The organism is Aeromonas sp. CU5 (genome assembly GCF_002586745.1).
In the GTDB taxonomy this organism is placed as follows: Bacteria; Pseudomonadota; Gammaproteobacteria; order Enterobacterales; family Aeromonadaceae; genus Aeromonas; species Aeromonas sobria.
Genome location: NZ_CP023817.1, coordinates 2013629 through 2128971, shown reverse-complemented (window position 1 = coordinate 2128971; position 115343 = coordinate 2013629). Strand labels below are relative to the sequence as shown.

Genomic DNA, 115343 nt, shown 5'->3' with positions numbered 1-115343 from the left:
CAGAGCTGTTCGGCACTCAGTACCATGGCCACATTGAAGTCGTCGCTGTTGAGCTTCAGCTCGCGGATGGCGTCATATCCGGCCAGCTTGCTGGTGGCAAGCAGATCGGCGCGGCCGGAGAGCAGCATCTTCAACCCCTGAGAGAGGCGGTTGGCCGGGATGATGTTGTTGTCATCCATACCGTTGTTGAGCAGCAGCTGCTCGGCAGCATCGGCGCGCACTGCGCTGATCTTGTACTGGCTCATCTGCTCGAAGGCGCTCAGCTTGATGTTCTGCACCTTGCGGCCCAGCAGTATGTACTCCGAGTAGCCGATGGGGCACACCCACTTGAACAGATCTTCCCGCGCCTGGGTGCGGGCGGTGGAGAAGAGCACCACATTGGGTTTCTGGGTTAGCAAGTAATAACCTCGCGCCCAGGGCAGGATGCGCACTGGCTGGGGTACCACGCCGCTGTTTTGCCAGATCATCTGCAGCAGCTCGACCGCAAGGCCGGTGGGCTGGCCTTGTGGGTCGCTGAAGTTGTAGGGTGGGTACTCTTCGGTGAGGTACTCAAGTTTGCCAAGATCGGCCCGGGCCGTTGAGGCCCAGCAGAGCAGTACAAGATGACAGATCAACCATATCCTCATTGGGAACTTCCTTAGCGATCAACCTTGTTTTGAGTGTGACCACTAATAACCCAAATCGCCACTCGCCGCTGGTAACGGGAGCCGGGCTATCCCGTTACCAGCGGGCGCGAGGCGTGCCTATGGGCTGATACGCCTCATCCCGCAATCCCACCAGCAGCGTCTTGCCATTAGCCTGTAGCCGGAACTCGCCGTAGCGGGCTGCCTCGTACTGCGCCCCCGTGCCCTCTTCAAAGAAGTAGGCATCGGGGCCGATCTGCCACTGCCGCTCGCTTTGATGCACCTGCAATAGCCGCTCATTGCTGGCGAGCTGATCCGGTTTGCCCTCGGCCACCAGGCTTGCCACCTGATGGGCATCGAGGCGGATCACCAAGGTGTCGCTGCCGTTGTCTTGAGTAGCACGGGCATCGCGGCTGGCCAGCTCGCGGGCGATCTCATAGTTCAGCCGCATGTAATCCCCCTGCATCAGGGAGCGGGGATCGACCGGGGCGAGCCGCAACAGCACCACCTCGCCGCTGCTCATGGCGCGCTCATAGCGCCAGACGGTGGCATTGATGCCCGCCACAATAGCGAGGCCGCTCAGCAACAGGGCGAGTTGTCGGGTGGCGGGTTTCATGAGTCGCTCCTTGCCGCGAAGGTGTTGAGCAGCTGGCGGGCCCCCAGCAGCAGGATGCCGGAGCCCAGCAGCAGCCAGGATTTGGTCATCAGGGTGAGCCCCAGATCGTAGTAGTAGAGGGAGCCATAACCGAGCAGCAGCAGGGCAGAGAGGGTCATCAGCCCCAGACTGCCGGCATAGAAGCCGAGGATCAGCACCAGTGCGCCCGCTCCCATGCCGGGAATGATGGCGCTGAGCAGCACCAGTGGCAGGCCAAACAGCAGAGGGAGCTTGAGCTTCACCATCACCGCCAGCAGCAGGGCGGCGCAGAGCAGCGGATTGAGCCAGAGCGGCAGGCGCGAAAGACCCAGCTCGTCGAGCACGCTGCTGCCGCCATCCCACAGCGGGTGGTGCAGACGGCCCAGCACCAGCAGGGAGAGGGCGAGCCCCAGGGTGATGGAGTGGTAGAGCTGGTGGCGCTGTGGATCCCTATCTGCCCGCAGCCAGCAGAAGGTGATGGCCGCCATCACCAGCGGTAGCGCCAGCAGTTGCAGCCCGAGGCAGGCGAGGCCAAGGGTGAGCAGCAGGGCCGCCGCCACGCTGTGAAACAACCGTACCAACCAATGATCGAACAGCACGGCGATGGCGAGCGACAGCAGGCAGAGGCCAAACCAGAGCAGGGCGTGATGGAGATCCAGCTGATCGAGCAGGCCATAGAGCAGCCAGGCATCGGCCGCCAGGGTGAGTGCCAGCACGAACTGATCCCAGAGATCGCCGCGCTGGCTGCGATTGAGGGCATACGCACCCGCCAGCAGCACGGCCCCCAGCAGCAGGGCGCTGTTGGCTTCGCGGGTCAGATGCTCGAAGGTGAGAAACAGGAAAAAGAGCAGGAACAGGGCGGCAATCCAGCCCACCAGTCCCAGCATAAAACGGCTCGACCAGTGGGGCTGGGTGTCACGGGGCATCTCCCCGTCCACCAGATTGGCCTGTTGCAGCGCTTGCCAAAGGGTCAGGTCACTCATGAGGCCTCCGTTGTTGTTGTAGCCAGCGGGCGGCCGCGACCGAGAGTCCGATGGCGATCAGGCTCAGCAGCAAAAAGCCGTTGATGTCGGGCTCCATCCACTTGCCCAGCGCCGCGAGGATGACGGCAATCAGGCTGAGGCACCCCATGGCGAGTCCGGCGATAAATCTGTGGTGCCAGAGAGCATAGGCGGCTGCCAGCCAACCAAGCCAGAGCGGCCACACTAGCGGGGAGGCGGCATCAAACAGCGCCAGCAGGGTGAGCAGGGTGGTGCCCAGACCCGCAGCCAGACCCGCCAGCCAGCTCGGCATCAGCCGCCAGCGGGCCGGTGCCAGCAGAAGCAGGCCCCAGAGGGCGGCGTTGAGCAGGGTGAGGCACCAGCCCAATCCCTCCTCATCGAAGGTAAAGAAGATCGCGAACAGGCCGAGCCGCCAGTAGAGCACCAGCGCCAGCTGGCCGAGTAGCCAGCTTAAGGTCCAGAGCAGCGGGCTTTGGCCAAATACCGCCAGCGGCACCAGCATCAGCGCCCAGGTGGCGAACAGCTGCCAGGGATCGGCGCCGGTCTGGTAGGTCTGGCCCACCAGCGCCAGCAGGGCGCCGATATTGAGGGCGATAGCCAGCAGCAGCGCCTGACGGGGCGTCTCCCCAAGCGGTTTGCGCCACAGCAGAAGCAGCATGGCGAGCAGCGGTGCCTCCAGCAGGGCGAGGCGGGACACCCGGCCCAACTCTTGCCAGTTGAAGGCGACGAAGAAGATGAGGCCAGCCCCGATACAGAGGGCGCCGAGCCACAGCAGCAGCCGGTCAAACAGCCACTGCCAGCGCGCCGGATGGGGGGAAGATCGGCGAGGGTCAGGGCGTCCGCCAGCTTCTCTGGCGCCAGCCGTCCTTGTTTGACCCATTCGAGTAGCGTCTCTCTTGATACGTTGTGCATGGGGGGACTCCACGAGATTTGCCCCATTATGGCATGAGGCACTCTCAACCGTGCACTGCCCCTTGCCGGTGCAGCATGGGCGCTGCGACACAGCTCAGCGCAGTGAGATGGCGGGATGACAAGGCGCAAACAAAAAAGCCCTCCTGAGGGGAGGGCTTGGTCACAGGGAAAGAGCGATCAGGCAAAGATCAGGGTGCTTACCCCGAGGCCGACGAAGAGGATGGCACAGGCGATGCGGATCCCCTTGAGCGGCAGCTTGTCTGCCCCCAGCTTGCCGATCAGCACCACTGGCACGTTGGCCAGCATCATGCCAAGGGTGGTACCGGTAATGACCTGCACCAGCGAGTCATACTTGGCGGCCAGCAGCACGGTGGCGATCTGGGTCTTGTCACCGATCTCGGCGATGAAGAAGAGCACGAAGGTGGCCATAAAGGGGCCGTATTTATCCAGCGAGCTCTCCTCGTCATCCATCTTGTCTGGCACCAAAATCCAGATCGCCATGGCGATAAAGGCCACCGCTACCAGATAGACCATGATTTTGGGATCGAGCCAGCGGCTGATGAACTCGCCAATCCAGGCGGCGCCCGCATGGTTGAGCAAGGTAGCGGCAAACATGCCCGCGATGATGGGCCAGGGCTTGCGAAAACGACAGATGAGCAGTAACGCCAACAGCTGGGTTTTATCGCCGATTTCGGCAATGGCGACGCTGAGGGTTGAGGTTAACAAGGCTTCCATAAATATGACCGGGGGACGGAATTGTTATAAACCAGAGACAAGCCTGCGCCATCCGTCCCCGGTATTGGCACTGGCCCGTCAAAGGTCTTGTCAAATCCATGACTGGCATGGATCACCCTGACCATGGTGAGTTGGCACCAAGTATGTTGATCAGGGTCACAGCGCGGTATTCATGCAATGCATGGAACCGGTATGCGAGACTACTCCCCCTCGATGGGAGCGGGCATTCTAGGGAAAAACCGCAGGGGTGACAAGGGGATCAGCCACCCACCAGCTTGACGCTGAAACCGGCTTTTTCCAGTTCGGCCTTGATCAGGTCCCGTTTATCCCCCTGGATCTCGATGATCCCCTCTTTGAGCCCACCACCGGTACCGCATTTTTTCTTCAGCAAGGTGGCCATGGCTTTCTGCTGATCGGCGGGTACGCCATGAATGGTGATCACCCCGGCGCCCTTGCGCCCCTTGGTCTCGCGGCGAATACGCACGGTGCCATCGGCAGGGAAGGGGGAGGCGGATTGGGGAGCGCTCTGCTCCTTGATCATGCCACCATCTGTGCTGTAAACGAGGCGGCTGTTGTTGTCGTGACTCATGGCAATACTTTATCGGTTAGCTAAGCGGAGTTTGATTTTACTCAAATAAAAGTTGAAGACACAGCATATAATGCCTCGAGTAAAAGCGAATTATTATTGTTTAACTTCAGGAGTCAGTCATGGTACTCACGCAGTTGTCACCGGGACAGAGTGCTCGCATCAAGAATATGAACCAGTTGTCCCGGCCGCTGCGCCGCAAACTGATGGTGATGGGCCTGTTGCCTCAAACTGAAGTCATCTATCTGCGGTCTGCCCCCTTGGGAGATCCGCTCCAGATCCAGTGCCAGGGGATCTGTCTCTCTATGCAAAAGAGCCTTGCCGAGCAAATTGAGGTCGAGCCAGTATGAATTATTCCCTAGTCACGGTCGGTAACCCCAATAGCGGCAAGACCTCCCTGTTCAACGCCCTGACCGGTGCCCGCCAGCAAGTGGGTAACTGGAGTGGCGTCACCGTCGACAAGAAGATGGGGGAGTTCAGCGCGGGTGAGCACCACTTTAAGCTGATGGATTTGCCCGGCATCTATAGCCTGGCCAGTCAGGACGGCAGTCTGGACGAGCAGATTGCCAGCCGCTTTGCCCAGAGCCAGCAGCCGGATCTGCTGCTCAACGTCATCGACGCCGCCAATCTGGAGCGCTCCCTCTACCTCACGCTACAACTGCGCGAGCTGGGACTGCCGATGGTGGTGGTGCTCAACAAGCTGGATATCCTGCACAAGCGCCGCATCGTCATCGACGAGGAGATGCTCGGTAAATCCCTCGGTTGCCCGGTGGTGGCCCTCTCTGCCCATAACAGCAAGCAGGTTGCTGCCTTCAAGCAGCAGATCCAGCAGTTTATCGGTCAGCCACAAGCGGCCTTGCAGCTCGATTACGGTCACGACCTTGAAAAAGATCTGGCTGAGCTGGAGACCCTGCTCGCCCCGCACCACCTCACTAGCCGTGGCCGCGCCCTGCGCCTGCTGGAAGAGGATGCGGTGATGCAGGAGACCCTGCTGCCCGGTCAACATGCGGCGGCCAGCAATGTGGTGACCCGCGCCCATCAGGGGCAGGATATAGATCTGCAACTGGCGGATATCCGCTACGGCCACATTCATCTGTGGGCCAGTCAGGCGAGCCAGCAGAAGGGCAAGCTGACGGTGGCCCAGAGCGAGTGGCTGGATCGGCTGCTGCTCAATCGCTGGATTGGCATACCCTTCTTCCTGTTTGTCATGTACCTGATGTTCATGTTCGCCATCAAGGTCGGCAGCGCCTTTATCGACTTCTTCGACATCATGGGCGGCGCCCTGTTTGTCGATGGGGTGCACCACCTGCTGGGGCTGATCAATGCCCCCGAGTGGCTGGGCGCCATTGTGGCGGACGGCTTCGGGGTCGGTTTGCAGACGGTTGCCACCTTTATTCCGGTGATTGGCTGCCTCTACCTGTTCCTGGCGGTGCTGGAGAGCTCCGGCTATCTGGCCCGCGCCGCCTTCGTGGTGGATGCCCTGATGCGCCGTCTCGGCCTGCCGGGCAAGGCGTTCGTGCCGATGCTGATGGGCTTTGGCTGTACCGTGCCGTCGGTGATGGCGACCCGCACCCTCAACTCCGAGCGGGAGCGGCTGATGACCTCGGCCATGGCCCCCTTCATGTCGTGCGGTGCCCGTCTGCCGGTTTACGCCCTGTTTGCGGTGGCCTTCTTCCCGGAATCGGGTCAGAACCTGGTGTTCGGTCTTTACCTCATCGGTATTGTGGTTGCGGTGCTCACCGGCCTGTTGCTGCGCAGCACCCTGCTGCCGGGCAAGAGCGACTCCATGCTGATGGAGATGCCGGACTACGAGTGGCCGCGTCCGGTCAACGTCGGTATCAAGACCTGGCAGAAGCTCAAATCCTTCGTCTTTGGCGCCGGTAAAACTATCGTGCTGGTAGTCGCCGTGCTGAGCGTGCTCAACTCCCTCGGCACCGATGGCAGCTTCGGCCATCAGGATCAGGAGAGCTCGGTGCTGAGCAAGGTCAGCCAAATGGTCACCCCTGTGTTGCACCCCATCGGTGTGCGCGATGACAACTGGCAGGCCACGGTCGGCATCGTCACCGGCATCTTCGCCAAAGAGGCGGTAGTGGGTACCCTCAACAGCCTCTACGCGGGCAAGAGCGGCGACGAGGAGGCGAGCGAGTTTTCACTGGTGGCCAGCTTCCACGAGGCCATCGAGGCGGTCGCGACCAATCTGGCGGAGATCAACCCGAGCGACCCCATGGGGCTGGCTGTCGGTGAGCTGGATGACCAGCAGGCCGCTGCCGACGCGCAAGAGGTCGATGTCTCCACTTACGGCAATATGCAGACCCACTTTGACGGTGCAGCCGGTGCCTTTGCCTATCTGCTGTTCGTGCTGCTCTACATGCCTTGCGCCGCCGCCATGGGTGCGCTGGTGCGGGAAACCGGTCGTCAGTGGGCGCTCTTTACCGCCGCATGGTGCAACTACATGGCCTTTATGTGCGCCACTGTCTTCTATCAGGTCGCCACCTTTGCTGCCCATCCCGAGCAGAGCCTGTTCTGGATCGTCAGCTACGGCCTCTCTCTGGTACTGCTCTGGTGGGCCGGTCGCCGTCACGGTGACATCGTTGCCCGCAAGGTGGTGACTTTATGATCCTGCGCGAGCTGGGGGATTACCTCGCCGCGCAGCAAAAGGTGAGCCGGCGCGATCTGGCTCGCCACTTCCACACCTCGGAAGATGCGGTGGAGGCTATGCTCGGCGTCTGGATGCGCAAGGGGCGGGTCATCAAGCGCGAGAGCCGGGTCTGTGGCGGCAGTTGCTGTGGCAAGAGCGAGGAGGTGATGTTCGAGTGGTGTGACGCGGGTCAGATTGGGTTCAAGATCCGCTAAACAGCCGCTACACCTCATCGGGTGATGACGGAGCATCAGATATTGAACAATAAAAAACGGCAGATCCCTTTTCAGGATCTGCCGTTTTTATTGCTGCAAACTGGCGGGATCAGGCGTGCTGGCGAGCCTGCGCCAACAGCGCCAGCGCCGGTTGGGCGTTGTTCGGCATCAGCCGGTAGGCCTTGTGATGCTTGACCAGGGTGGTCTTCTTGTTGCCCTGACTCAGCAGCAGCCCGTTAGCAAAGGCGGCTTCGGCCAGCACCTTCTCGTCACCGCGCACATAGAGGGTGAGGGGTTTGAGCAGTTCGCCCCCCTCGATATGGCCCCGATACTCGCTGGCACTGATCACCACGCTCGGCTGGCCATCTGATTGCAGCCGCAGCTTGGCGTTGATCTCGCTCTCGGTCAGCACTTGCCAACCCGCCTCTTCCAGGGTGGCCAACAGGGCGACCAGCTTGGCCCCCAGTTGCTGCGGTGTCGCCATGGCGCACTGGTACTGGAAGGCGATGCGCTCCAGCAGCCCCTTGAGATCGGCACCGGCACCCAACGTGCGGCCAAGCTGCACCCACTCTTTCAGATCATCCATCACCAGACGGGAGAAGCGCTTCTCCTTGAGGGAGTCGGCCATCCAGGTGCAGAGAAAGTGGCTCTCTTGCGCCGGAGTGCGCTTGCCCGCTTTCTGCTCGGCGGTGCGCGCCAGTTCCGCCAGGCTCTGGCTGGCCATCTCGAGCAGGGCCTGATTGTAGCAAGGAGGGGTCATCATGGATCCTCGGGAAATAACAGAGATAGCAAAGGCGCCAGTGGCGCCTTTGCGGTTCAATAGATTAGCCAGCGCGCCTTATTTCGGCTGACGGGGCTTCTTGGCACTCGCCAGACGCTTGAGGCGTTGGCCTTGCAGCTTGCTCTCGGCCATTACCTGTGCCACGGCGTTATCTTCACGCTGCGGGCGCTTGCCGAAGCGGCGGCGCTCTTGCAGCTGCTTGATCAGCTCGTCGCGGTTGCTCACTTCATAACCCGGTACCATGATGCGGCGGATCTTCTGGCCGATCAGGGCCTCGATCTCCAGCAGAGTACGCTCCTCTTCGCGGCTGACGAAGGAGATGGCCATGCCATTCTTGCCGGCACGACCGGTACGGCCGATGCGGTGAACATAGTCTTCCGCCAGGAACGGCAGATCGTAGTTGACCACATACTCCAGATCAGGAATGTCCAGACCACGGGCGGCCACTTCGGTGGCAACCAGAACCCGAACCTTGCCTTCCATGAACTCGCGCAGGGCGCGGCGACGGTTGCCCTGGGCTTTCTCGCCATGGACCACGGCGGACTTGATGCCGTCGAGGTTCAGCTCATCGATCAGCACATCGCAGCTCTCGCGGGTACTGGCGAACACCAGCACCTGCTGCCAGTTCTGCTTGCCAATCAGCTCGGAGAGCAGCTCGCGCTTGCGCTTCTGCTCGACCGGATAGACGGTGTGGCTGACGGTATCAGCCGTGGAGTTCTGCTTGTTGACGCTGACGATCTGCGGGCGATCCAGCATCAGGTTGGCCAGCTTCTTCACCGCATCGGAGAAGGTGGCGGAGAACAGCAGGTTCTGACGGGTTTTGTTGACCGCTTGCAGGATCTTCTGCACATCGGCACTGAAGCCCATGTCGAGGATGCGATCCGCTTCGTCCATCACCAGACACTCAACGCCGGAGAGGCTGAGGTTACAGGCGGTGAGGTGCTCCAGCAGACGGCCCGGGGTGGCCACAATGATGTGAGCGCCCGCTTTCAGCTTCTTGGCCTGCACATCCTGCTTGCCACCACCAACGATGGTGATGGTGGTGATATCGAGATACTTGGCGAAGTCATTGATGTTGCTCGCCACCTGAGCCGCCAGTTCGCGGGTCGGGGTCAGGATCAGCACCCGGGCATTGGACGGTTGGGCCGGGGCCGGGTTGTCTACCAGACGCTGCAAAATGGGCAGAGCGAAGGCGGCGGTCTTGCCGGTACCGGTCTGGGCGCTGGCCAGCACATCGCGGCCACGGCGAATGGCCGGGATCGCCTGTTGCTGCACAGGGGTCATCTCCTGATAACCGCAATCTGAGACAGCACGCAAAATCTCGGGGGCAAAATCGAACGATTCAAATCTCATAATGGGTTCCTGTGTTCCAGCTGGGCTGTGTTTGGCTTGGTTAGCTCGGCATGAGCGAGACGGAGGTTGTAACCACCGACGGCTGCGCCTGACATCAAGTCAGAGAGAGAGCCGGAAAATGGCGGGCGCGAAGTGTAACAGATAGACGGCATAATTTCTGCCTCAAATGGTTGTCCTTTTCTCATCCTTGCGGTCTGAATGGCGTTTAAAAGCAATCATTTGACTCCCAAAGGCCAAGCCAACAGGATAGAGCGAGCGGTTTTGGCCAAGGACGAAAGGGGGGGAACGATGGAACTTGAACGGTTAAAACACCAACTGGAGCTGCTTGGTGAACGCAATGATCGCCAGCAGCAGGAACGTAGCCGCAAGCTGCTCAACATCACCCGTGACACGGGGGAGCTGCTGGCGGTGCTGGTGCACACTCGCGGGGCGCAGGCCGTGCTGGAGATCGGCACCTCCAATGGTTACTCCACCCTCTGGTTGGCAGAGGCGGCACGCCGTCTGGAGGGGCACGTTACCACCATTGAGCTGGATGAGGATAAGCGCGTGCTGGCCCATGACAATTTTCAGCGGGCGGGACTGAGCTCCTGGATCACCTTGCTGGCAGGGGATGCGGGGGAGTTGCTACCGACCTTGTCGCAAGCCGGGTATCAGCTCATCTTTCTCGATTCGGATCGCCAGCACTACCGGGCATGGTGGCCGCAGATCCGCCGCCTGCTGGCACCCCGCGGTCTGCTGGTGGTCGATAACGCCATCTCCCATCGCAGCGAGATGATTGAATGGATAAACGACGTTGGACAGGACCCCGCCTTTGCCACCTCGCTGGTGCCGGTCGGCAAAGGCGAGTGGCTGGTGGTGCGTTTGTAGGGAATGGGGGGCTGCAAATAATCAGCCCCGCATTGGCGGGGCTGATTGTTAGAGAGCATCACGGCCGTGGCCGGTCAGATCAGACCGCCAGATAGTCCATGATCCCCTCAGCTGCTTTGCGGCCTTCGTAGATGGCGGTCACCACCAGATCGGAGCCGCGCACCGCATCGCCACCGGCGAATACCTTGGGATTAGTTGTCTGGAAGGCATATTCCGCCTGCTCACTGGCTTTGATCCGATCCCGGCTGTCGATCTCGATGTCAAACTCGGCCATCCAGGGCTGCGGATTGGGTTGGAAGCCAAACGCCATCACCACAGCATCAGCGTTTAGCACCTGCTCTGAGCCCTCAATCAACACCGCATTGCGGCGGCCATTGGCATCGGGCTCGCCCAACTCGGTGCTCACCACCTTGATACCGACGGTGCGGCCGCTGGCATCCAGCTCGACCGCCACCGGCTGCAGGTTGAACATGAATTCGACCCCCTCTTCGCGGGCGTTCTTCACCTCCCGCTTGGAGCCCGGCATGTTCTCCTCGTCCCGGCGATAGGCACAGATCACCTTGTCGGCACCTTGTCGGATGGCGGTTCGTACGCAGTCCATGGCGGTATCGCCACCGCCGAGCACCACTACCTGCTTGCCAGCGAAGTCGATGTAATCGGCTTGCGCCTTTTCAAAGCCCAGCAGCCGGTTGGCGTTGGCAATCAGGTAGGGCAGGGCATCATAGACCCCCGGCGCCTCTTCGTTGGCAAAGCCACCTTTCATGTACTTGTAAGTGCCGACCCCGAGGAAGACCGCATCGAACTCGCCGAGCAGGTCGGCGAAGGTGACATCTTTGCCCACTTCGGTTTCGAGACGAAATTCGATGCCCATCCCCTGGAAGATCTCGCGCCGACGTTGCATCACCTCTTTTTCCAGCTTGAAGGAGGGGATACCAAAGGTGAGCAGGCCACCGATCTCCGGGTACTTGTCAAACACCACAGGGGTGACGCCGCCCCGCGCCAGCACATCGGCGCAGGCAAGCCCTGCGGGGCCGGCACCGATCACCGCGACCCGCTTGCCGGTTTTGACCACCTTGGAGAGATCGGGCTGCCAGCCCATCTCGAACGCCTTGTCGGTGATGTATTTTTCGATGTTGCCGATGGTCACCGCACCGAAGCGATCATTGAGGGTGCAAGCCCCTTCACACAACCTGTCTTGCGGACAGACCCGGCCACACACTTCCGGCAGGCTGTTGGTCTGGTGGGCGAGCTCCACGGCTTCCAGAATGCGTCCTTCTTTGGCCAGTTTCAGCCAGTTGGGAATGTAGTTGTGGACCGGACACTTCCACTCGCAATAGGGGTTGCCGCACTCCAGGCAACGGTCAGATTGCATCTGCACCTGGGCCTGGTTGAAGGGTTCGTAGATCTCGACAAACTGGATCTTGCGGATCTTGAGCGGCTTCTTGGGCGGGTCGACCCGCTGGACATCGATAAACTGAAATACGTTCTGGCTCATAGGGTTCCCTCCTTATTGCGCCTGGATTCTGAGTTCTGCACTGGAACGGCTGGTGTGGCCCAACAGCGATTTCACGTCGCTGGATTTGGGCTTGATCAGCTTGAACATGGGCACAAAGGCATCGAAGTTGGCCAGGATCTCTTCGGCGCGCGAACTGCCGGTTTCATTGAGGTGCTCGGTGATGATGCCGCGCAGGTGCTCCTGATGAATGGCGAGACTCGCCACATCCAGCAACTCTACCAGCTCGGGATTAGTGCGTTTGGCGAAGTTGCCGCACTCATCGAGCACATAGGCAAAACCACCGGTCATGCCTGCCGCGAAGTTGACGCCGGTCGTGCCGAGAATGGTGACTATGCCACCGGTCATGTATTCACAACCGTTGTCACCAATCCCCTCGACAACCGCCAGCGCGCCGGAGTTACGCACCGCAAAACGCTCGCCAGCGGTACCTGCTGCATAGAGCTTGCCGCCGGTGGCGCCGTAGAGGCAGGTGTTGCCGATGATGGCCGCCTCATGGGATTTGAAGGCAACGCCGACATGGGGTTTGACCACTAGCTTGCCGCCGGTCATCCCTTTGCCGACGTAGTCGTTGGCGTCACCGGTGAGGATCATCTCGAGGCCTCCCGCGTTCCAGACGCCGAAGCTCTGGCCTGCGGTGCCGTTGAAGTGCACCTTGACCGGATCTGCGGCCATCCCCTGATTACCGTGACGCTTGACGATCTCGCCCGACAGACGGGCTCCCACCGAGCGATCGGTGTTGCGGATGTCATAGCGGAACTCGCCGCCGCTTGAGGTTTCCACCGCTGCCAGCAGATCGTCCACCATCTGCAGGTTGAGCGGCCCCTTGTCGAACGTGGGGTTATGCTGCTGGCTGAACAGGCTGGAGCCCGCCGGTGCGATGGGTCTGGCCAGAATGCCCCCGAGGTCCAGCTTGGCCTGACGGGCGGTGAGGCCGGGCAGGGCCTCAAGCAGATCGGTGCGGCCAATCAGATCGGTCAGCTGGGTGACGCCCAGCTGGGCCATCAGTTCGCGGGTCTCTTGTGCGATGAACTTGAAGTAGTTCATCACCATCTCCGGCAGGCCGGTGAAGTGTTCGCGGCGCAGCTTTTCATCCTGGGTGGCGACGCCGGTGGCGCAGTTGTTGAGGTGGCAGATCCGCAAGTATTTGCAGCCGAGTGCCACCATGGGGCCGGTGCCAAAGCCGAAGCTCTCGGCGCCGAGAATGGCCGCCTTGATGATATCGAGGCCGGTCTTGAGACCGCCATCCACTTGCAGCCGCACCTTGTGGCGCAGGCCGTTGGCGACCAGCGCCTGTTGAGTTTCAGCCAGACCCAGTTCCCACGGGGAACCGGCATATTTGACCGAGGTGAGCGGGCTCGCGCCAGTGCCGCCGTCATAACCGGAGATGGTGATGAAGTCGGCATAGGCTTTGGCGACGCCACAGGCGATGGTGCCCACACCGGGCTCGGAGACCAGCTTGACCGATACCAGACAGCTCGGGTTGATCTGCTTGATGTCAAAAATAAGCTGGGCCAGATCCTCGATGGAGTAGATATCGTGGTGCGGCGGCGGGGAGATCAGGGTCACGCCGGGCACGGAATAGCGCAGCTTGGCGATCTGGGCGGTTACCTTGTCGCCGGGCAGCTGGCCACCTTCGCCGGGCTTGGCACCCTGAGCCACCTTGATCTGCACCACATCGGCGTTCATCAGGTAGTGAGGGGTGACGCCAAAGCGACCGGATGCTACCTGCTTGATGCGGGAGTTCTTCTCGGTGCCAAAGCGCTTGGGATCTTCGCCACCTTCACCTGAGTTGCTCTTGCCGCCGAGGCGGTTCATGGCAATGGCCAGCGCTTCGTGGGCCTCTGGCCCCAAGGCGCCGATTGACATGGCGGCGGAGTCGAAGCGGGGGAAGAGGGCCTCGGCAGATTCCACAGCACTCACCTCCACCGGATGGTCGACTTTTTTCAACGCCAGCAGATCACGCAAGGTCGAGACCGGGCGCTCATTGACCAGCCGGGCGTACTCCAGGTAATCGGCGTAGTTGCCAGATCGCACTGCGGCTTGCAGGGTTTGCACCACATCCGGGTTGTAGGTGTGGTACTCGCCGCCATGGACAAACTTGAGCAGGCCGCCGTGACTGAGGGGCTTGCGTTGCAACCAGGCCTGACGGGCCAGATTGTGCTGATCTTGCTGGATATCGCTAAAATCGGCCCCTTGAATACGGCTCGATACCCCACGGAAACAGATCTCAACCACCGACTGGGCAAGCCCCACAGCTTCAAACAGCTGGGAGCAGCGATAGCTGGCCACGGTACTGATGCCCATTTTGGACATCACCTTATAGAGGCCTTTGTTGATGCCGTTACGGTAGTTGACCATCGCTTGACGCAAGGTCATCTTCAGCACCCCTTCTTCAACCTGCTTGGCCAGAGTTTCATAGGCCAGATAGGGGTAGACGGCAGTGGCGCCAAAGCCCAGCAGTACCGAGAAGTGGTGCGGGTCGCGGCAACTGGCGGTCTCTACCAGAATGTTGGCATCGCAGCGCAAGTTGTTGTCTACCAGAGTGCGTTGCACCGCACCCACCGCCATGGCGGCCGGGATCGGCAGGGTGTCGGCGCTGATATCGCGATCTGACAACACCAGCAGCACGGTGCCACTCTTGGCGGCGGTTTTAGCCAGCTCGCAGATGCGAATGATGGCCGCTTCCAGCCCCTCTTCGGGCTTGAAGTTGAGACTGATCACCTGGTGGCGATAGTATTCCCCTTCCAGAGCCAGCAGCTGATGGAAGTCGGAGTAGAGCAGGATCGGCGACTGGAACAGCACCCGGTGGGCGTGGCCGAAGGTCTCGTTGAAGACGTTCTGCTCGCGACCGATACAGGTGGCCAGCGACATCACGTGGTTCTCCCGCAGCGGATCGATAGGCGGGTTGGTCACCTGGGCGAACATCTGGCGGAAGTAGTCATACAGAGTCCGTTGACCGGACGAGAGCACCGCCATCGGGGTGTCATCCCCCATGGAACCAACCGCTTCCTGACCGTTCTCAGCCAAGACCCGAATGATCTGATCCAGCTCCTCGAAGGAGTAGCCGAACAGCTTCTGATAGGTTTTCAGCTGGTCATCGGCAAACTCGCGGCTGCCGGTCTGGTTGTCATCCATCTGCTCGAATGGCACCAGTCGGGTGCAGTGCTTGTCCATCCACTGCTTGTAGGTGTGGCGGCTCTTGAGATCGTCGTCAATCTCGAAGCTGGTCCACACCTTGCCGTTGTGGGTATCTACCACGAACAGCTCGCCCGGGCCGACCCGGCCCTTCTCCAGCACTTCGTCCGGGGTGTAGTCCCAGGTGCCGACCTCAGACGCGAGCGTGATGAACTTGTCCTTGGTGATGACGTAGCGGGCCGGACGCAGGCCATTGCGATCAAGCGCGCAGGTGGCGTAGCGACCGTCGGTCATCACGATACCGGCAGGGCCGTCCCACGGCTCCATGTGCATGGAGTTGAAGTCATAGAAGGCGCGCAGGTCGTCGTCCATGTTCGGGTGCTTTTGCCATGCAGGCGGGATCAACAGACGCATGGCACGGAACAGGTCCATGCCACCGGCGAGGAAGAGATCCAGCATGTTGTCGAGGCTGGAAGAGTCGGAGCCGGTGGTGTTGACGAAGGGGGCCGCTTCCTGCAAATCGGGGATCAGCGGAGTCGCAAACTTGTAGCTGCGCGCCTTGGCCCACTGGCGGTTACCGGCGATGGTGTTGATCTCGCCGTTGTGAGCGAGATAGCGGAACGGCTGGGCCAGTGGCCAGCGCGGACTGGTGTTGGTGGAGAAGCGCTGGTGGAACACGCAGATCGCTGCTTGCATGCGAATGTCGGCGAGATCCAGATAGAAGCGCGGCAAGTCTACCGGCATGCACAGTCCTTTATAGACGGTGACCAGGTTGGAGAGACTGACCACATAGAAGTAGTCGTCGTTGATGCGCTTCTCGATACGGCGACGCACGATATAGAGGCGACGCTCCAGATCCTGTTCAACCCAGCCGGGAGGTGCGTTGACAAAGACCTGTTCAATACTGGGCAGGGAGGCTTTGGCGATAGGGCCGAGCACATTGGTATCGACGGGCACTTTGCGCCAGCCGACCAGACTCAGGGTCTCTTTTTCCAGCTCTTCGTCGATGATGTCGCGAGTCTGCTGGGCCAGGACCGGGTCGGGGTTGAGAAACAGCATGCCAACCGCGTACTTGCGGCCAAGGTGCCATCCCTTCTCCTCGGCAACAGCTCTATAAAAGCTGTCGGGTTTTTGCAGCAGCAGGCCGCAACCATCGCCGGTCTTGCCATCAGCGGAGATCCCGCCGCGGTGTTGCATGCGAGCCAATGCTGACATCGCGAGACGGACAAGTTTGTGGCTGGCTTCCCCTTCCATGTGGGCCAACAGGCCGAAGCCACAGTTATCCCTCTCCAGCTTTGGATCATATAGTGACATTGCATTTCTCCCTTGCTCGGCCTTCCATCGCACAGCCATCAACTGACTGCATAAATTGCGATTGGCTCTTGTGGTTCCGTCTGCCTGACGTGGCGAATCTCCAAACTAATGGGATTTTCTGACGAGGTCAATCGCAGGTCAGGTTTGTCTCGGTGGTTACATTTCCATAACAAAATGTCGAAGCTGAGGGGGTAATTGGCTAGAATGGTGCGATTGTTCTGCTCGGTCTGGTGTTTGTGGTGAAATATATTGCCATTGGGGAGTTCAATGGTGCGCTTATCGACCGAGGGTGAATGTAGTAATTTTACCAACCCGGCTTGGTCGACAGCGGAGGTGATCACATTTTCAATATTGCAGGCTTGCAATTGTGTCTTGTCGGGTCTCTTTGAATTTTTCATTGTTCAACAGTGAGTTATCAGGTCTCATTTTCATATGGATGTTTACTGTTGGAATAGTCAACGAGCTGCCAAAATCTGTTTTTTGCGCTTTTTCTCTATATTTATTCAAAATTGACCGGATATTTATATGTTTTACCTCCTCCGCTAGCTTGATCCAGCTCAGCCCCTGTTTTGCGCAAGCTCGTACAATGGCGCTCCTTTAGCGGAGGTGCCATGCAGTTACACGAACTCGTCAATACATTCGGTCAAGATCTCAAGCAGCGTCACGGTCAGAAGATCCACAAACTCTCCATCCATGGTGCCTTCACCTGCCCGAATCGGGACGGCACCCTGGGCCGCGGTGGCTGCACCTTCTGTAATGTCTCCTCTTTTGCCGACGAGTCGGCCCAGCAGCTCTCCGTGGTGCAACAACTGCTGGCACGCCGCGATGAAGTGACCCGCGCCAAGCGCTATCTCGCCTACTTTCAGGCCTATACCAGCACCTATGCTGAGGTCGAATATCTGCAGCGCATGTACGAAGAGGCACTGTCAGTAAGCGATATGGTGGGGCTCTGTGTGGGCACCCGTCCCGATTGCGTGCCGGATGCGGTGCTGGATCTGCTGGCGGGCTATCAGGAGCGGGGTTACGAGGTGTGGCTGGAGCTCGGGCTGCAGAGCGCCAATGACAAAACCTTGCAGCGGATCAATCGCGGACACGGTTATGCCGCCTATGAGGATGCGGTGAAGCGGGCCCATCAGCGCGGCATCAAGGTGTGCGCTCATCTTATCGTTGGCCTGCCGGGCGAGGTGCCGATGGATAGCCTGGATACCCTGCATCGCATCGTGGAAACCGGTGTCGAGGGGATCAAGCTCCATCCGCTTCATGTGGTGGAGGGCAGCACCCTCGGCAAGGCGTGGCAGGCTGGGCGGCTTGAGGTATTGACGCTGGAGCAGTATGTGGAAGCGGCAGTCGCCATGATCCAGCACACGCCGCCCGAGGTGGTTTATCACCGCATATCGGCATCGGCACGTCGGCCAACGCTGCTGGCGCCCGTTTGGTGTGAAAATCGCTGGACTGCGATGGCGGATATTGCCAAAGCGTTGGCCTTGAGCGGCCCACAAGGGCATGCGCTTGGCAGACCCTTCATACTTCCTGACCTATAATTGAGTGCGACGTTATTATTTTCACCTAAAACATAGGGTTATATAAAAAAGTACATACCATAAACTATAGTTTTGGGGTGTTCCGGTTGATATAGTAATGCACACTTAATGGCCATCTAATTGACATTGTTATCCATTAAGTTCGACACGCCCCAGCAAGGCAGTGATAGCATGGAGTCAGTCAGGCCATGTTTATCGGGATTCGGCCATGTCGTTACCAGCGCCCTGCAGTAACTTATGGATGAATGTTTGCTGACAGGTTGATGCCCTGTGCCCGCACATCAGGAGATGTGTGATTTGGTGTGTTAGTCGCGCGAGCAGGAAAATACGTGCGGTTCATTTTCGTCTTGATCCCATTTATGCAGTGACAGGATGCTATGCAAGCAGAAACAAGTCGTATCGATGAACTATTAGAGTGCCTGGTCTTCTTGACCCGCTTTTATGGTGTGCCCAACAGTCAGGATGCCCTGACGACCGGGTTGCCTCTGGTCTCTGGCCGTCTGACAACGGCGCTGTTTTGCCGCGCGGCTGAACGGGGTGGCTTATCTGCCCGTGAAGTGATCCAGCCGTTGGCTGATATATCACCCTTGTTGCTGCCTTGCGTATTGCAGATGCGCAGTGGTGGCGCCTGTATTCTGCTGGAGTGGAACGAGGATCGCAGCCAGGGGAAAGTGATTTTTCCGCAGGCTGGTGATGCAGCCCAATGGCTATCTACGGCTCAGCTCGGTGATGAGTATCTGGGTCGCCTCTTCTATGTGAAGAAGCAGTTCAAATTTGACGAACGCTCACCCAAGGTGCTGGAAACCCGCGATGGTCACTGGTTCTGGAGCACCCTGTTCGAATCACGGGGTATTTATCGCGATGTGCTGATTGCCTCGATCCTCATTAATCTGTTTGCGGTCGCCAGCCCCCTCTTCACCATGAACGTCTATGACAAGATCGTGCCCAATCTGGCGTTTGAGTCGCTGTGGGTGCTGGCTGCGGGGGCCATGGTGGTCTTTACCTTCGATTTTGTGATGCGTCAGCTACGCAGTTACTTCATCGATATTGCCGGCAAAAAATCCGATGTGCTGCTGTCGGCCAAGATCTTTGCCAAGGTGATGGGCATGCGCATGGAGTCGCGCCCTGCCTCCACCGGTGCTTTCGCCAAGCACTTACAAGAGTTTGAGTCGGTGCGGGAGTTTTTCACTTCCGCCACCGTATCTACCCTTATCGATCTGCCCTTCGCGGTGTTCTTCCTCTTTATTATCTGGTTGTTTGCCGGCGTGATGGTGGTGGTGCCCATTGTGGCCATGCTGATCCTGGTTGCCTACAGCTTCTATATTCAAGGGTCGCTCAAGCAATCCATTGAAGAGGGTTCGCGCCTTGCCTCCCAGAAAAACGCCAACCTGATTGAAAGTATTTCCGGGTTGGAAACCGTCAAAATCTTCGGTGCCGAAAGCATGTTCCAGCATCGCTGGGAGCAGGCGGTATCCCATATCTCCACTTGGGGTGTACAGACTCGTCGCATTACCAACTCCATGTCTTCACTGGCCAGCTATATCCAGCAGGTAGTGACCGTTGGGCTGGTCATTGTAGGGGTTTACCAGATATCTGAAGGTTTGGTCACCATGGGCGGCATGATTGCAGCCGTGATGCTGGCGAGCCGGGCAATTGCGCCTATGGTGCAACTCTCGGTGCTGTCGACACGCTATAACCAGGCCAAGTCTGCGCTGGATATTCTGGAAAAGATCATGCAAACCCCGGGTGAGCAGGAAGAGGGCAAGCAATATATCCATCATCCGGTGATTGCCGGTCGGATCGAATTCGAGAATGTCTCGTTTAAATACCCGGGCATGGAAACCAGCTCGCTGCACAATATCAATTTACGCATTCAGCCAGGTGAGAAGGTGGCAATTATCGGCCGGATCGGGGCAGGTAAAACCACCCTTGAGAAACTGCTGATGGGCTTGTATCGACCCACCGATGGTTCGGTCCGTATCGATGGATTTGAGCTGGATCAGCTGCCCTCGTCGGTGATCCGTCGCAATATCGGCTGTGTCCCTCAGGATGTCATCCTGTTTTTCGGCTCGGTGCGGGACAACATTATGTTGGGTAATCCGCTGGTGGATGATGCTCGGGTCTTGCGCGCCGCCAAACGGGCCGGTGTGACCAACTTTACCAACCGGGATCCCAATGGCCTTGATCGGCAGATTGGCGAAGGCGGGCGTCAGCTTTCCGGTGGTCAGCGTCAGGCGATCCTGCTGGCGCGTGCGCTGCTCAATGATCCCCCCATTCTGGTGATGGATGAACCCACCTCCAACATGGACAACCAGTCCGAGATGCAGGTCAAACAGGAGCTGGCCAGACTTGGCCCGGAAACCACCCTGATCCTGATCACTCACAAGACCTCCATGCTGGATGTGGCATCCCGGGTGATTGTTATCGAGCAAGGTCAGATAGTTGCAGATGGCCCTAAAGATGTGGTGTTGCAACAGTTGAAAGAAGGCAAAGTACGAGTGCAGGAGGTATCCCATGGTTAAGGGACTCTCCGGCTGGTTCAACCGGTCTAAGAAGGCGCAGTCTGACGACGTCTTACCCGCACCTGAGCACTTGGAGTTTGTCGATGACGGAGCCGCCGCTGTGTTGCTCAGTACACCGACCAGTGCCCGTATCTTGTTGTGGTGTTGTTTCTTGTTTTTTGTGAGTGCCATTGTCTGGGCTGCATGGGCAGAGCTGGATGAAGTCACCGTGGGGCAAGGCAAGGTAATGCCTTCTCGGCAATTACAGGTAATCCAGAACCTGGAAGGGGGGATAGTCAAAGAGATCTTTGTCAAAGAGGGTGACATCGTAGAAAAAGGGCAGGCATTGCTGCGTATCGATGATACCCGTTTTCGCTCCGATTTTCGGGAACGGGAGCAGGAGCTGGTGACCCTGAAAGGCGATATCGCCCGGCTGCGGGCCGAGATGGCCAGTGTTGAGGTAAAAAATGAGCCGGCACTCGGTTGGCGTGAGCAAGTGGTCATCTCTGAGGCTCCCATCCAGTTTCCTGATGGTTATGAAACGATTTTCGCTGAATATGCCAACCGTGAGCGTTCAGTCCAAAAAGATCGCCTCAATAACTTGAAGAACCAGCTCTATATATTAGGGCAGCAAATCGAACAGAAAGAGCAGGAACTGATAGAGTTGAACGCCAAAATACGCACCGTGAACCGCAGCGTGGATTTGGCCAGACAAGAGCTCAATATCAGTCGTCCGCTGGCTAAAGAAGGAATTGTGCCACAGGTTGAATTGATCAAACTGGAGCGTCAGGTCAACGAGATGCAAGGGGAGCTGGAGAGTAACCGGTTGATTATTCCAAAACTCAACTCGGTATTGCGGGAGTCTATATCAAAGCGTAATGACATCGCGTTAACCTTCCGGGCTGATTCACAAACCGAGCTTAATGAGAAGCAGGGACGACTTGGTCAGCTGTCCGAAGGGCAGGTCGGCTTGCAAGACCGGGTTGATCGTACCAGTGTGATTGCGCCGCTCAAAGGCACTATCAAAAAGCTCAAGATCAATACCCTGGGCGGTGTAGTGCAACCGGGTATGGATTTGATGGAGATAGTGCCGCTGGAAGATACCTTGCTGGTGGAAGCTAAAGTGTCGCCAAAAGATATCGCCTTCCTGCGACCCGGGCTGGACGCCATCGTCAAGATTACTGCCTATGACTTTACAATCTATGGAGGATTGCATGGCAAGGTTGAACAGATAAGTGCGGACTCGATCCAGGATGAGGAGGGGAACTCCTTTTATCTGGTTCGAGTACGTACCGACAAGAGTTACTTGGGCGATGAGCTTAACGCACTTCCCATCATCCCCGGTATGTTAGCCAGTGCGGATATTATTACTGGTAAAAAAAGTGTCCTAGACTATTTGCTGAAACCCATATTAAGGGCAAAGCAGTCGGCACTGAGAGAACGATAAGCCAACAATCTAAAACAATACATGACTGGAGATAACATGAAAAAAACGATTGTTGCCATGCTGGTCAGTGGCATCACCCTACTCCCTGGTTTGGGGCAAGCCCAGACGCTGGAGGAGTCGGTAGGACATACGCTTGCGACACATCCCAAGATCAAGGAAGCGTTCGATTTGTATCAGGCACGCCTCTATCAGCATGATGGTGCCAAGGGTGGTTACTATCCCACCATCGATCTGCGTGGTGGCGTAGGCTATGAAAAGACGGACAGCCCTTCTACCCGAGCTGCCAGTGCCAACAGCAATATTGATGACTCCATGACTCGTAAAGAGGCCGGGCTCAGTCTGCGCCAAATGTTGTTTGATGGCTTTGATGTCAGCAACAACGTATCCAGAACAGAAGCAGAAGCCAATGCCCAGCGTCTGGCGATGATCTCTGAAGCGGAAAACACCGCGCTGCGGGTCTCTGAGGTGTACCTCAACATGCTGCGTCAGCAGGAGATCCTGGAGCTATCCAAGCAGAATCTGGAAACCCACGAGCAGATCCGCAGTGACATTCGCAAGCGGACCGACTCAGGTCTGGGATCGACGGCTGACCAGACCCAGATCGATGGTCGTGTTGCCCGAGCCTATTCGAACCAGGCTGCAGCGGAGAACAACTATCGCGATGCAGAAAGTGAATTTATCCGTGTCGTGAATGAGGTGCCAAAAGATTTGGTACAGCCGGTTCCTAACGCCGAGGTCATTCCGGCCAGTCTGGAGACAGCGCTGAAAACCGCGACCGAAGTTCATCCAACCCTGCTCTCTTCACTGCAGGATATTGAAGCGGCCAAATATCAGCATGAAGGTGCCAAGTCCGGTTTCTACCCCAATGTGACATTTGAGGTGGATCAGAACTGGAATGAGGATATCGATGCGGTTAAAGGGCGTAACGATGACCTGACCGCCATGGTGCGGATGCGTTACAACCTGTTCCGCGGTGGTTCTGACGTGGCAGAGAGCAACGCTACATCGGCGCTCTATTCCCAGGCGAAAGACATTCATCTGAATGCGTTCCGCCAAGTGGAAGAGGGCACGCGTCTGGCATGGAACGCCAAAGAGTCGCTGACCAAGCAGAAGACCTTCTTGAAAGAGCACGTCGACGCCAGCTATGACACAGTGCAGGCCTATAAAAAGCAATTTGGTTTGGGCCAACGGACTTTGCTGGATGTGTTGAACACCGAGAACGAACTGTTTGAAGCGCGTCGTAGCTATATCACTGCTGAATATGACGCGCTGCTGGCGGACTATCGCATTCTCAATGCGACAGGTAGCCTGCTCAATGCCTTTAGCGTCAAGCAACCCGCTGAATGGCAAGCCAAGAAGTAACGGTTCGCTATTGATCCCGCAGGGATGATGACCGCACCAAGGTGACTGCGTATTGCAGTCACCTTGTTTGGTAAATGTAAGTGGTTGTCCGGTTTCAGGAGTGCGCAGCAACAATGCAGCAGGCAACGGATGTGACACTTCAGCCTGGAGAGGGTTACCGGTTTCCTTTTATTTTCAGTAGATGGAAACTGTTATGCCTGCGCGTTTTGCGCCACTCGTTATGGGTTTTGCTGCTACCTGTTTCGCTGTTGCTCTGTGCCAGTCAACCTTTGCCACCGGAAGATCTCAATTTGATCAAACGGGCTGAGCAGACCTATGGTGCACGAGCAGGCAAGCGGGTAACCAGTTGGCGGATGCTGGTCATGGAGACGAAGGGAAGGGCTCTTAGCGAGGCGAAAAAACTCGAGCGAGTGAATAACTTTTTTAATCGGATGCGCTTTATTGATGACATCAAGTTGTGGCGCAAGAAGGATTATTGGGCCACGCCACTTGAGTTTCTGGGGGCGGCCGGGGGAGATTGCGAGGATTTTAGTATTGCTAAATATTCCACGCTGCTTGAACTTGGGATCCCGGATGAAAAAATGCGGATGGTGTATGTCAAGGCGCTTGATTACAACCAGTTTCACATGGTGGTTGCCTATTACGAGACGCCATCTTCCGTTCCGGTTATTTTGGATAATTTGATTGGCTCGATTAGACCCGCCACACAACGACGGGATCTGTTACCTATTTATAGCTTTAACGGTAGTCACTTGTGGTTGATGAAGGCGAAAGGCCAAGGGGAACTGGCTGGTCAATCATCTCGCTTGGGATTATGGAATGATTTACGCAATCGCATGACCTCGGGGCGATTGGCTCGGCCAGCGGTGAATTTGGATGATTAACCTATGACGCTCTATCGACAGTTATTAGCCACCATGCTGCTGTTGTTTGGATTGCTCTTTGCGGCCACATACTGGGTGCAATTCAATTCAACCCGCACGTATCTGGCACAGCAACAGCAAACAACGGTCATCAACACTGCCACCTCGCTGGGGCTGGCACTGACTCCCTACCTGGAAAATGGTGACAAGGTTGCTGCCGAATCAGTGATCCAGGCCATTTTTGATGGTGGTTATTACCGACAGGTTCGCCTTGACCTGCTCGCCTCCAAAGATGTCATCGAGTTGGAAAACACCAATACTATTCAGGGTGTACCGCAGTGGTTTATCAATTTGGGGTTGTTTCCAGAGGTATCCAATGAGTCAATTCTGACATCTGGCTGGTTGCAGCTTGGCAAATTAAAGGTGGTTGGCCACCCTGGCCAAGCTTATTACGAGTTATGGCGCGGAATGAGCGAACTGGCGAGCTGGTTTCTGGTCGGTTTTTTGATCACCACCATTCTATTGATGAGAGCACTCAACTATTTGCTTAAACCGCTGAAACACATCTGCCAGCAAGCGGTCGAGATCGAGTTGCATCATTTTGGTCATGCCATTCCTGAGCCGAAAACCCATGAATTGAAACAGGTGGTTCAGGCTATAAATACCCTATCAAGCAAGTTGGCATTGCAGTTCAAAGAGCAAGCCGATGAGGCTGAAAAATTGCGTGAGCGGGTGTATGTAGATGCGGTATCTGGTCTTGGCAATCGCGCCTATTTTGTCGGTCAGGTCAATGCCTGGATTGCAGAGGCAGGACAAGGGGGCGTCATGCTGATTGCGGTAGACATGCTTGATGACATCTACCGTGATGAGGGCTTTGCTGCCCGTGACAATATGGTTAAATCCATCGCGCAAGCCTTGAAAGAACAACTGCAAGGGTGGGATGGCGCTGCGTTGGCCCGGATTTCGGCAACGGAATATGCACTGCTCTGCCCAACTGATGACCTCACTCAACTCAAAGACTTGGCTGAGGTGATTAATAGCCGCATCGCCGATCTGGTGGTGAATCCAATGGGCGAAGGCGATGCACTCTCAGTCATCGGTATTGCCGGTCGTGATGGCCACGATGATCTCTCAGCCTTGTTGACCAAGGCCGATAATGCTCTTGGCAAAGCGCGCAATGAACGCCGTGGTGCTGTCGTGATGGAAGGGGGCGCCGAACAAGGGTTGATGGGACGTTTGGCCTGGCGAGATCTGGTGCAAGATGCCATCTCACGGCAACTGTGGCGCTTCAAAGCCCAACCTGCTTGCCGATTTGATAATGGCGCCAGGTTGCATGCCGAGTTGTTTGCCTCGATTTCTCGTGATGGCACCGATTATTTTGCCGGTCAGTTCTTGCCTGCAATTGAGCAGTTCAAACTGGGTGGCGAGTTTGACCAGGCGGTCCTCGATGCTTGCGTTCCATTACTGCAAAAGCAGTCTGATCTGGTGCTGGCGATCAATATCACGGCTGGCTCGCTCTGTTCAGATGAGTTTTTAACCTGGCTGACTCGCTATTTGGCCGAGCATGCCGAGTTGAAAGAGCGGCTGCTATTTGAAATACCTGAAGCTGCCATCATGAAGCATAAAGAGAATGTGACCGCGTTGGTGCACGCCTTGCAGGCGCATGGCTTCCAGTGGGGTGTTGATCACTTCGGCCGTCACTTCCACTCTTTGGGTTATCTGGAGGAGCTGGCACCGGCGTATGTCAAAGTTGACCACGGTTATACCAGTCAGGTTATGGAGCCGGGGGCAGATACCTCATTCCTGGCCGCAGTGTGCCGTGCCGCACATAATGCTGGTGTGACCACGATTGCGACCCGTGTGGAGGACCAACGCCAAGTAGAGCTGCTCTCGAAGTTGCATATTGATGGTTATCAGGGGTTTGTTCATCCAGCTTTTCCCTTGTCTTGAATAATACAATGTTAAAAATGGCCCCGAATGGGGTCATTTTTATATCTAAAAATTCTCTTTTCCCTCTTTCAATATAATGGAATTATGGCGAGCCTCTAATGGCGCTCAGTAAATGGTGTTGATTTTTATATTAAAAAAGCAACCCTTCTATTTTTTTCCCTCGTTCTATTGAATACCTACCGAATTGATACATTTTTGCAACGGATAAGCATGTCATCTCCTCCTACGGTTTAGGAATCAAGATCCGTCACGTTGGAGCAATGGATATGCGTACCCAAATCATCGACAAGTCAGTGGTTGTCTCAGCTATCGAAGGCAATGTGGAAATTGTGCTGGCTGATGGAAGCAGCCGCCCTCTGCAAAAAGGTGAAATCCTCCAACCCGGAGCCAAGTTGACCATAGCGGATGATGCCAAGCTGGCACTTTCCCCTTATGACGACACACCTGCACAGAATTCCCCTACGGGTTCCGAGTCGGTTGAACCAGGTCAACCACAAGCGGGGGCCAGTCCGGAAGGGGCTCCTTCAGATATTGCTGCATTGCAAGAATCGATTCTGCAGGGCGTTGACCCGACTCAAAACTTTGAAGCCTCTGCTGCCGGTGGTGCCCCTGCGGCCGGTGGTGGTGGCGGTATTGGTGGGGTTGCCGGAGCCAGTGGTAATGGTGGTTTCGTCACCATTGATCGAACCGGCGATGCCACGATAGCGGCTGCAGGGTTTGATACAACCTACGATACGGCCGCCGTAATCAATGCAAATCAGGCAGAAGATTTAATTCTTGAGAATCAGCTTGATGATTTGGGCGAAGCCGTCGTGACCCTGGAAGACACTCAGGTCAGCGGTAATCTGCTGGACAACAGTACCAACCCTGATGGACCCGCTGCTGCCTCTGTCGTTTCATTTGACTGGGGTATCAACATCGGTGTGCCTGCTGGAGTGGCTGCCACCATTACTGGTGTGGGCACGCTGATCATCAACCCAGACGGGAGTTACACCTTCACGCCAGCGCCTAACTATGATGGCGCCGTTCCCTCAATAAATTATCAGGTGACTGACGGCCAGGACACAGTGACATCGACACTCGTTATCTCAATCACTCCAGTCGATGAAGAAGTAGCTCTTGCTGGGCTGGCTCGGGAAGGGGGGGAGGTACAAGTTAGCGATACCAATTTAACGGATGGTTCGGCTCCCAACGCTGCAGCCTTGACTCAAAGTGGGGTGTTTACCTTCAATGCTCCTGACGGCGTCCAGAGTTTGACCTTGGCTGGCGTTACATTAATCACCAATGGCCAGTTAGGCGCATCGTTTCCACAGTCCATTATCAGCCCATTAGGAAATGCACTGACCATCACAGCGGTGACCTACAACCCGGTGACCGGTGAAGGGCAAGTGAGTTACAGCTATACCCTTGGCGATAATGGAGACCATACAAGACCCGTCAATGACACCTCCCTGAGCGAAAGCTTCAGCGTTGTACTGATCGATAGTGATGGTGATACGGCTAGCGATACCCTTGATGTCACCATTTTGGATGACATACCAACTCTGGCTAATGGGGAAGAACTATCTGTGCGCAGTTTGGTCCATGAAGATGCGCTGACCAGTGGCAACAGCGAAGGGACCAGTCAGAGTGTGAGCGCCAGCGGTGCGGCCGGTACCCTCAATAGTTTGGTCAACTTTGGTGCCGATGGGGCAGGCAGCTTTGGTTTGGGCAGTGATGTCAGCAGTCTGGTGGGGCAGGTACTGACCAGCGGCGGTGTAGCGCTCAGCTACAGCGTGGTGGGTAATGTGTTGACCGCCAGTGCAGGTAGTGTGCCGGTCTTTACCCTGATCGTAGGGGCTGAAGGCAGCTACAGCTTTACCCTGATTGGTCCGCTGGACCATCCGACAGCGGATGGTGATGACAGCGAGCAGCTGGCTGGCGTGGGCATCGATTTCTCTGGCGTACTGACCGTCACCGATGGTGACGGAGACCCGCTGACAGGTAGCTTCCCAGCGGGGAGCTTTGCCATCAGGGTGGAAGATGATGTGCCGGTGCTGGCTGGCGGTGAAGAGGCACAGGTTCGGGTTGCCGGTCAGGTGCAGGAAGATGCGTTGGTCAGCGGTAACAGCGAAGGGACCAGTCAGAGTGTGAGCGCCAGCGGTGCGGCCGGTACCCTCAATAGTTTGGTCAACTTTGGTGCCGATGGGGCAGGCAGCTTTGGTCTGGACAGTGATGTCAGCAGTTTGGTGGGGCAGGGATTGACCAGCGGCGGTGTAGCGCTTAGCTACAGCGTGGCGGGTAATGTGTTGACCGCCAGTGCAGGTAGTGTGCCGGTCTTTACGCTGACCGTAGGGGCTGACGGCAGCTACAGCTTTACCCTGAGTGGTCCGCTGGACCATCCAACAGCGGATGGTGATGACGGCGAACAGCTGGCTGGTGTGGGCATCGACTTCTCTGGCGTACTGATCGCCATCGATGATGACGGAGACCCGCTGACAGGTGGCTTCCCTGCAGGGAGTTTTGCCATCAACGTGGAAGATGATGTGCCCAAGGCTATCAACGACGAGGGAGGTTCTGTCACCGAAGACGTGGCGGGTAGCCTCAGTGGCAACGTGCTGGGCAACGATGTATCCGGTGCGGATAGCCCGGCGGTGTTCGTGGGGTGGAGTGCCACCGGGCATGACAACAGTGCAGCAGTTAGTGCACTGGCGACCTACGGTACCTTTACCCAAAACCCGACCACTGGCGCCTGGAGCTTTGCACTGGACAACAGCAAGGCTGCGACCCAGGGGCTGACTGCCGAGTCAGCGCTGAGCTACGACGTCTGGTACACCATGAAGGATGCGGATGGTGATGAGAGCATCGCCAAGCTGACCATCAGCATCAAGGGAGCGGATGACAACGCGAGCGTGGTGACGGCAGCGGCAAGCGGGCCGGACCATCAGGTGTTCGAGGCGGGTCTCAATCCGGGCGGCTCGAATGCGGAGGCTGCGACTGAGACGACGACGGGCAGCTTCGCGGTGTCGGCCTCGGACGGCATCCTGAGCGTGGTAATAGGGGGCACCAGTTACACGCTGGCGCAACTGCAAGGGTTCAATGGTAGTCAGACAGTCAACACCGGTGAAGGCGTTCTGGCGCTGCTGGGTTACAGCGGGACAGCCAGCAGTGGAACGGTGAGTTACAGCTACACGCTGAGCGCGACCATCGACAACGACAGCAAGGAGGGGGCTACGCTGACGGCGTTTGATGACAGCGTAACTATCACGGTGAACGGAGTGGGTGGCACCAGTGCTAGCGACCAGCTGGTCGTGCGCATCGTGGATGATATGCCGAGTGCTATTAACGACGAGGGAGGTTCTGTCACCGAAGACGTGGCGGGTAGCCTCAGTGGCAACGTGCTGGGCAACGATGTATCCGGTGCGGATAGCCCGGCGGTGTTCGTGGGGTGGAGTGCCACCGGGCATGACAACAGTGCAGCAGTTAGTGCACTGGCGACCTACGGTACCTTTACCCAAAACCCGACCACTGGCGCCTGGAGCTTTGCACTGGACAACAGCAAGGCTGCGACCCAGGGGCTGACTGCCGAGTCAGCGCTGAGCTACGACGTCTGGTACACCATGAAGGATGCGGATGGTGATGAGAGCATCGCCAAGCTGACCATCAGCATCAAGGGAGCGGATGACAACGCGAGCGTGGTGACGGCAGCGGCAAGCGGGCCGGACCATCAGGTGTTCGAGGCGGGTCTCAATCCGGGCGGCTCGAATGCGGAGGCTGCGACTGAGACGACGACGGGCAGCTTCGCGGTGTCGGCCTCGGACGGCATCCTGAGCGTGGTAATAGGGGGCACCAGTTACACGCTGGCGCAACTGCAGGGGTTCAATGGTAGTCAGACAGTCAACACCGGTGAAGGTGTTCTGGCGCTGCTGGGTTACAGCGGGACAGCCAGCAGTGGAACGGTGAGTTACAGCTACACGCTGAGCGCGACCATCGACAACGACAGCAAGGAGGGGGCTACGCTGACGGCGTTTGATGACAGCGTAACTATCACGGTGAACGGAGTGGGTGGCACCAGTGCTAGCGACCAGCTGGTCGTGCGCATCGTGGATGATATGCCGAGTGCTATTAACGACGAGGGAGGTTCTGTCACCGAAGACGTGGCGGGTAGCCTCAGTGGCAACGTGCTGGGCAACGATGTATCCGGTGCGGATAGCCCGGCGGTGTTCGTGGGGTGGAGTGCCACCGGGCATGACAACAGTGCAGCAGTTAGTGCACTGGCGACCTACGGTACCTTTACCCAAAACCCGACCACTGGCGCCTGGAGCTTTGCACTGGACAACAGCAAGGCTGCGACCCAGGGGCTGACTGCCGAGTCAGCGCTGAGCTACGACGTCTGGTACACCATGAAGGATGCGGATGGTGATGAGAGCATCGCCAAGCTGACCATCAGCATCAAGGGAGCGGATGACAACGCGAGCGTGGTGACGGCAGCGGCAAGCGGGCCGGACCATCAGGTGTTCGAGGCGGGTCTCAATCCGGGCGGCTCGAATGCGGAGGCTGCGACTGAGACGACGACGGGCAGCTTCGCGGTGTCGGCCTCGGACGGCATCCTGAGCGTGGTAATAGGGGGCACCAGTTACACGCTGGCGCAACTGCAGGGGTTCAATGGTAGTCAGACAGTCAACACCGGTGAAGGTGTTCTGGCGCTGCTGGGTTACAGCGGGACAGCCAGCAGTGGAACGGTGAGTTACAGCTACACGCTGATCGCGACCATCGACAACGACAGCAAGGAGGGGGCTACGCTGACGGCGTTTGATGACAGCGTAACTATCACGGTGAACGGAGTGGGTGGCACCAGTGCTAGCGACCAGCTGGTCGTGCGCATCGTGGATGATATGCCGAGTGCTATTAACGACGAGGGAGGTTCTGTCACCGAAGACGTGGCGGGTAGCCTCAGTGGCAACGTGCTGGGCAACGATGTATCCGGTGCGGATAGCCCGGCGGTGTTCGTGGGGTGGAGTGCCACCGGGCATGACAACAGTGCAGCAGTTAGTGCACTGGCGACCTACGGTACCTTTACCCAAAACCCGACCACTGGCGCCTGGAGCTTTGCACTGGACAACAGCAAGGCTGCGACCCAGGGGCTGACTGCCGAGTCAGCGCTGAGCTACGACGTCTGGTACACCATGAAGGATGCGGATGGTGATGAGAGCATCGCCAAGCTGACCATCAGCATCAAGGGAGCGGATGACAACGCGAGCGTGGTGACGGCAGCGGCAAGCGGGCCGGACCATCAGGTGTTCGAGGCGGGTCTCAATCCGGGCGGCTCGAATGCGGAGGCTGCGACTGAGACGACGACGGGCAGCTTCGCGGTGTCGGCCTCGGACGGCATCCTGAGCGTGGTAATAGGGGGCACCAGTTACACGCTGGCGCAACTGCAAGGGTTCAATGGTAGTCAGACAGTCAACACCGGTGAAGGCGTTCTGGCGCTGCTGGGTTACAGCGGGACAGCCAGCAGTGGAACGGTGAGTTACAGCTACACGCTGAGCGCGACCATCGACAACGACAGCAAGGAGGGGGCTACGCTGACGGCGTTTGATGACAGCGTAACTATCACGGTGAACGGAGTGGGTGGCACCAGTGCTAGCGACCAGCTGGTCGTGCGCATCGTGGATGATATGCCGAGTGCTATTAACGACGAGGGAGGTTCTGTCACCGAAGACGTGGCGGGTAGCCTCAGTGGCAACGTGCTGGGCAACGATGTATCCGGTGCGGATAGCCCGGCGGTGTTCGTGGGGTGGAGTGCCACCGGGCATGACAACAGTGCAGCAGTTAGTGCACTGGCGACCTACGGTACCTTTACCCAAAACCCGACCACTGGCGCCTGGAGCTTTGCACTGGACAACAGCAAGGCTGCGACCCAGGGGCTGACTGCCGAGTCAGCGCTGAGCTACGACGTCTGGTACACCATGAAGGATGCGGATGGTGATGAGAGCATCGCCAAGCTGACCATCAGCATCAAGGGAGCGGATGACAACGCGAGCGTGGTGACGGCAGCGGCAAGCGGGCCGGACCATCAGGTGTTCGAGGCGGGTCTCAATCCGGGCGGCTCGAATGCGGAGGCTGCGACTGAGACGACGACGGGCAGCTTCGCGGTGTCGGCCTCGGACGGCATCCTGAGCGTGGTAATAGGGGGCACCAGTTACACGCTGGCGCAACTGCAAGGGTTCAATGGTAGTCAGACAGTCAACACCGGTGAAGGCGTTCTGGCGCTGCTGGGTTACAGCGGGACAGCCAGCAGTGGAACGGTGAGTTACAGCTACACGCTGAGCGCGACCATCGACAACGACAGCAAGGAGGGGGCTACGCTGACGGCGTTTGATGACAGCGTAACTATCACGGTGAACGGAGTGGGTGGCACCAGTGCTAGCGACCAGCTGGTCGTGCGCATCGTGGATGATATGCCGAGTGCTATTAACGACGAGGGAGGTTCTGTCACCGAAGACGTGGCGGGTAGCCTCAGTGGCAACGTGCTGGGCAACGATGTATCCGGTGCGGATAGCCCGGCGGTGTTCGTGGGGTGGAGTGCCACCGGGCATGACAACAGTGCAGCAGTTAGTGCACTGGCGACCTACGGTACCTTTACCCAAAACCCGACCACTGGCGCCTGGAGCTTTGCACTGGACAACAGCAAGGCTGCGACCCAGGGGCTGACTGCCGAGTCAGCGCTGAGCTACGACGTCTGGTACACCATGAAGGATGCGGATGGTGATGAGAGCATCGCCAAGCTGACCATCAGCATCAAGGGAGCGGATGACAACGCGAGCGTGGTGACGGCAGCGGCAAGCGGGCCGGACCATCAGGTGTTCGAGGCGGGTCTCAATCCGGGCGGCTCGAATGCGGAGGCTGCGACTGAGACGACGACGGGCAGCTTCGCGGTGTCGGCCTCGGACGGCATCCTGAGCGTGGTAATAGGGGGCACCAGTTACACGCTGGCGCAACTGCAAGGGTTCAATGGTAGTCAGACAGTCAACACCGGTGAAGGCGTTCTGGCGCTGCTGGGTTACAGCGGGACAGCCAGCAGTGGAACGGTGAGTTACAGCTACACGCTGAGCGCGACCATCGACAACGACAGCAAGGAGGGGGCTACGCTGACGGCGTTTGATGACAGCGTAACTATCACGGTGAACGGAGTGGGTGGCACCAGTGCTAGCGACCAGCTGGTCGTGCGCATCGTGGATGATATGCCGAGTGCTATTAACGACGAGGGAGGTTCTGTCACCGAAGACGTGGCGGGTAGCCTCAGTGGCAACGTGCTGGGCAACGATGTATCCGGTGCGGATAGCCCGGCGGTGTTCGTGGGGTGGAGTGCCACCGGGCATGACAACAGTGCAGCAGTTAGTGCACTGGCGACCTACGGTACCTTTACCCAAAACCCGACCACTGGCGCCTGGAGCTTTGCACTGGACAACAGCAAGGCTGCGACCCAGGGGCTGACTGCCGAGTCAGCGCTGAGCTACGACGTCTGGTACACCATGAAGGATGCGGATGGTGATGAGAGCATCGCCAAGCTGACCATCAGCATCAAGGGAGCGGATGACAACGCGAGCGTGGTGACGGCAGCGGCAAGCGGGCCGGACCATCAGGTGTTCGAGGCGGGTCTCAATCCGGGCGGCTCGAATGCGGAGGCTGCGACTGAGACGACGACGGGCAGCTTCGCGGTGTCGGCCTCGGACGGCATCCTGAGCGTGGTAATAGGGGGCACCAGTTACACGCTGGCGCAACTGCAAGGGTTCAATGGTAGTCAGACAGTCAACACCGGTGAAGGCGTTCTGGCGCTGCTGGGTTACAGCGGGACAGCCAGCAGTGGAACGGTGAGTTACAGCTACACGCTGAGCGCGACCATCGACAACGACAGCAAGGAGGGGGCTACGCTGACGGCGTTTGATGACAGCGTAACTATCACGGTGAACGGAGTGGGTGGCACCAGTGCTAGCGACCAGCTGGTCGTGCGCATCGTGGATGATATGCCGAGTGCTATTAACGACGAGGGAGGTTCTGTCACCGAAGACGTGGCGGGTAGCCTCAGTGGCAACGTGCTGGGCAACGATGTATCCGGTGCGGATAGCCCGGCGGTGTTCGTGGGGTGGAGTGCCACCGGGCATGACAACAGTGCAGCAGTTAGTGCACTGGCGACCTACGGTACCTTTACCCAAAACCCGACCACTGGCGCCTGGAGCTTTGCACTGGACAACAGCAAGGCTGCGACCCAGGGGCTGACTGCCGAGTCAGCGCTGAGCTACGACGTCTGGTACACCATGAAGGATGCGGATGGTGATGAGAGCATCGCCAAGCTGACCATCAGCATCAAGGGAGCGGATGACAACGCGAGCGTGGTGACGGCAGCGGCAAGCGGGCCGGACCATCAGGTGTTCGAGGCGGGTCTCAATCCGGGCGGCTCGAATGCGGAGGCTGCGACTGAGACGACGACGGGCAGCTTCGCGGTGTCGGCCTCGGACGGCATCCTGAGCGTGGTAATAGGGGGCACCAGTTACACGCTGGCGCAACTGCAAGGGTTCAATGGTAGTCAGACAGTCAACACCGGTGAAGGCGTTCTGGCGCTGCTGGGTTACAGCGGGACAGCCAGCAGTGGAACGGTGAGTTACAGCTACACGCTGAGCGCGACCATCGACAACGACAGCAAGGAGGGGGCTACGCTGACGGCGTTTGATGACAGCGTAACTATCACGGTGAACGGAGTGGGTGGCACCAGTGCTAGCGACCAGCTGGTCGTGCGCATCGTGGATGATATGCCGAGTGCTATTAACGACGAGGGAGGTTCTGTCACCGAAGACGTGGCGGGTAGCCTCAGTGGCAACGTGCTGGGCAACGATGTATCCGGTGCGGATAGCCCGGCGGTGTTCGTGGGGTGGAGTGCCACCGGGCATGACAACAGTGCAGCAGTTAGTGCACTGGCGACCTACGGTACCTTTACCCAAAACCCGACCACTGGCGCCTGGAGCTTTGCACTGGACAACAGCAAGGCTGCGACCCAGGGGCTGACTGCCGAGTCAGCGCTGAGCTACGACGTCTGGTACACCATGAAGGATGCGGATGGTGATGAGAGCATCGCCAAGCTGACCATCAGCATCAAGGGAGCGGATGACAACGCGAGCGTGGTGACGGCAGCGGCAAGCGGGCCGGACCATCAGGTGTTCGAGGCGGGTCTCAATCCGGGCGGCTCGAATGCGGAGGCTGCGACTGAGACGACGACGGGCAGCTTCGCGGTGTCGGCCTCGGACGGCATCCTGAGCGTGGTAATAGGGGGCACCAGTTACACGCTGGCGCAACTGCAGGGGTTCAATGGTAGTCAGACAGTCAACACCGGTGAAGGTGTTCTGGCGCTGCTGGGTTACAGCGGGACAGCCAGCAGTGGAACGGTGAGTTACAGCTACACGCTGAGCGCGACCATCGACAACGACAGCAAGGAGGGGGCTACGCTGACGGCGTTTGATGACAGCGTAACTATCACGGTGAACGGAGTGGGTGGCACCAGTGCTAGCGACCAGCTGGTCGTGCGCATCAGCGATGATGCCCCGATAGCCAATAACGATGCGGACAGCGCCGTCGAAGGGGTATTCACCCCGGTCACCGGCAACGTCATCACGGGGCTGGGTACCACGGGCGGCGCCGGTGGTGCGGGTGCTGACGTCAAGGGGGCGGACGATGCGGCGGTCAGCCAGGTCGTCGGCTTCAATGGCAGCACCGACAGCAATCCGTCGGGTGGCTTCACGGTCACGGGCCAGTACGGCAACCTGACCATGGGCCTGGATGGCGAGTACAGCTACACGCTGACCGCGGCCTCGGTGCCGGTCGGAGCCACGGATGTGTTCACCTACACGCTCAAGGATGGAGACAACGACACGGCCCCGGCGACCCTGACCATCAACATCGGCCAGGATACTCGCACACCGGTGCTTACCATCGGCAATGCGACAGTGGATGAAGAGGGTCTGCCGGTCCGTGGCAGTGAGCCGGCCGGTTCGGCTGCGGCGGGCGACTCCGAGATATTCACCGGCAGCTTCACCGTCAATACGCAAGGTGAAAACCTCACCGGGCTGACCATCGGTGGTCAGGTCTACAACCTGGTCAGCGGCGGCAGCCAGACGCTGATAGACAACGCACAGGGTGCGCTGGTCGTGACCGGGGTGACCGGTCCGAGCGGGGGTCTGTACACGGTGAACTACACCTACACGCTCAAGGACAATGTGCTCACACACAGCGTGCAGGGGGATGATGATGCGGTCAACGGCCCGCTGTTTGTGGTGTCTGCCACGGACGCGACGGGGGATGTGGGTACCGGTAATCTCCAGGTGGTCATCAGCGATGATGCCCCGACGGCGAATGCCGTGACCAACGCAGGCCAGGCTACCCAGGTGCAGAACACCAACCTGATGCTGATCCTCGATATCTCCGGCAGTATGGATAGTGCATCGGGGTATCAAGGCATGACCAGAATGCAGGTGATGCAGAAGTCGGCACTGGAGCTGCTCGATAAATACAGTGCCTACGGCAATGTAATGGTCAACATCATCACCTTTGCTACCTCTGCGGCCAACGCGACAGGTGTCTGGGTCACTGTCGATGCGGCCAAGACGATCATTCTTGGCCTCTCACCGACTAGTGCAACCAACTACGATGACGCACTGAACGAGGCAATCAAGGCCTTTGGTGACAGTGGCAAACTCGTTGGCGCGCAGAATGTCTCTTATTTCATGTCCGATGGCCTGCCAAACGAGAATGAGCTGAGCGGCGGCCCCGCCACGGTTCCCGACGGCGACAATTCTCTGGGAGGAGGAGATGGAATCAGTGGCGACGGGGTGACGCTGAGCGGAGAGGCGAAGGATTGGGCTGACTTCCTGACGGCGAACAACATCAACTCCTTTGCGCTTGGGATGGGGTCTGGAGCCACTCAATCGGCGCTCGATCCGATCGCCTACAACGGTGTCAGTGAGGTGAACTCAACTTCGTTGATTGTGACGGACTTCAGTCAACTGGCAGCCACGCTGCTGAGCACTGTTGTTGCTCCTCCACTGTCCGGGCAATTGCTCAACGGAGGGTTAACAGCCAGTACCGGTGCTGATGGTGGCTGGATCAATGCCATTACAGTTGCAGGTGTCACTTACACCTACAACCAGAAGACTGACTCAGCCAGCTCAAACACTGCAGCCGGTACATTCAATGCGACGACCAACGAATGGTCCATTACGGTTGCTGGGGGCATCCTCAAGGTGGACATGGACAACGGTGTATATACCTATACTCCGCCGTCATCCATACCGGTCGGTGGCATCAATCAGAGCTTTGGCTACAGCGTGATAGATAACGATGGGGATATTGCGTCCAGCACCCTGTCCATCATCGTCAATCCGGCGGTCGGTCCTACAGTGGTACGTGATGACTTCATCATCACCAATCAGGATCCGTCTACCATCCCGGATTGGGCGCTGCTGGTCAACGATACGGGGCCGCTGGCGGCTACCCAGATGATCACGGGGGTCTCGGGCGCGGTCAGTGGTACGGTAACCGACAATGTGGGCTCGGTGACCTTCGACGATACCCCGGGCAGTATCACACCCAACACTTACCAGGGGTCGTTCAACTACACCAACAGCACGACCTCGGATACTGCCAAGGTGTTTGTGGATGTTCAGGGCAGTACGCTCACTGGTAGTTATCTTGACGAGATCCTGATTGGTGGATCTGACGATGAGACGCTCAACGGAAATGCTGGCAACGATATCCTGCTTGGAGGAGCAGGAAACGATAGCCTGAATGGTGGAGATGGCAACGACATCCTCGTCGGCGGCGCAGGCAATGATACCTTGAACGGTGATGCTGGCAACGACACTGCCAGTTACATCGATATCACGGGTGGCGTCGGAGTCACTGTGATAGTCAATGGCACCAGTCAGAATACCGGAGGGGCAGGGACAGACAGCCTGAGTAACATGGAGAATCTGGTCGGCTCGATGTTTGGTGATACTCTGACAGGCGATGCCAATGCCAATATCCTCAGCGGCTTGGCCGGCAATGACACCTTGATAGGAGGCGGTGGCGACGATCTGCTGATAGGTGGTATGGGCAGTGACACCCTGACAGGCAATTCCGGCAAGGATACCTTCAAATGGCAGGCGGGAGATGCCGGTGGTACTGACACTATCAAGGATTTCACCACGGGGGCGAATGGGGATGTCCTCGACCTCAGCGAGTTGCTCACAGGTGAACATGCCAATAAGAACTCGCTGGATGCCTACCTCAATTTCAGTAGCTCTGGACCAGGGACAGGGAAATCAACATTAACGATTGATTTGGACGGCACGAGTGGAGGAACAAGCCACGTCATAAAATTTGACAATATTGACCTGACAACCTTGGGTAACAGTGACCTGCAGATCATTCAGAAGTTGCTGGATGACGGTAATTTGAAGGTTGATCCGTAACCTTGTCTCGGGGCCGGGCTTGCCTGGCCCCTGTTTTTTCCTCAAGGGGATAGATAAGATAGCGGCAGTAGAGGAGAGGGGTAATCATGCAGTCATTCAACTGGGTCGACATTGATGGCATCCGTTATAGCTGGGATGGGCAGGGAAACATTACCTGCGCCGGCCAGTTTGGCTATCAGGCCTCGATCGCGGGTGACCGGCTGGATGGGATGGAGATTGAGAATGAGGCCGGTGATGTAGCGGGCTCGCTCTATGTTGACTTTGCTGCGGCGTCTATCACCTATGTGCCTGTCATGGATACCGAGTCTGCCCATAACATGATTCTGGTTGGCCATGATCAGGGTCAGCAGGAGTATCCGCTGGCCAGTTTTCACTCCCCGTTGTTGCAAGATTTGCTGGGGCCGCCTGATACCATCGCCTGGTCTGCGATGGAGGAGGAGAGTGCTGGCTCCGATATTGGACAGGCGGTGCAAGGACACGTTCTGTCGTGGGACTCATTCCATTTCGATGATGAGGTGCTGGTCTGTGGCGCGGCACCGGCGCTGGATATGGCAAACCAGAGCCAGGAGCCCGGCAGCATGGTCACCATCAGCCTCGATCTGACCAATCAGATACTGGATCAGATCCCCCCCTTGCACGATATATGAATCCCGTAGCTGCACTGGCATAATCACCTCAATCTTTCCGATTGAGGTTTTTTCTATGTGGCGTCCCCTTCTTACTCTTTCCGCTCTGGTTGTCAGTGCTCCGCTGCTGGCGATTGAAGTGCCGCAAGCGCCCCATCTGGTGGTGAGCGGTTACGCCGAGCAGAAGACCGAACCCGATATGCTTACCCTCAATGTCGCGGTGAGTGCACTGGATAAGCAGGGCCTCAAGGCCAAGCAGCAGGTCGATACCAAGGTCGCAGCCTTTTTTAGCCAGCTGGAAGGGCTGGGGATCACGCGCAGCGATGTTGAGGCTGGCAACCTGATGGTCTCTCCGGAATATCAGTATGGCGAGAACAAGAAGCCGGTATTGCTGGGATACCGTGCCCAGCGACAATTGGCGGTCAAACTCTATCAACTGGATAAATTGAGCCCCTTGATGGATACCGCCCTCAAAGCCGGGCTGGAGTCCGTATCCCAGATTGAATATGGCTTGAAATCGCCTCAAGTCATCAAGGAGCAGGCGCGGTTGAGTGCAGTGAACGATGCCAAAACCAAGGCGGAGTCATTGGCCAAGGCATTCGATATGAAGTTGGGCAAGCTATACAGCGTGGAGTATCGCAACTCCTCGCCCATCACCGCTTACAGCCGCAACTTGAAGGTGGTGCAAGCCATGGCGATGGCAGCCCCCGCACCGGATATAGCGGATAACAGCTATCAGCAACAGCAGATCACGGTAAGCGATAATATCGAGGCCGTTTTCTTGCTGGAGTGATGCAAGTCGTTTAAGCCCTGTCATGAACAACCCCGCCATTTGCTGCGGGGTTTTTATTTCGTGTCGATGCAGATGTAAAAAAGCCGACGCTCGTGTTCATTTCATCGGGCGTCGGCTTTTTGTTAAGCGGGGTTTATCAGGCGGTCACTGCGTCAGCCTTGGTCACTTCCGGTGCCGGGTTGCGGATCAGGTAATCAAACGCCCCCAGTGCGGCGGTGGCACCGGCACCCATGGAGATAATGATCTGCTTGAACGGTACCGTGGTGGCATCCCCTGCGGCGTAGACACCTGGCAGGGAGGTCGCGCCTTTGGTATCGATCTCAATTTCGCCAAAGCGGGTCAGGGCAATCTCGCCCCCTTTCAGGAACTCGGTGTTCGGCACCAGTCCAATCTGGACGAAGATGCCTGCCACTGTCAGGTGCTTGATTTCACCGGTGGTGCGATCTTCGTAATCCATGCCGACCACCTTGCTGCCATCACCGATCACTTCGGTAGTGCGAGCACTCATGATGATGTCGATATTGCCCATGGAGCGGGCCTTCTTCTGCAGTACCTCGTCGGCACGCAGGGTATCGGCAAACTCCACTACGGTGACATGCTCGACGATGCCAGCCAGATCGATGGCAGCCTCGATGCCGGAGTTACCGCCCCCGATCACCGCCACTCGCTTGCCCTTGAAGAAGGGGCCATCGCAGTGCGGGCAGTAGGCCACGCCCTTGGTGCGGTACTCGACTTCGCCCGGTACGTTCAGATCGCGCCAGCGGGCCCCGGTCGCCAGGATCACGGCGCGGCTCTTCAAGGTGGCGCCAGAGGCGAGATCCACGTTCACATAACCATCTTTGCTGATGGCAGCGGCCCGCTGCTCGGTGATCACTTCCACACCGTACTGCTTGACGTGCTGCTCCAGGCTGGCGGCCAGCTTGGGGCCTTCGGTGTAGGTCACGGAGATAAAGTTCTCGATGCCAACGGTGTCCATCACCTGACCACCGAAACGCTCGGCGACGATGGCGGTGCGAATGCCTTTACGAGCGGCATAGATGGCAGCCGCTGCGCCAGCCGGGCCACCGCCCACCACCAACACGTCGTAGGGCGCTTTTTCATTGAGTTCAGCCGCTTTGCGCTCACTGGCACCGGTATCGAGCTTGGCAACGATCTCTTCCAGCGAGATACGGCCCTGGCTGAATGGTTGGCCGTTCAGGTAGACGTTCGGTACTGCCATGATTTGACGTTCGGCGACCTCTTCCTGGAACAGGGCGCCATCGATCATGGTGTGAGTGATGCCGGGGTTCAGGGTCGCCATCAGGTTCAGCGCCTGCACCACGTCCGGGCAGTTGTGGCAGGAGAGGGAGATATAGGTCTCGAAGTGGAACTCGCCCTTGAGATGGCGGATCTGCTCCTGCACGGCCGCATCGGCCTTGGAGGGGTGGCCGCCGCTTTGCAGCAGGGCGAGCACCAAAGAGGTAAATTCATGACCCATGGGAATGCCGGCAAAGTGAACGCGCGGGGCTTGGCCCTGTGCTGCGACACTCATGGAAGGCTTGCGCGCGGCAGTGCCATCGGTCATGGAAATTTTGGGTGACATCTCGCTGATCTCGCTGGCCAGTGCCAGCAGCTCTGCAGATTTGTCGCTGTCATTGCCGGACACGCTGATCTCGATGGGATTGACGATGTACTGCAGATAGGTGTTCAGCTGTTGTTTGAGGTTGGTATCCAACATCTTCGAATTCCTTCTTGTGATTGCGGGTCGGCGTGAAATTTGAGCCGGAAAGCTGACCGGCACATTTAACGCCGGCCGGAAAGCAGACCGCGCGTTTTCTGAGGGCCGGAAACAAAACCGGCCCTTGTGCGGGCCGGTCTTGGAAGCGGGAGGCTTAGATCTTGCCTACCAGGTCCAGGGACGGGGCCAGAGTGGCTTCGCCTTCTTTCCATTTAGCCGGGCACACTTCACCCGGGTGGGATGCCACGTACTGGGCAGCTTTGACTTTGCGCAGCAGTTCCAGTGCGTCACGGCCGATGCCGCCAGCGTTGATTTCAACGATCTGGATGATGCCCTGTGGGTCGATGACGAAGGTGCCGCGGTCAGCCAGACCTGCTTCTTCGATCATTACGCCGAAGTTGCGGGTGATGGTACCAGTCGGGTCACCAATCATCGGGTACTGCAGCTTGCTGATGGTGTCAGACGTGTCATGCCACGCTTTGTGAGTGAAGTGGGTATCGGTAGAGACAGAGTAGATCTCGACGCCCATCTTTTGGAATTCAGCGTAGTTGTCAGCCAGATCGCCCAGTTCGGTCGGGCAAACGAAGGTGAAGTCAGCCGGGTAGAAGAACACCACGGACCACTTGCCTTTCAGGTCAGCGTCAGACACCTGAACGAATTTGCCATTGTGATAAGCGGTAGCGTTGAACGGCTTGATTTCAGTGTTGATATAGGTAGACATCTATTAGCTCCTTGGTGATGTACATATGCCGGTCTGGTGTTGCAAAGGTTGGCCAGACGAGGCGTTTAACTTTCGATGGATTCATCATAGGGACTTTTGCTAATCGATAAAAGCCGCAATTTTGAATCGCTTAAATCTACTTATTAGATAGCTCACTATGGCTGTACCTAACATGAATATCTCTGGCGTACAGAGATAACTCCTTGTCGTGGTTTAATATCTGTGCGGTACATCGCCTTTTCAAGGCTCGGTCAGCCGAGCGCCGCCGCGATGACGCGATGAGATGAACGGTGGAGCAAGCCGGTGGCGCAGGAGGTTGAGGCAACTGGTCGCGGCGATGGGGGATGTGTTGGCAATCGAGGGAGGCAGAAAAGCGCGGATAAAAAAATCCCGGCGCTATCGCAACGATAGGACCGGGTCATCAAACAAGGAATGGCGATATAAACAAATGCTTTACAGCAAAGACTAACTACGGGGTGTGCAAACTTGCAGACATATGAAAGGAAGAGTGTGGGTGCACAATCCCTCGTCTCCCTCTCGGCAACTATTGCATGAGCTGATAATAGTGTGACGAAGATCACAAAGCAACCATATGGTGTAATTTTTCAATCAAAATGAAAGACTTTCAGCATTTTTGCCGATTAGGTATGCTGAAAACGCTTTTATTGTAATTTTATTACATTCATTCCGTCAGAAATCGGTGGGTGGCTCCTGCTCTTCCATCAACTCCAGCAGGTTGATGGCAACCGCAATGAAATCAGACTCGGTGACGATACCGATCAGTTTGCGTCCTTTTAGTACCGGCAGGCAGCCATATTTGTGGCGCTGCAGGTAGAGTGCCGCCTCTTTGATGCCGGCGTGGGGGTCCACGCTTGCCACTTGCCGTGTCATGATCTCGTCCAGTTGCACGCTGTCGGTAAACTCGGCTTCCCGCTCCGGGCTGATGAGCAGCAGTTTGGATTCCCGGGTAGCCAGGATATCGGTGAGGGTCACCAACCCCAGCAGGTGGTGCTGCTCGTCAACGATGGGAATGTGGCGGATCCGCTCCTGCTGCATCAGCTCCATCGCCTGTTTGACACTGTTTTCCGGACCCAGGGTGAAGGGATGTTCGGTCATGATTTCGGATAAGGTCATCATGGTGAGCCTCCTTGTGTATCTCTCTTCACCCTAGCCCACCCCTCTCTGGCAAAACATGATCAGGGTCAATACAGATCATTAAAGAATCATTAACCGGATGGGTGTATCAATATTGCTCGCTATCCCTTGTCTCTCTTGGGTTTTTGGTCTTTTGGGTTGCCTTGGAAGATGGGGATAACTAGACTAGCCGCCGATTCCCTTCGAGGTGAAAGATGCAAGTATCCGATTTTCATTTTGATCTGCCCAACGAGCTGATTGCCCGCTATCCGATGGCAGAGCGCACCGCCAGCCGCTTGTTGCAGCTCGATGGTCAAACCGGCGCCCTGCGCCATGGTCAATTTGTCGATGTGCTGGATCAGCTCAATCCGGGCGACCTGTTGGTATTTAACAATACTCGTGTCATTCCGGCGCGCATGTTTGGCCAGAAGGCCAGCGGCGGCAAGCTGGAGGTGCTGGTAGAGCGCATTCTGGACGAGCACAGCGTGCTGGCCCATGTCCGTGCCTCCAAGGCGCCTAAACCGGGCACCCGTTTGATCATGGATGCAGGTCAGGACGGCAAGAGTGTCGAGGCCGAGATGCGTGCCCGTCACGATGCGCTGTTCGAGATCCATTTCCTCGACCCGCGCCCGGTGCTGGAGATCCTGGAAGCGATCGGTCACATGCCGCTGCCGCCTTATATCGACCGTCCCGACGAGGATGCCGACAAGGAGCGCTATCAGACGGTGTATAACCAAAAGCCGGGTGCGGTGGCAGCCCCGACCGCCGGTCTGCACTTTGATGAGGCGCTCCTTGAGAAAATTCGTGCCAAAGGGGTTGAAACGGCTTTCGTGACCCTGCATGTAGGGGCGGGGACCTTTCAGCCGGTGCGAGTGGACAAGATTGAAGATCACCACATGCATTCGGAATATGCCGAAGTGCCGCAAGAGGTGGTGGATGCCATCGCGGCGACCCGTGCCCGCGGTGGCAGGGTCATCGCGGTGGGCACCACCTCGGTACGTTCGCTGGAGAGCGCCGCCAAGGTCACCCTGGCTCAGGGAAAACCTCTGGCGCCCTTTTTCAGCGACACCGACATCTTCATCTTCCCGGGTTACCAGTTCCAGATTGTCGATGCCATGGTCACCAACTTCCATCTGCCGGAGTCGACCCTGATCATGCTGGTCAGCGCCTTTGCCGGCTATGACAACGTGATGGCGGCCTATCAGGCTGCGGTGGCCGGACAGTACCGTTTCTTCAGCTACGGGGACGCCATGTTTGTCACCCGTCGCCGGGGCGAGGCGTAAGTTTCGCCTTTATATCGGGCCGGATGGCCCTCCATTGTCAGACTGTTTCTCTGACTGAATCGAGGTAGTAATGAAATTTGAACTGAAAACCACCGACGGCCGTGCCCGTCGCGGTCAACTGGTGTTCGAACGTGGCACTGTCCAGACCCCGGCCTTTATGCCGGTCGGTACTTACGGCACCGTCAAGGGAATGACCCCTGAAGAAGTGCGTGAAACCGGCGCCGAGATCCTGCTGGGCAACACCTTCCACCTCTGGCTGCGCCCAGGTCAGGAAGTGATGCGCGCCCACGGCGATCTGCACGATTTCATGAACTGGCAGGGCCCGATCCTGACCGATTCCGGTGGTTTCCAGGTGTTCAGCCTGGGCGACATTCGCAAGATCACCGAAGCGGGCGTCCACTTCCGTCATCCAATCAATGGTGAGAAGATCTTCCTCGACCCCGAGAAGTCCATGGAGATCCAGTACGATCTGGGCTCCGACATCGTGATGATCTTCGACGAGTGCACCCCCTATCCGGTCAGCTACGAAGATGCCCGCAAGTCGATGGAGATGTCCCTGCGTTGGGGCAAGCGCTCCCGTGACAAGTTTGATGCGCTGGGCAACAAGAATGCCCTGTTTGGTATCATCCAGGGCTCGGTCTATGAAGAGCTGCGGGATGTTTCCCTCAATGGCCTGCTGGAGATCGGTTTCGACGGCTATGCGGTCGGCGGTTTGGCAGTGGGTGAGCCTAAAGAGGATATGCACCGCATCCTCGAGCACGTTTGCCCGAAAATTCCGGCCGACAAACCCCGTTACCTGATGGGTGTAGGCAAGCCGGAAGATCTGGTGGAAGGGGTGCGCCGTGGGGTCGATATGTTCGACTGCGTGATGCCGACTCGCAATGCCCGTAACGGTCATCTGTTCACCACCGATGGGGTGGTCAAGATCCGTAACGCCAAGTATCGCACCGACACCAGCACCCTGGATGCGGATTGCGATTGCTACACCTGCAAAAATTACACTCGTAGCTACCTGTATCATCTGGACAAGTGCAACGAGATCCTGGGTGCCCGTCTGAACACCATTCACAACCTGCGTTATTACCAGCGAGTGATGCAAGGTTTGCGGGACGCGATCGAGCAGGGTAAATTAGACGACTTTGTAACTGAGTTTTACCGTCGGCAAGGGAAGCCTGTGCCTCCGTTAGCTGAAAATGACGTGAAATAACAACAGCGTATCAGCTCGTTATCTTTGTATATCTACATCAACAAGAGGTTGTTAAATGAGCATTATCTCCAAGGCATATGCAGAAGGCGCAGTTCCGGGTGCACAGGGTGGTGGTATGGAAATGATCATCATGCTGGCCGTATTTGGCCTGATCTTCTACTTCATGATCTATCGTCCCCAGGCCAAGCGTGCCAAAGATCACCGCAATCTGATGAGCTCCTTGTCCAAGGGTGATGAAGTGCTCACCTCCGGTGGCCTGGTTGGCAAGATTGCCAAAGTGGCTGCAGATAGCGATTACTTGGTGATCGCCCTGAACGACCAGACTCAAGTCACCATCAAAAAGGACTTCGTCTCTGCCGTTCTGCCCAAGGGTTCTATCCAGTCCCTTTAATCTCCCAAGGAGCACAGCGTGTTGAATCGCTATCCGCTGTGGAAATACCTGATGGTGGTCCTGGTGATCGCCATCGGTTTTCTATATGCAGCCCCCAATCTTTACGGCGAAGACCCGGCCTTGCAGGTTTCTGCCAGCCGTGGTGCCGAAGTCAAGCTAGATACCCTTGACCTGGTGAAAGAGACGCTTGAAGCGGCCAATATCCCGGTCAAACATGCTGCGTTCGAGCACGGTTTAATCCTGATCCGTTTCAAGAACACTGAAGAGCAGCTCAAGGCGCGCGATGTTGTTGCCAACAAGCTGGGCGATAACTTCATCACTGCACTCAACTTGGCTCCTTCTACCCCCGCATGGCTCGAAGCCATCGGTGCTGCGCCGCTCAAGCTCGGCCTGGACCTGCGCGGTGGTGTGCACTTCCTGATGGAAGTGGACATGGCCGAAGCGCTGACCAAGCAGCAAGAGCAGATGGTGCAGGATTTTCGCACCGAACTGCGCACCCAGAAGATCCGTTACTCAGGCGTTCGCCGGGCCGGTGATCAGGTGCAGGTGCTGTTTCGCGATGAGGCGGATCAAGAGCGTGCCGCTTCCCATCTGCGTCGTCAGAACCCTGATTTGACCTTTACCACCGAGCAGAAAGGGGATGAGTTCATCCTCAAGGCTGCATTGAGTGAAGCGAAGATCAAGGAAGTGAAAAAGTATGCCCTCGAGCAGAACATCACCATCATCCGGAACCGGGTCAATGAGCTGGGTGTAGCCGAGCCGTTGGTGCAACAACAAGGCGCCGAGCGCATTGTGGTTGAACTGCCAGGTATTCAGGATACCGCCCGCGCCAAGGAGATCCTGGGTGCAACCGCGACCCTGGAATTCCACATGGTCGATGAGACTGCCGACATCCAGGCTGCTGCCGATGGTCGTGTCCCGCCGAGTTCCAAGGTCTACAACGATCGCAACGGTCGTCCTGTTGTACTGCAAAAGCGGGTGATCCTGACCGGTGACCACATCGTGGGTGCCCAGTCCGGTTTCGACGAGTACAGCCGTCCCCAGGTCAACATCAAGCTTGATGGCCAGGGTGGCAACAAGATGGCTAACTTTACCAAGGACAACGTCGGTAAAGGGATGGCGACCGTCTTCATCGAGTACAAGCCGGTCGGTCAGCCCGGTCCGGATGGCAAGCGCAAGTTCCGCAAGCAGGAGGAGGTGATCAACGTCGCCACCATCCAGTCGCGCCTTGGCAGCCAGTTCCGTATCACAGGTATCGACAACGCCAACGAAGCTCACAACCTGGCGCTGCTGCTGCGTGCCGGTGCCCTGATCGCCCCGATCCAGATCGTGGAAGAGCGCACCATTGGCCCGAGCCTGGGTCAACAGAACATCGACAGCGGTATGGAAGCCATTGGCTGGGCCATGCTGGTGATCGTGCTGTTCATGGGGATCTACTACCGTGCCTTTGGTTGGGTAGCCAACCTGGCGGTCTGTATGAACCTGGTGCTGATTGTCGGTATCATGTCGATGATCCCGGGTGCCACCATGACGCTACCGGGTATTGCCGGTATTGTGTTGACGCTCGGTATGGCGGTGGATGCCAACGTGCTGATCTACGAGCGTATTCGTGAAGAGATCCGCAATGGTCGTGGTGTTCAGCAAGCCATTCATCTGGGCTTTGACCGGGCATTCTCCACCATCGCCGACTCGAACGTTACCTCGCTGATTACTTGCGTGATCCTGTTCGGTATCGGTACTGGCGCCATCAAGGGCTTTGCCCTGACGCTGGGCATTGGTCTGACCGCTTCCATGTTTACTGCCATCACAGTTTCCCGTGCCATTATCAACCTGGCTTGGGGTGGACGGCGCATCGACAAGCTGCCCATCTGAGGATAGAGAAATGTTTCAGATTCTACATTTTGAAAAACCGATCCCGTTTATGCGCTATGCCAAGCCGGGTGTGGTTTTCTCTTCCGTGCTGATGGTGATTGCCCTGTTCTTCCTGTTTGATCGGGGTTTGAACTGGGGTCTGGACTTTACCGGTGGTACTACCATCGAGGTGGGGTTCCAGCAGTCGGTGAGCCTGGACAAGGTCCACGACGCACTGGAAGAGCAGAAGATTGAAGGGGCAACCCTGCAACACTTTGGCTCCAGCCGTGATGTGCTGTTCCGCCTGACCCCGAAAGAGGGGGTTAAGGTAGAACAACAGGGTAACGAAGTGCTGGCGGCAGCCAAGTTGCTCGACGAGGGCGCAGTGCTGAAACGGGTTGAGTTTGTCGGCCCTTCAGTGGGTGATGAACTGGCAACAGACGGTGCGCTGGCGATGCTGGCCTCCATCCTTTGCATCATGGCCTATGTGGCGGTGCGTTTCGAATGGCGTCTGGCGTTGGGGGGCATTCTCTCTCTGGTGCACGACGTGGTGATCACCCTGGGCGTGTTCGCTTACTTCCAGTACGAGTTCGACCTGACCGTACTGGCGGCGCTGATGACCCTGGTGGGTTACTCCCTGAACGATACCATAGTGGTGTTCGACCGCTTGCGGGAGAACTTCCGCAAGGTGCGTAAAGGGGATACCGAGTACATTCTGGATCTCTCCATGACCGAGACCCTGAGTCGTACCATTATCACTTCTGGCCTCACCTTTGTGGTGGTGCTGGCGCTGCTGCTCAAGGGCGGTGCGCTGATCCACGGTTTTGCCGTGGCCATGGTGATCGGTGTGGCGTTCGGTACCTACTCCTCCATCTATGTGGCGAGTGCATTTGCCATGTTCCTCGGCGTCAAGCGCGAGCACATGCTGCCAACCCAGGTAGAGAAAGAGGGTGCGGAACAACAGGAAATCCTGCCGTAACAGTGAAGGGCGCCGTAAGGCGCTCTTTTCTTATCTCCGTATGCCGCTTGCGGATGCAGAGGTTCCAAGTAACAGGAGTTAATGATGCAACACAATCCTCGTTTTTTGGCGCTGGTTGACGGGATCCGCTCCCGCGTTACCGAGACAGACGTTCACCAGATCAAGCACTGGCAGGATGAAGGGCGCGCTTTTCATCTGATCGATGTGAGAGAAGAGAGTGAGTGGGCCAAGGGGCATTTGCCAAACGCCCTCTACCTCGGGCGTGGGGTGATTGAGCGGGATATCGAGACCCGTTTCCCTGATCCCGAGACCGAACTCTACCTCTATTGTGGTGGTGGTTTTCGCTCCATTCTGGCGGCGGATAATCTGCAACAGATGGGTTATCGCCGGGTAGTCAGCGTAGATGGCGGTTTTCGGGGTTGGTTGGAAGCCGGATACCCTGTCGAATCCTGATTTATTTGAGGCAGAGGGACACAGCTACATGACAAAGTGGCAGTTGACCTTTACCATATGCGGGGTCAAGCGTAAGCGTCGGAGTGTTCATTGAACGTCAGGAAAGGGATTGGATACCTCCTTGGTATCCTGTTGTTGCTCCCCATGTGGGGTTGCAGCAGTAGCAGTCAAGTTAACACCCCCAAGGTTCCCAAGCAGCAGCCTGCTTCACTGGTTTTGGCGACCCCCCTGCAGGTCTCCTACCAAAGTGAGTTGGCGCTGGCGCGACTCGGGCAGATGCTCGGTGAAATGGAATTGACCACCGAGCAACGGGCCGAGCTGTTCTATGAACGGGCCGTGGTATTTGACCGGGTTGGCCTGCGTTCCCTCGCGCGGCTCGACTTTAATCGAGCCCTGCGTGAAAAACCGGATTTTGCCGAAGCCTATAACTTCATCGGCGTTTATCTGGTACAGCAGCAAAATTATGACGAAGCCTATGAGGCGTTCGACTCTGCCCTCGAGCTGGCACCTGATTATGACTATGCCTATCTCAATCGTGGTATAGCGCTCTATTATGGTAACCGTCCCGAGCTTGCCAGCGCGGACATGAAGCGCTTCTATGAAGCGCAGCCAGAAGATCCCTATCGGGTGATTTGGCTCTATCTGGCCGAGCAAAAACTCGATGCCCCTGCGGCCATGAGCCGGATGCGCGAACGGCTTAACAAATACGATGACGATGCCTGGAACTGGGATCTGGTTCGCCTCTATATCGGCGAGATCAATGCCTCCCAGTTGATGGGAAATGTAGTGAAAGGGGTTAAGGATAACCGGGAGCTCGCCGAGCGCTTGTGTGAAACCTACTTCTATCTGGGCAAGTTCGAGTTGGCCAGAGGTAACCGCAAGGAAGCCATCAGCTACTTCAAGTTGGCGCTTTCCAACAACGTCTATGACTTTATCGAGCACCGCTATGCGTTGCTGGAGCTGGAGCTGATGGCGCGTAAACCCTTGCCACCGGGTGCTCAGAGTGCCCGCAGCAAGAGCGATAAGCCCTCCTGATCCACACGACAGCTGTAAAAAAGGCCTCGCGATGAGGCCTTTTTGTTGGGCGAATGGCGGGCTTATTCCACTAGGCTCATGCCGGAGATCTGGCGCCAGTAGCCGTTGCAATCGCGATCCTGCTGCAAAACGAGGGGATGATTGCCCTGCTGGTTAGCCTTGAAGCGGGCCAGCATCTCCAGCGTCTCCATCCCTTGCGGCGAGAGCCTGACTACATCCACCACGTCTTCCATGCCTGCCAGCTCGTTCCCGAGGTTATAGCAGTAACCAGACTGGGTCTGGATCCCGTTGAGGTTGAACACTCGCTGCCCTTCGCGGCTGTTGGCCAGCCGTCCGGTCGGATAGTGGATGCAGGCGAGTTCACAGTTATCTTTTGGCTTGTCGAGGGAGCGGGCGGTGAAGCAGCGCGCCGAGTAGGCGAGCGGCAGATGGCCGTAGGCAAACACCTCCACCTCAAACCGGTCGCGCAGTGGGCCCAGATCCTGATTGAGCTGTACCAGCCAGTCACGGGAGAGCTCCACCGGCATCACCCAGCGTTTCATCCCCTGTTTGAGCAGCATTCGCAGCACATCGGCGTTGTAGGCGTTGATGGCAGGGCCGCAGACAAACGGGATCCCCGCTTCCCAGGCGAGTTGCACCGTACCGAGATCGTTGGCTTCGACCATCAGATCGCCATTATCGACCAGCCGCTTCACCTCTTTAAGCTCGGAGGGGGCGGAGATGAGGGCGAGGGTAGAGAGCACCACCTGCTTGCCGGAGCTGGCCACCTGACGAGCCAGCGCAATCCAGTCATCGACTTTGAGTTCGCGCCGCTTGCTGCAGACGGTCTCCCCCAGATAGATGATGTCGGCCTGGCTGTCGGCCGCGGCACGGTAAAACGCTTCAGTATCCGCTTTGGGCCAGTAAAAGAGCACAGGCCCGAGAGAAAATTGCATGCTGTGGTCTCCTTATTGCCACTGACGATGATAGGCGCCGAGGGTGGTCTGGCTACCTTCGGAGACGCGGGCGAGCTGGGCATCCCACTCAGGCTTGACCTGATAAGCCTCGGGATTGGCCTGATAGGCATCGATGGCCGCACGCCAGACCCGGGTCACCTGCTCCACATAGGCGGGGCTGCGCTGACGTCCTTCGATCTTGACCGACTGAACCCCGGTCTGGAACAGCTCCGGCAACAGGCCAAGGGTATTGAGGCTGGTCGGCTCTTCCAGTGCGTGGTAGGTCTGGCCATCCACCTCGAAGCGCCCCTTGCACAGGGTCGGATAGCCGGCGTTTTCACCGGGGCCATAGCGGTCGATCAGCACTTCGTTGAGCCGTGACTCGAGGCCGCTCGGGGTCTCTTCCCAGCGCACGAACTTGGCCGGTGAGCAGGCGCCGACGGTGTTGGGGCTCTCGCCAGTCATGTAGGAGGAGAGATAGCAGCGCCCCTCGGCCATGATGCAGAGGCTGCCAAAGGCAAAGACCTCCAGGCCCACATCGGTTTCGCGGGCCAGCTGTTTGACCTGATGCATGGAGAGCACCCGCGGCAGCACTACCCGTTTGACATTGAATTGCTGCTGATAGAAGCGAATGGCGGCGGCATTGGTGGCACTGGCTTGTACCGAGACATGGAGCTCCATCTCCGGATAGTGGCTGCTGGCATATTCCAGCACCGCCAGATCGGCGATGATCAGCGCATCGGCGCCGAGGGCCACCCCGCGATCAACAGCCTGTTTCCATCTGGTATCGGCCCCCGGGTGGGCGAAGGTATTAATAGCAATATGCAGTTTGCGACCATGTTGATGCACATAATCCACCGCCTTTTCCAGTTTGCTGTCGGTAAAGTTGAGACCGGCAAAGTGGCGGGCATTGGTGTCATCCTTGAAGCCGATGTAAACCGCATCGGCCCCGTTATCCACGGCGGTTTTCAGTGCCGGCAAACTGCCTGCCGGACAGAGTAATTCCATTGGTACGCTCCGAGAGTGCATATGAAGGGCAAACGAGCCCTGATTGTATGCAGGCATGCACTCCCGCTTTTTGACCTGAGGCAGCTTTGTGTGGCTTTGTCCATCTTGAGGTAACCCTGCATAAGTTTGATTTCCAACAGGATCTTTGCAGTGGCCCTGTGTTTGAATGCGAAAAAAGGGAGTCTATTGTGTTTCAACAACTGCAACATCGCCTGGTCGAACAGGCTCCGCGCTTCTTGCGCCATCCCCTCAAGCTGGTCCCCTTCAATCTGCAAAAACAGTTGATGGAGAGCCTGTTGGCCCGGGTATTCAAGGAGGCCATCGAAGATGGCGATTTCGAGTTTCTGGCAGATAAGTGGCTGAAAGTAGAAGTCTCTGATCTGGAGCTGTGCTGGTTTATCAGTGAGCAGAATGGTCAGCTGGTGGTGGCTCGCGAATGTGCCAAGGCGGATGTCTGTTTTAGCGGTACGGTCAACGATCTGATCCTGATTGCCGGTCGCAAAGAGGACCCGGATTCGCTCTTCTTCCAGCGCAAACTGAAGATAGAAGGGGATACCGAACTGGGTCTTGAGGTAAAAAACCTGATGGATAGTCTGGATCTCGATGGCTTGCCGAGCCTGATGAAGTATCCCCTGATGGACTTGGCGACCTTTATCGAGCGCGCCCGCGCCGAGTCAGCGCAGGCTCCGGTGCATGCGGCGCCGAGCCGGCTCCCGCTTTAAGTGATTGCTTACCACATGGGCATGGTGGCGATAACGGTGCCGTGCCCAGAGGCAACGGCATGCCCACAAGCAGGGCACAAACGCTGCGAGCGCTATCGGGGCAGCCAGTTGCGATATGACCAACCCCAGCGCAAGCAACACAAAGGGCTGGGCTTCATAAAGCCACTCGGGTTGCAGCCAGCGTTTCGCAGGAAAGATGATGAGATCGGTACGACGATAGCTGGAACGCATCATCCAGGTCACTGCGCCCACGATAAATAGCAGGGCGCCAGCAAACCAGAGTAGCCGTTGCTCATTGAGCATAATCAGGGCAACGGCTGCCAGCAGATAGAGGCTGGGTAATCTCTCGTAGATAAATGGAGGGAGCATGGCTTGATTTCTCCGATCTCATAGAACAGGTATCCTTCAAGTTTAGTGTCCCACCTCGATTGCCTCATGCTTGTTTGTTATACAAATCACCGCTTTTGTTCTGAAATGGCGCACCTTTTACGGTGCCAAAATAGCGATTGGTTATGTTACTATTACGCGCCATTTTTGACTGTAGATTGACAGGGCATGCTGGATCAAATTCGTATTATTTTGGTAAACACTTCCCATCCCGGCAACATGGGGTCTGCGGCGCGGGCCATGAAGACCATGGGGTTGACTCAGATGGTGCTGGTTGATCCACAAGCTTTGCCGGATGACAACGCCTTCGCCCTGGCGGCAGGGGCCAGCGATGTACTTGCTAATGCGCGCATTGTGTCGACGCTCGATGAAGCGATTGCTGACTGTGGTCTGGTCATTGGCACCAGTGCGCGTTCCCGAACCCTGAGCTGGCCGATGCTCGATCCTCGTGAAGCGGGCGAGAAGTTGGTGCTTGAGGGGATGACGCATCCGGTCGCGCTGGTATTTGGTCGCGAACGTACCGGTCTCACCAATGATGAGCTGCAAAAGTGCCACTACCATGTGGCTATCCCGGCCAATCCGGAATACAGCTCCCTCAATCTGGCCATGGCGGTCCAGACCCTCTGTTACGAAATACGGGTGCACTGGCTGCAAGAGATGGTGGTCGAACCCGAAGAGGAGATGGCCTATCCGAGTACTGCCCAACTGGAAGGGTTTTATCAGCACCTGGAACAAACGCTGCTAAAGACCGGTTTCATTGCCGATGATCACCCGGGTCATGTGATGAGCAAATTGCGCCGGCTGTTCAATCGTGCACGACCGGAAGCATCTGAACTCAATATCTTGCGCGGCATTTTGACCTCGGTTCAGAAAGTGAAAACACCGGATTAACCGACTATTTTACTCAACCATAATACTTGACTGTTTTTGTCGGGTATGTGACCATGTGCCACATCAAATCGCTTCGCAAGACGGTAAGGCTCATGAGACTGACTTCTAAAGGACGTTACGCTGTAACCGCCATGCTCGACGTGGCACTGCATGCAGAGCAGGGGCCTGTGCCCCTTGCCGATATTTCCGAGCGTCAGGGCATCTCTTTGTCCTACCTCGAACAGCTGTTTGCCCGCCTGCGCAAGCATGGCCTGGTGAGCAGCGTACGTGGTCCGGGTGGTGGTTATCGCTTGGGACTGGCTCCCGACGAGATATCTGTTGGCCAGGTGATCACCGCAGTGGATGAGTCGGTTGATGCCACTAAGTGTCTCGGTAAGGGTGGCTGCCATGGCGGCACCCAATGTCTGACCCACTCTTTGTGGCGTGATCTCAGTGAGCGAATTTCCAGTTTCCTCGGCGATATCACCCTGGCAGAACTGGTTCGCCAGGCAGATGTACGCCGGATTGCCGGCAAGCAAGATGAACAGATGAAAACCGCGTTGTCCCTGGTTGAACGGACAGAACGCGGCAATGTGAGCTTGAAAGTCCAACTATAAACAAACGTGCTTTCCACAGTCGTTCGATGTGCGAACAAGGCTGTAACGGAGAAATACATGAAACTGCCTATTTACCTTGATTATTCGGCAACCTGTCCGGTGGACCCGCGTGTCGCAGAAAAAATGATGCAGTGTCTCACCATGGATGGCCTGTTCGGCAATCCGGCTTCCCGTTCCCACCGCTTTGGCTGGCAAGCCGAAGAAGCGGTTGATCTGGCCCGTAATCAAGTGGCAGAGCTGATCGGTGCAGACCCGCGCGAAATCGTGTTTACCTCAGGTGCTACTGAATCCAACAACCTGGCCATCAAGGGCGTTGCACATTTTTACGCCGGCAAAGGCAAGCACATCATCACCTCCAAGACCGAACATAAGGCAGTGCTTGATACTTGCCGCCAGCTGGAGCGTGAAGGGTACGAGGTGACCTACCTTGAACCGATGCCAAACGGTCTGTTTACCATCGAACAAATCAATGCGGCTTTGCGTGATGACACCATTCTGGTGAGCATCATGCATGTCAACAACGAGATTGGCGTGGTGCAAGACATCGCTGCCATCGGTGAGCTTTGTCGTTCCCGCAAGATCTTGCTGCACGTGGACGCAGTCCAGAGCGTGGGTAAAATCCCGGTGGACGTCGAGGCACTGAAAGTCGACTTGCTCTCCGTCTCTGCACACAAGGTATATGGTCCCAAGGGGATCGGTGCCCTGTATGTACGTCGCAAGCCCCGTGTTCGTCTGGAAGCCCAGATGCATGGCGGTGGTCACGAGCGTGGTATGCGTTCTGGCACGTTGCCAACTCATCAGATCGTCGGCATGGGCGAAGCATTCCGTATCGCCAAGGAAGAGATGGCCAACGAAGCGCCGCATATCATGGCACTGCGTCAGCGTCTGTGGGATGGCATCAAAGATATTGAAGCTGTCTATATCAACGGTGATCTGGAGCAGCGTGTGCCGGGTAACCTCAATGTCAGCTTTGCCTATGTGGAAGGGGAATCCCTGATCATGGCGCTGAAGGATCTGGCGGTTTCTTCCGGTTCAGCCTGTACCTCTGCCAGCCTGGAACCTTCCTATGTGTTGCGTGCGCTGGGTCTTAATGACGAGCTGGCACACAGTTCCATTCGCTTCAGCATGGGTCGCTTTACCACCGAAGAAGAGATTGATTACGCAGTCAAGCTTATTCGTGACTCCATTGGCCGTCTGCGCGAGATGTCTCCACTGTGGGAGATGTATAAAGATGGCGTCGATCTGAACACGGTCGAGTGGGCTCATCACTGATCCAACAGGGTCAGTGAACAACGGAATTAGCAGGAGTGAGATATGGCTTACAGTGAAAAAGTAATCGACCACTATGAAAACCCCCGTAACGTCGGTGGTTTTGACAAGAATGATCCAAGCATCGCAACCGGCATGGTCGGTGCTCCGGCTTGTGGCGACGTGATGAAGCTGCAACTGAAGATCAGCGATGAGGGCATCATCGAAGATGCCAAGTTCAAGACTTACGGCTGTGGCTCTGCCATTGCCTCCAGCTCGCTGGTGACCGAATGGGTCAAGGGCAAGACCCTGGACGAAGCTGCTGGCATCAAGAACACCGATATCGCCGAAGAGCTGGCACTGCCACCGGTAAAGATCCACTGCTCGATTCTGGCTGAGGATGCCATCAAGGCTGCTATCGCCGATTACAAGCAGAAGAAAGGTCTCTAAGCGCCGGAGAGCAGTATGGCTATTACCATGACAGATGCCGCAGCGGCACGGGTGTCTTCTTTTCTGACTAACCGGGGCAAGGGCATTGGCCTGCGCCTCGGCGTCAAGACCACTGGCTGCTCTGGCTTGGCTTATGTGCTCGAGTTTGTTGATGAGCTTGCCGAGGAAGACCAGGTATTCGAGCAGCAGGGTGTGAAAATTATTGTCGATGCCAAGAGTCTGATCCACCTGGACGGAACTCAACTGGATTTCGTCAAGGAGGGCCTCAATGAGGGCTTCCAGTTTAATAATCCCAATGCCAAAGGCGAATGTGGTTGCGGCGAGAGCTTTAATGTCTGACAGGGGTGACCTGACGGATGTGACGGTTGAACTGGCATCTGACCGCCAGTTCAACCGTGTTATTTCTGCCGCTATATCGAGAGTGGTTATGACGACCGTTGCCAAGAGGTTTATATGAACCATTTCGAGCTGTTTGGGCTGGTTGAAGGCTTCGAACTAGACACCCGGCAGTTAGCGGATACCTACCGACAACTGCAAACCCGCTTCCACCCCGATCGTTTTGCCACGGCCCCCGAGCGGGAGCAGTTGGCATCAGTGCAGCATGCAGCTCAAATCAACGAGGCGTTCACCACCCTCAAAGCACCGCTGCGCCGTGCGGAATATCTGCTCTCCTTACGCGGTACGGATATTCGTGGTGAGCAGCAAACACTGCAAGATACCGCATTTCTGATGCAGCAACTGGAGTGGCGTGAGCGTCTGGCTGATTTGAAAGGCGACGCTGACCCTGAGCGTGCCATCAAGGATTTTCGCTCTGAAATCAGGCATGATCATCAGCTGCTGATGCAGCAGTTGACCGCGTATCTCGCCGCTGGCGAAGATTTGGACGCGGCTGACTGCGTCCGCAAACTCAAGTTTGTCGACAAGCTCCTCGCAGAGCTGGAACGATTCGAAGACTCGCTCCTCGAGTCTTGATCCTTTAACGCTGGAAGTTTGATTACCCATGGCATTACTGCAAATAGCCGAGCCCGGCCAGAGCGCTGTACCTCATCAGCACAAACGTGCCGTCGGCATCGATCTCGGCACCACCAACTCTCTCGTTGCTGCGGTTCGCAGCGGTCACGCCGATACCCTTTGCGATGAGCAAGGGCGCGATCTTCTCCCGTCGGTGGTGCATTATCAGACCGATGCTATTCGAGTGGGTATTGATGCCAAGCGCGAAGCAGCCCTTGATCCGCACAACACCATCGTCTCGGTCAAACGGATGATGGGCAAGGCGCTGGCCGATATGGACACCCGTCAGCAACCTTATCTGTTTGTTGCCGCCGAGAACGGTATGCCCCAGCTACAAACCTGCCAGGGCTTGGTCAATCCGGTACAGGTATCGGCCGAAATATTGAAAACACTGGCCGAGCGTGGCTCCGCCTCCCTGGGTGGTGAACTCGACGGTGTGGTCATTACCGTCCCTGCTTATTTCGATGATGCCCAGCGTCAGGGTACTAAAGATGCGGCACGTCTGGCCGGTCTGCACGTGCTGCGGCTGCTCAACGAACCTACCGCCGCAGCGATTGCCTATGGCCTCGACTCGGGTCAGGAAGGGGTGATTGCCGTTTACGATCTGGGCGGTGGCACCTTCGATATTTCGATTCTTCGTTTGCATCGCGGCGTGTTTGAAGTGATGGCCACTGGCGGCGATTCGGCCCTCGGTGGCGATGATTTCGATCACCTGCTGGCGGACTGGATCAAAGCACAGGCCGGTCTGACCGGCGTACTGGATGCCCGTACCCAGCGCGAACTGCTGGATGTAGCGGCACAGATCAAACACAGCCTGACCGATGCCGAGCAGGTGGTTTGCACCTTCGCTGGCTGGCAGGGCAGTGTGACCCGCAGCCAGTTTGAACAACTCATCACACCGCTGGTGAAGCGCACCCTGCTGGCTTGCCGCCGCGCCCTGCGCGATGCGGATCTTGAGCAGGTGGAAGTGCTGGAAGTGGTGATGGTCGGTGGCTCCACCCGGGTGCCCTTGGTGCGCGAACTGGTAGGGGATTTCTTCCAGCGTACGCCGCTGACCAGTATTGATCCGGACAAGGTGGTTGCCATCGGTGCTGCCATCCAGGCTGATATTCTGGTGGGCAACAAGCCCGATGCCGAGATGCTGCTGCTGGATGTGATCCCGCTCTCACTGGGTCTGGAGACCATGGGTGGCCTCGCCGAGAAGGTGATCCCGCGCAACACTACCATTCCGGTAGCCCGAGCCCAGGAGTTCACCACCTTCAAGGATGGTCAGACTGCCATGGCCATCCATGTGGTGCAGGGAGAGCGTGAGCTGGTCGCCGATTGCCGCTCACTGGCCCGCTTTACCCTGACCGGTATTCCACCCATGGTGGCGGGCGCAGCCCATATTCGTGTCACCTTCCAGGTGGATGCGGATGGTTTGCTGTCGGTCAGTGCCATGGAGAAATCCTCCGGCGTGCAGGCCGAGATCCAGGTCAAGCCATCTTACGGTCTTGCGGAGCAGGACATTCTTACCATGTTGAGCGCGTCCATTGAGCATGCCCAGCAAGATATGGATGCCCGCATGCTGGCAGAGCAGCAGGTAGAAGCTGATCGGGTTGCCCTGAGCCTCAACGTTGCCTTGGCCGCCGATGGTGAGTCACTGCTAAGTGCTGCCGAGCGCGCCGAGATCGATGCCGCCATCGCCCACCTGCTGATCATGCGCAGCACGGGCACCACCAATCAAATCAAAGATGCCATTGAGGCGGCAGATGCTGTCAGTGGTGAATTTGCAGCACGTCGGATGGATGCGTCCATCCGCAAGGTGCTGACCGGACAAAACGTCAACAAGGTGTAATATGCCAAAACTGATCATTCTTCCTCATCCTGTACTCTGTCCGGATGGTGTCGCCCTTGAGGGGCAACGTGGTGAGACCATTCTCGACGTGGCGCTGCGTAATGGGATCGAGATTGAACATGCCTGCGAGAAGTCCTGTGCCTGCACCACCTGTCATTGCGTGGTGCGGGAGGGATTTGACTCTCTCGAGCCAAGCGACGAGCTGGAAGACGATATGCTGGACAAGGCGTGGGGTCTGGAACCGGAATCACGGCTGAGTTGCCAAGCCAGGCTTGAGGACGAGGATCTGGTGGTCGAGCTGCCCAAGTACACCCTGAACCTTGCATCTGAACGCCATTAATTACCCATGAGTGCATTGCACGTGCAGCATCCCGTGGTGCTTCAGTGATATGGTGAAGGCCGTGCCCCTTAAAGGGCACGGCCTTTTTTGTATTCGTTATTCCCTCTTTGCCTATGAAGAGTGCTTATAAATCGTGCCAGTAAAAAAGGAAGCAAACACGATGGCTAACATGATGAACGTAGCGTTATCTACCCAGGCTGCTGCCGCCCATTGGGGCGAGGGTGCGCTACTCAGTTTTAATGGTGACAGAGCTGACATCCATCTGGGGTCGGTTGGTCAGGAAAAAGATGCACTGCGTGCCATTCAGCGTGCGGCCCGCCGCTTTGAGTCCACCGGGATCAAGCGGGTCAAGCTGGTCGGAGATGGTTGGGATCTGGAACGCCGTTTTGCCTTCGCCCAGGGCTTTTATGCCGCGAAAGGAGTGCGTGAACTGGACTTTGGCCAGCAAAGTGAGGTGGATAGCTGCGAGCTGGATGCCTTGATCAAGGCGAGCTGCTGGGCTCGTGACATCACCAATGGCTGCCCGGAAGAGATCTACCCCATGAGTCTGGCGGAATCGGCCCTGCTGCTCATTCGCGGTCTGGCCGGTGATCTGGTGACCGCCCGTATCACTGCCGGCGAAGCGTTGCGCGAATCGGGCCACATCGGGATCTGGTCGGTCGGTCGTGGCAGCGAGCGTGAGCCGGTGTTGCTGGAGCTTGATTACAACCCGACCGGGGATCGCAACGCCCCAGTGGTCGCTGCTCTGGTGGGCAAGGGTATTACCTTCGACTCCGGTGGCTACTCCATGAAGTCCTCTGACAACATGCTGCCGATGAAGTCCGATATGGGCGGCGCTGCCATGGTCACCGGCGCGCTGGCGCTGGCCATCAGCCGTGGCCTGAACAAGCGGGTGAAGCTCATTCTCTGTTGCGCCGAGAATCTGGTCTCCGGCCATGCCTTCAAACTGGGTGACATCCTTACCTACAAAAATGGTATCTCGGTTGAAATCCAGAATACCGATGCGGAAGGCCGCTTGGTGCTGGCCGATGGTCTGATGGCTGCCTCCGACAGTGGCGCGACCTACATCCTGGATGCCGCGACCCTGACCGGCGCTGCCAAGATGGCGTTGGGCCGCGACTACAACGCCGTGTTTGCCCTCGATGAGACCGAACAACAGCGTGCGCTGGCCGCTGCCAAGGCCGAAAATGAGCAGGCGTGGGCGCTGCCGCTGGAACCCTGGCATGCCAGCCAGCTCACCTCGGCCTTTGCCGAACTGGGCAACGTGGCTTCCGCCGAAGGCACGGCCGGTGCCACCACTGCGGCCGCCTTCCTGTCCCGTTTTGTGCCCAATGAAGGAAAGGGGTGGGTACACCTGGATCTGGCAGCGGCATATCAGAAGTCGGGCAACGAGCTTTGGGCTACCGGTGCTAAAGGCTACGGCGTGCGTACTATCGCGCGCTGGTTACAGGAGGTAACTGCATGAATGTCTGGTTAAGTCGTGATTTTGCCCCGGCGGAATGGGGTGACGGGGCCTTGCTCTCATACCGTGCCGACGCTGTGGTGATCCACCTGATCACCGCTTCCCCACTGCTCGATATCCAGCAGGCGGCGCGCCGCCTCTGTCAGCAGGGGATCCAGAAAGTAGCGCTTGCAGGGCATTGGGATCGCGAGCAGCAGTGGGCCTTTGCCCAGGGGTTGCAAACCCCCAAGGTGGAGGTGCAACTGCAATGGGCCATGTCCTCGGAAGAAGACAGAGAAGAGCTGGAAGCGCGTTGGTTATGTGGGCGCTGGGTGCGTGAGATGACCAATGCCACACCAGAGCAATTGGGGCCGCTGGAGCTGGCGGTCGAAGCCGCTGCTTTTATTACCGAGCTGGCGCCAGACAAGGTGAGTCACCGTATTTTGAAAGGTGAAGCGCTGCAACAGGCAGGCTGGGTCGGCCTCTATCAGGTGGGCCGTGGCAGTGAGCGCGAGCCGGTGCTGCTTGAGCTCGATTTTAATCCGGCGCGCGATCCCAGAGCGCCGGTAGCGGCAGCGCTGGTGGGCAAGGGGATCACCTTTGACTCTGGCGGCTACTCCATGAAGAGCTCCGAGGGGATGCTCACCATGAAGTGCGACATGGGGGGCGCGGCAATTGTGACCGGTGCGCTGGCGCTGGCCATGCTGCGCGGCCTCGACAAGCGGGTGAAGCTCATTCTCTGCTGCGCCGAGAATCTGGTCTCCGGCCATGCCTACAAGTTGGGGGATATCCTCACTTACAAGAACGGCACCACGGTGGAGATTGTGAATACCGACGCCGAGGGGCGGTTGGTGCTGGCTGATGGCCTGCAACTGGCCAGTGACAGCGGCGCACCGCTTATCATCGACGCCGCCACCCTGACTGGCGCCGCCGTGATGGCGCTGGGTGGTCGCTACAATGCCCTGTTTGGCCTCGACAAGGGGCTGGTGAGCCGGGCCATGACCTATGCCGATGCCGAGCAGGAGCCTGCCTGGCCGCTGCCGCTGGAGCCCTGGCACCGTCAGCAGTGCCCCTCCCATTATGCCGACACGGCCAACAGCCGTCCGGTGAAGGGGGGCGGGCCGGGTGGCGCCTCCAACGCGGCGGGTTTCCTCTCCCGTTTCGTTGCCAACGAAGGGATGGGCTGGCTGCATATCGATCTGGCCGCCTGCTTTAGCGATAACGGCGATGCTCTCTGGGCGCCGGGGGCCAATACCCTGGGGATGCGCACCATAGCGCGCGCCCTGCTGGCGGAAGCCAAATAAGCGAGACAAGGCACCTTCGGGTGCCTTTTTCATGTTGTTCGAATAGTGAGCAAAAGATGTCTTTTTGGCAGCTTAAAAGGACTATCGTGCGCAAGCGCACATATTTTCCCGCACTGCTCAGCGAAGATGAGTGCTGATGTTGATTGCAAGGAGGTTATGTTTAATAAAAAGTTGCTTTTTTGTGTGTTTATCCGCTTTTTGTTTACGTATAATCGCCAGCGAACATGGATACTAACAATAAGACCCTGTAATTAAGGAAAGATACCAATGGCCATCGAACGTACCTTCTCTATCGTCAAACCGGATGCTGTCAGCAAGAATCTTATCGGCGAGATTTATCACCGCATGGAAAGCGCCGGGCTGACCATCGTCGCCGCCAAAATGCTGCGTCTGACCAGTGACCAGGCCGCCGGCTTCTACGCTGAACATCAAGGCCGTCCTTTCTATGATGCGCTGGTGACCTTCATGACCTCTGGCCCTGTGATGGTGCAGGTGCTGGAAGGGGAAAATGCCGTACAGCGTTATCGCGATCTGATGGGGCTGACCAATCCCGAGCAAGCGCTGGCCGGTACTCTTCGCGCCTGCTACGGCGAGAGCATCGATCGCAACGCGGTGCACGGTGCCGACAGCTTTGCCTCTGCCCAGCGTGAAATTGCCTACTTCTTTAACGAAGAAGAGCTCCACACCCGCGCCTGAGGTGTGGCTTGATAGACGCAAGGGAGCCTCGGCTCCCTTTGTTGTTTTGCAGGCGTCACTCCTTTTTGCGCAATATCCCTCTATTCTCCAGGTGGAAAGCCAGCCCCATTATTTGTACAATGCCGCCCCCTGACATCGTCAGCCAATAATTGATGAAGTGTTTGAACTGAGGCCATTGATGAGCGAAACAAAAATCAACCTGCTGGATCTTGATCGGGATGCCATGCGTGCCTTCTTCGTCGAACTGGGCGAGAAGCCATTCCGGGCAGATCAGATAATGAAGTGGATCTATCACTTCGGTTGTGATGATTTCGATCAGATGACCAACGTCAACAAGGTGCTCAAGGATCGCCTCAAGGCGATGGCAGAGATCAAAGCGCCCGAGATCAGCCGGGAACAGCGCTCTTCTGATGGCACCATCAAGTGGGCCTTGCAGGTGGGTGATCAGGAAGTCGAGACGGTCTACATTCCCGAAGGCGATCGGGCCACCCTGTGTGTTTCTTCCCAGGTCGGCTGTGCGCTGGCGTGCAAGTTCTGCTCCACTGCCCAGCAAGGCTTTAACCGCAACCTGAAAGTGTCCGAGATCATCGGTCAGGTGTGGCGTGCCGCCCGCGTGGTCGGTGGCAAGCGTCCCATCACCAACGTGGTGATGATGGGGATGGGCGAGCCGCTGCTCAACCTCGCCAACGTGGTGCCTGCCATGCGTCTGATGATGGATGATTACGGTTATGGTATCTCCAAGCGTCGTGTGACTATTTCGACCTCAGGGGTGGTACCGGCACTGGACATGCTGGGCGACCAGATCGATGTGGCATTGGCTATCTCCCTGCATGCGCCGAATGACAAGTTGCGCTCCGAGATCATGCCGATCAACGACAAGTACAACATTGAGGATTTCCTCGCTGGTGTCCGTCGTTATCTTGAAAAGTCCAATGCCAATGGTGGCCGGGTCACAGTCGAATATGTGCTGCTCGATCATATCAATGACGACATGCAACATGCCCACGAACTGGCCAAAGTGCTTAAGGATACGCCGAGCAAGATCAACCTGATCCCGTTCAATCCCTTCCCAGGGAATCCTTATGGCAAGCCGAGCAACAGCCGTATCGATCGCTTCTCCAAGGTGCTGATGGAGTACGGTTATACCGTGATTGTGCGCAAGACCCGTGGTGACGACATCGACGCCGCCTGTGGTCAGTTGGTGGGTGACGTAATTGACCGTACCAAGCGAACTATCAAAAATCGGATGCAACAGGATGGGATTTCCGTCAAAATGGTTTAAATGCTAAGCCATTGTATAGAAAGGGAATGGATACACGTACATTGATCGTAGTGGCAGCGCTCTGCGCGCTGCCCGGCTGTGTGACCGAGACCACTTACGCTGGCCAGAATTCTACCCAGCGTGAAGTGGGTCCCGACCTTAAGGCGGCTGCCCAAACTCGCCTCGACCTGGGGATCCAGTACCTGCGTCAGGGCAATGCCGAGCAGGCCAAGTTCAATCTTGACCGCGCCCTCCAGTATGACCCCTCCAACTCTCAAATCCAGATTGGTTTCGCCTACTTCTATCAGACCGTAGGGGATTTCATTGCCGCTGAAAATCATTACAAGAATGCCCTTGCCATGGATCCGTCCAATGCTGACGCAATGAACAACTATGGTGCCTTTTTGTGTGATCGTGGCCGTTATGAGGAGGCGGATAAGGCCTTTAATCAGGCGGTGCAGCAGCCAGGCTACGTGAAAATCTCCGATACCTATGAAAATGCAGCGTTTTGCGCCCAGCAAAATCGCAGAAATGATAAAGCAAGCGAGTACTATCGCTTGGCCTTGGGGTATAATCCCCGCAACCCAAGGTTATTGCTGGACTTGGCCGAGCTTTCCATGAAAGATGGCAAGCTGCCTGATGTGCAGTCCTACCTCGCTCGTTTTGCCGATGCGTCAGACGAGAACGAGGACAGTCTCTGGTTGAGATTGCGGCTGGCACAGGCGATGGACAAACCGGCATTAATTCACCAATTCGGGACTGAGCTGGTAAGGCAATATCCCACTTCGCAACAAGCCAAGCGTTATTTATCCAATGACTACTGAACAGCCACACGATTTTCAAGACGACTCCCAGGCAGCAGGTCCAGGCCAATTGCTGCGCAACGCCCGTGAACAGCTTGGCTGGACACGAGAACAGGTTGCATCCCGCATTCACCTTCGTCTGACCCTGATTGCTGCTATTGAATCGGATACTTACGACAAGAACACCTCCCATACGTTTATCCGCGGCTATTTGCGCTCCTATGCCAAGCTGGTCGGGATTCCGGATGAGACTATTCTTGCCGCTTACGACAAGCTGGGTCTGACGCCACCTGATAATATCGACATGCAAAGTTTCTCCCGCCGTTCCCGCCAGCAAGCCAATGACAGTCGGCTCAAGATGGTGACCTGGCTGGTGATCTTGGTGTTGATTGCGCTCTCCGTTGCCTGGTGGTGGCAGAGTACCGCCCGCCGTTCTGCCGGTGACGAAGCCCTTGCCGCAACCGAAATGAGCGCGACCGTCTCTGAGCCTGCAGCCGATCCGCAGCCCGAGATCATTAGCCCTGTCCTTATTGAGGGGGCTGAGCCATCTGCTGCCGTTGGCACTGATGTGGCTGCACCTGTCTCTGCGGCAACTGGCACTCAAGCGGCAGTCTCTGCGGCTCCGGTGAATGGTGCCGTGGCCGATACCTCGGTGCCGAGTGCAGTGGCAGAACCAACAGCAGAGGCGGCTCAAGGTGAGCCAGCCAAGACGCCACAACTCAAGATGAGCTTCACCGCCGATTGCTGGCTAGATGTGAAAGATGGCAACGGCAAGACCCTGTTCAGCGGTCTGAAGAAAGCCAATGACGAGTTGGTGCTGGAAGGCGCCGAGCCCCTCAAGTTCACCATTGGTGCGCCGATGGCGGTCAAGCTTGACTACAAGGGCACCTCGTTTGATATGAGTCGTTATAACAACGGCCGTACTGCTCGCTTCTCATTGCCGCAGGAGTAACCTGTTTCCCATGTCTGTTCACGAAAAATCCGCTCACGAATCTCCCATTATTCGTCGTAAATCCAGGCAGATCATGGTTGGTAATGTACCGGTCGGGGGCGATGCCCCCATCACGGTGCAAACCATGACCAACACCAAGACCACCGATGTGGCGGCGACCGTCGAGCAGATCCAGCGGATCGAGCGAGTTGGTGCCGATATTGTCCGTGTCTCTGTGCCGACCATGGAAGCGGCGGAAGCCTTCAAATTCATCAAGCAACAGACCCGTATCCCTATCGTTGCCGATATCCACTTTGACTATCGCATTGCGTTGAAAGTGGCGGAGTATGGTGCCGATTGCCTGCGTATCAACCCGGGTAACATCGGTAACGAGCAGCGGGTACGTTCGGTGGTTGATTGTGCTCGCGATCTGAACATTCCGATCCGCATCGGCGTCAACGGCGGATCGCTGGAAAAAGATATCCAGGAGAAGTACGGCGAGCCGACCCCCGAGGCACTGGTGGAATCCGCCATGCGCCACGTCGAGTATCTGGATCGCCTTGATTTCCAGAACTTCAAGGTGAGTGTGAAAGCCTCCGATGTGTTCCTGGCGGTGGGAGCTTATCGCCTGCTGGCCAGACAGATTGAGCAGCCACTCCATTTGGGGATCACCGAGGCCGGTGGTTTTCGAGCTGGCGCGGTGAAATCGGCGGTCGGTCTTGGCATGCTGCTGGCGGATGGGATCGGCGATACCATTCGTATCTCCCTTGCCGCAGATCCGGTTGAAGAGATCAAAGTCGGGTTTGATATTCTCAAATCCCTGCGGATCCGCTCCCGTGGTATCAACTTTATTGCTTGTCCCTCCTGCTCCCGTCAGGAGTTCGATGTGATCGCTACCGTCAATGCGCTGGAAGAGCGGCTCGAAGACATCATCACCCCGATGGATGTCTCCATCATCGGCTGTGTGGTCAATGGTCCGGGCGAAGCCTTGGTGTCCGATCTGGGATTGGCTGGTGCGGCCAACAAGAGCGCCTTCTACGAAGGGGGCCTGCGGGTCGATCGGCTCGATAACAAGGATCTGATCCCGATCCTGGAGCGGCGTATTCGTGCCAGAGCCGCCATGCTGGACCCCGCCAACCAGATCCTGGTGGGCAAGGATTAAACAAATTGGGGCCACCTTGGGTGGCCCTCGTTCCAGGTGACTGATTTTACATCCCGCATACGGATTCTCTGATTTTACCTCGGGGGTGAAAATCCCTATAATGCGGCCAAATTTTACCTCTTTTTCTCGAGTATCAACGTGGCAAAACAGATCCAAGCTATTCGCGGTATGAATGATTGCCTGCCGGAGCAGAGTCCGGTATGGCAGAAGGTTGAACAGATCCTGCGCCAGGTCGTTGCCAGCTATGGCTACAGCGAAGTGCGCATGCCGATTGTCGAGCAGACCCACCTGTTCAAGCGCGCCATCGGTGAAGTGACCGACGTGGTCGAAAAAGAGATGTACTCCTTTGATGACCGCAACGGCGACAGCCTGAGCCTGCGTCCGGAAGGAACTGCCAGCTGTGTCCGCGCCGGTATCGAGCACGGCCTGCTTTATAACCAGGAACGCCGGATGTGGTACATGGGCCCCATGTTCCGTCACGAGCGTCCTCAGAAGGGCCGTTATCGCCAGTTCCACCAGTTCGGTGTCGAGCTGTTTGGCATCAACGGGCCGGATATTGATGCCGAGCTGATCATGCTGACCCACCGCCTGTGGCGTCTGTTTGGCATTAGCGATAATGTCACCCTGCAGCTCAATACTTTGGGTCAGAGCGCCGAACGTGCCGCTTATCGTGATGCACTGGTGGCCTATCTGGAGCAGTACAAGGATCAGCTGGACGAAGAGAGCCAGCGCCGTATGTACAGCAACCCGCTGCGAGTGCTCGACTCCAAAGACCAAAAAGTGCAGGCCATTTTGGTTAATGCTCCCCGTCTGTTCGACCACTTGGGCGAAGAGAGTCTGGCTCACTTCGAGGGGCTCAAGCGCCTGCTCACGTCTGCCGGTATCGCGTTTGAGGTGAACGAGCGCCTGGTGCGTGGCCTTGACTACTACAACCTGACCGTGTTCGAGTGGGTCACTACCAGCCTGGGTGCCCAGGGCACAGTCTGTGCCGGTGGTCGCTACGATGGTCTGGTTGAGCAGCTCGGTGGTCAGGCGACCCCGGCAGTTGGCTTTGCCATGGGCATGGAGCGTCTGGTATTGATGCTGGAGACCCTCGAGCTCAATGGTGATATCCGTCCTGCCGTGGATGTTTATCTGGCCATGGTGGGTGAGGGGACCGAGCAAGCGGGCTTCCAACTGGCCGAGCGGTTGCGCGATGCGCTGCCTGATTTGCGCCTGATGAGCCACTGCGGTGGCGGCAACTTCAAGAAACAACTCAAACGTGCCGACAAGAGCGGCGCGTCTATCGCCCTGATCCTTGGTGAAACCGAGGTGCAAAATGGGGAGATCACTATCAAATACCTGCGTGGTCAGGCCGAGCAACAGACCGTCAAGGTTGACGCCGCCATCGCCCTGCTGGCAGCCAAAGGAGAGTAAGCTGTGGAAGTCTATACCACCGAAGAACAACAGGTTGAGGTTATCAAGGAGTGGTGGAAAGAGAACGGAACCTCGGTGATTGCCGGGACCGTGATCGGTCTGGTCGGACTCTTTGGCTGGCGCTATTACAACCAGCACCAGCAAGAGACCATGGAGGCCTCCTCCCAGGCTTACAATCAGGTGATTGAACAGCTGGCCAAGGGCGATGCCGCCGGTTTCGAGCAGGCGCAGCAGTTTGTCACCGCCAACAAGGGCGACTCCTACGGTGAGCTGGCCGCCCTGCAACTGGCGGCTGCTGCTGTCAAAGCGGGCAAGCTGGATCTGGCTGCCGAGCAGCTGAACCTGGTGGCCACCAGTGGTGACGAGAGCATTCGCCCCATCGCTGCTCTGCGCTTGGCCCGGGTCCTCAATGATCAGGGCAAGGCCGATGAGGCGTTGGCCAAGCTCGGCACTATTACCAGTGATGCTTTCAAAGCCCAAGTCGCGGAAGTGCGTGGCGATATCCTGCAAAAGCAGGGTAAGAGCGAAGAAGCCCGTGATGCTTATCAGGCAGCCGCAGATGCTGGCGGCCTGCAAAGCAGCCAGGAACTCAAACTGAAGATGGACGACCTGGCCTTGCCGGCCGTGGTAATGGGTGAGGCACCGGATGCGTAATCTATTCAAGATGGTAGCGCTGGGGGCTGCGGTCTCCTTCGCCCTGCAGGGATGCTCCCTGTTCAGTTCGGAAGAAGATCTCAACCCGATGGCACCGCTGCCCCAGGTTGAATCTGCCTTCAGTGCTGATACGGCCTGGTCTGCGACGGTCGGTGACGGGATCGGTAACTTCTACTCCCAGCTCAAGCCGGTGGTGGAAGAGGAGCATATCTATGCTGCTGCCCGTGGTGGTGATGTCACCGCCTTCGATCGTATCAGTGGCGATCGTCTGTGGACCGTTGACCTGGCCGATCTGCCGGTCAATGCCGACAAGCGCAGCGCTCGCCTTTCCGGTGGTCTGGTCTCCCGTTACGGCAAGCTGTTCCTCGGTTCCGAAAACGGCGTTGTATATGCCCTGAACGCAGACAACGGCGAGGTGCTGTGGCAAACCAATGTGCCCGGCGAAGTGGTTGCCAGCCCTGCTGTAGAAGATGGCCGGGTGGTGGTGCTGACCACCTCTGGCCGCCTGATCGCGCTCGATACCGATGAGGGCAAGCTGCAATGGTCGCTCTCCGAAGAGCAGCCCCCGCTGACCCTGCGCAGTGCCGGTGCGCCGGTGATCACCAATGGTGCGGTGATTTACGGTCGTGCCGATGGCAAAGTGGGCATTGCCCTGCTGGCCAACGGTCAGCCGGTTCGTCAATCCAAGGTGGCGGATCCCCGCGGTGCTACCGAGCTTGACCGCATGGTTGACGTAGATGCCAGCCCGCTGATCGCCGGCGATGAGCTCTATGCCATTGCCTACAATGGTCAACTGATGGCACGCAAGCTGATGACCGGTGACGAGGTGTGGAAGCGCAAGTATTCCGGCTATCGCGATCTGGCGATGACCGGCAATGCCATCGTGCTGACCGACAGCCGCAGCCACCTGTTTGCAGTCGATCGTCGCAACGGCCTGGAGTTGTGGTCTAATACCAAGCTGGAGAATCGTACCGTCACTGCACCTGTCATCTTTGGTGACTATGTGGTGGTGGGTGATGTGGAAGGATACCTGTATTGGCTGGATCGTACCGACGGTACCATCAAGGCGATGCAGCAGCTCGATAGCAGTGGTCTCTATGCCGCCCCACTGGTGGATGGTGACACCCTGTATGTGCAGAGCCGTGACGGCAAGTTGTACGCCCTCAAGCGTCCTTGATCGTCCGTTAATGTGAATATCCGGCTCCTGGCTTTTTGGCCAGGAGCCTTTGTCGTCTTGAGAATGAGGCTTTTATGACTCCTGTAGTAGCCCTGGTGGGCCGCCCCAATGTGGGGAAATCCACCCTGTTTAACCGCTTGACCCGTACTCGGGATGCCCTGGTCGCCGATTTTCCCGGTCTGACCCGGGACCGTAAATACGGTCAGGCGAAGTTGGGCGAGCTGGAATTTATCGTGGTCGATACCGGTGGTATCGATGGCTCCGAAGAGGGGATCGAGCTGAAGATGGCCGAGCAATCCCTGCTGGCCATCGAAGAAGCCGATGTGGTGCTGTTTATGGTGGATGCCCGTGCCGGTATGACTGCGGCGGATCAAGCCATCGCTGAACACCTGCGCAAGACCCACAAGAAGGTGTTTCTGGTTGCTAACAAAACCGATGGCATCGACGGTGATTCCGCTGTGTCCGAGTTTTACGCCCTGGCGCTGGGTGATGTCTATCAAATCGCCGCTGCCCACGGTCGTGGTGTACTGAGCCTGTTCGAACTGGCGCTGGCTCCCCACCTGGAAACCCTGGTCGACGCCGTTACCGATGAAGATGCGCAGGAAGAAGAGGAGGACTTCGACGAAGAAGCCCTGCTGCGCATGGTAGCTGCCGGTGATCTGGATACCCGGGAAGATACCAAAGAGACCCCGTTTGCCGACCTGCCCATCAAGTTTGCCATCGTCGGTCGCCCTAACGTTGGTAAATCGACCCTGACCAACCGTATGCTCGGCGAAGATCGGGTCATTGTTTATGACATGCCGGGCACCACCCGTGACTCCGTCTATATCCCGATGGAGCGTGACGAGCAGAAGTACGTCATTATCGATACCGCCGGTGTGCGTCGTCGTGGCAAGGTGCACGAGACGGTGGAGAAGTTCTCCGTCATCAAGACCCTCAAGGCCATCGAAGATGCCAACGTCTGCCTGCTGGTGATCGACGCCCAGGAGACCATCACCGATCAGGATCTCAGCATCCTTGGCTTCGTGCTCCACTCCGGCCGCTCGGTGGTGTTGGTAGTCAACAAGTGGGACGGTCTGGATCAGAAAGTAAAAGAAGATGTAAAGAACGAGCTGGAACGTCGCCTGGGCTTTATCGACTTTGCCCGCGTCCACTTCATCTCTGCCCTGCATGGCAGCGGTGTCGGCCACCTGTTTGAGTCGATTCAGGAGGCGTACCAGTCGGCGACCCGTCGTACCAGTACTGCCATGTTGACCCGCATCATGCAGATGGCGCAGGAAGATCACCAGCCGCCGATGGTCAACGGTCGCCGCGTCAAGCTCAAATATGCTCACGCCGGTGGTTACAACCCGCCGCGTATCGTGATCCACGGTAACCAGCTGAACGACTTGCCCGATTCCTACAAGCGTTACCTGATCAACTACTTCCGCAAGTCCCTCAAGATCATGGGTACTCCGATCCGGGTTGAATTCCAGGAATCGGCCAACCCGTTTGAAGGCAGAAAAAATACCATGACCCTGAGTCAGGAACGGCAGCGTAAACGCCTGCTGAAGATGAAGAAATAAGCCCTGGCGGCTGCCCTCACCGGCAGCCGCTTTGTTATTCCCCCTGTAGTGGCGTTAGGTCAGGCGGGGAGGGGAACCCGCCATGGGCAAGCCCATCACAGGTTCACTTTATGAGGAGTCGACAATGGAAGCCCTGCTTTGCCCATCATGCCAGGCTGAACTGGATGCTCGCAGCAAGGAGCAGACTTGTGGTCAGTGCCAAGCCCATGTTCGTGTCACGGCCATCTGCCCCACCTGCCAGCAGGAGCTGGAGCGTCTCCAGGCATGCGGAGCGGTGGATTACTTCTGCAACCACTGCAACTCGCTGGTATCCAAGCGGACGGTACAGTTCAAGGCTGCGCTGGTGTAAGACGTTAGTCAGGTGACAATGAAGATAAAAAAACCCGGCGAATGCCGGGTTTATGCTGTTGGTTCTGCAATAAGCAAGGTATATGAACGATTTCTGCGCCACAGGTTGCGCTTGATGTCATTAAGCTTGAGTTTACGTCTGGGGCTCCAGCCGCTCTTTGCTTTTCTGACCAGACTGATTTTTCTACGTTTTTGCATCTTGGTCTCCTCCCAATCGGGTGGCCATCCTGGCCATGGGTCATTGATGGAGCCCATCAGAAATTGCTGTTATTGAAAATATCAAGATGATGAAAACAATGCGATTTCGGATAGGCTCCGATGTAATCAGATGGTAACAGAGAAGTTTGCCTGAAAATAGCCGAATAATGGCTTGTTAGCTCATGGTGATCTGGCGCACCACCTCGGCGATGACGGTGGGGCGCTCGGCAATTTCCGGCTCGCTGTCATTGTCGAGACGTTCACGCTGATGGGCTTTCTGCTGTTCGTTATCGAGCCACAGCAGGCTCTGGTAGTACTGGCGCACGTTATTGACATAGTTGCGCGCCTCGCTGCCACGGGCGTAGCCATAACGCACCTTGCGATGCCAGCGTGCTTGTTGCAGCAGCGGCAGCACCTCTTTTACATCGCTCCAGGCATCGGGATTCTTGCCCAGCTCTTTGGTCAGGCGGCGAGCATCCATCATGTGGCCGTAACCTATGTTGTAGGCGGTGAGAGCAAACCACACCTTCTCGTCATCGGGCACTGAATCGGGCACCTTCTCCATCATCTGTTGCAGATAGAGGGAACCCCCCTTGATGCTCTGTTCCGGATGAAGTCGGTTATTGACCCCCATCGCTTTGGCTGTGGGTTCGGTCAGCATCATCATGCCGCGCACGCCGGTGTAGGAGCGGGCCTGCGGGTCCCAGTGGGACTCCTGATAGCTGATGGCGGCGAGCAGACGCCAGTCGATATTCTTGGCGTGGGTCTGGAACAGCGACTGGTACTTGGGCAGCAGGCTCTTGGCGCGCTGCAGGAAGGTGCGGGTATCGACAAAGTCGAAGTTCTGCACGTGGCCGAAGTACTTCTCGTCCAGCTTGGCGATGGCACCATCCATGAAGCGCTGACCGAAGAAGTCGATGACGCTGGCATAGAGACTGTCATCGGGCAGCTTGCTCATGGCCCAAGCGACGGTCTGCTTCTGGGCCAGGGTCAGCCCCTCGGTGAGTTCGGGGTAGTAACGCTGGGTACGGGCCAGCACGGTATCCTGCACCACCGTGTAGTCAATCTTGCCATCCACCACCTGCTTGAGCAGCTCCTCTACATCGGCGTTGTGGCTGGTGCTCCACGTCAGTTTGGGATTCTCCTTGCTCATCTCCTTGAGCAGGTCTTCACCGGTGGAGCCGGCGGCCACTACCAGCTTGCCTTTGATGTCGTTCAACGAGGCAGGCTTGGGTTTGCCATTGCGATAGACCAGCTTGGGGGAGACTTGATAGAAGCCCGGGCCGAAGCGAAACAGCTCGCGCCGCTCGGGGGTGACCATGATGGCGGCAGCCGCCAGATCGAGTTTGCCCTTTTTCAGCAGGGCGACCAGTTCGTCAGTGGTGTCGACCGGGATGATGGTGAGCTTCACCCCCAACCAGTCGGCATAACTTTGCGCCAGCTCGTAATCGAACCCCTGGGCGAGGTCATCACGCTGGTAATAAGAGGTGGGGCCATAGATGGTGCCAACCCGGATCTCGCCACGCTGGCGGATCTGCTCCAGCTGGCTGGAGGGGCTATAGAAGTCGCAGCCGACTAGTGTCAGCGTCAACAACAACCCGATAAACAGTCGAAAAATGCATCGCAAGTAGGTGAGTACCTTTGTTGAAAAAATCGGCATTTGTCAAAAAAGAGGCACCTTTATACCAGAGAGTGTGCGCCGAGTCACACAGCATGAAATGAGAAAAACGTTTGTCCGCTGTGAGCCAGATCCCTATAATACGCGCGTCTCAATTCCCCCCCACTTTAAAACTAGGTGAGAAAGGTTATATGGATATCTTGCGTGGTGCCCCAGCGCTGTCTGATTTTCGTGTCCAAAAACTGCTGCAGCGCTTAGCGCAGATTGCGGCAAAAAGTGAACTGGAAAGTGGAAAAGAGAGTGGATTAGAGATAGAGGATGTCTATGCCGAATATGTGCACTTTGCCGAGCTGACGAGCCCCCTGTCGCCCCCCGAGCGAGCTAGGCTGGGCCAGCTCCTGCACTCTGGTGCACAACATGGCCCGACTATCCCCGCACATACCCCCAGCGGTCAGCTGTTTCTTGTTACCCCCCGTCCCGGCACTATCTCCCCCTGGTCTTCCAAAGCAACCGACATCGCCCACAACTGCGGCATGGCCAAGGTCAAGCGGCTGGAGCGAGGTATTGCCTATTACCTGACTATCAAAGGTGGTCAGGATGAGCTGAGCGCTGCCCAGCGCAGCGCCATTGCCGCAGAGCTCCATGACCGGATGATGGAAGTGGTGTTTGCCGACATGGAAGCGGCGAGCGCCCTGTTTGCTCACCACGAGCCGCGCCCCTTCACCCAGGTGGATGTAGTGGGTGGTGGTCGCGCCGCGCTGGCCGAAGCCAACGTGGCGTTGGGTCTGGCGCTGGCCGATGACGAAATCGACTATCTGGTGGAGAATTTCACCCGGCTTGGTCGCAACCCCAACGACATTGAGCTTTACATGTTTGCCCAGGCGAACTCCGAGCACTGTCGTCACAAGATTTTCAACGCCGACTGGACCATCGACGGCGAGCAGCAGCCCAAGTCGCTGTTCAAGATGATCAAGAACACCTTCGAGCAGACGCCGGATCATGTCCTCTCTGCTTATAAAGACAACGCCGCCGTGATGGAAGGCAGTCAAGGAGGCCGTTTCTTCCCGAGCCCCGCCAATGGTGAGTATCAATACCACCAGGAGCGGGTCGACATCCTGATGAAGGTGGAGACCCACAACCACCCGACTGCCATCTCCCCCTTCCCCGGGGCGGCCACTGGCTCCGGCGGCGAAATCCGCGACGAGGGTGCCACCGGCCGTGGTGCCAAGCCCAAAGCGGGTCTGGTCGGTTTCTCCGTCTCCAACCTGCGCATCCCCGGCTTCGAGCAGCCCTGGGAGCAGGATTTCGGCAAGCCGAGCCGCATCGTCAGCGCCTTTGACATCATGCAGGAAGGTCCCCTCGGCGGCGCGGCGTTTAACAACGAGTTCGGCCGTCCGGCCATTCTCGGCTACTTCCGTACCTTCGAAGAGGAGGTGCCGAGCCACAATGGCGTCGAGGTGCGTGGTTACCACAAACCCATCATGCTGGCGGGCGGCATCGGCAACATCCGCAGCGAACACGTGCAGAAAGGGGAGATCCCGGTTGGCGCGGCGCTGATCGTGCTGGGCGGCCCGGCGATGAATATCGGTCTGGGCGGCGGTGCGGCATCAAGCATGGCCTCCGGCCAGTCGGCAGAAGATCTCGATTTTGCCTCGGTACAGCGTGACAACCCCGAGATGGAGCGCCGTTGCCAGGAGGTGATCGATCGCTGCTGGCAGATGGGGGAGGCGAACCCTATCGTCTTCATTCATGACGTAGGTGCGGGCGGTCTTTCCAACGCCATGCCGGAGCTGGTCAACGACGGCGAGCGTGGCGGCCGCTTTGATTTGCGCGCTATCCAGAGCGACGAGCCGGGCATGAGCCCGCTGGAGATCTGGTGCAACGAATCCCAGGAGCGTTACGTGCTGGCGGTGGCGCAGGAGCAGTTACCCCTGTTCAAGGCACTGTGCGAGCGCGAGCGCGCCCCTTATGCGGTGATCGGTACCGCTACCGAAGAGAAGCATCTGACGCTGTCGGATGCACACTTTGACAACCAGCCCATCGACTTGCCGCTGGATGTGCTGCTGGGCAAGGCGCCCAAGATGCACCGCGATGTGGTGACCCTGCCCGCCCAAGGCAAGGCGCTCCAGCTCGATGGCATCACTTTGAGTGACGCGGCCGAGCGGGTCTTGCGCCTGCCGACCGTGGCAGAAAAATCCTTCCTTATCACCATTGGCGATCGCAGCGTAACTGGTCTGGTTAACCGCGACCAGATGGTTGGCCCCTGGCAGATCCCGGTGGCTGACTGCGCCGTCACCGCCGCCACCTACGACAGCTATCACGGTGAAGCCATGTCGATGGGCGAGCGTACCCCGGTGGCGCTGCTCTCCCACGCGGCCTCTGCCCGCATGGCGGTGGCGGAAGCGCTCACCAACCTGGCACCGGCTCATATTGGTTCCCTGAAACGGGTCAAGCTCTCTGCTAACTGGATGTCCGCTGCCGGTCACCCGGGGGAAGATGCCGGCCTCTATGAGGCGGTCAAAGCGGTGGGTGAAGAGCTCTGTCCGGCACTTGGTATCACCATTCCGGTCGGTAAGGACTCCATGTCCATGAAGACCCGCTGGCAGCAGGATGGCAAGGAGCAAAGCGTCACCTCGCCGCTCTCCCTGCTGATCACTGCCTTTGCCCGGGTTGAAGATGTGCGCAGCACAGTGACCCCACAGCTGCGTACCGATCTCGGTGAAACTGACCTTATCCTGATTGACCTTGGCAATGGCAAGCAGCGTCTCGGTGCTTCCGCCCTGGCGCAGGTTTATCGCCAGCTGGGCGACAAGGCGCCGGATCTCGACAATCCGGTTCAGCTCAAGGGCTTCTTCAACGCCATTCAGGCGCTGGTGGCCGATCGCAAACTGATCGCCTATCACGACCGCTCTGACGGCGGCCTGTTCGTTACCCTGACCGAGATGGCGTTTGCCGGTCACTGCGGCCTCGACATCCAGCTCGATCGCATCGGCGGCGAGCTGTTGCCAGCGCTGTTCAACGAAGAGCTGGGCGCCGTCATTCAGGTACGCCGCGAAGATAAAGAGGCGGTGATGACCCTGCTGGCCGGTCACGGTCTGGCGGCTTGCTCCCACGTGCTCGGCACAGTGCGCGAGGGGGATCTCATCACCTTGCAGCGTGCGGGTCAGGAGCTCTATCGCGCCAGTCGTACCGCGCTTCGCACCATCTGGGGCGAGACCAGCTGGCAGATGCAGCGTCTGCGTGACAACCCGGCGTGCGCGGATCAAGAGCACGCAGCTCGTCAGGACGCCACCGATCCGGGTCTGCATGCCAAGCTGACTTACAACCCGTCTGAGGATGTGGCTGCGCCCTATATCGCTCGCGGGGTCTCCCCCCGTCTGGCGGTGCTGCGCGAGCAGGGGGTCAACTCCCACGTAGAGATGGCGGCGGCGTTTGACAGAGCCGGCTTTGCTGCCGTGGACGTCCATATGAGCGACATTCTCTCTGGCCGCATCAAGCTGGAGGAGTTCCAGACCCTGGTGGCCTGTGGCGGCTTCTCCTACGGTGACGTGCTGGGCGCCGGTGAAGGCTGGGCCAAGTCCATCCTGTTCAACGACAATGCCCGCGAGCAGTTCCAACGCTTCTTCGAGCGTGGCGATACCCTGTCACTGGGTGTGTGCAACGGTTGTCAGATGATGTCCAACCTGCGGGATCTCATCCCGGGCGCCGATCTGTGGCCGCGCTTTGTGCGTAACCACTCCGAGCGCTTCGAAGCGCGCTTCAGTCTGGTGCAGGTGCAGGAGTCGCCCTCTGCCTTCTTCGCCGGGATGGCAGGCTCTGTGATGCCCATTGCCGTCTCCCACGGGGAAGGGCGCGTGGAGGTGCGCGATGCCGCTCACCTGAACGCACTGCAAGCCAGCGGTCTGGTGGGTCTGCGCTTTGTCGATAACCGCGGTCAGGTTACCGAGCAATACCCGGCCAACCCGAACGGCTCGCCGGATGGTATCACTGCGGTGACCACCACGGATGGCCGCGCCACCATCATGATGCCGCACCCGGAGCGGGTGTTCCGCACCGTGGCCAACTCCTGGCACCCGGACAACTGGGGCGAGGATGGTGCCTGGATGCGGATGTTCCGCAACGCCCGCGTTCGTCTGGGTTAATACTGACGGCGCAAGCGCATAAAAACAGAAACCGGCCAATTGGCCGGTTTTTTTATCCGTCGCGTTACGGTTTGCCGAGCGGTTGGGGGATAAAGTCCCCCCGGTCGAGGATCCGCAGACAGGCATCCACCACATCCGCATCGAGCTGGTGGCCGCACATCTGGATGATCTGCTCACGGGCCTGGGGAATGCCAAGGGCGGCGCGGTAGGGGCGATCGGAGGACATGGATTCGACGATATCGGCGACGGTGAGGATGCGGGCCTCCAGCAGGATTTCATCCCCTTTGAGCCCCTGCGGATAGCCGGAGCCATCGAGATACTCATGGTGCTGGTGGATCATTTGGGCGATGGGCCAGGGGAAGTCGATATCCTTGAGCACCAGATAGCCGATGGCCGGGTGCTCCTTGACCAGCTCGAACTCGAGCGGCGTGAGGCGATCCGGTTTGGTGAGGATCTCGGCGGGCACCTGGATCTTGCCGATATCGTGCACCATGGCCCCCAGATAGAGTCCCCGCAGTTGCCTTTCTGCCAGCCGAAGCTCCCTGCCGATGGCCTGCGCCAGCCGGGCCACATGTTTCTGATGACCAGCCGTGTAGGGATCGCGCTGCTCCAGCACGGCGGCGATGGCGCCCAGCGCATCTTCCAGTGCCAGTTCCAGCTGGCGGGCGTGGAGGATCTTCTCCTGCTGCGAGTGCAGGTAGGCCTGCTGGGTATGGCGCGCTTGCAGGCCGTAGGCGAGGTAGTCGGTTAACTGGATGAAGAGTTGCTCCTCCTCCTGACTGAACAGCCGTTGCTGGTCGCTGTGAATGATCAGTGCACCCGGCTGTTCTCCCTGTAGTGGCAGGGGGATCAGCAGGTGGGAGTAAAGTGGGTGGCGTCTGTGCTGCGGCCGCTCATGGCAGATGATCTGATTGAGGCTACGCTGGTGGAGGATGGCCGGTCCGAGGGCATCATCGGTCAACCACAGTGCCTGCTCTGATGCGTCGGCACTGCCTGCCCGCGCCACGATCCGGGGTGGTTGGGCGGGATCCGGGCAGTTCTGCAGCACGGCCACCAACGGAAAGCGGTCGTCGAAGGCGATGGCATCACAAATATCTTGCAGCAGCAGAGGCTCATCGCCCGGTTTGAGCAGGGCGTGATGGGCGCGACTGATCGCCTGCTGGGTCCAGCTGTACTGCTGCAGTTTCTCTTGCTGCCACTTCTGCTCGGTAATGTCTTCAAAGAAGATGCCGACCCCCACGATCGCCCCCGCTTCATCGCGCAGGGGAAACTTGGTGGTGCTGAGCCAGCGGGACTCTCTGCCCTTGAGATAGGGCTCTTCGATGTGCTGACGTATGCCTTCGCGCATCACCCGAGTGTCATCCTCCCGATAGCGTCGCACCAGTTCAGGCGGAAAAAAATCGCTGTCATTCTTGCCGACCAATGCCTCGGGAGGAAGGGCCAGATCATCGGCCAGCAGGCGGTTGCCGGCGAGGTAGATGAAGCGGGTGTCCTTGAGCAGCACCCGGTAGGGGAGCTGGTCCATCACCTGAGTCAGCAACATGGCTGATGAGGGGAGGGCATCTGGCAGGTGATGGTGGAGTGAATAGGGGGTGAGCAGTTCAGACATATTATCCCGCCTTGTTCATGGCCTGGCTGATGGGGGGGCTGAAGTGGTAGCCGGTCTGCCACAGCTGGATGCAGGTATTGACGACCTGTTCATCGTAGCGGATCCCGGCATAGCGGATCAGTTCGGCAAAGGCGTCGCTCAGGGGCATGGCGCGGCGAAACGGACGGTGGGCCGTCATGGCGATCAGCGAGTCCGCCACCCGGATTATTCTTGCTTCCAGGGCAATGGCATTGCCCGCCAGCCCTTGCGGATAGCCGCTGCCATCAAGGTTCTCGTGGTGTTGCAGCACTATGGTGGCGATGGGCCAGGGGAAGTCGATCTGCTTGAGGATGTCATGACCTGCTTGCGGATGCTGTTTGATCAGCTCGAACTCCACCGGTCGCAGTTCACGGGGGCGGGTGATGATCTCGGTGGGGGTCTGCAGCAGGCCGATATTGTGCACCATGGCGGCCAGCCCCAGCCCATCGAGCTGTTCCTGACGCAGCTGCATGGTCTGCCCGATGGCCAGCGCCAGATCATGCACCCTCCGCTCATGGCCTGCGCTGTTGCGATCCTTGTGAGAGATGGCGCTGGCGAGGGCGCTAATGGCCTGGAACAGCAGATCACGCTGGTGGCGTTCGCTCTCTTTAAGGCGGGTTATATCGACCAGCGTGCCGATGATGCCCGCGATCATCCCCTGATGGTCGTAGAAGAGATCTTTGAAGCAGATGACCTGATAGCGCATGCCATTGCGATCGTGCAGCTGTAGCTCGAAGCACTGGGGCTGGCGGTTTCGCAGTAATTCGGTTTCCCGTACGGAGTACTCCTCCGCCATGCCGATTGGCAGCAATTCATTGGTCCGCTTGCCGAGTAGCGCCTCTTTGCTGATGCCGATCACCTGACTGAAGGCCGGATTGCAGCCCAGAAAACGCCCCTCGATATCCTTGTAAAACACCGGGATCGGGATGGCTTTGAGCAGGGATTCGTTGAAGTGCTGCAGATCTTTCAATTCGGCTTGCTGGCGCAGGGCGAGCAGTTCGCTGTCTTTGCACAACTGAATGGTGCGCGCCAGATTGCCGAGCACCGGGCTGAACAGATGACAGACGGGTACCAGTTGCTGCTGTGGCTGGGGGGCGAGCAACAAGATGAGATAGCCCCCATCGACCCTGAGACGATAGGCAAAGCGATAGGGGCGGCTACCCGGCAGCGGGATCGTCTGCTGCAGCAGGCAGTGCGCCTCCTCGCTGACCCATGCAGGCAGGGTCAGGGTGGTACCGGTATGCTGGCACAACTGTTCGTCGCCAATCGCCTTGAGCAGGGTGTATCCCTCCGGTTTTTGTTGCAAGACCACACCGACTGGCGTGGCGCAGTGGTACATGAAACGTTGCAATACCTTGGTAAGCAAGGCGTCCAGCGTCACTTCGCGCCCGATACAGAGCGCCAGATCGCACACAATCGCCATGGCGTGATCGTTATTCATACCAATGCCCCGTTGCAGAGAATGGCGCCGTTATGAAACTGGGGATAATCCCCGTGGCGCACGCTGCCAATTTCACCCAGTGAAAGCGCACCTGCCAGCTCGCCAGCGCCCGAGTCGCTCAGCAGGGTGTGCAACTCGGTCACCGTCTGCTGGCCAAAGTGCAACTGGCGTCCCGCGCAGTAGTAGACCTCCAGCAAGTGCGCCCGGGTGAGGGCTTGTTGCTGGTTGAGGCGCCTGGCCAGTGAGCAGGCATGATCGGTGGCACTCTCCGGCGCCTTCAGCAGTGTGAGGATGCTGTGCTCGGATACTTCGCTCGAGCAGATCAGGGCACCCTCATCCGTTACATCGACCGGGATCCTGACAATCACATCCCCATTGGCCCGCAACAGGCCAAGGGGCATGTGTACCACGAAGTGGTAGAACTCCTCGTGCGTCAGCGAGTGTTGGAACTGCTGGCGGATCAGCTCCTGATAGGTGTGAAAAGCCGGTTGCCAATCGATGTAGGTGATGGTGTTGGCACTGCTGCTGGTGGCCAGCATCGGTTGGGCCGAGAGTTGATAGCCATGCTCCAGAAAGGGAAAGCTGTTGTTTGGCAGCAGCGTGCAGGTGACCCCGTAGGCAAGTTGCCGCTGGTTGTCGAACAGACAGGCAAGGGGGGTGAAGCTGCCGCTGCCAGCGTTGGTACCGGCATAGTTGACGCGATTGGCCAGCTGCAGATAAAGCGCATCCAGAATGGAGGCAATATTGGGAATGAGGTTGTCGAAGGTCAGAAACAGGGTCGGTGGCGGCGAGAGGGCTGGCCAGGTGGCCAATATGCTTGCCACCTGATCTGCGATCAGTCGGGCCAGCTGTGCGGCATCCCCCTCTGGTGGCAGTGGTATCAAGGTCGCCTGATAGGGTTCTGGTCTGGGCAGTAACCATGCCCCTTTTGGTAGCAATCCTTGCGCGCCGAGCAGCTGTGGGAAAATGGCGCCATCGAGGGTGATCTCAAGGTCGTTGCACAACTGCTGCAACAGCGCGACCTGTGAACTTTCCTGTTCAGCCAGCAGTATGGTCAGTTTTCCGCCTTGATAGGGCCTGAGCGTAGCTGCCAGTTCTGTCGGGTTAAATTGGCAAACGTAATGTTGCTTCATCAATCTGAACTCCATTCCAGAATCTGATGACTATATCAACATGAGATTCATAAGGATATTTTTAATCCCTGTGACTGTGACTGAACACCAACTCGGGTGACCGGTACTCTCCTGTCGCAGGGTGATTGGGTGGCGAGTCAAAGAGAGCGGAAGCACGTTAATCGGGCTGGAAAGAAAAAACCGGCAGCCAAGGCTGCCGGTTTTGCGGGTAATGATGAGGGGTAACGACGGTAAAGGTTACTGCAATACCACGTGCTGGAAACCCTGCACCAGAGTGATGACCGGCTGGGGATAGAGTCCCAGCAACACCACTAGCGCGGCAGAGAGCAGTACTACCACGCCGCCGGAGGAGAGTGCCCAGTCGGCGCTGGCATCCCGCTGCTGCATACCCGGCTCGCGCAGATAGAGGGTCACCATCACCTTGAGGTAGTAGTAGAGACCCAGCGCACTGCCGAGCACGATGGCGCCGGAGAGCCACCAGAGCTGCGCCTCGACGGTCACGCCGATGAGGTAGAACTTGCCGATAAAGCCGAGGGTCATCGGGATGCCAGCGAGGGACAACATCATCACTGTCATTACGGCAGTGAGGTAAGGGCGTTTCCAGAACAGGCCGCGATAGCTGTGCAGGGAGTCAGCATCCTTGCCGCGATAGGGGCTCGACATCATGCTCACTACGCCAAAGGCACCCAGGCTGGTGAAGAGATACATCAGCAGGTAGACCCCGGCCGCCTCCACCGGCATCTGGCCGATGCGGCTCGCCACAATCACCGCCAGCAGGTAGCCGAAGTGGGAGATGGAGGAGTAACCCAGCATCCGCTTGATGTTGGTCTGCACCAGTGCCAGCAGGTTGCCGACGAGGATGGAGATGACCGCCATGGCTGCCAGCAGCCAGTGGATCATGGGATCGCTCGCCGCTGGCACCGCCAGATAGAAACGCAGCAGCACGGCAAAGACCGCGACCTTGCTCACGGTGGCGAGGAAGGTGGCCACCGGTGCCGGGGCTCCTTCGTAGACATCCGGGGTCCAGAGATGGAAGGGTGCCAGCGACAATTTAAAGGCAAAGCCGACCAGCATTAACCCCAAACCGCCCATCAGCAGCGGATGGTGAGCCGGGCTCTCGGCCAGGGTCTGCCCCAGGGCGGCAAAGCTCAGGCTGCCAGCCTGCGCGTAGAGCAGTGCCATACCAAACAGCAGGAAGGCGGTGGCGGCGGCAGAGAGCACCATGTACTTCACCGCAGCTTCCAGCGAGTGGCGCTCGCGGTAGGCGTAGCCCACCAGACCGAACATCGGCAGGGTCAGCATCTCGATCCCGATAAACAGCGAGGCGAGATGGCGGGAGCAGGCCAGCACCAGACCACCGGCGGTGGCGATCAGCAGCAGTAGGAAGAACTCCTCCCGGTTGTCCGGGTAGGCTTTCAGCCATGATTGACCGAAGGTACAGGTGGCCAGGGCACCGATGAGCACCAGACCCATGTAGAAGACGGCGTAACTGTCGACTTGCAGCAGCGGGGTGACCCCCTGATCCCCCTGCGCCATCACGATTGGCAGGGAGAACAGCGCCAGGTTGAGGCCAACAATGGTGACGGTAAAGGCGGTGGTGACACAGCGGCGCCAGGCGATGGCCAGCATCAGGGCCGCCATGGCCCCGGTGGTCAACAGCAGGGGAAGCAGTGCCAGCAATTGGGCAGCGGTGAAAGTCATTGCAGGGCTCCAGCAGTCGGCAGCAGATACCAGTGCAGCACGTTGATGAGGCTGCTGCTGGCGGTATCAATCACGGGTTGGGGATAGAGGCCAAGCAGTACCAAGAGACCGGCGATCACCATCATCATGGTCAGCTCGCGGCGATCCAGTCCCTTGAGCACGCGCTCATCTTTGGCGGGGCCAAAGCAGGCGCGCTGCAACATGATGAGGGAGTAGACCGAAGCCAGTACCAGACCGAAGGTGGCGACCGCCGTGATAACCGGGGCAACCTGGAAGCTGCCAACCAGGATCAGGAACTCGCCGACGAAGTTGCCAGTACCCGGCATGCCGAGCGATGCCACCGAGAAGAACAGCATCACGCCGGGCAGATAGCGCAGGCGTCCCCACAGGCCGCCCATCTGGCGCAGATCCCGTGTGTGCAACCGCTCGTAGAGCTGACCACACAGGATAAAGAGACCGGCGGCAGAAAGGCCGTGGGCGATCATCTGCACCACGGCGCCCTGCAGGGCCACTTCGCTCCCCGAGTAGATGGCGATCATCACAAAGCCCATGTGGGAGATGCTGGTGTAGGCCACCAGCCGTTTGATGTCGGTCTGGCCGAACGCCACGATGGCGCCATAGATGATACCGATCAGGCCCAGCACCATGGCGTAGGGGGCAAACTCGGCCGAGGCTTCGGGGAACAGCGGCAGGGCAAAACGCAGCAGGCCGTAGGCGGCGGTTTTGAGCAAAATACCGGCCAAGTCCACCGAGCCTGCGGTCGGTGCCTGACTGTGGGCATCCGGCAGCCAGCCGTGCAGTGGCACCAGCGGCATCTTGACCGCGAAGGCGATGAAGAAGCCCAGCATCAGCAACCACTCAACGCCCTTGCTCATCGGGGTGTTGAGCAGGTCCAGATAGTTGAAGGTGAAGACTCCGGTGGCATGCTGGTGGGTCAGCACCAGCCCGATGATGGCCACCAGCATGATCAGGCCACTCACCTGGGTGTAGATAAAGAACTTGGTCGCCGCGTTGATCCGTGATTTGCCGTCAGTGACCGAGTGGCCCCACAGCGCAATCAGGAAGTACATGGGGACCAGCATCATCTCCCAGAAGAAGAAGAACAGGAACAGGTCCAGCGCCATGAAGACGCCTAGCACCCCGCCCAGGATCCACAGCAGGTTGAGGTGGAAGAAGCCGATGCGCTGCACGATCTCTTTCCACGAACAGAGGATGGCCAGTACCCCGATAAAGCAGGTGAGGATCACCATCAAGAGCGACAGGCCATCCACCGCCAGATGCAAAGAGATGCCAAAGCGGGGGATCCACGGCAGACGCCACTCGGCGGCCCAGGCGGAGGCGGCACCGGTGACGCCAGCACTGTCGAGGCCGGTCGTGGCAAGCGAGAAGTCACTGCCGAGCCAGATGGCGCAGGAGAGCAGCAGGCTGGCGCTCATGGAGATGAGGGCTACCCAGCGGACAAACTGCCCGCCGAGACGCTCCATCTGCCAGCAGAGCAAGCCGCCGATAAAAGGAATTAGCAAGATCCAGAGTAAGGTCACGGTATCAGCTCTCGTTCAAGTTCATATGAGATTGCGCTCCCTGTTCCATCAGGGAGAGCAAACAGCCTGGCTGTATGATTGTCCGGTTGTTCATCGCGTTACCCCAGCAGCAACAGCGCCAGCACCAGCACGGCGCCGATCCCCATGGAGGCGGCATACCAGCGCAATTTGCCGGTCACGGTCCAGGCCAGCAGCTGGTTGCCACGCAGGGCAAACCAGGCGGGCAGTTCCATGGTGCGGTCCAGTGGGTCGCGGGCCAGCAGCCGGGTAGCCAGCAGATAGGGTTTGACCCACAACTGGTCATAGAGCCAGTCAAATCCCCAGGCGTTGAACCAGAGGGTGCTGAGCAGGCGGCCCGGTGCACTGTTGGCAATCGAGGTGGCCAGTCGGCGCTCACCGAGGAACAGCAAGGCCGCCAGTGCAATCCCTGCGATGGCAATGATGCCGGAGGTGATCTCCAGCGCATGGCGACCCTCTTCGATATAATCCCCGGGGCCTGCGGGCAGTACCCCAGCCAGCGGCGGGGTGATCAGCGCGCCGATGCCGGTAGAGAGCACCAGCAACACCAGCAGCGGCAGATGGTGAGCCAGACCGTGGCCCGCGTGGGCTTTGGTCTGCTCTTTGCCATGGAAGGCGATAAAGATCAGCCGGAAGGTATAGAGCGAGGTGAGGAATGCCCCCACTAGACCTGCCCACAGCAGCGCGCTCTGGCCAGAGGCTTCTACTTGCCACAGGATGGCGTCCTTACTGTAGAAACCGGAGGTGACCAGCGGCAACGCCGCCAGCGCCGAGCCACCCACCAGGAAGCAGGCATAGACCAGCGGCAGGCTCTTGCGCAGGCCGCCCATCTTGAAGATGTTCTGCTCATGGTGGCAGGCGACGATGACGGCACCGGCTGAGAGGAACAGCAGCGCCTTGAAGAAGGCGTGGGTCATCAGGTGGAAGATGGCCCCTTCCCATGCGCCGACACCCAGTGCCAGGAACATGTAGCCAATCTGGCTCATGGTGGAGTAGGCGAGGATCCGCTTGATGTCGGTCTGAACCAGCGCCGCAAAACCTGCCAGCACCAGGGTAATGGCACCGACCAGCCCGACCAAATGGAGGATCTCCGGCGCCAGCAGGAACAGGCCGTGGGTACGGGCAATCAGATAGACACCGGCGGTCACCATGGTGGCTGCGTGGATCAGCGCAGAGACCGGGGTCGGGCCTGCCATCGCATCCGCCAGCCAGGTTTGCAGCGGCAGCTGGGCCGATTTGCCGACCGCACCACCCAGCAGCATCAGGCAGGCCAGCGACAGGGCAGGGGAGCCCTCGGCAAACACGACGGGAGCACGAACCAGCAGCTCGTGGATATTGAGGGTGCCCAGTTCCCGATACAGAATAAACAGGCCGATGGCGAGGAAGACATCACCCACCCGGGTCACGATAAAGGCCTTGAGGGCCGCCGCGCCGTTGTTGCGATCCTTGTAGTAGAAACCGATCAGCAGGTAGCTGCACAGCCCCACCCCTTCCCAGCCGAGGTAGACAAACAGCAGGTCATCGGCCAGCACCAGAAACAGCATGCTGGCGATAAAGAGGTTGGTGTAGGTGAAGAAGCGGGAGTAACCCTCTTCTCCGCGCATATACCAGGAGGCAAACAGGTGAATGAAGAAACCGACCCCGGTCACCACCCCCAGCATGGTCAGCGACAGGCCATCCAGTGCCAGAGAGAAGCTCGGGGTAAAGTTGCCCACCGCCATCCATTGCCACAGGCGCTGGACATAGACGCCCCCCTCGGGCGGGTTGCCCAGAAAGTCGATGCCGACCCACAGGGTGGTGAGGGCCGACAGGCCAATGGAGCCCACCCCGATCAGCGCCGAGGTACGCTCGCCAAACCGGCCGAGGGAGAAGGCCAGCACCAGCCATCCCAACAGCGGAAATAGAAAAGTCAGGTATAAGAGGCTCATCCGCGCATCTCGCTCACAATGTCCACGTTCAGGGTGTGGTAACGACGATAGAGCAGCAGTAACAGGGCTAGGCCGATACTGGCCTCTGCTGCCGCCAGAGAAATCACCAAGATGTACATGATCTGGCCATCGGCCTGGGCCCAGCGGCTACCCGCCACCACAAACGCCAGTGCCGAGGCATTCATCATGATCTCGATGCTCATCAGGATGTAGAGCAGGTTGCGGCGGATCAGCAGACCGCACAAGCCGATGCAGAACAGCACCGCGGCCAGCAAAAGCCCGTGTTCCATAGGGATTCCATTCATTGCTGATCTCCTTCTTGTGCAGAGCGGGATGCTGTGCGAGGGACCGAGAGCACTTCACCGTTCTTCTCTTCCCGACCCAGATGGTAGGCGGTCACCAGACCGGCCAGCAGCAGGATGGAGGCGAGCTCGACAGCCAGTACATAGGGGCCAAAGAGCTCGATACCGACCTGCTTGGCAGTCACCTCGGTCACCCCGATCAGGCCCCCGGTCACACCGAGAATACCGTGGGCCAGAAAGCCCAGCAGCACCAGCGAGAGCAGGGCAGGGCCAACCCAGGTCATGGGGGTAAGCCAGTTCTTCTCCTGCACTTGCGCCGTTCCCAAGTTCAACATCATCACCACGAACACGAACAGCACCATGATGGCACCGGCGTAGACGATCACCTGCAGGGCGCCCGCAAAGGCGGCGCCCAGGCAGAAGAAGATCATGGCCACGGCGATGAGGGAGATGATGAGATTAAGCAGCGCATGCATCGGATTGCTGGTGCTGATCACCCGCAGCGTGCTGTAAACGGCCACCAGGGCCGAGGCATAAAATGCCAGTTCCATGATTGACTCCTCAGGGCAGCAGGCTCTTGACATCGATGGGTTTGGCTTCGTTTTCGGCATCCCCTTTCGGCTTGCCGTCGATGGCCATCCCGCTTATGCGATAGAAGTTGTAGTCCGGGTATTTGCCGGGCCCGCTGATCAGCAGATCTTCCTTCTCGTACACCAGATCCTGGCGGCGATACTCACCCATCTCGAAATCCGGCGTCAGCTGGATGGCGGTGGTGGGGCAGGCCTCTTCGCATAGGCCGCAGAAGATGCAGCGAGAGAAGTTGATGCGAAAGAACTCCGGATACCAGCGACCATCTTCCCGCTCGGATTTTTGCAGCGAGATACAGCCGACCGGGCAGGCGACCGCACAGAGGTTGCAGGCCACGCAGCGCTCGTCCCCGTCGGGGTCACGGGTCAGTACGATGCGACCGCGGTAGCGGGGGGCCGCATAGACCGCCTCTTCCGGATAGCTCAGGGTTTCACGGGGCCGCCAGGCATGGGAGAAGACCATGGCCAGACTGCGTAACTGGGTGCCGACACCCTGAATAATGCTAAAAATTTTCATAATGAGTGCCTCACTGCGTACTTATCAGTACAACTGCCGCGGTGATCAGCATATTGATCAGGGTCAGCGGCAAGCAGACTTTCCAGCCAAACGACATCACCTGGTCAAAGCGCGGGCGAGGCAGGGAAGCCCGCAGCAGGATGAAGAACACCATGAAACAGGCGGTCTTCAGAGCAAACCAGATGAAGGGGGGCAACCAGGGGCCATGCCAGCCACCGAAGAAGAGGGTCACGATGAGCGAAGAGATCAGCACTATGCCGATATATTCGCCCACGAAGAAGAGACCCCACTTCATCCCCGCATACTCGATGTGATAGCCGTCGGCGAGCTCCTGCTCGGCTTCCGGCTGGTCAAACGGATGGCGGTGGGTGACGGCGACACCGGCAAACAGGAAGGTGACAAAGCCCAGGATTTGGGGCACCACGTTCCACAGGTCTGCCTGCGCCTCGACGATATCCCGCAGGTTGAAGCTGCCGGTCTGGATCACGATCCCCATCAAGGAGAGCCCGAGAAACACCTCGTAGGAGAGGGTCTGGGCCGAGGCGCGCAAGCTGCCGAGCAGGGAGTATTTGTTGTTGCTCGACCAACCGGCGAACAGCACCGCATAGACTGCCAGCCCCGCGATGGCCAGGATGTAAAGCAGCCCCACGTTGAGATCCGCCACGCCCCAGGTGGGGGTGATAGGCACCACCGCAAACGCCAGAATAAAGGCGGTGAAGGCGATGATGGGGGCCAGGATAAAGATCCGGCGATCGGCGAACGGCGGGATCCAGTCTTCCTTGAAGAACATCTTGATCATGTCGGCGGCCAGCTGGAGCAGGCCAAACGGCCCCACCCGGTTGGGGCCGTAGCGATCCTGCCACAGGGCCAGCAGACGGCGCTCGATGAAGCTCATGAAGGCGCCAGCCCCCACGATCCCCACCAGCACGATCAGTGCCTTGCCCACCTCCAGCAACAGATCGATCAGCGACTCGCTCATGCGATCACCTCCTGCAGGTTAGTGATTGAGGCTTGTTGCAGGGCCGTTGGCAGGCCGTTCACCCCAAGGGGGAGCCCCACCAGACCGGCGCTCAGCTGTGCACTAAGACGCAGGCGCAGTTGCCAGTGGCTACCGCCCCAGGAGAAGGAGACCTGATTACCGGCATGCAGGGCCAGACGCTCTGCATCAAGGGGATTGAGCACCAGCTCGGGTTCGTTCATGCGGGCCTGAATGACCGGGCTGCGGGCTGAAAGCTCCTCGCCGCCAAACAGCTGGGCATAATTGACCACCTGCAGTGCCTCTGCGGCCTTGAAGGGGGCGGGGATGGTGGCAAACCAGCCGAGCGGTTCCTTACCTTCTACCTGTTGGTCACTCACTTCCAGCAGACGGCGACCCGGATCACCGGCACGCAGATGACCACCGACTTCATCCTGGAACTTGTTCCAGGCGGAGGGAGAGTTCCAGCCCGGTGCCCAGGCAAAGGGCACCTGCGGCATGTTCTGGCGGGCACCAGCATACCCTTCCATGGAGAAGTTGAAGGGGGAGTCTGGATCTTGCGCCACCCGCGGTTCGCTGACGTTCTGATCCGCCAGCATGGAGGTGCGACCGCTGTAGCGGTGCGGCTCACGAGCCAACCGCATGCCACGGATGCGCAAGCCCGCGTTGGGCGCCGCTTCCAGCATGGTGGCTAGCAGCGGATGGCTGGTGGCGCAGTCATGGCTTATCTGTTCATAGGTCTGCCAGCGCAGCGGCTTGTGCTCGAGCGCCCCTTGCAGCGCAGCCAGCCAGCGCCACCCTTCACGCACCTGAATGTCGGCGTTGTAGAAGGCGGGCGCATAGACCTGGAAGAAGCGCTGGGCGCGCCCTTCCATATTGACCAGGGTGCCATCGGCCTCGGCAAAACTGGCCGCAGGCAGCACCAGATCGGCCTTGTTGGCGGTCAGGGTAGCCTGATGGTCGATGACCAGCAGGTGTTGCAGCCGGGCCAGCGCTGCGTCCACCCGGTTGCGCGGTGCGCGGCGGTAGAGATCGTTCTCCAGAGTGACCAGCGCCAGCCCCTCTTTGGCCTCGATACGTTCGAAAGCTGCTTCAAGCGGCTTGTCTGACAATGTTTGAGCGCCCAGCATGGCCAGACCCAGCGAGTTGGCCTCTTGGCCAACCAGCGCGATGCTGGCTTCCAGTCCACGGCCTTTCAGGGCGCGGGCAATGTTGCTGGCCGCGTCGACCAGCGCCACATCGCGGGCACTGGAGCCTGCAATGATGAGCGGTTTCTTGGCGTTGCCCAGCAGTTCGGCCCAGCGAGCCGCTTGTGCCTGTTGCTCGGGGCTGAGATCGGCCACGGCCGGTGCGCTCGGGTCGAGCAGGTTGGCGATGGCAAAGCCAAGGCGCGCCTGATCGGCGTAGGGGGCGTGCAGCTTGTCGGCCGCTACATCGTCAAGACGGGTGGTGTCGAGACTGGTGATGAGCAGCGGGTAGCGCTCGTTCTGACCCAGGGTCTGAACGGCAGCGACTTGCCACAGATCGACCTTCATCTTGCGGGCCATCTCGCGGGCCTTGCCCTTGACCGCCTGACGCAGCGCCAGCGCGATACGGGCGGCGCTCATGGTGACATCTTCGCCGAGCAGCAGAATGGCGTCAGCCTCTTCCATGTCCCGCAGGCTCGGGGTCGGCACGCCGCCTTGTTGCAGGATCTGCAGCATCTTCAGCTGACAGGCCCACTCGGCCTGCTCGACGCCCGCGTAGAAGTTGCCTTCACCCACCAGCTCGCGCAGGGCAAAGTTGCTCTCCAGCGAGGCGCGGGGCGAGCCGATGCCGATGAGGCCATTGGCGGTGCGCAGGGCATCGGCGGCGCGGTTGAGGGCGCCATCGACTGTGATGGTCAGCTGGTCGTTGCCATCTTTGAGCAGCGGCTGGCGCGGGCGATCCGCCAGGTTGACGTAGCCATAGCCAAAGCGGCCACGGTCACAGAGGAAGTAGTGGTTGAGGCTGCCGTGGAAGCGGTTTTCGATGCGGCGCAGCTCACCATAACGCTCACCCGGGCTGATGTTGCAGCCCACGGAACATTGCTGGCAGATGCTGGGGGCAAACTGCATGTCCCACTTGCGGTTGTAGCGCTCGGAGTGGGTCTTGTCGGTGAAGACGCCGGTGGGGCAGACCTCCACCAGGTTGCCGGAAAATTCGCTCTCCAGGGTGCCATCTTCGACCCGGCCGAAATAGACGTTGTCGTGGGCACCGTAGACCCCGAGATCCTCGCCACCGGCATAATCCTTGTAATAACGGACGCAGCGATAGCAGGCGATGCAGCGGTTCATCTCGTGATTGATGAAGGGGCCCAGCTCCTGATTCTGGTGGGTGCGCTTGGTGAAGCGGTAGCGACGGCTGTTGTGGCCGGTCATCACCGTCATGTCCTGCAGGTGGCAGGCGCCCCCCTCTTCACATACCGGGCAGTCGTGGGGGTGGTTGGTCATCTGCCACTCCACCACGCACTTGCGAAACTCTTTTGCCTCTTCATCTTCGATGGAGATATAAGTGCCATCGGTAGAGGGGGTCATGCAGGACATGACCAGACGACCGCGCTTGTCGTCGGCATTCTGATACTGCTTGACCGCGCACTGGCGGCAGGCGCCGACGCTACCCAGCGCCGGATGCCAGCAAAAATAGGGGACGTCCAGACCCAGTGACAGACAGGCTTGCAGCAGGTTGTCTGCCCCGTCTACCTCGAACTCTTTACCGTCTACATAAATGGTTGCCATACAACTTCCCTGAAACCTGTTTTGTGAAATCGGTGGTGTTGTTACCAGCGTTCGCCCAGCAGATTGGGCTGGATCCCTTTAAATGGCTTGTGGTTGTCACCCGCGCCCTTGATCCCTGCCTCGAATTCGGATCGGAAATATTTGATTGCGCTGGCGAGCGGTTCGACGGCGCCCGGAGCATGGGCACAGAAGGTTTTGCCCGGGCCCAGGAAGCTGCAGAGTTGCTCCAGGGTGGCCAGATCGCCGGATTGCCCCTCACCACGCTCCAGTGCCCGCAGCAGTTTGACGCTCCAGGGCAGGCCGTCGCGGCAGGGGGTGCACCAGCCGCAGGATTCGCGAGCGAAGAATTCTTCCATGTTGCGCAGCAGGCTCACCATGCTGATGGAGTCATCCACCGCCATGGCAAGACCAGTTCCCATTCGGGTGCCGACCTTACCGATGCCAGCGGTATACATCCGGGCATCAAGGTGCTCTGGCAGCAGGAAGCCGGTACCGGCGCCCCCCGGTTGCCAGGCTTTCAGGCGATAGCCGCTCTTCATGCCGCCGGCATAGTTTTCAAACAGCTCGCGGGCGGTGATGCCAAAAGGCAGCTCCCAGACCCCCGGGTTGTTCACCTTGCCGGAAAAACCCATCAGCTTGGTGCCGTGATCTTCCGAGCCCGGCAGCGCCAGCCCCTGATACCAGGCCACGCCATTGCCGATAATAGCGGGTACGTTGCAGAGGGTTTCGACGTTGTTGACGCAAGTTGGCTTGCCCCAGACGCCGGAGACGGCGGGGAAGGGAGGCTTGGCGCGCGGGTTGGCGCGGCGCCCTTCCAGCGAGTTGATCAGTGCCGTCTCTTCGCCACAGATGTAGCGACCGGCGCCGGTGTGGACGAACAGCTCGAAGTCAAAGCCCGAGCCGAGAATGTTTTTACCAAGCAGACCGGCGGCCTTGGCCTCTTCCACCGCCCGGCGCAGGTTAATGGCGGCATCCACATATTCGCCACGCAGGAAGATGTAGCCGCGATAGGCCTTGAGCGCACGGGCCGAGATGATCATTCCCTCGATCAGCAGGTGGGGCAGTTGCTCCATCAGCAGGCGATCTTTCCAGGTGTTGGGCTCCATCTCGTCGGCGTTGCAGAGCAGGTAGCGGATGTTCATGCTCTCGTCTTTGGGCATCAGCCCCCACTTCACCCCGGTGGGGAAGCCTGCGCCGCCACGCCCCTTGAGACCGGCATCCTTGACGGTGCTGACGATCTCGTCCGGGCTCATCTGGCCGAGTGCCTTGCGGGCAGCCTCATAGCCCTGCTTGCTCTGGTATTCATCCAGCCACACGGGCTGGCCGTCGTCCCGCAACCGCCAGGTGAGGGGGTGGGTTTCGGCGGCGCGGGCAGTGCGGTTGGCGGTGCCAAGAGAGGCGAGCATTTTGTTCTGAGGCTGGCTCATGGGTAAGCCTCCAGGGTTTTCAGCAATGTCACCGGGTCGAGGCCGCCATAGGTGTCGTCATCGATCATGATGGCTGGCCCCTTGTCGCAGTTGCCAAGGCAGCAGACCGGCAGCAGGGTGAAGCGGCCATCTGGCGTGGTTTGACCCGGACCGAGGTTCATTACCTCTTTGAGACCGGCCATCAGCTCTTCATGGCCATTGATGTAGCAGACCATGCTGTCGCAGACCCGGATGATGTGGCGCCCCACTGGCTGGCGGAAGATTTGGCTATAGAAGGTGGCGACACCCTCGACATCGCTGGCAGGAATGCCCAGCTCGGCCGCGATGGCATGAATGGCACCGTCTGGTACCCAGCCTCTGGCCTGCTGCACGATCTTGAGCGCTTCGATGCTGGCGGCGCGGGGATCTTCGTAGTGATGTTTCTCGTGTTCAATGGCATCGCGTTCAGCCTGGCTCAGAACGAAATCGCTCTGTTTGCTGCTGCAAGCCCCTTGCCCCTTTGGGGTCTGATTATTGTGACACTGACATTGCTGGCTCATGACTTGACCTTTTGTGGCTTGTCCTTTAACTGCGAGTCCTGTTGTCTCGTAATCCGTGGCTGTCCCCATCAGGTGGACACCCAGCGGTTACTTAACGGTCCACATCCGACATAACGAAATCGATACTGCCCAGGTAGGCAATGAGATCCGACACCATGCTGTTCTTGATCACCGAGGGGATCTGTTGCAGGTGAGCAAAGCTCGGGGTGCGGATCCGGGTCCGGTAGCTCATGGTGGAGCCATCGCTGGTCAGGTAATAGCTGTTGATCCCCTTGGTCGCCTCGATCATCTGGAAGGATTCGGCGGCCGGCATTACCGGGCCCCAGGACACTTGCAGGAAGTGGGTGATCAGGGTCTCTATATCCTGCAGAGTGCGATCTTTGGGCGGCGGGGTGGTGAGCGGGTGATCCGCCTTGAAGGGCCCCTCAGGCATGTTATTCACACACTGCTCTATGATACGCAGGCTCTGGCGCATCTCTTCGAGGCGCATCATACCGCGGTCGTAAACATCACCATTGGCACCGACCGGCACCTCGAACTCGAACTGATCGTAGCCCGAATAAGGGCGCCATTTGCGCACGTCGAAGTTGAGGCCGGTGGCGCGCAGACCGCCGCCGGTGACGCCCCACGCTAATGCCTGCTCAGTGGTATAGGGGGCGACGCCTATGGTGCGGCCGCGCAAGATACTGTTGCGCATCGCCGCTTTTTCGTAATCCATCAGCCGCTTGGGCAGCCAGTTCAGCAGGTTCTCCTGGATGAGATGAGCCCAGCCTACCGGCAGATCGTGCGCCACGCCGCCAATACGGAACCAGGCCGGGTGCATGCGGGCGCCGGTGATCGCTTCGATGATGGTGTAGATCTTCTGCCGGTCGGTGAAGGTGAAGAAGACCGGAGTCATGGCCCCCACGTCCTGAATATAGGTACCGAGGAACAGCAGGTGGCTCTGGATGCGGAACAGCTCCGCCATCATCACCCGGATCATATCGACCCGCTGCGGCACCTTGATGCCGGCCAGCTTCTCGACTGCCAGCACGTAGGGGAGGTTATTCATTACACCGCCCAGATACTCGACCCGGTCGGTATAGGGGATGTAGCTGTGCCAGGACTGGCGCTCGCCCATCTTCTCGGCACCACGATGGTGGTAGCCGATGTCGGGCACGCAGTTGCGGATCTCTTCGCCATCGAGCTGCAGCACCAGCCGGAAGGCACCGTGGGCCGAGGGGTGGTTGGGGCCGAGGTTGAGGAACATATAGTCCTCGTTCTCGTTACCACGGGCCAGGCCCCACTCTTCCGGTTTGAACAGCAGGTTCTCCTGCTCCATGTCCTGTTTGGCGGCATCGAGCATGAAGGGATCAAATTCGGTAGCGCGCGCCGGGTAATCCTTGCGCAGCGGATGACCCTGCCAGTTTTTGGGCATCATGATGCGGGTCAGATGGGGGTGACCGTCGAAGGTGATCCCCATCAGATCCCACACTTCCCGCTCGTACCAGTTGGCATTGGGGAAGTGGTTGGTAATGGTGGGCAGATGCAGGTCACTCTCGGCCAGCGCCACTTTCAACATCACATCGGCGTTACGGTCGATGGAGATTAGGTGATAGAAGACGGTGAAATCGCTGGGGGGCAGGCCGTCGCGATGGCTGCGCAGCCGCTCGTCGGTGGCGCTGAGATCAAACAGCATCACGAACGGAGAGGGTACCTTGCGCAGGAAGCCAATCACATCCTGCAGCAGCTCGCGAGGTAGCCAGACCACCGGCACGCCAGTACGGGTGCTTTGCACAGTGAAGTGCTCGGCTCCGAAGTGGGCAAACAGTTCGCCAATGATTTTGGCATCCTGGTGGTCGCTGGGCTGCCACTGGGCCATGGCGTAATTGCTGGGAAAATCACGAGTCAGTTTCATGGTCAGATCTCATCCGGCGTACGCAGGTTGGTCACATTGATCCGCTCGCCGCGCTTGCGCTCTTTTTCTGCTTGCATCTGGGGACGGTAGATCCCCTGATCGCCTACCGTCCAGGAGAGGGGGCGGCGCTCTTTGCCGATGGAGTCCTGCAGCAGCATCAGGGCTTGCAGAAAGGCTTCGGGACGGGGCGGGCAACCCGGAATGTAGACATCGACCGGCAGGAACTTGTCGACACCCTGTACTACCGAGTAGATGTCATACATGCCACCTGAGTTGGCGCAGGCACCCATGGAGATCACCCACTTGGGTTCGAGCAGTTGCTCGTACAGTCGTTGAATGACTGGTGCCATCTTGATGAAGGGCGTCCCTGCAATCACCATGAAATCGGCCTGACGGGGCGAGGCTCGGATAACTTCGGCGCCGAAGCGGGCTACGTCATGGGGCGAGGTGAAGGCGGTACACATCTCCACGTAGCAGCAGGAGATACCAAAGTTGTAGGGCCAGAGGGAGTTCTTGCGGCCCCAATTGACAGTGTCTTGCAGCACCTCCTCGAGACGGCCCATCATGATGCCGCGCGTCGCTTCTTGCGACAGCGGATCATCGACGGTCTGGCGCTGCTCCTGGGGATAGCGCTCAACCGGCGCATCCGGGTCAATCCGGGTCAGGGTGTACTTCATGGTGCAACCTCAAGGAAAGGGTCTGTGGTTCAATCAGTTTTTTTATCATTCAGCTGTGGCTTGCGCGGTGACCACTCCAGGGCGCCGATGCGCCACAGGTAGATCAGACCGATTAAGAGCAGCGTGATGAAAATAGCGGCTTCAATAAAGCCGACCCAGCCGGTTTCGCGAACGGAGACAGACCAGGCGAAAAGATAGAGTGCCTCGACGTCGAAGATGACGAAGAACATGGCAACCAGATAGAACTTGGCGGAAAAACGCAGGCGGGCAGTGCCAACCGAGTCAATACCAGATTCGAAGGGCTTGTTTTTGGCACGACCATAGGCGCGTCCCCCCAGCAGCGCGGCGAGACCTATCATCGTCAAACAGATAGCGATGGCACCTATGACATAAATGGCAAAAGCCCAATGTTGAGCAGAAATATCAGCAAACATAGAGGTTTTTCCTAACCAAATTAATCATGCGACTTAACAATGATGTTACGCATTATGACACTTTCGCACTGATTTACATGCCATTTTTACGAGTTAATTATTAATCTGTTAACTGGAAATTAAATTCTGTTAAGGAGCGCACTTTTTTACTGGTTATGGCAGGCAGGAAAGGCTTGGAAAGAGCAGAAAGCTGCTCCTAGCCATCACCTGAAAGGGGTAAATGTCGCGTGCGAAGCCGGGTCAGGTCGGCATTACGGACATGCACCGGCGGTGGGCGAAGAATGTGGTGGCGGGTGAGATAGGGGCTATGGCATTGGCAATAAAAAGAGAGGCTCGCAAGCCTCTCCTGTCATAACGTTCCGGTTTCGAGAGTGGGGCGGTCAGGGTTTATTGGCGACCAGCAAAACCTGATCCGGGTAGGCGCCAATGACGCGAAAACCGATATCTCCCGAGGTGATATCCAGATACGCCCGCTGGCCATTGGCGGAGGCCACCGTGCTGCTCATCAGATAGACGTAGCCGTCGTTGACCTCTTTACCATCTCCCGCCATGGCGCGCGGGAAAATGGCTTCATTGAGAGAGGGCTTGTAGCAGGCATGCTCGACCAGGGTCGCCAGCTCCTTGATGTCGGGCAGGCGCCACTGGCTGACACCGCCGTAGTGATAGAGAGCATGGCTGCTGTCACTGCGGATCTGCTCCGCCACTTGCAACCCCTGCTGCCAGTAGTAAGCGGTCGGTTCCCCCAGGCAACTACCGCCATCCCATGTTTGCCCCAGTTTGCAGCGCATCCAGGTGAGGCCGGTGTGTTGATCCGTGACGGTACCGTTGCCATGGTCAAGAAAACGGGCAGAGGGGGCAGTGCGATCCATGGTGTCATCACAAATTGCCGCACAGTGGGCAAGGGGGGCCAGCAGTGCCAGCATGGCGAACGAAAAACGATAAAGGCTCATGATATTCCTCGGATTATTGTGGGGTAGCGACCAGTCGCACCTGCATCAGTTCGATATAGTCATCTTGCTGAACCAGCGCGGGATAGGTGGTGCCCGCATCTTCCCCCAGGAACAGGGCCGTGCGTTTGCTGATGGGGCCACCGGAGAAGCGCTGGGCGGTGTTGCTGGTGGCGCTCCAGTAGTAGCCATCGTAGGTGTCATCTTCCGAGGGGGCGATATCCGGGAAGTAACGGGTGTCCACGATGATGCGTTGACCCAGCGGGTCCTTGGCTAGGCTGCCATAGTGCATCAGTGACATCAGCTCACCCATGGTGGGCAGCCGCCACTGGCTGATGCCGCAGCGCTGCTCGCCATTGAGCCACTGCTGATACGCGCGGGTGGTCAGCATGGTGGTCAGCGCCTGTGCCCGGGCGAGGGCCGCCAGATCTCCTTCGGCGGTGAGCTGTTCGATCCTGTTATGGATATGCTGATAGGCCGCTTGCTGTTCGCCTGCGGTCGCCTTGAATTGCTCATCCTCATAGGCAAAGGGTCTGCTTTTCCAGGCCGGACTCAAAGGATCGTCCGATTTGACCTCCCACACCAGACCGGTATTGAGATCCTTGACGCACTGCCAGCTCGGTGCGTTGTCGGGTAGCACCTGACCGCGATCATCAAGCTTGCGATAGGCAAGCTGGGGACGAGTGCGATTCCAGCTGGCATCTTGTCCCGGATAGTCGGCGGGTTCCTGTTCCAGCAGCGGATCGTTGCCATCGCTGAAGGTGGTGACGCCGGTGACGGTCAGCAGGTTGCGTGCCTGCTGTTGCACTAACAGGGTCAGCAGCTCGCTTTGGGTCTCTTCGGCAAACTGGCCGTTGCGCTGCCACTCCTGAGCCAATTGCTCCAGCATCAGGCTGATGGCGCGATAGCTGGTGGTGAGCAACTGGATCTCTTTGGCGTTGGCAAGGCGTGTGCGGGCTTGTTGCTGCATGCTGATCGCCACCTGCTGCAGCGCCTGATCAAACTGGCCGAGACCTGCGAGGGCCGCGCGGTCGCTGCCCGGTTGCAGCGGCGCGAGATCGGCCAACAACTGCGTCAGTGCGCGATCGGCGGCCACCCCTTCGGCAATGCGGCTCTGCCACAGGGTGCTGAGCAGGGTCGGTTGTAGCCGTTGTGGGTCCCCTTTGGCGGCCGGATGTGCCAGCAGCAGGCCTCCGCTCCTCGGTACGAACAGCAGGGGCGAGTTGACGATGTTGGCCGAACGGCTGATAAGGGCCACCGTCCCTTCGCCGCTGACGGCAGGATCGGCGGGATCACACTGCCAGTTCTGATCCAGATCGGCGCACAGGGTACCGGCGCTCGGCAGGGCGACATCGACCCGGTAGTCAGGGATCGCCAGTGGTGCGTTATCTTCCCCGCCGCCACAGGCGCTGAGCAGGGCTGAGAGGGTTGCAATAACCAGTACGGATGGTTTCACTTCACATTCCTTGATTCGGTCACAGGTTCACGGGGGCGGTGACCCCCGTGGTACAGGGCTCAACGGCGCGGGGTGCTCCGGCGCCAGAGACGGGGCCACAGGGCCAGTAGCAGCAGGGGGGAAGCCGTGCCGCCACCTCCTTCATCCTGCTCAAGGGGGACTATGCCGGTGTTGGGCAGGGCTTCATCCTTGTCGCAGCGGGCGCCGACTTGTTGGGCTACGCGCCAGTTGCGCAACTGACCGGTGTCACCGGCGCTGGTATCGTTGATCTCCAGCAGCCAGCGGCCAGCGAGCGGTTCGCCGTGTAGCTTATCGAGTGATTCGAACGGTACCAGTTCACGGGGGAACTCCCCTTTGAGCCGGGTATGGCTGGCGTAACCCTTGTTCCACAGGCTGATCCGGGTGCCGTAAGGGGAGGTGAGCCAGATCTCCAGCTGCTCCAGCTTGCTGTGCTCCAGATCGAGGGCGACCACGAATCCGCTGTCGATGCGGGCCTTGCTCTCGGGCAGGGTGAGGGTGAAGCGGGACAGGCCGTGCCGTTCATTGCTCAGTGCATCCTTTATCTGGCCACCCTGGCCGATGGCCCGTTGCCAGAGCGGTTCACCAATCGGCAGTTGCAGGTCAAGGCGGGTCTGGCGCTCGGTGGGGCTGGGCAGGGTGAGCTGGAACTGCAGCGGCAAGGTGACTGTCTCGCCACAGGTCAGGTTGCTCGCCGCTTCCAGCGGCAGGGTCCAGCGGGCGGTGCCATTGGCGTTGAGCTCTCCCTGCCAATGACCGTCACCCATGAGCCCCTTGGTCGGGAGCAGGCTGGCGTCAGCCACGGTCAGGGGGCGGCCGCTCTGGTTGGTCAATTCGATGGCGAGGCTCTTTTTCTCCCCGGGCAGCAGATAGCTGTCATCGGCAAGGCGGGCCGCGATGGGAGTGGGCAGCAGGGCGTGGTGGCGGAAGGCCTGCTCCAGCAGCTTGCCGTAGCTGCGATCCGGATAGAGGCGGTTGGCGGTATCCACGGTGACCCGCGCTAGCTGGGGCATCCGCATCTGCGGGCCGAGGCCGAAGTGGGATTCAATCAGCAGGGCATCGAACTCGTCACGGGCTACCTCGCCATACTGTTCAACGGCCTGGCGCAGCGCGGTGAAGAGCGGGGTGCCCCATAGCTGGTCACCGTTGCTGCCGTTGATGGTGAGGTGAGCCGGATAGAGGAAGCCCGGGTGATAGCGCGCTCGCAGGTCATCGAGCTGACGCGGCGTCCGGCCGCTGATCCTGGCATCCCAGTTGAAGACCATGAAAGGCTCGAACTGGCGAGCCTCTGGACTGCGCTGGCGCCAGCTGGCGGCCAGATAGTCGCTAAAGCCCTCACCGATGGCGCCCCAGTCACCCTCGTCTCCCATGTCGGGCAGGATATGGTGCTGCACCGCATGGCCAAACTCGTGCCAGATCACCATGGGATCTTCGGCATCGGGCACGCCGACCCGGCCAATTTCCAACCGGCGCAGGAAGGGATCATAGAGGGAGTTGTCCTGCTCTCCGGCATCGGTATCGATGGCTAGGGGGCCGCCCATCAGCGCCGGGTAGCCAAGGGATTCCACATGGCGCTGGGCCAGATCCAGATGGTAGTAGCCATTGATATCGAGGAAGGCAGGCTGCTGGTGATCCAGCTGGAAGCCATCGGCATCAGAGCTGCTAAAGGGAACGGTTGCCGGCGCCGTGCCATCCACGACCCGGGCGCGAGGGCCGCTCAGCAGGTAGGTGTCATCCACCTTTTGTACCGTGAGCGGGACGGTGCGATAGGCCCCGTTGTCCAGCACCAGATCATGGCGCCACAGCAGGTTGCCATCTTGCAGCTGGGTGCGGGGATCGAGGGCAAAGATGCGGGCTTGCACCGTGGTCGCTTCCCCTGCCAGCGGGGCCGCTTCGGCGCGGGTGTTGGCCTCTTGCAGCGTGCGCCCCAGCAGGGCGCTGCCATCGCAGGTGACAAACAGCTGCCAGTGGCTGCTCTTGCTGTTGCCCGGCTGGCTTTCCACCGCCAGCAGACGCCAGGCCGCAGTCAGGGTGTCGCCATCCTGCCAGTACCAGGGCTGGGCCTCGTCACTGCCGGCGAATTGCCACACAGCACCATCCAGCGTGGCGGTATAGGCATCCACCCCGGCGCGGCTTGCCTCATCACATGGAGTCGCCTGTGCCTGCATCAGTCGGGTATTGTGATAGAGACGCCACGGGCGACCCTGCTCATCGAGACTCACGGCAGCCATAAGGCCGGCGATCGGTGCGCCATTGAGCTGCTGGCGATAGTGCAGATAGTGGCCCAGCTTGCCTTGGCGCTGATAGGCCGGGGCATCACTCAGGGTGACGCCGAGTTGCTGTTCGAGCCAGAGGCGGGTATCGGCCGGTGCGTTCTGTTCGACAAAACGCAGTTCGGCGGCCTGAGTGGCAAAGCCAGCCAGCCCCAGCAAGAGGGCGGGCAACAGGGGTTTCATAGTGGTACTCCCAATCAGCGGCAGGGTCATTGGTTGATCCCCGCCAGATGCAACAAGAAGGCAAATTCACGAGCCCGATCGCCACCACCGGCGCGGTGGCCCCCCTCCAGTTCGGTCAGCAGCAGGTAGGGGCCGGAGCCCGTGCTGTGCTCCCGCAGGCGGGCCAGCCACTTGACCGGCTCCCAGTAGGGCACCTGACTGTCGTGCAGGGCGGTGGTGACCAGCAGGGGCGGGTAGGGTGCGCGGTGCAGGTTGTCGTAGGGGCTGATGCGGCGCATCGCCTGATACTCTGCGGGCTGGGAGGGATTGCCCCACTCCTGATACTCCTGACGGGTCAAGGGGAGGGCGGGATCGCTCATGGTGCCGAGCATATCGACGAAGGGAACCTGCAACACGGCGCCGCTAAAGAGAGCTGGTTGCTGGTTGAGAGCCGCGGCCACCAGGGTGCCACCCGCGCTGCCACCCATGGCAAACAGGGGCAGAGGGGGGACGTCGGGCGACCAGTGGCGCAGGGTGTTACCGGCAGCGATAAAGTCGCTGATGCCGTTCTGCTTGTGGATGCCCCGCCCGTCGCGGGTCCACTGCTCCCCCAGCATGCCGCCGCCGCGCACATGGGCGATGGCGTAGACAAAGCCCCGATCCAGCAGGCTCAGCAGCTCTTTCTGGTAGTAGGGGCGCATCGGCGTGCCATAGGCGCCATAGCCGTAGAGCAGCACGGCGCGGGGAGCCAGATCTTTGCGCCACACCAGCGAGACAGGCACTCGGGTGCCATCGGCAGAGGTGACCCAGCGCCGCTCGCTCTGATAGGGCAATGCCTTGTCGTCACCGGTGTGCTGGTCGTTGCTCCACTGACCGTTATTCAAATCCAGCCAGCGCTGGCCTGGGGGCTGGCTCAAGCCCTGACTGCGCACCAGAATGCGGTCGCTGGCCGGGTCATGTTCTCCTTGCAGCCAGCCGGTACCCGCGCCACTGGCCAGCGGCAGGTGCCGGCGTTCATGGCCATTGCGGTCGAGCAGGGCGAGCCAATCCTCCCCCTGCTGGCGAAACTGCACCACCAGATGGCGATCAAACAGTCGCCACTTGTCGGGATCGCCGAGATCTTCCCCTTTGGCGGGCCACAGGCGCTGCCACTCATCGAGCGGCGTGCTGGCTGAATAGAGGGCAAACGCCCCCTCCCGGTTGCTCTTGATCACCCAGCCGGATTGACTGTCCAGATAGTATTCCACCCCGCGCTGGCGGGGTTTGATCTGCTGCGGCTTGCCCGAGTCGAGCAGGTATTGCTCCGAGCTGTCGTGGTTGTTGCCCTGCAACACCAGATGCTGGCCATCCGTGGTGCGATAGAGGCTGAGCAGCCAGGCGGGATCCTGCTCCTCATAGAGAGTCTGCTCCTGGCCATCCTGCCAGCCGCGCAACTGCCAGGGGCGCAGGGTATCGCGCTCGTTGGCGATGGTGTAGAGGGTGCGACCATCTTGTGACCAGGCGAGATCGGCGCTGCGCTGCGTTAAACTGGCCAGCGTTTTGCCGCTCTGGATATCGAGCAGGGTGACCTGATAGTCGAGATCGCCCCGGCGATCTTCGGCGATGGCCAGGGTGCGGTTATCCGGGCTCAGGGCCCAGCCGCCCGCGTCGTAATAGCCCTCACCCGCTCTGGCGGGAAGCCGTTGCTGCACTTTGCCCCCGTGGCGTTGCCAGAGGGAGCCATCCGGACGCAGCTGCCATGCCTGATCGCCGCGCACAAGCCAGTTGTCTGGCACGGGTTCCCCCGCCGGATGGCGGGCAAACTCGGCGCGCAGGGTGGCTTCCAGCGGCTGCTGCGCGGCGAGTTGCTGCTCGCTCCAGCGATTTTGCTGCTTGAGCAGGGCGAGAATGGCCGGGTTGCTGCGGCTCTCGTCTCGCAACCAGAAGTAGGGATCCTGGCGTACGGGATTGCCCGAAATCAGGTGTGGCTGGGGCGGGATCGGCGGTGGCAGGGCCTCTTGCGCCCACGCCAACGGGGCGGCCAGCAGGGCCGCCATGATTGCATGATGCTTCATCACATCCCCACGAAACGGTAGCTGAGGCTGGCGGACAGGTAGCGGCCGCTCTGGCTGTAGAGGGCGGTGTCGCTGCCAGCCGGAAGTCCGGCCACATCCTGATAGCGGACGTAGCGGGTATCGAGCAGGTTGCCGATGGTGGCATTGACCTTGAGTGCCTCGGTGATCTGCCAGTCGCCGGTGAGATCCAGACTGAACCAGCCTGCGCTGCTCTGGCAGGCACCGCTGTAGCCAATTTGGGCACTGGCGCACTGGGGCACCTTGGTCATGGCGGCGGCATAGTTGCCACTGAGCTCAACCCCCAAGTTAAGCTGCTGCCAGCGCAGGGTGGTGTTGCCTTCCAGCGGTGTCTGGGTGCGCAGCGGCTCGCCGCGGTGATCCTTGCCATCCATCCAGGCCAGATTGGAGGAGAGCTCCCACTCGTCGCTCAGCCAGAGGCTGGCAGCCAGCTCGGCGCCCCAGGTTTCCGCTTTGGCGACGTTGCGATACTGGCGCAGGAAGACACCGTCATCGAGGCGGAAACCGGTCTGGCGCCAGTCGATGAAGTTATAGTAGCGGTTGTAGAAAACGGCCGGTTTGACGCTCCAGTTGTCACTTTGCCCATTCACTCCCCACTCCAGACTGTGGCTGGTCTCCTCCTTGAGGTTGGGGTTGGCAATGATCTCAAACGGCGGCATGGCAAAGTAGTGGGGAATGTTGCCGTAAACCTGATCGTAAGCGGGGGCGCGGAAGCCGTTGGCATAGCTGAGCCAGCTGCGCCATGTCTCGTTGAAGCGGTAACTGGCCGCCAGACTGGGGGAGATGTGATCGCTGTGGTTCTGTGCCAGATTGCTGTCCGGTGCGCGCAGGCGCTGGCGGTCAAAGCGCAGGGTTGGGGTAAACTGCCAGCGGCCCAGATCGATCACATCGCTCAGCCAGATGCCATCGCGGCGGGTCTCGGCCTTGCTAAAGGGGGCTTTCTGTCCCTGGGTGGTGATGCCATCTTCCAAGGTCAGATTGCTGACCGGCCGCTCGTGGTTGGCCTGCTCCAGCTCCACACCGTAGCTGAAGGTGTGATCCAGCGAGCCGGTGGTCAGCTTGCTCTGCAGCTCCAGCTCGCTGCCAAGGCGCAGCTCCTCGAACGTGGAGAGGGTGCGCTGGCTGCGATATTTGGGATAGCCGCTCAGGGCATCGTTGCGCAGCAGTTGGCGTTGGTTGGCCTCGTTGCGGGACTGGTTGCCAAACAGGCTCCAGTTGAGGGTATCGACCATGCCCAGATCGCTGGCTTCCCAGCTGAACTTGCCGCCTTGGGTGTGCTGATCGCCATCTTCCTGAAAACCGACCACATCCCAGCTGCCATCGGGTTGGGGCACTGCTTTGGGGCCCATCTGGCGTTTGGCGTGATCCTCGTAGTAGTCCAGCTCCAGCCGCAGAGCGTGATGGGCATTGAGGGGGAGGCGGCTGCTGGTGGAGGCACTCATGCCATCCAGATCCGCCGGAATGCGGTTCTCCTCAAAGTTGGCGGTTTCGTTGCCGCGCCAGCCGGAGAGGCGCAGCAGATGTTCGCTCTCCAGCGCCCGCACCGCGCCGGTCATGCTGAGCTTCTTCTTGTTGCTGTCGCCACCGTAGAGGGTCTTGGCCGCCAGATAACTATCCTGCTGTTGCAGATAATCTTCCGGCTGCTTGGTGTTCATTACCACGGTGCCACCGATGGCATCTGAGCCATGCAGGGAGGAGCCAGCCCCCTTGGCCACCTCAATCTGTTTGATGTCATCAAGATCGAAGTTGAAGCGACCCACCTTGTCATTGATGTTGTCGGCGCCAAAGCCGTCGCTAACGCGCACACCATCCTTGATCAGCAGGATGCGGTTGCCACCTATGCCGCGCACGCTGATGTTTTGCGGTCGCCCGGCAGAGCCGGTGACCGAGACACCGGGGATCTTGCGAAACACATGAGTCAGCTCGCTGGCGACCTGACGGTCCAGCTCTTCCTGGGTGATGACGGTGATGGAGCCGGAGACATCGGAGAGTTTCTGTTGTACCCGTTGCCCGGTGACAATGATGGTGTCGTCGCTGCGAGCCTTCTCCACAGGGGGAAGATCGGCCGCGCCAGCGGAGGCACACAGGAGTGCCGGCCATGCCTGAAGCAGTTTGTTCATAATGATAATTGTTTTTATTTAAGCCTGAGGGGCGGCATTATTGCAGAGGCCTGACCGCTTGACAATAAATGGCAATCATTATCATTAAGATCTTATGGCGTTGATATTACTGAGTTATTTGTTTTTAAAAAGAGGCTCCCGCGCGAGGCGGGAGTGGGAGGGTCAGGGCTTGAGCAGTTGCAGCGACTCTTCTGCCGCCTTGCCTTGAGAGAGGGTGATATCGACCCGGCGGTTCGCCTGGCGATGTTCGGGGGTGTCATTGGCAAAACGGGGCTGGGTGTCGGCAACACCCTGGGCAATGACCCGTTTGGCATCCAGCTTGGGATTGGTCAGCATGGTCTGCACGATGGAGGAGGCCCGCAGCACCGAGAGTTCCCAGTTGTTGCGGTAGAGCTCCACCGGCGCCTGAGAGTCATCGGTATGGCCGGTCACCACCACCTGTCCCGGGATGTCGGCCAGGATGCCGGAGATCTTGTGGACCAGCGGCACGAACTGGGGTTGCAGGAACGCTGAATCGGATGGGAACAATGCCTTCTCACCGATGCGGATCACCAGCTGACTGCCAAGCTGCTCGACCTCGAGATCCTTGGATTCAATCTGTGCCTTGAGCTGTTGATCCAGCTTCTGCTTGGTTACCTGCACCCACTCCTGTTCTTTGGTTTTGTGGGGCCAAGCTTCGGTGGCACTCGGTTTTTCCGAGGCACCAATGGTTTCGTTGAAGGGATCCGACGCCGCCATGGGAGCGTCTTTCTCTAGCACAGTCTCTTTTTCCGAACTACTGGGGCTCGTTTTTGATTCTGGTTCGAGAATACCTGTGCCACCCTGCATCACTGGCGAACCGGCAGGCGGGGAGATGAGGCCAATTTTGCCCAGTGACTCGATAAAGCCCTGGATAAGCACCCGAGTCTCTGACTGCTTGGCCATGGCAAAGGAGTAGAGCACCACAAACAGGGCGAACAGCAGGGTCATGAAGTCGGCATAGGAGACCAGCCAACGTTCGTGGTTCTCCGGTGCTTCAGCTTTTTTCTTTTTGGCCACCATGGCCTCCGATAAATGGTTCGAGGGATACTTGCAGCCGTGCCTGTGACTCGCCATCCACGATGCAGAGGATGCCGGTCAGGGTCATCTCCTTGTAGTGACGGATCTCGTGGGCAAATCCTTTGTAACGGTTGCCGAACGGCAAAAAGATCAGGTTGGCGGCGGCAACCCCGTAGATGGTTGCGATAAAGGCTACCGCGATGGCGCCACCCAGTTTGTCCGGTGCATCCAGCAGACCCATGGCGTGGATCAGACCAAATACTGCACCGACTATACCCATGGTTGGGCAGTAGCCACCCATGGCTTCATAGAATTTGACTGTCTGTTCGAGATCCTCTTGTTCAAATTCGATCTCGTTTTCCAGCACCTCATGGATCTTGGTCTTCTCATAGCCATCGACCATCATCTGTACCCCTTTTTTCAAAAAGGGATCCTTGATCTCTTCGACCATGCCTTCGAGGGCCAGCATACCGCTGCGGCGGGCATTACCTGCCATGGTCTCCAGCAACTGGGCCTGCTCCTGCATGTCGAGCTTGAGGGGGGAGAGCAGCCATTTGAAACGCTTGACGGTTTTACCGACCACGGAGAAGGGGAACTGGGTCAGTGCCGCACCTACGGTACCGCCAATCACAATAAGAAAGGCGGGCAGATCGAGCAGCGCACTGGGATGGCCGCCCTCTATGATGTTTCCGCCAAGAATGCAGATCAGTGCAAAGACAAGGCCTATCAAGCTCATTTTTTCTACGTCCCTGAATATTGATAATGGCTAGTGTAGCTACTTAAGTATCAGTTTTTCAAAATGATATCCAATCGCCGAGGAATTAATGAGAGCTGGGCAGCGTTAGCAAAGGGCGGTGTGTGGCGGTAATGAGATTGCCTTGCAATTACCTTGTTGCACCGTGTCGTGACAGAAGGACAGACTTGCAGGGTTGGTCAATCACAAGAGCAAGATCTGGATGGGGGCGAGTGTCCGAAATCCGGAAAGCAAAAAGCCCTGATGTTTCCATCAGGGCTTTTTGCAATGTGGCGGTGAGGGAGTGGATGATTCGCCACTGCGTGGCTCACCCCTTCGGGGCGGCCGTTGGCCGTTCATCGCAGCAAGCTGCTCTGCTCGAACCTGGCGCGGGTTCTCACCCTCCCTTGTCAGCATCGGTGTTTGCGTTTGCCGGAAAGCAAAAAACCGACCCTTAGGTCGGTTTTTTTAAATTTGGCGGTGAGGGAGGGATTCGAACCCTCGATACGTTGCCGTATACACACTTTCCAGGCGTGCTCCTTCAGCCACTCGGACACCTCACCAAATTTTCGTTCGCTGCGCTGTCGCGCTGGAACGGGGCGTAATTTAGGGGAAAGGACTGTGTGGGTCAACCTCTTTTCCCCTTATTTTTCATAATCTTTTCCGAATGCCTAACCCTTGCGCAGAATGCCGGTTTTTTAAACCGGATCAGGGCTTGTCGAGGATGATCAGACTGTCCGGCAACTCGTTTTGATCCCGGGTGGCCGGGAAGGCGTCGGTCAGAATGGCGCTAACGCGCTCTACGCACTCCAGAAAACCCTGTTCGATCTCCTTGTTGCGCACGCGTGTCACGAAGTCGTCGATGATCTCCTGCCACTGGCCATTGTCGATATGCTGGGCGATGCCGTCATCCACCAGTATTTCTACATAGTGCTCGGCGGCCGAGACGAAGATCAGCACCCCGAGCCGGTCGCGGGTGCGGTGCAGCCCCTGCTCGACAAATTGCAGGCGAGCCATCAGGGCCGCCCGGTGCTGGCGAACCTTCTTCGGGATGAGCCGCATCTTGATGGGGGTCCAGTGGAACAGCAGGCTCAGCAGCAGCCAGACCGACCACTGCACCAGCAGGATTTCGTACCAGCCGAGCCAGAAGCCGAGCTGGAACACCAGCAGCGGGGTGAGCATCGCCAGCAGCGCCGCCCAGAGGGTAGGAATGTAGCGATAGCCATCGCTGGCCGGGGCCAGCACGGTGACCAGTTCAGCATCAGTCTCTAGCTCCGCTTCGCGCACCTTGGCCTGAAGCGTGTGGAAGAACTGTTTAGAAATCATGATTTGTCTCTTTACTCCTGTTACCAGCCACCGGAGGCTCCGCCGCCGCCAAAACTGCCGCCGCCACCGCTGAATCCGCCGCCGGAGCGACCACCAAAGGAGCCGGCACCCAATCCACCGGCCATGTAGGCCGACCGACGTCGTCCTCCCGGACCACCGCCGCCACCCCCGCGCAGGTTGTGGAGCACGATCATCGCAATCACCACCAGAATAAACAGCCAGAATCCGCCGGACTTGTCATCTTTTGGTTGTTCGACCGGCTGATACTCTCCGGCCAGTGCCTTCATGATGCTCTGGCTGCCCGCCATGATCCCGGCCACCATATCGCCGCGCTTGAAGGCGGGCAGGATGCGGCCATGGATGATGTTGGCTGCGATGGCGTCGGGCAGGGCGCCTTCCAGCCCATATCCCACCTCGATCCGCACCTTGCGCTCATCCTGGGCGATCAGCAACAACACGCCATTGTTTTTGCCTTTCTGGCCGATCCCCCAATGGCGGCCGAGCTGGTAGCCGTACTCCTCGATGGTCTCCCCATCGAGGCTGTCGATGGAGACCACCACCAGCTGGATACCGCTGCGTTTTTCAAAGGCGGCCAGCTGTTGGGTCAGTTGATGGGCCTGTTTGCGGGACATCAGCGCTGCCTCGTCCACCACCCGTCCGCTCAGGGCCGGAAAATTCGGCGCGGCCTGCAGCGCTGCCGTCCAGAGCAGCAGAAAAGGGAGCAGTGCACGCAGCATCATCTTCATTGGAAGCTGACCTTGGGCGCCTCATCGGCACCGGGTTTGGCACTGAAACTGGGTTTGGCCTCCAGATCCGAGTAGAGCAGCTTGGACCAGATAACGCCGGGGAAAGTGCGGATCTCGGTATTGAACTGGCGCACCGCCTCGATATAGTCGCGGCGAGCCACCGAGATGCGGTTCTCGGTTCCTTCCAGTTGGGCCTGCAGGGCAAGGAACTGCTGATCCGCTTTCAGCTCGGGGTAGCGCTCTACCACCACCATCAGGCGAGAGAGGGCGCTGGAGAGCTGGTTCTGCGCCGCTTCAAACTCCTTGAGCTGGGCAGGATCGCTCACCTGCACGCTGCCGACCCGGGCACGGGCATCGGTGACCGCTTTGAGGGTCTCCTGCTCATGGCTGGCGTAGCCCTTGACGGTGGCGACCAGATTGGGAATGAGATCGGCACGGCGCTGATACTGGTTCTCCACCTGCCCCCAGCTCGCCTTGACCTGCTCATCCAGGGTCGGAATATTGTTCATGCCGCAGCCGGTCAGGCCGAGCAGCAGGGTCAGGGTCAACAGGCTCTGCGTGGTTCTGCGCCAGAGTGATGTGGCCATCTTGTTGTTCTCCTTTGATATTTCGAGTCGATAGTGCGCCATGGATGGTGTACGACCAAGAGTGCACCACCATACCAGCTTGGGGTCAGTTGCCACAACGCGCAGGTAGTTCGGGTCGCTTGTTGATGCCGGAGACCTTGGGCAGTTGGGGCTTGTCTTTGAGCCAGGAGGCCAGCTCTTCCCCGCAGCCATTGCCGGGCGGAATGGGGGCCTGAGGTTCGCAATCGGGGCTGCCTACCGGGCAGCGTAGCCTCACGTGGAAGTGGCTGAAGTGGCCCACCCAGGGGCGCAGCTTGGCGACCCAGGGCTCGTCACCAGCCTGCTGGCAGACCGCGGATTTGATTACCGGATTGACGAAGATGCGGGCTACCTCGGGCTTGCTGGCCGCCAGCCGCAGCAGGGTGAGCTGCTGGGGGCCAAAGCGACCCGGCAACATCTTGTAGCTGGGTTCGTCGATCAGTGCCCACTCCTTGGGGGCATCCTGCTCCCATTTGCTGATGGGGCGGTTGGCCATGCGAAACCAGATATCGGCATCAAGTCCGGTCTGATGGCTGCGATGGCCAGAGGTAAAGGGGCCGCCCCGGGCCATCGCCAGATCAGCGATGTAGAGATCTGGCAGCCCGGCCATGCGGGTCTGGTTGGCCAGCGTCTGCAGATAGTGGATAAGGTCGGGGTGGCCGTAGTAGCGCAGCCGCTTGGTGCGGATCACCTGATAACCGGGCCCTTCCAGAGGCAGGGATACGCCGTTTTTCAGGCAACCGGCGGCATAACCGCCGATGGCTTCCGCTTGCAATACGGTCGCCAGCAACAGGGACGTCAGCATCAGTGGGCTCCTTGTCTTGCTTCGAGTCGGCTCAGCAGCACGAACAGACTCAAACATATTAATAAATAGGCCGCCGCCACCAGTAGCCAGATCTCGTAGACCAGTCCGCTGGAGTTGGCCATCTCGGTGCCAACGAAGGTGAGCTCCTGCACCGAGATAAGCGAAACGATGGCGGTATCCTTCACCAGCGCGATGAGCTGGCCGGTGAGGGGGGGCAGCATCAGCAGCATGGCCTGCGGCAGGATCACCCGGCGCAGCCGCACCCAGGGGGAGAGCCCGAGGCTCTGTGCCGCCTCCCACTGGCCACGGGGGATGGCGGCCAGCCCGGCGCGGACGATCTCGGCGACGAAGGCGGCGCTGATCATCCCGACACAGAGGGTGCCTGAGATAAGGTTCTCCCAGCGGGCAGGTGGGCCAAACAGCGCCTCTTGCCACGGGGAGAGTGAAACGGTGCCAAGCCAGCGGGAGAGGCCGCTCGCGGGCAGCAGCTGGTTGGCGATAAAAAAGTAGAAGATGAAGATAAAGACCAGCGGCGGCAGATTGCGGATCAGCTGGATAAACAGGGTCGCGGGCATCACCAGCCACGGGCTGCGGCTGAAGGCGGCTACCCCCAACGCAGTGCCGAGCAGCAGCGCCAGCACCATGCCGAGCAGGGCGATGCGCAAGGTGGTGAACAGACCGCTAAAAAAGTAGGGCAGCTCGCCGTGAGGGCCGGGGGTGAACAGCAGATCGAAGGCCTGATGCCAGCGCCACTGATAGGCCACCCCGATGTGCAAGCGGCTGGCCAGCCAGAGGCCAGCCAGCAGCAGGAACAGGGCGATCACCCCATCCAGCCAGTTGATGTGCCGAAATGGCGTCCAGACTATGCGCCGGATGGTCTGTTTGAGGGCAATCAGCATCAGGGATTGGCGACCTGCGCTTCCCACGCCAGTGACTTGAACCAGTAGTCATGGCGCGCCTTGAGCCAGCCATCGGCCTGACGGGCGGCGATCCACTCGTTGAACTCTTCTGCTAACGCATCATCCCCTTTGCGCAAGGCAAAACCTTCATCGCCTTGTGCCAACGGCTCGGCAAACGGCATGAAGAGGGCATCGGGGTGGCGCAGCGCTTCCTGCTCCGGTTTCGGGGAGGAGGAGAGGGCACCGTGGGCGCGGCCGTTCAGCACCTCCTGAAATACCTGTGACTCGTCATCAAACTGGCGCAGGGTGGCTTTGGGGAAGTGCTCTTTGGCTACCTGTACCGGTGAGGCGCCACGACGTACCGCCAGGATCACCCCGCGCTGGTTGAAGTCCGCGATGGTTTTCTTCGCCTTGGCTTGTGTACTGGAGGCGGCCAGCTGCACCCCGGAGTGGGAGTAGGCCTGAGTGAAGCGCACGCTCCTCTCCCGCTCGGGGGTGATGGTGAGGCCGCCGATGATGACGTCATATTTTTTTGCCAGCAGGGAGGGGATGATGCCATCCCAGGCGGTAGGGACGAATTCCACTTGCCAGCCGTTGTCGGTGGCGAGGCGACGGGCCACGTCAATCTCGAAACCAATCAGGGCCCCCTGCTTGTCGCGCATCGCCCAGGGGGCGAAGGTGGACATGCCGACCCGCAGGGTACCGCTCTGCTCGATCTGTGACAGGGTCGCTGATGTTTCTTCTGCCTGGACAGGGGTCACCAGGGCGGCAGTAAACAGCAGGGCTGCGCCCGACAGGGCGGTCTTGAATGATAAATTCATGGTTAGCGTCCTTGTTGGTCCGGATTCAGGTGACGTGCCAGCGCCCGTGAACAGGCGGACAGCGTCAGGGTTAACAGCAAATAGAGGGCGGCAACAGTAAACCACACCTCAAAGGTCAGAAACGTATCGGCAACCAGAGTACGCCCTTCGTTGGTCAGATCGAAGATGGCGATCACACTCACTAGCGCCGAATGCTTGATAAGCGACACCAGCTCATTGGTGAGCGGTGGCAAGGTGATGCGCACCAGCTGGGGCAGGATCACCTTGCGCAGGGTGATGGCCCGCGACAAGCCAAGGGATTGGGCCGCCTCCCACTGCCCTTTGGGAATGGCCTGGAGTCCTGCGCGCAACACTTCGGCGGTGAAGGCTCCCTGATAGAGGGAGAGGCTCAACACGGCGCAGGCAAGGGGGGCCAATCCCAGCATGGGGCCCAGCAAAAAATAGAGAATGTAGAGCTGCACCAGCTGGGGCGTGGTGCGCACCAGCGCCAGATAGGCGATGGCGATCCAGGGGCCAAAATGGGAGGGGAGCAGCCGCAGGCTGACCACGCACACCCCGACCGCCAGAGTGCCCAACAGACTGAGCAGTGCCACCTGCAGGGTGACTAACAGGCCGTTTAGCAGGGGGCCGGCATAAAAGGTTCCCTCATCCCACTCGCCGAGAAAGGGCAGCACTCGCGGCCACTGCCACTCATAGCCCATCTGGCGAGCGCCGCTATACAGTGCCCAGCCGAGTAGCGCAGAGAGCACCACTGTGCCTGACAGCCAGCCAAGCAGGCGGGGGCTATTGAGCCTAGCCATGATAGCTGAGCACCTGTTCGAGGAAGGCCTGGGTGCGCGGGTGCTGCGGGGCGCTGAACAGCTGGGCGGGCGGGGCCGATTCAATGATCTTGCCCTCGTCCATAAAGAGCACTCGATCCGCCACCTGACGGGCAAAGCCCATCTCGTGAGTGACGCAGATCAGGGTCATTCCCTCGTCAGCCAACTCGCGGATCACATCGAGCACTTCGCGGATCATCTCGGGGTCGAGGGCGG

The 115343-nt window shown here is 58.7% G+C and carries 90 protein-coding genes, 1 tRNA gene, 1 other RNA gene and 1 pseudogene (2 of these 93 running past the window's edge); 42 read left to right on the top strand and 51 right to left on the bottom strand.

Annotation, left to right across the window (positions count from 1 at the left end):
- The 6 genes and pseudogenes from CK911_RS09230 to CK911_RS09205 all read right to left on the bottom strand — a co-directional run.
- Positions 1–626, bottom strand: the 5' portion of a protein-coding gene (locus tag CK911_RS09230; RefSeq protein WP_098969720.1) for an ABC transporter substrate-binding protein. The gene continues 121 nt to the left of window position 1, outside the view; only the first 626 of its 747 coding nucleotides appear in the window; it begins with the start codon at positions 624–626; its stop codon lies beyond the left edge, outside the window.
- A 94-nt stretch (positions 627–720) separates the two neighbouring features.
- Complete coding sequence (locus tag CK911_RS09225; RefSeq protein ID WP_098969719.1) at positions 721–1239, bottom strand: GDYXXLXY domain-containing protein; 519 nt, start codon at positions 1237–1239, stop codon at positions 721–723.
- Positions 1236–2240 (bottom strand): DUF4401 domain-containing protein, encoded by a 1005-nt coding sequence (locus CK911_RS09220; RefSeq protein WP_098969718.1) that lies wholly within the window; start codon positions 2238–2240, stop codon positions 1236–1238. The genes CK911_RS09225 and CK911_RS09220 overlap by 4 nt, the downstream gene beginning before the upstream one ends.
- Positions 2233–3170 (bottom strand): annotated as a pseudogene (locus tag CK911_RS09215) (DUF2157 domain-containing protein). Before CK911_RS09215 ends, CK911_RS09220 begins: the two are co-directional and overlap by 8 nt.
- A gap of 177 nt (positions 3171–3347) precedes the next feature.
- Positions 3348–3905 (bottom strand): TMEM165/GDT1 family protein, encoded by a 558-nt coding sequence (locus CK911_RS09210; RefSeq protein WP_068979415.1) that lies wholly within the window; start codon positions 3903–3905, stop codon positions 3348–3350.
- 259 nt (positions 3906–4164) lie between these two features.
- Positions 4165–4446 (bottom strand): stress response translation initiation inhibitor YciH, encoded by a 282-nt coding sequence (locus CK911_RS09205; RefSeq protein ID WP_366626418.1) that lies wholly within the window; start codon positions 4444–4446, stop codon positions 4165–4167.
- A gap of 167 nt (positions 4447–4613) precedes the next feature.
- On the opposite strand from CK911_RS09205, the gene CK911_RS09200 reads away from it, so the two are divergent.
- Genes CK911_RS09200 through CK911_RS09190 form a run of 3 tightly spaced genes read left to right on the top strand, consistent with a single transcriptional unit; the run spans position 4614 to position 7344 of the window.
- On the top strand, positions 4614–4841 hold the full coding sequence (locus CK911_RS09200; protein ID WP_042018966.1) for a FeoA family protein: 228 nt from the start codon (positions 4614–4616) through the stop codon (positions 4839–4841).
- Positions 4838–7108: a Fe(2+) transporter permease subunit FeoB gene (gene feoB, locus CK911_RS09195; RefSeq protein WP_042018967.1), complete on the top strand. Its 2271-nt coding sequence runs from the start codon at positions 4838–4840 to the stop codon at positions 7106–7108. Before CK911_RS09200 ends, feoB begins: the two co-directional genes overlap by 4 nt.
- Complete coding sequence (locus CK911_RS09190; RefSeq protein WP_005346763.1) at positions 7105–7344, top strand: FeoC-like transcriptional regulator; 240 nt, start codon at positions 7105–7107, stop codon at positions 7342–7344. Before feoB ends, CK911_RS09190 begins: the two co-directional genes overlap by 4 nt.
- A 109-nt stretch (positions 7345–7453) precedes the next feature.
- On the opposite strand, the gene CK911_RS09185 is transcribed toward CK911_RS09190, so the two are convergent.
- Both CK911_RS09185 and CK911_RS09180 read right to left on the bottom strand, forming a co-directional pair.
- Entirely contained in the window at positions 7454–8104 is a 651-nt protein-coding gene (locus tag CK911_RS09185; protein WP_098969716.1) for a DUF2913 family protein, read from the bottom strand.
- Between the two features lie 78 nt (positions 8105–8182).
- Positions 8183–9478, bottom strand: a complete 1296-nt coding sequence (locus tag CK911_RS09180) for a DEAD/DEAH box helicase (RefSeq protein ID WP_042018970.1) — start codon at positions 9476–9478, stop codon at positions 8183–8185.
- A gap of 288 nt (positions 9479–9766) precedes the next feature.
- On the opposite strand from CK911_RS09180, the gene CK911_RS09175 reads away from it, so the two are divergent.
- Positions 9767–10345 carry an O-methyltransferase gene (locus CK911_RS09175; RefSeq protein WP_098969715.1) on the top strand — a complete coding sequence of 193 codons (579 nt, stop codon included), beginning with the start codon at positions 9767–9769 and terminating at the stop codon, positions 10343–10345.
- 79 nt (positions 10346–10424) lie between these two features.
- Here CK911_RS09175 and CK911_RS09170 read toward each other — a convergent pair whose 3' ends face one another.
- Positions 10425–11840, bottom strand: coding sequence for an FAD-dependent oxidoreductase (locus CK911_RS09170; protein WP_098969714.1), 1416 nt, complete (start codon positions 11838–11840; stop codon positions 10425–10427).
- Positions 11841–11852: 12 nt separating this feature from the next.
- Positions 11853–16310: a glutamate synthase large subunit gene (gene gltB / locus CK911_RS09165; protein WP_098969713.1), complete on the bottom strand. Its 4458-nt coding sequence runs from the start codon at positions 16308–16310 to the stop codon at positions 11853–11855.
- A gap of 611 nt (positions 16311–16921) precedes the next feature.
- Here gltB and CK911_RS09155 point away from each other — a divergent pair.
- From CK911_RS09155 to CK911_RS09115, 9 genes are all read left to right on the top strand, one after another.
- The gene (locus tag CK911_RS09155; RefSeq protein WP_098969711.1) at positions 16922–17851 is read left to right on the top strand and encodes a TIGR01212 family radical SAM protein; all 930 of its coding nucleotides are present in this window, start codon (positions 16922–16924) and stop codon (positions 17849–17851) included.
- 377 nt (positions 17852–18228) lie between these two features.
- Positions 18229–20373, top strand: a complete 2145-nt coding sequence (locus CK911_RS09150; protein WP_042018976.1) for a type I secretion system permease/ATPase — start codon at positions 18229–18231, stop codon at positions 20371–20373.
- Positions 20366–21799, top strand: coding sequence for an HlyD family type I secretion periplasmic adaptor subunit (locus CK911_RS09145; protein WP_068979423.1), 1434 nt, complete (start codon positions 20366–20368; stop codon positions 21797–21799). The genes CK911_RS09150 and CK911_RS09145 overlap by 8 nt, the downstream gene beginning before the upstream one ends.
- 36 nt (positions 21800–21835) lie before the next feature.
- Positions 21836–23161 carry a TolC family outer membrane protein gene (locus CK911_RS09140; protein ID WP_098969710.1) on the top strand — a complete coding sequence of 442 codons (1326 nt, stop codon included), beginning with the start codon at positions 21836–21838 and terminating at the stop codon, positions 23159–23161.
- A gap of 131 nt (positions 23162–23292) precedes the next feature.
- Positions 23293–24045: a transglutaminase-like cysteine peptidase gene (locus CK911_RS09135; RefSeq protein ID WP_082186734.1), complete on the top strand. Its 753-nt coding sequence runs from the start codon at positions 23293–23295 to the stop codon at positions 24043–24045.
- A gap of 3 nt (positions 24046–24048) precedes the next feature.
- Entirely contained in the window at positions 24049–25974 is a 1926-nt protein-coding gene (locus tag CK911_RS09130; protein ID WP_098969709.1) for an EAL domain-containing protein, read from the top strand.
- A gap of 266 nt (positions 25975–26240) precedes the next feature.
- Entirely contained in the window at positions 26241–38456 is a 12216-nt protein-coding gene (locus CK911_RS21425; RefSeq protein WP_253860404.1) for a retention module-containing protein, read from the top strand.
- A gap of 86 nt (positions 38457–38542) precedes the next feature.
- A complete protein-coding gene (locus CK911_RS09120; RefSeq protein ID WP_098969707.1) occupies positions 38543–39103 on the top strand; it encodes a hypothetical protein in 561 nt (186 codons plus the stop codon).
- Positions 39104–39158: 55 nt separating this feature from the next.
- Positions 39159–39875 (top strand): SIMPL domain-containing protein, encoded by a 717-nt coding sequence (locus tag CK911_RS09115; RefSeq protein ID WP_172953990.1) that lies wholly within the window; start codon positions 39159–39161, stop codon positions 39873–39875.
- Between the two features lie 136 nt (positions 39876–40011).
- On the opposite strand, the gene ahpF is transcribed toward CK911_RS09115, so the two are convergent.
- The 3 genes from ahpF to CK911_RS09100 all read right to left on the bottom strand — a co-directional run bounded on the left by ahpF (position 40012) and on the right by CK911_RS09100 (position 43450).
- On the bottom strand, positions 40012–41592 hold the full coding sequence (gene ahpF, locus CK911_RS09110) for an alkyl hydroperoxide reductase subunit F (RefSeq protein WP_098969705.1): 1581 nt from the start codon (positions 41590–41592) through the stop codon (positions 40012–40014).
- Positions 41593–41746: 154 nt separating this feature from the next.
- Positions 41747–42313, bottom strand: a complete 567-nt coding sequence (ahpC, locus tag CK911_RS09105; protein ID WP_042018986.1) for an alkyl hydroperoxide reductase subunit C — start codon at positions 42311–42313, stop codon at positions 41747–41749.
- Positions 42314–43003: 690 nt separating this feature from the next.
- A complete protein-coding gene (locus CK911_RS09100; RefSeq protein WP_068979356.1) occupies positions 43004–43450 on the bottom strand; it encodes a CBS domain-containing protein in 447 nt (148 codons plus the stop codon).
- A gap of 212 nt (positions 43451–43662) precedes the next feature.
- Here CK911_RS09100 and queA point away from each other — a divergent pair, with 212 nt between their 5' ends.
- The 7 genes from queA to nlpI all read left to right on the top strand — a co-directional run bounded on the left by queA (position 43663) and on the right by nlpI (position 50646).
- Positions 43663–44730 (top strand): tRNA preQ1(34) S-adenosylmethionine ribosyltransferase-isomerase QueA, encoded by a 1068-nt coding sequence (gene queA / locus CK911_RS09095; protein ID WP_042018990.1) that lies wholly within the window; start codon positions 43663–43665, stop codon positions 44728–44730.
- A gap of 70 nt (positions 44731–44800) precedes the next feature.
- Positions 44801–45937, top strand: a complete 1137-nt coding sequence (gene tgt / locus CK911_RS09090; RefSeq protein WP_042018992.1) for a tRNA guanosine(34) transglycosylase Tgt — start codon at positions 44801–44803, stop codon at positions 45935–45937.
- Positions 45938–45992: 55 nt separating this feature from the next.
- Positions 45993–46328 carry a preprotein translocase subunit YajC gene (gene yajC / locus CK911_RS09085; protein WP_042018994.1) on the top strand — a complete coding sequence of 112 codons (336 nt, stop codon included), beginning with the start codon at positions 45993–45995 and terminating at the stop codon, positions 46326–46328.
- 18 nt (positions 46329–46346) lie between these two features.
- Positions 46347–48200, top strand: a complete 1854-nt coding sequence (gene secD / locus CK911_RS09080; RefSeq protein ID WP_098969704.1) for a protein translocase subunit SecD — start codon at positions 46347–46349, stop codon at positions 48198–48200.
- A gap of 10 nt (positions 48201–48210) precedes the next feature.
- Positions 48211–49158: a protein translocase subunit SecF gene (gene secF, locus CK911_RS09075; protein WP_042018996.1), complete on the top strand. Its 948-nt coding sequence runs from the start codon at positions 48211–48213 to the stop codon at positions 49156–49158.
- 84 nt (positions 49159–49242) lie between these two features.
- Positions 49243–49611: a rhodanese-like domain-containing protein gene (locus CK911_RS09070; RefSeq protein ID WP_098969703.1), complete on the top strand. Its 369-nt coding sequence runs from the start codon at positions 49243–49245 to the stop codon at positions 49609–49611.
- A gap of 90 nt (positions 49612–49701) precedes the next feature.
- A complete protein-coding gene (gene nlpI, locus CK911_RS09065; protein ID WP_280529033.1) occupies positions 49702–50646 on the top strand; it encodes a lipoprotein NlpI in 945 nt (314 codons plus the stop codon).
- A 62-nt stretch (positions 50647–50708) separates the two neighbouring features.
- On the opposite strand, the gene CK911_RS09060 is transcribed toward nlpI, so the two are convergent.
- On the bottom strand, positions 50709–51581 hold the full coding sequence (locus CK911_RS09060; RefSeq protein ID WP_098969702.1) for a U32 family peptidase: 873 nt from the start codon (positions 51579–51581) through the stop codon (positions 50709–50711).
- Positions 51582–51593: 12 nt separating this feature from the next.
- Entirely contained in the window at positions 51594–52589 is a 996-nt protein-coding gene (locus CK911_RS09055; protein WP_042019002.1) for a peptidase U32 family protein, read from the bottom strand.
- 188 nt (positions 52590–52777) lie between these two features.
- Between CK911_RS09055 and CK911_RS09050 the strand changes: the two genes are divergently transcribed.
- On the top strand, positions 52778–53311 hold the full coding sequence (locus tag CK911_RS09050; RefSeq protein WP_068979363.1) for an SCP2 domain-containing protein: 534 nt from the start codon (positions 52778–52780) through the stop codon (positions 53309–53311).
- Here CK911_RS09050 and CK911_RS09045 read toward each other — a convergent pair.
- A complete protein-coding gene (locus tag CK911_RS09045) occupies positions 53264–53680 on the bottom strand; it encodes a hypothetical protein (RefSeq protein ID WP_042019004.1) in 417 nt (138 codons plus the stop codon). The genes CK911_RS09050 and CK911_RS09045 overlap by 48 nt on opposite strands.
- A 186-nt stretch (positions 53681–53866) precedes the next feature.
- On the opposite strand from CK911_RS09045, the gene trmJ reads away from it, so the two are divergent.
- The 20 genes from trmJ (at position 53867) to CK911_RS08945 (ending at position 72830) form a co-directional block, all read left to right on the top strand.
- Positions 53867–54589 (top strand): tRNA (cytosine(32)/uridine(32)-2'-O)-methyltransferase TrmJ, encoded by a 723-nt coding sequence (trmJ, locus tag CK911_RS09040; RefSeq protein WP_098969701.1) that lies wholly within the window; start codon positions 53867–53869, stop codon positions 54587–54589.
- 92 nt (positions 54590–54681) lie between these two features.
- The gene (gene iscR, locus CK911_RS09035) at positions 54682–55185 is read left to right on the top strand and encodes a Fe-S cluster assembly transcriptional regulator IscR (RefSeq protein ID WP_042019006.1); all 504 of its coding nucleotides are present in this window, start codon (positions 54682–54684) and stop codon (positions 55183–55185) included.
- Positions 55186–55242: 57 nt separating this feature from the next.
- Complete coding sequence (locus tag CK911_RS09030; RefSeq protein WP_098969700.1) at positions 55243–56457, top strand: IscS subfamily cysteine desulfurase; 1215 nt, start codon at positions 55243–55245, stop codon at positions 56455–56457.
- 42 nt (positions 56458–56499) lie between these two features.
- Positions 56500–56883, top strand: coding sequence for a Fe-S cluster assembly scaffold IscU (gene iscU, locus CK911_RS09025; RefSeq protein ID WP_040094674.1), 384 nt, complete (start codon positions 56500–56502; stop codon positions 56881–56883).
- Positions 56884–56898: 15 nt separating this feature from the next.
- On the top strand, positions 56899–57222 hold the full coding sequence (gene iscA, locus CK911_RS09020; RefSeq protein WP_042019010.1) for an iron-sulfur cluster assembly protein IscA: 324 nt from the start codon (positions 56899–56901) through the stop codon (positions 57220–57222).
- Positions 57223–57336: 114 nt separating this feature from the next.
- Entirely contained in the window at positions 57337–57855 is a 519-nt protein-coding gene (hscB, locus tag CK911_RS09015) for a co-chaperone HscB (protein WP_098969699.1), read from the top strand.
- A gap of 28 nt (positions 57856–57883) precedes the next feature.
- Complete coding sequence (gene hscA, locus CK911_RS09010) at positions 57884–59731, top strand: Fe-S protein assembly chaperone HscA (RefSeq protein ID WP_098969698.1); 1848 nt, start codon at positions 57884–57886, stop codon at positions 59729–59731.
- Between the two features lies 1 nt (position 59732).
- The gene (gene fdx / locus CK911_RS09005) at positions 59733–60071 is read left to right on the top strand and encodes an ISC system 2Fe-2S type ferredoxin (protein ID WP_042019013.1); all 339 of its coding nucleotides are present in this window, start codon (positions 59733–59735) and stop codon (positions 60069–60071) included.
- 160 nt (positions 60072–60231) lie between these two features.
- Positions 60232–61536, top strand: a complete 1305-nt coding sequence (gene pepB, locus CK911_RS09000) for an aminopeptidase PepB (RefSeq protein ID WP_098969697.1) — start codon at positions 60232–60234, stop codon at positions 61534–61536.
- Entirely contained in the window at positions 61533–62816 is a 1284-nt protein-coding gene (gene pepB, locus CK911_RS08995) for an aminopeptidase PepB (RefSeq protein WP_098969696.1), read from the top strand. Before pepB (CK911_RS09000) ends, pepB (CK911_RS08995) begins: the two co-directional genes overlap by 4 nt.
- Positions 62817–63083: 267 nt before the next feature.
- Positions 63084–63512 carry a nucleoside-diphosphate kinase gene (gene ndk / locus CK911_RS08990; RefSeq protein ID WP_042019017.1) on the top strand — a complete coding sequence of 143 codons (429 nt, stop codon included), beginning with the start codon at positions 63084–63086 and terminating at the stop codon, positions 63510–63512.
- A gap of 178 nt (positions 63513–63690) precedes the next feature.
- Positions 63691–64794: a bifunctional tRNA (adenosine(37)-C2)-methyltransferase TrmG/ribosomal RNA large subunit methyltransferase RlmN gene (locus CK911_RS08985; protein WP_042019018.1), complete on the top strand. Its 1104-nt coding sequence runs from the start codon at positions 63691–63693 to the stop codon at positions 64792–64794.
- Positions 64795–64805: 11 nt separating this feature from the next.
- The gene (tapF, locus tag CK911_RS08980) at positions 64806–65597 is read left to right on the top strand and encodes a PilW family type IVa pilus biogenesis/stability lipoprotein TapF (RefSeq protein ID WP_098969695.1); all 792 of its coding nucleotides are present in this window, start codon (positions 64806–64808) and stop codon (positions 65595–65597) included.
- A complete protein-coding gene (locus tag CK911_RS08975) occupies positions 65587–66528 on the top strand; it encodes a RodZ domain-containing protein (RefSeq protein WP_098969694.1) in 942 nt (313 codons plus the stop codon). Before tapF ends, CK911_RS08975 begins: the two co-directional genes overlap by 11 nt.
- A 10-nt stretch (positions 66529–66538) precedes the next feature.
- Entirely contained in the window at positions 66539–67669 is a 1131-nt protein-coding gene (gene ispG / locus CK911_RS08970; protein WP_042019023.1) for a flavodoxin-dependent (E)-4-hydroxy-3-methylbut-2-enyl-diphosphate synthase, read from the top strand.
- A gap of 138 nt (positions 67670–67807) precedes the next feature.
- A complete protein-coding gene (gene hisS / locus CK911_RS08965) occupies positions 67808–69085 on the top strand; it encodes a histidine--tRNA ligase (RefSeq protein WP_042019024.1) in 1278 nt (425 codons plus the stop codon).
- Positions 69086–69088: 3 nt separating this feature from the next.
- Positions 69089–69739 (top strand): tetratricopeptide repeat protein, encoded by a 651-nt coding sequence (locus CK911_RS08960; protein ID WP_098969693.1) that lies wholly within the window; start codon positions 69089–69091, stop codon positions 69737–69739.
- Positions 69732–70916: an outer membrane protein assembly factor BamB gene (gene bamB / locus CK911_RS08955; protein ID WP_098969692.1), complete on the top strand. Its 1185-nt coding sequence runs from the start codon at positions 69732–69734 to the stop codon at positions 70914–70916. The genes CK911_RS08960 and bamB overlap by 8 nt, the downstream gene beginning before the upstream one ends.
- 74 nt (positions 70917–70990) lie before the next feature.
- The gene (gene der, locus CK911_RS08950; RefSeq protein WP_042019028.1) at positions 70991–72481 is read left to right on the top strand and encodes a ribosome biogenesis GTPase Der; all 1491 of its coding nucleotides are present in this window, start codon (positions 70991–70993) and stop codon (positions 72479–72481) included.
- Positions 72482–72605: 124 nt separating this feature from the next.
- Positions 72606–72830, top strand: coding sequence for a zinc ribbon domain-containing protein (locus tag CK911_RS08945; protein ID WP_068979373.1), 225 nt, complete (start codon positions 72606–72608; stop codon positions 72828–72830).
- Between the two features lie 50 nt (positions 72831–72880).
- Here CK911_RS08945 and CK911_RS21340 read toward each other — a convergent pair whose 3' ends face one another.
- Together CK911_RS21340 and mltF are read right to left on the bottom strand one after the other, a co-directional pair.
- A complete protein-coding gene (locus CK911_RS21340; RefSeq protein ID WP_162850107.1) occupies positions 72881–73027 on the bottom strand; it encodes a hypothetical protein in 147 nt (48 codons plus the stop codon).
- 175 nt (positions 73028–73202) lie between these two features.
- On the bottom strand, positions 73203–74687 hold the full coding sequence (gene mltF / locus CK911_RS08935) for a membrane-bound lytic murein transglycosylase MltF (protein WP_098969690.1): 1485 nt from the start codon (positions 74685–74687) through the stop codon (positions 73203–73205).
- 149 nt (positions 74688–74836) lie between these two features.
- Between mltF and purL the strand changes: the two genes are divergently transcribed.
- Positions 74837–78787 carry a phosphoribosylformylglycinamidine synthase gene (purL, locus tag CK911_RS08930; RefSeq protein ID WP_098969689.1) on the top strand — a complete coding sequence of 1317 codons (3951 nt, stop codon included), beginning with the start codon at positions 74837–74839 and terminating at the stop codon, positions 78785–78787.
- 64 nt (positions 78788–78851) lie between these two features.
- Here the strand turns inward: purL and CK911_RS08925 are convergent, their stop codons facing one another.
- The 33 genes from CK911_RS08925 to CK911_RS08765 form a co-directional block, all read right to left on the bottom strand.
- On the bottom strand, positions 78852–80396 hold the full coding sequence (locus CK911_RS08925) for an HD domain-containing phosphohydrolase (protein WP_098969688.1): 1545 nt from the start codon (positions 80394–80396) through the stop codon (positions 78852–78854).
- Between the two features lies 1 nt (position 80397).
- On the bottom strand, positions 80398–81855 hold the full coding sequence (locus tag CK911_RS08920) for an HD domain-containing phosphohydrolase (RefSeq protein ID WP_098969687.1): 1458 nt from the start codon (positions 81853–81855) through the stop codon (positions 80398–80400).
- Positions 81852–82988, bottom strand: coding sequence for an FIST C-terminal domain-containing protein (locus tag CK911_RS08915; RefSeq protein ID WP_098969686.1), 1137 nt, complete (start codon positions 82986–82988; stop codon positions 81852–81854). Before CK911_RS08915 ends, CK911_RS08920 begins: the two co-directional genes overlap by 4 nt.
- Positions 82989–83225: 237 nt before the next feature.
- Entirely contained in the window at positions 83226–84689 is a 1464-nt protein-coding gene (gene nuoN / locus CK911_RS08910) for an NADH-quinone oxidoreductase subunit NuoN (RefSeq protein WP_098969685.1), read from the bottom strand.
- On the bottom strand, positions 84686–86230 hold the full coding sequence (gene nuoM / locus CK911_RS08905; protein WP_098969684.1) for an NADH-quinone oxidoreductase subunit M: 1545 nt from the start codon (positions 86228–86230) through the stop codon (positions 84686–84688). Before nuoM ends, nuoN begins: the two co-directional genes overlap by 4 nt.
- A 98-nt stretch (positions 86231–86328) precedes the next feature.
- Positions 86329–88176 carry an NADH-quinone oxidoreductase subunit L gene (nuoL, locus tag CK911_RS08900; protein WP_098969683.1) on the bottom strand — a complete coding sequence of 616 codons (1848 nt, stop codon included), beginning with the start codon at positions 88174–88176 and terminating at the stop codon, positions 86329–86331.
- Entirely contained in the window at positions 88173–88481 is a 309-nt protein-coding gene (nuoK, locus tag CK911_RS08895; protein WP_042019042.1) for an NADH-quinone oxidoreductase subunit NuoK, read from the bottom strand. The genes nuoL and nuoK overlap by 4 nt, the downstream gene beginning before the upstream one ends.
- Complete coding sequence (gene nuoJ / locus CK911_RS08890; protein WP_042059362.1) at positions 88478–89029, bottom strand: NADH-quinone oxidoreductase subunit J; 552 nt, start codon at positions 89027–89029, stop codon at positions 88478–88480. Before nuoJ ends, nuoK begins: the two co-directional genes overlap by 4 nt.
- Positions 89030–89039: 10 nt before the next feature.
- Positions 89040–89582 (bottom strand): NADH-quinone oxidoreductase subunit NuoI, encoded by a 543-nt coding sequence (gene nuoI, locus CK911_RS08885; protein WP_098969682.1) that lies wholly within the window; start codon positions 89580–89582, stop codon positions 89040–89042.
- Between the two features lie 10 nt (positions 89583–89592).
- Positions 89593–90561 (bottom strand): NADH-quinone oxidoreductase subunit NuoH, encoded by a 969-nt coding sequence (gene nuoH, locus CK911_RS08880; protein ID WP_042019045.1) that lies wholly within the window; start codon positions 90559–90561, stop codon positions 89593–89595.
- Positions 90558–93314, bottom strand: coding sequence for an NADH-quinone oxidoreductase subunit NuoG (nuoG, locus tag CK911_RS08875; protein WP_098969681.1), 2757 nt, complete (start codon positions 93312–93314; stop codon positions 90558–90560). Before nuoG ends, nuoH begins: the two co-directional genes overlap by 4 nt.
- A 41-nt stretch (positions 93315–93355) precedes the next feature.
- Positions 93356–94741 (bottom strand): NADH-quinone oxidoreductase subunit NuoF, encoded by a 1386-nt coding sequence (nuoF, locus tag CK911_RS08870; protein ID WP_098969680.1) that lies wholly within the window; start codon positions 94739–94741, stop codon positions 93356–93358.
- Complete coding sequence (gene nuoE / locus CK911_RS08865) at positions 94738–95280, bottom strand: NADH-quinone oxidoreductase subunit NuoE (RefSeq protein WP_042019048.1); 543 nt, start codon at positions 95278–95280, stop codon at positions 94738–94740. Before nuoE ends, nuoF begins: the two co-directional genes overlap by 4 nt.
- A gap of 91 nt (positions 95281–95371) precedes the next feature.
- Positions 95372–97177, bottom strand: a complete 1806-nt coding sequence (gene nuoC, locus CK911_RS08860) for an NADH-quinone oxidoreductase subunit C/D (RefSeq protein ID WP_098969679.1) — start codon at positions 97175–97177, stop codon at positions 95372–95374.
- A gap of 2 nt (positions 97178–97179) precedes the next feature.
- The gene (locus CK911_RS08855; RefSeq protein WP_098969678.1) at positions 97180–97854 is read right to left on the bottom strand and encodes an NADH-quinone oxidoreductase subunit B family protein; all 675 of its coding nucleotides are present in this window, start codon (positions 97852–97854) and stop codon (positions 97180–97182) included.
- A gap of 29 nt (positions 97855–97883) precedes the next feature.
- Positions 97884–98288 carry an NADH-quinone oxidoreductase subunit A gene (locus tag CK911_RS08850; protein ID WP_042019051.1) on the bottom strand — a complete coding sequence of 135 codons (405 nt, stop codon included), beginning with the start codon at positions 98286–98288 and terminating at the stop codon, positions 97884–97886.
- Positions 98289–98668: 380 nt separating this feature from the next.
- Positions 98669–99238 (bottom strand): DUF1566 domain-containing protein, encoded by a 570-nt coding sequence (locus CK911_RS08845; protein ID WP_098969677.1) that lies wholly within the window; start codon positions 99236–99238, stop codon positions 98669–98671.
- 13 nt (positions 99239–99251) lie between these two features.
- Entirely contained in the window at positions 99252–100691 is a 1440-nt protein-coding gene (locus CK911_RS08840; protein ID WP_098969676.1) for a DUF1566 domain-containing protein, read from the bottom strand.
- A 59-nt stretch (positions 100692–100750) separates the two neighbouring features.
- Entirely contained in the window at positions 100751–103195 is a 2445-nt protein-coding gene (locus CK911_RS08835; RefSeq protein ID WP_098969675.1) for a proprotein convertase P-domain-containing protein, read from the bottom strand.
- On the bottom strand, positions 103192–105198 hold the full coding sequence (locus tag CK911_RS08830) for a prolyl oligopeptidase family serine peptidase (protein WP_098969674.1): 2007 nt from the start codon (positions 105196–105198) through the stop codon (positions 103192–103194). The genes CK911_RS08835 and CK911_RS08830 overlap by 4 nt, the downstream gene beginning before the upstream one ends.
- The gene (locus CK911_RS08825; protein WP_098969673.1) at positions 105198–107336 is read right to left on the bottom strand and encodes a TonB-dependent hemoglobin/transferrin/lactoferrin family receptor; all 2139 of its coding nucleotides are present in this window, start codon (positions 107334–107336) and stop codon (positions 105198–105200) included. Before CK911_RS08825 ends, CK911_RS08830 begins: the two co-directional genes overlap by 1 nt.
- Before the next feature lie 162 nt (positions 107337–107498).
- A complete protein-coding gene (locus tag CK911_RS08820; protein ID WP_162511850.1) occupies positions 107499–108377 on the bottom strand; it encodes a flagellar motor protein MotB in 879 nt (292 codons plus the stop codon).
- Positions 108352–109110 carry a flagellar motor protein gene (locus CK911_RS08815; RefSeq protein ID WP_042019057.1) on the bottom strand — a complete coding sequence of 253 codons (759 nt, stop codon included), beginning with the start codon at positions 109108–109110 and terminating at the stop codon, positions 108352–108354. The genes CK911_RS08820 and CK911_RS08815 overlap by 26 nt, the downstream gene beginning before the upstream one ends.
- 288 nt (positions 109111–109398) lie before the next feature.
- Positions 109399–109528: non-coding RNA, RtT sRNA (locus CK911_RS08810), on the bottom strand.
- 54 nt (positions 109529–109582) lie between these two features.
- Positions 109583–109670: transfer RNA gene (locus CK911_RS08805), tRNA-Ser, on the bottom strand.
- Positions 109671–109815: 145 nt separating this feature from the next.
- Positions 109816–110433, bottom strand: a complete 618-nt coding sequence (locus CK911_RS08800; protein ID WP_098969672.1) for a TPM domain-containing protein — start codon at positions 110431–110433, stop codon at positions 109816–109818.
- A 20-nt stretch (positions 110434–110453) separates the two neighbouring features.
- Positions 110454–111179 (bottom strand): YgcG family protein, encoded by a 726-nt coding sequence (locus CK911_RS08795; protein ID WP_098969671.1) that lies wholly within the window; start codon positions 111177–111179, stop codon positions 110454–110456.
- Positions 111176–111766 carry a LemA family protein gene (locus CK911_RS08790; RefSeq protein ID WP_005346564.1) on the bottom strand — a complete coding sequence of 197 codons (591 nt, stop codon included), beginning with the start codon at positions 111764–111766 and terminating at the stop codon, positions 111176–111178. The genes CK911_RS08795 and CK911_RS08790 overlap by 4 nt, the downstream gene beginning before the upstream one ends.
- Before the next feature lie 85 nt (positions 111767–111851).
- Positions 111852–112589: a penicillin-insensitive murein endopeptidase gene (gene mepA / locus CK911_RS08785; protein WP_098969670.1), complete on the bottom strand. Its 738-nt coding sequence runs from the start codon at positions 112587–112589 to the stop codon at positions 111852–111854.
- Positions 112589–113488: an amino acid ABC transporter permease gene (locus tag CK911_RS08780; RefSeq protein ID WP_098969669.1), complete on the bottom strand. Its 900-nt coding sequence runs from the start codon at positions 113486–113488 to the stop codon at positions 112589–112591. The genes mepA and CK911_RS08780 overlap by 1 nt, the downstream gene beginning before the upstream one ends.
- The gene (locus tag CK911_RS08775) at positions 113488–114309 is read right to left on the bottom strand and encodes a transporter substrate-binding domain-containing protein (protein ID WP_098969668.1); all 822 of its coding nucleotides are present in this window, start codon (positions 114307–114309) and stop codon (positions 113488–113490) included. Before CK911_RS08775 ends, CK911_RS08780 begins: the two co-directional genes overlap by 1 nt.
- A 2-nt stretch (positions 114310–114311) precedes the next feature.
- On the bottom strand, positions 114312–115109 hold the full coding sequence (locus tag CK911_RS08770; protein ID WP_098969667.1) for an amino acid ABC transporter permease: 798 nt from the start codon (positions 115107–115109) through the stop codon (positions 114312–114314).
- On the bottom strand, positions 115102–115343 hold the 3' portion of the coding sequence (locus CK911_RS08765) for an amino acid ABC transporter ATP-binding protein (protein ID WP_098969666.1). The gene runs 529 nt beyond the window's last position; only the last 242 of its 771 coding nucleotides appear in the window; its start codon lies off the right edge, out of view; its stop codon occupies positions 115102–115104. The genes CK911_RS08770 and CK911_RS08765 overlap by 8 nt, the downstream gene beginning before the upstream one ends.

Excerpts from the sequence above, each read along its gene's own strand:
- CK911_RS09225 (WP_098969719.1), bottom strand. The coding sequence starts at position 1,239 with ATGAAACCCGCCACCCGACAACTCGCCCTGTTGCTGAGCGGCCTCGCT.
- CK911_RS09220 (WP_098969718.1), bottom strand. The coding sequence starts at position 2,240 with ATGAGTGACCTGACCCTTTGGCAAGCGCTGCAACAGGCCAATCTGGTG.
- CK911_RS09210 (WP_068979415.1), bottom strand. The coding sequence starts at position 3,905 with ATGGAAGCCTTGTTAACCTCAACCCTCAGCGTCGCCATTGCCGAAATC.
- CK911_RS09205 (WP_366626418.1), bottom strand. The coding sequence starts at position 4,446 with ATGATCAAGGAGCAGAGCGCTCCCCAATCCGCCTCCCCCTTCCCTGCC.
- CK911_RS09200 (WP_042018966.1), top strand. The coding sequence starts at position 4,614 with ATGGTACTCACGCAGTTGTCACCGGGACAGAGTGCTCGCATCAAGAAT.
- feoB (WP_042018967.1), top strand. The coding sequence starts at position 4,838 with ATGAATTATTCCCTAGTCACGGTCGGTAACCCCAATAGCGGCAAGACC.
- CK911_RS09190 (WP_005346763.1), top strand. The coding sequence starts at position 7,105 with ATGATCCTGCGCGAGCTGGGGGATTACCTCGCCGCGCAGCAAAAGGTG.
- CK911_RS09185 (WP_098969716.1), bottom strand. The coding sequence starts at position 8,104 with ATGACCCCTCCTTGCTACAATCAGGCCCTGCTCGAGATGGCCAGCCAG.
- CK911_RS09180 (WP_042018970.1), bottom strand. The coding sequence starts at position 9,478 with ATGAGATTTGAATCGTTCGATTTTGCCCCCGAGATTTTGCGTGCTGTC.
- CK911_RS09175 (WP_098969715.1), top strand. The coding sequence starts at position 9,767 with ATGGAACTTGAACGGTTAAAACACCAACTGGAGCTGCTTGGTGAACGC.
- CK911_RS09170 (WP_098969714.1), bottom strand. The coding sequence starts at position 11,840 with ATGAGCCAGAACGTATTTCAGTTTATCGATGTCCAGCGGGTCGACCCG.
- gltB (WP_098969713.1), bottom strand. The coding sequence starts at position 16,310 with ATGTCACTATATGATCCAAAGCTGGAGAGGGATAACTGTGGCTTCGGC.
- CK911_RS09155 (WP_098969711.1), top strand. The coding sequence starts at position 16,922 with ATGCAGTTACACGAACTCGTCAATACATTCGGTCAAGATCTCAAGCAG.
- CK911_RS09150 (WP_042018976.1), top strand. The coding sequence starts at position 18,229 with ATGCAAGCAGAAACAAGTCGTATCGATGAACTATTAGAGTGCCTGGTC.
- CK911_RS09145 (WP_068979423.1), top strand. The coding sequence starts at position 20,366 with ATGGTTAAGGGACTCTCCGGCTGGTTCAACCGGTCTAAGAAGGCGCAG.
- CK911_RS09140 (WP_098969710.1), top strand. The coding sequence starts at position 21,836 with ATGAAAAAAACGATTGTTGCCATGCTGGTCAGTGGCATCACCCTACTC.
- CK911_RS09130 (WP_098969709.1), top strand. The coding sequence starts at position 24,049 with ATGACGCTCTATCGACAGTTATTAGCCACCATGCTGCTGTTGTTTGGA.
- CK911_RS21425 (WP_253860404.1), top strand. The coding sequence starts at position 26,241 with ATGCGTACCCAAATCATCGACAAGTCAGTGGTTGTCTCAGCTATCGAA.
- CK911_RS09120 (WP_098969707.1), top strand. The coding sequence starts at position 38,543 with ATGCAGTCATTCAACTGGGTCGACATTGATGGCATCCGTTATAGCTGG.
- CK911_RS09115 (WP_172953990.1), top strand. The coding sequence starts at position 39,159 with ATGTGGCGTCCCCTTCTTACTCTTTCCGCTCTGGTTGTCAGTGCTCCG.
- ahpF (WP_098969705.1), bottom strand. The coding sequence starts at position 41,592 with ATGTTGGATACCAACCTCAAACAACAGCTGAACACCTATCTGCAGTAC.
- ahpC (WP_042018986.1), bottom strand. The coding sequence starts at position 42,313 with ATGTCTACCTATATCAACACTGAAATCAAGCCGTTCAACGCTACCGCT.
- CK911_RS09100 (WP_068979356.1), bottom strand. The coding sequence starts at position 43,450 with ATGATGACCTTATCCGAAATCATGACCGAACATCCCTTCACCCTGGGT.
- queA (WP_042018990.1), top strand. The coding sequence starts at position 43,663 with ATGCAAGTATCCGATTTTCATTTTGATCTGCCCAACGAGCTGATTGCC.
- tgt (WP_042018992.1), top strand. The coding sequence starts at position 44,801 with ATGAAATTTGAACTGAAAACCACCGACGGCCGTGCCCGTCGCGGTCAA.
- yajC (WP_042018994.1), top strand. The coding sequence starts at position 45,993 with ATGAGCATTATCTCCAAGGCATATGCAGAAGGCGCAGTTCCGGGTGCA.
- secF (WP_042018996.1), top strand. The coding sequence starts at position 48,211 with ATGTTTCAGATTCTACATTTTGAAAAACCGATCCCGTTTATGCGCTAT.
- CK911_RS09070 (WP_098969703.1), top strand. The coding sequence starts at position 49,243 with ATGCAACACAATCCTCGTTTTTTGGCGCTGGTTGACGGGATCCGCTCC.
- CK911_RS09060 (WP_098969702.1), bottom strand. The coding sequence starts at position 51,581 with ATGCAATTTTCTCTCGGGCCTGTGCTCTTTTACTGGCCCAAAGCGGAT.
- CK911_RS09055 (WP_042019002.1), bottom strand. The coding sequence starts at position 52,589 with ATGGAATTACTCTGTCCGGCAGGCAGTTTGCCGGCACTGAAAACCGCC.
- CK911_RS09045 (WP_042019004.1), bottom strand. The coding sequence starts at position 53,680 with ATGCTCCCTCCATTTATCTACGAGAGATTACCCAGCCTCTATCTGCTG.
- trmJ (WP_098969701.1), top strand. The coding sequence starts at position 53,867 with ATGCTGGATCAAATTCGTATTATTTTGGTAAACACTTCCCATCCCGGC.
- iscR (WP_042019006.1), top strand. The coding sequence starts at position 54,682 with ATGAGACTGACTTCTAAAGGACGTTACGCTGTAACCGCCATGCTCGAC.
- CK911_RS09030 (WP_098969700.1), top strand. The coding sequence starts at position 55,243 with ATGAAACTGCCTATTTACCTTGATTATTCGGCAACCTGTCCGGTGGAC.
- iscU (WP_040094674.1), top strand. The coding sequence starts at position 56,500 with ATGGCTTACAGTGAAAAAGTAATCGACCACTATGAAAACCCCCGTAAC.
- iscA (WP_042019010.1), top strand. The coding sequence starts at position 56,899 with ATGGCTATTACCATGACAGATGCCGCAGCGGCACGGGTGTCTTCTTTT.
- hscB (WP_098969699.1), top strand. The coding sequence starts at position 57,337 with ATGAACCATTTCGAGCTGTTTGGGCTGGTTGAAGGCTTCGAACTAGAC.
- hscA (WP_098969698.1), top strand. The coding sequence starts at position 57,884 with ATGGCATTACTGCAAATAGCCGAGCCCGGCCAGAGCGCTGTACCTCAT.
- fdx (WP_042019013.1), top strand. The coding sequence starts at position 59,733 with ATGCCAAAACTGATCATTCTTCCTCATCCTGTACTCTGTCCGGATGGT.
- pepB (WP_098969697.1), top strand. The coding sequence starts at position 60,232 with ATGGCTAACATGATGAACGTAGCGTTATCTACCCAGGCTGCTGCCGCC.
- pepB (WP_098969696.1), top strand. The coding sequence starts at position 61,533 with ATGAATGTCTGGTTAAGTCGTGATTTTGCCCCGGCGGAATGGGGTGAC.
- ndk (WP_042019017.1), top strand. The coding sequence starts at position 63,084 with ATGGCCATCGAACGTACCTTCTCTATCGTCAAACCGGATGCTGTCAGC.
- CK911_RS08985 (WP_042019018.1), top strand. The coding sequence starts at position 63,691 with ATGAGCGAAACAAAAATCAACCTGCTGGATCTTGATCGGGATGCCATG.
- CK911_RS08975 (WP_098969694.1), top strand. The coding sequence starts at position 65,587 with ATGACTACTGAACAGCCACACGATTTTCAAGACGACTCCCAGGCAGCA.
- ispG (WP_042019023.1), top strand. The coding sequence starts at position 66,539 with ATGTCTGTTCACGAAAAATCCGCTCACGAATCTCCCATTATTCGTCGT.
- bamB (WP_098969692.1), top strand. The coding sequence starts at position 69,732 with ATGCGTAATCTATTCAAGATGGTAGCGCTGGGGGCTGCGGTCTCCTTC.
- der (WP_042019028.1), top strand. The coding sequence starts at position 70,991 with ATGACTCCTGTAGTAGCCCTGGTGGGCCGCCCCAATGTGGGGAAATCC.
- CK911_RS08945 (WP_068979373.1), top strand. The coding sequence starts at position 72,606 with ATGGAAGCCCTGCTTTGCCCATCATGCCAGGCTGAACTGGATGCTCGC.
- CK911_RS21340 (WP_162850107.1), bottom strand. The coding sequence starts at position 73,027 with ATGCAAAAACGTAGAAAAATCAGTCTGGTCAGAAAAGCAAAGAGCGGC.
- mltF (WP_098969690.1), bottom strand. The coding sequence starts at position 74,687 with ATGCCGATTTTTTCAACAAAGGTACTCACCTACTTGCGATGCATTTTT.
- purL (WP_098969689.1), top strand. The coding sequence starts at position 74,837 with ATGGATATCTTGCGTGGTGCCCCAGCGCTGTCTGATTTTCGTGTCCAA.
- CK911_RS08925 (WP_098969688.1), bottom strand. The coding sequence starts at position 80,396 with ATGTCTGAACTGCTCACCCCCTATTCACTCCACCATCACCTGCCAGAT.
- CK911_RS08920 (WP_098969687.1), bottom strand. The coding sequence starts at position 81,855 with ATGAATAACGATCACGCCATGGCGATTGTGTGCGATCTGGCGCTCTGT.
- CK911_RS08915 (WP_098969686.1), bottom strand. The coding sequence starts at position 82,988 with ATGAAGCAACATTACGTTTGCCAATTTAACCCGACAGAACTGGCAGCT.
- nuoN (WP_098969685.1), bottom strand. The coding sequence starts at position 84,689 with ATGACTTTCACCGCTGCCCAATTGCTGGCACTGCTTCCCCTGCTGTTG.
- nuoL (WP_098969683.1), bottom strand. The coding sequence starts at position 88,176 with ATGAGCCTCTTATACCTGACTTTTCTATTTCCGCTGTTGGGATGGCTG.
- nuoK (WP_042019042.1), bottom strand. The coding sequence starts at position 88,481 with ATGAATGGAATCCCTATGGAACACGGGCTTTTGCTGGCCGCGGTGCTG.
- nuoJ (WP_042059362.1), bottom strand. The coding sequence starts at position 89,029 with ATGGAACTGGCATTTTATGCCTCGGCCCTGGTGGCCGTTTACAGCACG.
- nuoI (WP_098969682.1), bottom strand. The coding sequence starts at position 89,582 with ATGAAAATTTTTAGCATTATTCAGGGTGTCGGCACCCAGTTACGCAGT.
- nuoH (WP_042019045.1), bottom strand. The coding sequence starts at position 90,561 with ATGAGCGAGTCGCTGATCGATCTGTTGCTGGAGGTGGGCAAGGCACTG.
- nuoG (WP_098969681.1), bottom strand. The coding sequence starts at position 93,314 with ATGGCAACCATTTATGTAGACGGTAAAGAGTTCGAGGTAGACGGGGCA.
- nuoF (WP_098969680.1), bottom strand. The coding sequence starts at position 94,741 with ATGAGCCAGCCTCAGAACAAAATGCTCGCCTCTCTTGGCACCGCCAAC.
- nuoE (WP_042019048.1), bottom strand. The coding sequence starts at position 95,280 with ATGAGCCAGCAATGTCAGTGTCACAATAATCAGACCCCAAAGGGGCAA.
- nuoC (WP_098969679.1), bottom strand. The coding sequence starts at position 97,177 with ATGAAACTGACTCGTGATTTTCCCAGCAATTACGCCATGGCCCAGTGG.
- CK911_RS08855 (WP_098969678.1), bottom strand. The coding sequence starts at position 97,854 with ATGAAGTACACCCTGACCCGGATTGACCCGGATGCGCCGGTTGAGCGC.
- CK911_RS08850 (WP_042019051.1), bottom strand. The coding sequence starts at position 98,288 with ATGTTTGCTGATATTTCTGCTCAACATTGGGCTTTTGCCATTTATGTC.
- CK911_RS08845 (WP_098969677.1), bottom strand. The coding sequence starts at position 99,238 with ATGAGCCTTTATCGTTTTTCGTTCGCCATGCTGGCACTGCTGGCCCCC.
- CK911_RS08835 (WP_098969675.1), bottom strand. The coding sequence starts at position 103,195 with ATGACCCTGCCGCTGATTGGGAGTACCACTATGAAACCCCTGTTGCCC.
- CK911_RS08830 (WP_098969674.1), bottom strand. The coding sequence starts at position 105,198 with ATGAAGCATCATGCAATCATGGCGGCCCTGCTGGCCGCCCCGTTGGCG.
- CK911_RS08825 (WP_098969673.1), bottom strand. The coding sequence starts at position 107,336 with ATGAACAAACTGCTTCAGGCATGGCCGGCACTCCTGTGTGCCTCCGCT.
- CK911_RS08820 (WP_162511850.1), bottom strand. The coding sequence starts at position 108,377 with ATGGTGGCCAAAAAGAAAAAAGCTGAAGCACCGGAGAACCACGAACGT.
- CK911_RS08815 (WP_042019057.1), bottom strand. The coding sequence starts at position 109,110 with ATGAGCTTGATAGGCCTTGTCTTTGCACTGATCTGCATTCTTGGCGGA.
- CK911_RS08800 (WP_098969672.1), bottom strand. The coding sequence starts at position 110,433 with ATGATTTCTAAACAGTTCTTCCACACGCTTCAGGCCAAGGTGCGCGAA.
- CK911_RS08795 (WP_098969671.1), bottom strand. The coding sequence starts at position 111,179 with ATGAAGATGATGCTGCGTGCACTGCTCCCTTTTCTGCTGCTCTGGACG.
- CK911_RS08790 (WP_005346564.1), bottom strand. The coding sequence starts at position 111,766 with ATGGCCACATCACTCTGGCGCAGAACCACGCAGAGCCTGTTGACCCTG.
- mepA (WP_098969670.1), bottom strand. The coding sequence starts at position 112,589 with ATGCTGACGTCCCTGTTGCTGGCGACCGTATTGCAAGCGGAAGCCATC.
- CK911_RS08780 (WP_098969669.1), bottom strand. The coding sequence starts at position 113,488 with ATGCTGATTGCCCTCAAACAGACCATCCGGCGCATAGTCTGGACGCCA.
- CK911_RS08775 (WP_098969668.1), bottom strand. The coding sequence starts at position 114,309 with ATGAATTTATCATTCAAGACCGCCCTGTCGGGCGCAGCCCTGCTGTTT.
- CK911_RS08770 (WP_098969667.1), bottom strand. The coding sequence starts at position 115,109 with ATGGCTAGGCTCAATAGCCCCCGCCTGCTTGGCTGGCTGTCAGGCACA.